Genomic DNA, 115,343 nt, shown 5'->3' with positions numbered 1-115,343 from the left:
TTATCACCTTCAAAAGAAAATTTTTCCAGTTTTCCCTTATTCAAGCCGTTTATGCCTTGACCCGAGCCGGACAAATCAGGAAAGCACTCCCTCCGCGCCGCTACGCCGCCGTCTCCGCTTACGAAAAGAATAATCTGTGGCTTTAAAATTTCAATTTGGGCACGCAGTAATTTACAGGAAAGTGTTTTTATATCTTCGAACCAATCCGAATGCTTAGGATGTTTAGTTTTATAGTCCACCGCAAAAATATTAGCCCATAAGATGCCTTCGTTCCCACTTCGCTTGGCAACCCTGCGGACGAAATTGAAAAATGTAGCCCCTCTTGTGTTTCTTTTTAAATCTCCAGTCAAATTCCGCCAAATAAAATCTTTGCTTAACGACATCAGTTGCCTTACATTTTCGGCATGATATTCATCAAATTTCTTACTATCGTACCAACTGCGTGTTTCTCTGCCGACAATCAAAATTTTGTGTTCTGCGCTTTCATAATGTTCAGGGACAAAGCCCAAATGGATATTGGACAATTTATTGTCCTTATTGTTAATTGCATGCAACAAATCCTGATACTCCGGCTTGTTTAAAATCTCCACATATTTCTTCAGCAAAGCTTCTTGCAAATCAATCATTTAATTTATTTCTGTAATATTAAAAAAGCCTTGTCATACCACAGTTTTACTCATGAGATACCGAGATTGAACCTGCGTATAACAGTCGGAGAACAGCATAACGAGCAAGAAGTCGTCTGAAAAAACACATCAACCTTTGAAAATACCCAAAAGCGCCTCCCTTATATTGCGCACCTTATTTATCAGACGACCTATTTGTCCTGATTAATTAACGGATACGGATTAATCGCACCGCTTGGCAGATACACGCCGTAATGCAGGTGGGCCGGTGTGGTTTTAGCGTTGCCGGTTTTACCGACATAGCCGATAACCTGCCCTTCTTTGACTCGCTCATACAGGCGGATACGGGCAAATTTATTCAGGTGGGCGTAGTAATGCCACGCACCCGGCCCTTGAATACCGATAACTTTACCGCCCAATCGGTTGCGCCCAATTTTGGTTACGATGCCGGGCGTGGTACTGCGTATCGGCGTATTTTTCTTAGCAAAAATATCCACACCTTCATGCTTGCGCCCCTGACTGCGCGCTGCACCCCAAGTGTCGTCAAAACGCTTGCCTTTAACAGGATTCGGCAGGCTTTGCTCGGCAGGAGGCTGTTGCGCCCTCAACTGCTCGATTTCGGCAGTAGGACGCGGAAGTTGTTTGGTGGCACAGCCTGCGAATAAAACCACGGCTGCACTGATTAATAAGGTTTTTGTCGGCATTTTCAGCATCAAATCGGTCTCCTTGTTGTTCAGACGGCCTTGTTAAAAAATCCTCTGAAACAAACAACTGTGATGGGTTTAATGGCTGACGTGCCGTAATGCGTGTGTCGTATTGCTTTTATTGTATAGGTTTAAATCTTTTTCAGACGGCCTTAAGGTTTCGGGCCGTCTGAATATTTGCGTTATGGCTTAACCGCGCTCTGCCAATGCTTTTTCTGCGATTTCAAAATCGGAGAAATGGTGCTTCACGCCTTGTACATCCTGATAGTTTTCATGTCCTTTACCGGCAATCAGAATGATGTCGTTCGCGGCAGCCTGTTTAACCGCATAACGGATGGCGACGGCGCGATCAACTTCGACACGCTCAGGATTAGGCACGGCAGGCAAAATATCGTTGATGATTTCTTGCGGATTTTCCAAGCGCGGATTATCGCTGGTAACCACCACTTTATCGGCACCCTGCACGGCTGCCGCGCCCATCAATGGGCGTTTGCCGCGGTCTCGGTTGCCGCCGCAACCAAATACGCACCATAAGGCCGCGCCCTGCGGTTTGATTTCCTGCAAAGTGGAGAGTGCTTTTTCCAGTGCATCGGGCGTGTGAGCATAATCGACAACGACCAAAGGTTTGCCTCTGTTCATAATGCAATCCATGCGGCCTGAGGCAGGACGGATTTTTGCCAGTGCTTCCAAAACGTTATTGAGTGGATAACCGTTGGCACACAGCAAGGCAACGCAGGCGGCGAGGTTTTGCGCGTTAAACCGTCCGAGCAGACGGGTACGGCATTTTCCTTCACCCCATAGTGTTTGGAATACGGCTTCCATGCCGTCTGAAGAAGCGGTGAAATCGGTAATGCGGATATCGGCGTGTTCACTGAAGCCGTAGCCGTAAACGGCTAAATCGGGACAGTCTTTTTTCAGACGGCCTGCGAGTTCCGCACCGTATTCATCATCGACATTGATGATGGCGTGTTGCAGACCATGCCAGTAGAACAGGCGCGATTTGATGGCACCGTAGGCTTCCATGGTACCGTGATAATCGAGGTGGTCGCGGGTGAGATTAGTGAAGATTGCACTGCAAAACGGCACGCCGTTGACGCGTGATTGGTCAAGGCCGTGGCTGGAAACTTCCATCGCGGCGGCTGTTGCGCCTTGCTGGCGGAAGCGGTAGAGCAGGGTTTGAACATCGACAGGAGCAGGAGTGGTATGCGTGGTCTCTTCCAATGCGCCCCAAAAACCGTTGCCGACTGTGCCGATAATGGCGGTTTTTTCGCCCAACAGATCGGCAGCTTGCGCCAGCCATTGTGTGATAGAGGTTTTGCCGTTGGTACCGGTTACACCCCAGACCTTAAGGCCGTCTGAAACATTGCCGTAAACCTGTGCCGCCAACATACCGGCGCGATGTTTTAAATCTTTGATGCCTTGATTGGGAACGTTCCATTCGGGATTCCATGTGAATTTGCCATCATCATCCCAAAAAACAAAGGTTGCACCGTTGGCGATGGCGGCAGGAATATAGCTACGGCCGTCTGTATATTCGCCCTGGCAGGCAACGAAAATGTCACCCTGTTTAATTTGTCGGCTGTCTGAATGCAACAAACGCCCTGCTGCGTTTTCACACAGCAGAGGCGGAAAGTTGGTTTCAGCCAAGGGGGTTAACTTGCTGAACATAAACAATATCTCTTTGATTGTTTGGATTATGACGGTACTTTGACAGTAGCGGTATTACTTAAAGGCTTGGTCGGGGAAACGCCCAAGATGTTCAAGCTTCCGCTCATGACTTCTTTGAATACAGGACCGGCAACCACGCCGCCGTAATAGCCGTTGGCAGTCGGTTCGTCGATGGTAACGGCCACAATCACGCGTGGATTTTTAGCCGGGGCAAAACCGATGAATGTACCGACGTGTTTGTTGTCTACATAGCGACCATTGACCAGTTTACGCGCCGTACCGGTTTTCGCACCTACGTCGAAACCATCGACAGCACCGGCAGTACCGGTACCGCCGGCTTCAGTAACGGAAACCATCAGCTCGCGCACTTTTTTCGCAGTAGAGGCTTTGATCACGCGTTTGCCTTTAGGTGCAACCGCTTGTTTTTCAAAGCTGACCGGCAACAATTCGCCGTCATGGGTCAAGACAGTATAGGCACGCGCCAATTGCAATAAGCTTAATTGCAGGCCATAACCGAAAGACATGGTTGCCTGTTCGATTTTTTGCCATCTGCGCCAGCTTCTCAACAAACCTGCAGTCTCACCAGGAAAGCCTGAATGCATGCGCACGCCCACACCTAAATCGTGATAGAAATCGTACATTTCTTTAGGCGTAAACATGGCAGAAAGTTTACTGGTACCGACGTTGGAAGATTTTTGCATAATGCCGCGCACATCCAAAGTAGGATAAACGTGGGTATCTTGTACGGTAGCCGGACCGATTTTGTAAGGTAGGGTATTGAACGTATCGGTTGCATCCACTTTGCCTGAATCCAATGCTTTCGCAATGGTAAACGGCTTCATGGCAGAACCGGGTTCGATCATGTCGGTTACAGCGCGGTTGCGGCGCTGTTCGCTATTGGCTTGACCCGGTTGATTCGGATCGTAAGCCGGACTGTTGACCAACGCCAAAATTTCGCCGGTTTGCGCATCCAATACCACAACAGTACCCGCTTTGGCTTTGTGATAAGCCACAGCCTTGTTCAACTCGTCATAAGCCAACGTTTGAATACGCTGATCCAAAGACAAAATCATGTCTTGGCCGTTTTTAGGCACGCTGTTGCGTGGAGAATCGAGGCTGTCTACGATATTGCCTTTGTTGTCACGCAATACGACTTTCGCACCATCTTCACCGCGCAGGCTGTCTTCACGGGAAAGCTCCAAGCCTTCCTGGCCTTTGCCGTCAATATTGGTAAAACCGATAACGTGTGCAAACAGATTGCCCATCGGGTAATGGCGTTTCAATTCTTTTTGGAAGGCGATGCCTTTAATGCCCAATGCTTTGATTTCTTCTGCCTTCTCGTAACTGAGTTGACGTTTCAGGTAGATAAAGCCTTTGTCTTTTTTAGACAATTTATTTTTCAAAACTTCAACAGGCACATCGGCAATGGCCGACAGTTTTTCTAATTGTTCTGCAGTCGGCATTTCTTCCATACCGGAAGGCATGGCATACAATGATTCAGTAGGCGCACTCAAAGCCAATGTGGCACCATTGCGGTCGGTAATCATACCGCGTGATGCCGGCAGCGGAAGCGTACGCACAAAACGTTGGTCACCCTGATTTTTCAAAAATTCATGCTGACTGGTTTGCAGATAAACCCCGCGTACCAACAGACCGGCAAATGCCAGCGCAACAGCGCCCAGCACCAAACCGATTCGTCCGTTACTTGTCAGCGGTTTTTTCGTTTTTGTTGTTCCAGACAGCATTTGAGGTTTATATTCGTTCTTAATTAACATGTTGAACTTCTCATGACTTAGCTGCTCAGTGAGCCATCAAATCCCGTAAATCTTGCACCAATGCAAGGCTCTATTCTTATTTTTTGCGTTCCAGCATAGCCGTATTATGCGCACCCGGCGGAAGCAGATGTTGCTTTTCTGCCGCCACTTTAATCAACTTGTGGTTTGCCAGCCTAGCCTGCTCCAATTTCAAGCGCGCGTAATCCTGTTCCAACTGAATTTCCCGTTTTTGTGCCTTATCCAACTCGATAAAATGCAAACGGGACTGGTTTTGCTTAAACACTACGGCAAAGGCTGAGACCGTCACCAAAACCAGCAATAAAATATTCAACTTACCCATCTCAAACTTTCAGACGGCCTGTCAACAGGACTATCTCTTACGACAGCGTTTAGACGCCATCCCCTACTCAATAACCGAAAATTCGCCACTGCTTCGCTCCGCCACACGCAAAACTGCACTGCGTGCACGCGGATTGGCTTCAGTCTCTATCGAACCCGGTTTAATTGCTTTGCCCACAGCCTTCAAAGGCGGCTGAGGCAAATCCGCTTCCTTGACCACCGCCCAACGGGGCAATGGCTCATGTTGCGAATATTTTTTAATAAACTGCTTCACAATTCTGTCTTCCAGCGAATGGAACGCAATGACAGCCAAGCGTCCACCCTCTTTCAGACGGCCTGCAACTTGCGGCAAAACTGCCTCTACCTCTTCGAGCTCGCGGTTAATAAAGATGCGAACTGCTTGGAAGGTGCGCGTTGCAGGGTCTTGTCCGCGCTCACGAGTACGGACGTTTTGCGCCACAAGCTGCGCCAGCTTGCGGGTTGTATCGATGGGACTCTCCTCGCGTTGCGCAACAATGGCGCGCGCAATCTGGCGACTAAACCGCTCTTCACCATAATTCTTAATTACCTCGTGTAAATCCTGTTCGGATGCGGTTGCAATCCATTCTGCCGCAGACATCCCGCGAGTCGGATCCATTCGCATATCCAACGGCGCATCAAAGCGGAAACTGAATCCGCGGCTGCCATCGTCAATTTGCGGCGACGAAATCCCCAAATCAAAAAGTGCACCGTCAATCTTATCGATGCCCAATTCATCCAAGGCCGTCTGAAATGTTTCAAAACCATTGTGTACGACACTGACACGCTTATCTTGCTCTGCCAATTCATTGGCTACCGCAATCGCCTCGGGGTCTTTATCAAAAACAACCAAACGACCCTGCTCTCCCAAACGTGACAAAATCAGTCGGGAATGCCCTCCCCTACCGAACGTACCGTCCACATAAATCCCGTCTTCACAGATTGCCAACGCATCCACCGCCTCATGCAACAAGACAGTAACATGCTGATAATTTTCAACTTTACTCACAATTGCAAATCCGTTTGACTCAATTGGAAAGCCAATTCATCAGGATCGATATCCAAAGCCTGATTCATTTCCTCTTCCCAATGTTCGCGACCCCACAACTCCATACGGTTTGCACGGCCAACCAAAGTAACTTCTTTTTCAAAATCCACACGTTTGCGCAGATTCGCCGGAATCAAAACGCGTCCGGCGCTGTCCCACTCCAAAATCTCCGCATTGTGCAGCAGTAAATTCTGATACCGTTGCAAAGCTTCATTGCCGGCTACTTTCAACTTCAAAATCTGCTCGGCTTTTTCTTCCCAAACGGGCTCGGGGTACATCAATAATTTTTTTCGGGAATCCAGTGTGACCACAATTGCAGGCGTATAACGGCGCAGCAAAATATCGCGGAATTTGGCAGGAATCGCCAACCGCCCTTTACTGTCCATACTCAATTCATGAGCACCGCCAAACACATCACACCCCAAATTCGATTAAAATAAAACAGAGTGGGATCAAAAATCCCACTTTCCTAAAATATTTCGTTTTCACTTCCACGGAACACTTTTTAGGAAAAAGTAACCACTTTCACCCACTATACCCCACTAACCGACACTATAAGAAATTTTGGCAATCAGGTCAAATCAACCCCTCATCTAAAATGAAACACTAAACACTTAAAATTCAATAGGTTATATATGTAAAAATGCATGACAAATTGATATGCCAATCATTTCATATAGCATAAAACACTATATATAGTATTATTTGTGTTTTTAAAATACTACATATAGTATTTTTATACCCGATTACCACCCCTCTCACAAGGGGCTATAATATACAAACAAATTCAAATTTTTTACATTATCTAACAGTCATGAAGCCACAACTCCCCCTCCCTTCCACTGATGCACAAGCCTCTTCAGCACACCTGACCAAGCTCATAAAAAACGAAATTGAACAACATCAAAACTGGATATCCTTCTCCCGTTTTATGGAGCTTGCCCTTTACACACCTCAATACGGCTATTACAGCGGAGGCAGCCATAAAATCGGTACGGACGGCGACTTCATTACTGCCCCCACCCTCTCCCCCCTATTCGGACAAACCCTTGCCAAACAACTTGCCGAATTACTGCCGCAAACAGCAGGCAATATCTACGAATTTGGTGCAGGTACAGGTCATCTCGCTGCTACACTCTTGCAAAATCTTTCAGACGGCCTGAATCATTACTACATTATCGAGCTATCGGCAGAACTTGCAGAGAGACAACGCCAACATATTCTTGAGCACACTTCCCCTGAAGCAGCCGCCAAAGTCATCCACCTCGCCACATTACCCGAACATTTTGACGGCATCATCATCGGCAACGAAGTATTGGATGCCATGCCGGTTGAACGCTTGATTTATCAAGACGAAGGGTTTCAACAAATCGGTGTCAGCCTAGAGAATGACGAGCTAATCGAAGCCATCAGACCATTGGCTCAAGCCGAACTTACGCAAACAGCCGCCTTGTACTTCCCTCCCCTTCCTTCATACACAAGCGAGCTGCATCCTGCACAATATGCCTTTATCCAAACCCTGGCCGCCAAATTGCAGCGCGGCGGCATGATATTTATCGATTACGGCTTCGATGCCGCTCAGTATTACCACCCGCAACGTAAGGAAGGCACATTTATCGGCCACTATCGCCATTACACTATCCATAACCCATTTTTCAATATCGGCCTGACCGATTTGACTGCACACGTTAATTTCACCGATATCGCACGCGCCGGCACGAAATCAGGTTTGGACTTAATCGGCTACCTGCCCCAATCTTATTTCCTACTCAATCTCGGTATCACCAATCTGCTGGCACAAATCGGCAGCCCGGATTCGGTTGAATATATCCAAGCCGCAGCCGCAGTTCAGAAACTGATACATCAGCACGAAATGGGCGAACTTTTTAAAGTGATCGCTTTTGGCAAAGACATTGATATCGATTGGACAGGCTTCAGCCACGGCGATATTTGCCATAAGCTATAGTCTGACAACCTACTTTTTATTTTTTAAAAACAATAAGAAATAAAAAAAAACAAAATTAGCGCTTGCCAAATATTCAAAAAAAACTATAATAGCGACTTCACGAAACGGCGAATTAGCTCAGTCGGTTAGAGCAGAGGAATCATAATCCTTGTGTCCGGGGTTCGAGTCCCTGATTCGCCACCAAATTTCGGGGGTATAGCTCAGTTGGTAGAGCGCTTGCATGGCATGCAAGAGGTCAGCGGTTCGATCCCGCTTACCTCCACCACTAAACAAAAAAGCTCTTGTTAAATGCAAGAGCTTTTTTGTTTGGCTTAATTAATAACTGATTGCTCATTAATTTTGCCATTTCAATAACTAATCAATAAAGGCCGCCTGAAACATTTCAGACGGCCTTTTGTCTTTAATTACTTCACAAGCTTCAATACTTTTTTCGGTTTCTCTTCCGCAGATTCAGCTTTTTTATCTTCTGCCGCTGCAGCTTCAACAGAAGCAGGCTGATATGGTTCTACCTCAAAACCCATACCCTCTCCACTTTCACGGCCAAATATACTGACAATATGACCGACCGGAATCCAAATCTCGTGCGCTACGCCGGAAAAACGGGCAGAGAAATTGACCCATTCGTTGTCGATATTCAAGTTATGGCTGGCGGTAAGACCAATATTTAAAACAATTTCATTATCGCGCACATACTGCATCGGCACTCGGGTATGTTCATTTACCCAAGCCACGATGTGTGGTGTTTGGTTATTATCCAAACACCATTCATACAAAGCACGCAACAAATACGGTTTGGTTGAAGTTGCCATAAACCCATCCTTTAGCGGCGCATGGCTTTTTCAGCCGGCGTCAGTGCTTCAATAAAGGCTTCGCGTTGAAAAATACGTTCAGCGTATTTCAGCAAAGGCGCAGCAGATTTACCCAGTTTGATGTCGTAATAGTCCAAACGCCACAGCAGCGGAGACAAGGCAACATCAATCATGGAGAAGTCGTCACCCAAGATGTATTTGTTTTTAGTAAAAGACGGCGCCAACAGTGTCAAACCATTGCCAATGGCTTCACGCGCTTTAGCTTGTTCTTTATTGGTAGATTCAGGGTTTTCCAGCACTTGCACCAAGCTGAACAATTCTTTTTCCATACGGTACAGTACCAAACGGCCGCGACCGCGCATAACAGGATCACCCGGCATCAACTGAGGATGAGGGAAACGCTCGTCAATGTATTCGTTGATGATGTTTGATTCGTGCAAAATCAGATCACGCTCAACCAGAACCGGTACTTGGTTATACGGATTCATCAAAGCCAAGTCTTCAGGTTTATTGAACACGTCCACATCTTTGATTTCAAAATCCATGCCTTTTTCGTACAGCACAAAACGGCAGCGTTGACTGAATGGACAAGTAATACCCGAATACAATGTCATCATAATCTTTTACTCCTGATAAATCTTTTCAGACGGCCTTAAGCCTTATAAAAATTCAGACAGAATTATACAAAATTTCAAACACTTAATCCAGAAATTTCACATATCATATTGTTTATATTAAGTAATTTTAAAATTTACATTATTTTCGTATATACCAAGTTAACAAACAAAAAAGGCAAACCTGAAACAGGTTTGCCTTTTTGATTCAAAAGAATTAGTGAACGTCTTTCCAGAATTCTTTTTTCAGGAAGTAAGCCAATGGCAGCATTACCGCAAACAGGAATGCCAGAACCATGTAGCCGATGCGGTGGCGTTGCAACTGAGCAGGCTCACCCATGTACACCAAGTAGTTCACCAAGTCGCGTACATAAGTATCGTACTCTTTTTGGATCACTTTACCGTTAGGCAGGCGACGGCTTTGCAGACCGGTAGATTCCCAATACAGCTTAGGAGTCAGGTTGCCATGCTCGTCTTTAATCATAACGGGCTGACCTTTGGCATCCAACTCAACGGCTTGAACACCTTGTTGCTCCCACAATGGGTGAGGCATACTCGCACCGGCCAAAACAGTATTGTTCCAACCGTTCGGACGAGTTGGGTCTTTATAGAAGCCGCGCATATAGGCGTACAGGTAGTCTGCACCCTTAGAACGGGCAATCAGGGTCAAATCCGGCGGAGGCGCACCCAACCATTTGGAGGCATCTTTCGGATCCATTGCTGCTACCATGACATCACCAACGTTGTCTGTTGTGAACATCAGGTTTTTCTTGATTTCATCTTCAGTCAAACCGATGTCTTTCAGACGGTTGAAGCGCATACCGCTTGCAGAGTGGCAAGACAAACAGTAGTTTGTAAAGATTTGCGCACCGTGCTGCAGGCTGACTTGGTCACGCAGATCGATATCGACTTTTTCGTAGTGTCCGCCGCCGCTGGCGACGGCTGCACTCATAGGCACTGCCAGCAATAAGGCAGCAAACCAGTTTTTTAGAGTTTGTTTCATTTTCGCTGCCCTCATCAGATATTGGTTGCAAACAAGTAAGCACCGACGACGGTAATACCGACGTAAACAAAGAACATAATTTTTTGTTTAGTAGTGCTCATGGTTACGCGTTCAGGAACTGGTTTGTTGGTATCCAGTTTGGTATAGAACGGCATACCCAGGAAGAATGCAAAGTAGACGAAAGACAGGATACGTGCAACCAAAGTACGAGTATCAGTTGCTACCATTGCACCCAAAATACCCAAACCGATGAAAGCAATAATGAACAGAACCAACGCAGTTTTGAAGATTGGGCCGCGATAGCGGACAGATTTAACCTCGCCTTTATCCAACCAAGGCAACAAGGCGATCAGTACAACTGCTGCACCCATACCGATTACACCCCATACCTGAGTACCGGCAAAGGAAGGAATCGCACGCAGAATTGCGTAGAACGGAGTGAAGTACCATACCGGCGCAATGTGCGGAGGTGTTTTCAGCGCATTCGCTGCATCGAAGTTTGGCGCTTCCAAGAAGTATCCGCCACCTTCAGGTGCAAAGAACAACACAGAACAGAAGACAATCAGGAATACAACGACGCCCAAGATATCTTTAACGGTGTAGTAAGGATGGAATGGGATACCATCGCGTGGAATACCGTTTTCGTCTTTGTTTTTCTTGATTTCAACGCCATCAGGGTTGTTAGAACCCACTTCGTGCAGGGCGATGATGTGTGCCACAACCAAGCCGAGCAATACCAAAGGTACAGCGATAACGTGCAGGGCGAAGAAGCGGTTCAGAGTAACGTCGGAAACGTTGAAGTCACCGCGGATCCAAGTGGACAAATCAGGACCGATAACAGGGATGGCGGAGAACAGGTTAATAATTACCTGCGCACCCCAGAAGGACATTTGACCCCAAGGCAACAGGTAACCCATAAAGGCTTCTGCCATCAATGCCAAGAAAATCAGGGAACCGAAAATCCACACTAATTCACGAGGTTTTTTGTACGAACCGTAAATCAGACCACGGAACATGTGCAGATAAACGACGATGAAGAAGAAAGATGCGCCGGTGGAGTGCATGTAGCGGATAATCCAACCGCCGGACACGTCGCGCATGATGTACTCTACTGCGGTAAAGGCAGCAGGCAGATGGTAGGTGTTAAGGTTGCCGTCCGGTTTGTAGTTCATGGTCAGGAAAATACCGCTGACGATTTGAATTACAAGGACGAGCAGAGCCAAAGAGCCGAAGTAGTACCAGAAGTTAAAGTTCTTCGGCGCATAGTATTGAGCCAAATGCTCATTCCACATTTTAGACAGAGGGAAGCGATCGTCCATCCAGCCTAACAATGCTTTTGCTTTGCTATTGGTTTGGTTTGCCATAATTATCGTTCCTTATTTTTAGTCTTCGCCCACCAAAACAGTCGTATCGCTCAGATATTTGTAAGGCGGTACAACCAAGTTGGTCGGTGCAGGAACACCTTTATACACGCGGCCTGCCATGTCGAATTTCGAACCGTGGCAAGGGCAGAAGAAGCCGCCTTTCCAGTCTGCACCCAAATCCGCAGGGGCAACGTCGGGACGGTAAGTCGGAGAGCAACCCAGGTGGGTACAGATACCGATAGCGACGAGGAGATTCGGTTTGATCGAACGGTGCTCGTTTTTACAGTTTTCGGGCTGATGATCCACTTCGGAATTAGGATCTGTAACTGCGCCATTCAAACTTTTCAAGTCTTTGAGCTGTTGATCTGTGCGGTTGACCAGCCAGATCGGTTTGCCCTGCCATTCGGCAGTCAGCATTTGGCCTGCTTCGATTTTGCTGACATCTACTTCGACAGCAGCACCGGCAGCCTTAGCTTTTTCCGATGGGAAGAAGCTGGCCACGAAAGGCGTAGCTACGCCCAGAGCCGCCACACCGCCTGCACCGCAAGTAGCCAGTGTCAGGAAACGGCGGCGACCGTTGTTGATTTCTTGATTATCCATTATTCAGTCGTCCTAAAATTTTGGGAATACCGAGCCATTAAACAGCGTAATTCTACCTAGTTTGTTGTAATACTCAAAGCATTATTTAAAATAAGGTAAAGTTTTATGATATTTCTCAATACTCAAGCAGGGTTGTTTTCATCAAAGTGAACCACTTCGATACCGAATTTTTCTGCCACGGCATCGCCTAAGACGCGTACGCCGTAACGTTCTGTCGCGTGGTGGCCGGCACTGATAAATGCTACACCTGTTTCATTGGCAAGATGATATTGCGCTTCGGAAATTTCACCGGTCAGATACGCATCGACACCTTCGTCTACGGCCGTCTGAAAAAATCCCTGCGCACCGCCGCTGCACCAGGCAATACGTTTGATTTCGCGTTCAAGATCGCCGATAACGGTCGGCTTGCGGCCGAATACCGCCTCAATGCGTTCAGACAACTGCGCCAATGTTTGCGTGGTTTTCAGACGGCCTGTATTCAACAGATTTTGCTCGCCGAATTGTTTTTCGAGCACCCAATCGAGTTTCTCGGCCAACTGTGCGTTATTGCCTAATTGCGGGTGCGCGTCCAGCGGCAGGTGGTAGCCCACCATATTGATTTGGTGTTGCAGCAAGGTTTCAATGCGTGCTTTTTTCCAACCGGTAATCGTGACAGGCTCGCTTTTCCAAAACATGCCGTGGTGAACCAAAAGCATATCCGCCCCTGCCCTACGGCAAAATCGATTGCAGCTTTGCTGGCGGTAACCGAAGTGGCGATTTTGGCAACTTCTTCTTTGCCTTCAACCTGTAAACCATTGGGCGCATAGTCCTTAAACAGCCCGACCTGCAATGTCTCATCGCACCAAGCCAGAATTTCGCGGCGTAAAGCCATATTCCGCTCCTTATATCTATCTTCAAAAACAGCTTCGCATTCTAACCGCAAAATCTGTTTATGCCTCAAATTCTTACATTCCGATTTCAGCAATCATTCCCAACATTAATCATTTGCACATCATCATGAATTATTTTAATATACCCCACCTTACCCACAGGCCGTCTGAAAACACATGGACTCTATTATCGAATTGCGTCATCTCAAAACCTTGCTGGCTTTAGAAGAAACCGGCAGCGTTTCCCTTGCCGCCAAACGGGTTTTCCTGACCCAATCCGCCCTGTCGCACCAAATCCGCGCCTTGGAAAATTATTACGAAACGCCGTTGTTTGAACGCAAATCCACACCTTTGCGCTTCACTCCGGCCGGTATGCGCCTGCTGCAACTGGCGCGCGAGCTGTTGCCGCAGGTTGCCGCCGCCGAACGTGACCTGGTGCGGATTATCGAAGGCGAAGCCGGCGAACTCAGGCTTGCCGTCGAATGCCACACCTGCTTTGACTGGCTGATGCCTGCCATGGGCGAGTTCCGCCCGTTATGGCCGCAAGTTGAATTGGACATCGTTTCCGGTTTCCAAGCCGATCCGGTCGGGCTATTGCTGCAACACCGCGCCGACCTTGCCATCGTTTCCGAAGCCGAGCCGCTCAACGGCATCAGCTACCGCCCTCTGTTTGCCTATGAAATGGTCGGCATCTGCGCAGAAGACCACCCGCTTGCCGACAAAGACGTTTGGGAAGCAGAAGATTTTATCAACGAAACCCTGATTACTTATCCCGTCCCCGACGAAATGCTGGATTTGCCCAAAAAAGTGCTGCTGCCCAAAGGCATTAATCCGCCGCGCCGCCACAGCGAGCTGACCATCGCCATTATTCAGCTGGTTGCCAGCAAACGCGGCATCGCCGCCCTGCCCTATTGGACGGTCATGCCGTATTTGGAAAAAGGCTACGTCGTCCACCGCAAAATCACTTCAGACGGCCTGCAAAGCAAACTTTATGCCGCCATTCGTACGGAAGATGCCAACAAAGGCTATCTGGACAACTTCTGCCAAATCACGCACGACCGCTGTTTTGCCGACTTGCCGGGTTTGAGCGAATTAGAAATGTAAACTTGAAACAATCAAAAGGCCGTCTGAACAATTTTCAGACGGCCTTTTCAATATATAAAAAATTTCACTGCTCCTATTCGGACTCATCCGAACCCAAACACGCCGACAAATCGATTTCAGACGGCCATGTTTTATCAGGCGCAACCCGAATATCGAAATGCTCGCCGCGATAGTCGAAAACCAAACGCCAAGCGTGCAGAAACAGATGTTCCGCCTCATCGCCGCCATACAGCGTATCGCCCAAAATCGGACTGCCTATGCTTTTCATGGCCACGCGCAGCTGATGGGTTTTGCCGGTAAACGGTTGCAACACAAACAGGCGCAAACCAGGCTTCAGGCTTTGGCTGCTGAAACGGGTAACGGCAAAATTATCCTCGTCACGCGTCAGCTTCCATGTACCGCGCCGCGAACGCGCCATACCGCCTTTCACCCAGCCCTGCTTTTTCGCCGGCTTGTGCGTACCGAGTGCCAAATAAGTTTTACGCATGGTTTTCTCGGCAAACTGCGCCGACAAAGCCGCCGCGCTGTCGCGGTTGAGCGCAAACAGCAACAGGCCGCTGGTGGCTTTGTCCAAACGGTGAACCAGCCACACGCGCTCAACGCCGAGCTGTTGAGCCAGCGAAGCGGTCAGGCAAACATCCCCTTCCGATTCGCTGTGCACCGATACGCCGCAAGGCTTATTAATGACCACAAAGTCTTTGTGTTCAAAAACAATGTCCCACATTTCAGACGGCCTTCAACACAATACCGTCGCCAAGCAGGGTCAAAATACCCAGTAAGCAGAACAAGATACATGCGGCAATGCGCACTGCTTTGGCCGGAATTTTACGCATCAGCATTTCGCCCAAATACACGGCAGGCACAGAAGCAATCATCAAACCGACAATACTGCCGACCACGACCAGCAGGATAGATTGGTATTTTGCCGCCAAAAGAACTGTTGCAATTTGCGTTTTATCGCCGATTTCCGCCAAGAAAAACAGGACGACTGTTGCCGTAAATGCGCCGTATTTCAGCCACTTGTCGTCAGGGTCTTCGTCTTTGTCCGGCAACAGCAGCCATAATCCAACCGCAATAAAGCTGCCGCCGATCACCCATTTCATGACTTCGGGCGAAATAGCGGATGCCAGCCAGACACCGAGTGCGGCTGAAACAAGATGGTTCAACAGGGTTGCAACAAAGATACCGGCAACAATCGCGTTTTTGTGGGCAAAACGTGCTGCCAAAAAGAGCGCGAGCAATTGCGTCTTATCGCCGATTTCGGCAATGGCAACGCCCAGCGTCGAGGAGAAAAAAGCTTCCATGATTTAAGATACTCAACCGAAAAGCGGGCAAACAAAAAGCGCTGTGCATACCGCCCGCAAGGGTATGGACAACGCTTACGTCTTGCCTGTCTTCCGATAAAGCAGAGAAGATACCGCCGCCACGGCCGCACAAGCCGATTATGTTGACAACGGTTTCGGCATTGCGCCGAATGGCTACTCCCGTAAGAGTGAAGCGCGAATTGTAAGGCAATCCATGGCTTGAAGCAACAAAAAGAAAAACAAAAGGCCGTCTGAAACCTCATTCAAGCAGGTTTCAGACGGCCTTTTTCACAGCGATTAATTATCGGAGAACAAATCGCCTACTTTTTCGCCTACTTTTTCCCAAAACGATTTTTTGCGCGGGGTTTGGCTGAGATTGAGACCGGAGGAGATTTTTTCAAATTCTTCCAGCAACTCTTTCTGACGGTCGGTCAGGTTGACCGGTGTTTCAACCAAAATGTGGCAGTACAAATCGCCGGTCGAGCTGGAGCGCAGGGACTTAATGCCTTTGCCTTTCACGCGCATACGGCGGCCGGTCTGCGTTTCTTTCGGAATGTGCAGTTTGACTTTGCCGTCCAAAGTCGGCACTTCGACTTCACCGCCCAATGCGGCAATGGCAAAGCTGATTGGCAGTTCGCAATGCAGGTCCAAGCCGTTGCGTTCGAAGATTTTGTGCTGTCTTACGCGGACATTGACATACAAATCGCCTGCCGGTGCGCCGTGTTGACCCGGTTCGCCCTCGCCGCTCAAGCGGATGCGTTGACCGTCGTCGATGCCTGCCGGAATGTTGACTTCAACCGTTTTGCTGGTTTTGGTGCGGCCTTCGCCACGGCATTTGACGCAAGGATCTTTGATTTCTTTGCCTGTACCGTGACAAGTCGGACAAGTCTGCTGCATTTGGAAAATGGCTTGGCGGACGTGTACCGTACCTGAGCCGTGACAGGTCGAACAAGTCGATGCAGATGTGCCCGGTTTGGCACCTGAGCCGTGGCAGACATCACATTCTTCGTAAGTTGGAATATTGATGCGTTTTTTCACGCCTTTAGCGGCTTCTTCAAGCGAAATCTCTATGCCGACCTGCAAGTCCGCCCCGCTGTAATCCGGCTGACGGCCGCCTGCGCTGCCGCCACCACCGAACATTTGGCTGAAAATATCGGAAAAATCGAAGCCTTGCGCTCCACCGAATCCGCCTTGGCCGCCGAAACCGCCAAAGCCACCGAATCCGCCCGCACCTGCGCCCTGTTCGAACGCGGCATGGCCGTATTGGTCGTACATGGTACGTTTTTCCTTGTCGGAAAGCGTTTCATAGGCCCGCTGCACCTCTTTGAATTTTTCTTCCGCCACTTTGTCGCCGTGGTTGCGGTCGGGATGGTATTTCATCGCCAGCTTGCGGTAGGCTTTTTTAATTTCGTCGTCGGTCGCGCCGCGCGCCACGCCGAGTGTTGCATAAAAATCTTGGTTGCTCATGATAGTGATGGTTGTTGATATGTGTAAAAACTAGACCGGATATATGGGCGGATAAAGGAAAACTCAAGAGGCGTGCGGGCATGGCGATTATTGTTTTTCCGGGCGGGTGTTTTTTGACGAATCAACTCCAAACGGTATCGCCGTTTGCGGCAAAAAGGCCGTCTGAATATCTCGGACGGCCTTGGGGAAGTATCGGCAACGGATACGGGGGAATGCTTATTTAAGCTCTATTTTCGGACAGCTTCCGTCTTTTGCCTCATCAAACAGTTTCGCCGCTTTTTGACAAGCTTCAACCTGCGCTTCGCTGCTGCCCAAAGCGTTCAACTGTTTTTTCCATTGCGACAAATCCATCTCGGCCTGGGCAAGCCCGTCTTTGTCAAAATTCATTTTCGACCAACATGCCTCTTGTTTGCGAACGACGTCGGCGCACTCTGCCGGCAGGGGATTTTCTGGCGCCGAACCCATTTCCACCGGGGACACTTCCGATGCTACGGCTTCGGAAGACGGTGCGGCTGCGTCGGATGCAGGGGAAGAAGCACCAGAAGCTGCGGATGCTTGTTGCGGGGCGACAGACGCACTGTTGTCCGAGCCGCCGCATGCGGCCAGGGCAAATATCGCGCTCAGGGTAACTGCTAAGAGGTTTTTGTTCATCATGGCGATCCTTTCTTCTGTTATGGTTGAAATACAAATATTCGCCTTATTCTTATAGAAGTCTAAATCCTTGTCAAGGATACTCCGCCTTGCGGCTGCTGAAGACCGCCCATCCTGCCTGTTCCACAGGCCAATCCTTTGGGAACCTGCTATAATCCCCCCTTTGAATTCCCTCACATTTTCAAGCGAAAAACAGAATGACCATGCAAGAACATTATCAACCCGCCGCCATTGAGCCTGCGGCGCAGAAAAAATGGGACGACGCCCGTATTTTCAACGTCTCCGAAGACGCTTCCAAACCCAAATACTACTGCCTCTCCATGTTCCCCTACCCCAGCGGCAAGCTGCACATGGGGCATGTGCGCAACTACACCATCGGCGACGTATTGAGCCGCTTCAAACTCTTAAACGGCTTCAACGTCATGCAGCCTATGGGTTGGGACGCGTTCGGTATGCCTGCGGAAAATGCGGCGATGAAAAACAACGTCGCCCCTGCCGCATGGACTTACGACAACATCGAATACATGAAAACCCAGCTCAAAAGCCTGGGTTTTGCGATTGACTGGGAGCGCGAAGTCGCCACCTGCAAACCCGAATACTACCGCTGGGAACAATGGCTGTTTACCAAGCTGTTTGAAAAAGGCATCGTCTATCGCAAAAACGGCACGGTAAACTGGGACCCGGTCGACCAAACCGTCCTTGCCAACGAGCAAGTCATCGACGGGCGCGGCTGGCGTTCCGGCGCGTTGATCGAAAAACGCGAAATCCCGATGTATTACTTCAAAATCACCGATTACGCCGAAGAGCTGCTCAACGATTTGGACAAGCTGGAACACTGGCCGGAACAAGTCAAAACCATGCAGCGCAACTGGATCGGTAAATCTCGCGGTATGACCGTACGTTTCGCCGTTTCAGACGACAGCAAACAAGGCTTGGAAGGCGATTACGCGAAATTCCTGCAAGTTTATACCACCCGTCCTGACACGCTGATGGGCGCGACTTATGTTGCCGTTGCCGCCGAGCATCCGCTGGCAACCGCCGCAGCCGCCAACAAACCCGAATTGCAGGCATTTATCGCCGAATGCAAAGCCGGCTCGGTTGCCGAAGCCGATATGGCGACGATGGAGAAAAAAGGCGTGCCGACCGGCCGCTACGTCGTCAACCCGCTCAACGGCGACAAGCTGGAAGTGTGGATTGCCAACTATGTCTTATGGGGCTACGGCGACGGCGCGGTAATGGCGGTTCCGGCGCACGACGAACGCGATTTCGAGTTCGCCACCAAATACAATCTGCTGAAAAAACAAGTCATTGCCGTCGGCGACAACGCATTCGACGCAAACCAATGGCAAGAGTGGTACGGCGACAAAGAAAACGGCGTATTAGTCAACAGCGGCGACTTGGACGGCATGAATTTTCAGACGGCATTCGACGCCATTGCCGCCAAGCTGCAAAGCCAAGACGCAGGCGAACCGAAAACCCAATACCGCCTACGCGACTGGGGTATTTCGCGCCAACGCTACTGGGGCTGCCCGATTCCCATCGTCCATTGCGAAAAATGCGGCGACGTCCCCGTCCCTGCCGACCAACTGCCCGTCGTCCTGCCTGAAAACGTCGTACCCGACGGCATGGGTTCGCCTTTGGCAAAAATGCCCGAGTTTTATGAAACCACCTGCCCATGCTGCGGCGGCGCGGCAAAACGCGAAACCGACACCATGGACACCTTCATGGAATCGAGCTGGTACTTCTTCCGCTATATGTCTCCTCAATTCGCAGAAGGCATGGTATCGACTGAAGCCGCAAAATACTGGGGCTCGGTCGACCAATACATCGGCGGTATCGAACATGCCATTTTGCACCTCTTATACGCGCGCTTCTTCACCAAACTGATGCGCGACGAAGGTTTGGTCAGCGTGGACGAACCGTTTGAACGCCTGCTCACGCAAGGCATGGTTGTTTGCGAGACCTACTACCGCGAAAACGACAAAGGCGGCAAAGACTGGATCAACCCCGCCGATGTCGAGCTGACTTTTGACGACAAAGGCCGCCCCGTTTCCGCCGTCCTCAAAGCCGACGGGCTGCCCGTCGTCATCAGCGGCACGGAAAAAATGTCCAAGTCCAAAAACAACGGCGTCGATCCGCAAGAACTGATTAACGCCTACGGCGCGGACACCGCCCGCCTGTTCATGATGTTTGCCGCACCACCCGAACAGTCCCTCGAATGGAGCGACAGCGGCGTCGAAGGCGCACACCGCTTCCTGCGCCGTCTGTGGCGTACCGTTTACGAATACCTGAAACAAGGCGGCGCGGTCAAAGCGTTCGCAGGCAGCCAAGACGGTTTGTCTAAAGAACTCAAAGACCTGCGCCACAAACTGCACGCCACCACCGCCAAAGTCAGCGACGACTACGGCCGCCGCCAGCAGTTCAACACCGCCATCGCCGCCGTGATGGAACTGCTCAACCAATACGACAAAACCGACACCGGCAGCGAACAAGGCCGCGCCGTCGCCCAAGAAGTATTGGAAACCGCCGTACGCCTGTTGTGGCCCATCGTGCCGCACATCTGCGAAACCCTGTGGAGCAAATTGAACGGCGCAAAACTGTGGGAAGCAGGCTGGCCGACAGTCGATGAAGCAGCCTTGGTCAAATCCGAAATCGAAGTGATGGTTCAAGTCAACGGCAAACTGCGCGGCAAAATCACCGTTGCCGCCGACGCATCCAAAGCCGACCTCGAAGCAACCGCCCTTGCCAACGAAGGCGCAGTGAAATTCATGGAAGGCAAGCCTGCGAAGAAAATCATCGTCGTTCCCGGACGCTTGGTGAATATCGTCGTCTAAACCGCTTTTAAGGTTTAGCCATACTGATAAAGGCCGTCTGAAACTTGGTTTTCAGACGGCCTTTTATTTTGGCTTTCAATTCCAACCGTTATTTCATTTAAATGTAAGGTTTTCAATTAAATCAAAATCATAAAGATATTTTTGAAGCATCGTATTCAAATGAAAACCTTAGCTTTGATAAAAACAAGGTTTAACCGAATAAAGAAAGGCCGTCTGAAACCCTATATTCAGGTTTCAGACGGCCTTTTTTACTACCCGATTTTATTCGCCGTAATAGGCTTTGGTCAGGATTTCTTCCATATCGGCCACCATGGCGAGGCGCGGGTTGGCGGGGGTGCATTGGTCTTCGAAGGACAGCATTGCCAGTTCTTTGCGGCCGTCGATGAAGGTTTTTTCGTCGATGCCCTGCTCTTTGAACGACATTTTGATGCCGACGTTGACCGCCAGTTCATGACAGGCGTGGGCGAAGGATTCTACGCCTTCGGCAGGGGTGGCGCACGGCAGGCCTAAGGTACGGGCGATTTCCTGATATTTCAGGTCGGCTTTGTAGTAGTTGTACTTCGGCCAAGTGGCGGTTTTCTGCGGGCGCGTGCCGTTGTAGCGGATGACGTGCGGCAGCAGGATGGCGTTGGCGCGGCCGTGCGGAACGTGGTATTTGCCGCCGATTTTGTGTGCCATCGAGTGGTTGATGCCCAAGAAAGCATTGGCAAACGCCATGCCTGCGATGGTGGAGGCATTGTGCATATGCTCGCGCGCTTCAGGATCGGCCGCACCGTGTTTGTAGGAGCGTTCGAGGTATTGGAACACGAGCTTGATGGCTTGCAGGGCGAGGCCGTCTGTAAAGTCGTTCGCCAGTACGGAAACGTATGCTTCTACGGCGTGGGTCAGTACATCCAAACCGGTATCGGCGGTTACGCCTGCCGGTACGGTCATGGTAAACGCAGGATCGACAATCGAAATGGTCGGTGTCAGCGAGTAGTCGGCAATCGGATATTTTTTGTCGCCGTCGCTGATGACGGTAAACGGCGTCACTTCTGAGCCGGTACCCGATGTAGTGGGGATGCCGATAAATTTGGCTTTACGGCCCAACTCAGGGAAGCGGAAGGCGCGTTTGCGGATGTCCATGAATTTTTGCACCAAGTCTTCAAAATCGACTTGCGGCTGTTCGTAGAAGAGCCACATGGCTTTGGCCGCGTCCATTGGCGAACCGCCGCCCAGCGCGATAATGGTGTCCGGCTGGAAGCTACGCATCAAATCCGTGCCTTTATAGACGGTTTGGACGCTCGGATCGGCTTCGACATCGGTAAACAGCTGAATGGTCACTTTGTTTTTGCGTTGATGCAGTTGGTGGGTGATTTTATCGACAAAGCCCAGATCAACCATCGAACGGTCGGTCACAATCATGACTTTTTCGCAGTCTTTCATGTCTTGCAGATATTGGATGGAATCGCGTTCAAAATAGATTTTGGCGGGCACTTTGAACCATTGCATGTTGTTTCTCCGACGGCCTACTTTTTTGATGTTTAACAGATTGACTGCGCTGACGTTGCCGCCGACGGCGTTTTTACCGTAAGAGCCGCAACCGAGGGTCAGAGAAGGCAGAAAGGCGTTGTACACGTCGCCGATGCCGCCAAAAGTAGAAGGCGAATTCCAAATCACGCGCAGCGCTTTGACGCGGGAGCCGAACGTTTTGACCAATTCTTCGTCGGCGGTATGGATGGCGGCGGAGTGTCCCAAGCCGTCAAAGGCAACCATTTCTTCGGCAAACTGCAAACCCTGTTCGGTCGAATCCGCCTTAATCATGGCCAACACAGGCGAAAGTTTTTCGCGGGTCAGCGGCTCGTTCGGACCGACTTCGCGGCATTCGGCGATGATGATGTTGGTTTTTTCAGGCACTTTAAACCCGGCCTGCTCGGCAATCCATGCCGCCGGTTTGCCCACTACCGCAGAATTAAGTTTCGCGCCGCCACAGCTGGCACAATTCGCCGTTACACCGAAGATAAACTCTTCGAGCATGGCTTTTTCTTTTTTGTTGGCAAAGTACACGCCGTAAGATTTGAACTCTTCGGCCAACTCTTTGTAAATCTCTTTATCGGCAATCACCGCTTGCTCGCTGGCGCACACCATGCCGTTGTCGAAAGATTTCGACATCACAATATCGTGTGCCACCTGCTTGATGTCCGCCGTTTTTTCAACATAAGCAGGTACGTTGCCTGCCCCGACACCGAGCGCAGGTTTGCCGCAAGAATACGCGGCTTCCACCATCGCATTGCCGCCGGTCGCCAAAATCGTTGCCACGCCCGGATGCTTCATCAGCGCGGAAGTGCCTTCCATAGACGGCTTTTCAATCCACTGGATACAGTTTTCCGGCGCACCGGCCGCAATCGCCGCATCGCGCACGATACGCGCTGCATGGGCGGAACACTGCTGGGCGGACGGGTGGAATGAGAAAATAATCGGATTGCGGGTTTTCAGCGCAATCAGGGATTTGAAAATGGTGGTGGAAGTCGGATTGGTTGTCGGTACGATACCGCAGACGACCCCGACCGGATCGGCAATTTCAGTAATACCGGTTACATCGTTTTCGCTGATAACTCCCACGGTTTTCAAATCGCGCAGACGACGCACGACGTTTTCGCAGGCAAACAGGTTTTTCGTCGCCTTATCCTCAAACACACCGCGTCCCGTTTCTTCCACCGCGTGCATGGCGAGTACACCATGTTTGTCCAGCGCGGCGATAGAGGCTTTGGCCACAATAAAATCAATCTGCTCCTGATCCAGCTTAAGAAACTCATCCAACGCCCGTAAACCCTTTTCAACCAGGCTGTTTACCTCGGCTACTGCTGGGCTGACGACGTTGTCGGCTGATGCGTTCATGGTGTATCTCCTTAATAAAAGGTGGCAATAAGGTCAATAAATTTTCACTACGATAACTATAGGTAATTTAGTTACATTTTGCTTTGACCTACATCACAAACCATGATTGAACTTTTCAGACGGCCTCTTTATCATTTATTCATTTTAATTTATTGAAGTATAATGATTTTATCCTTACATAACCGAAGACGGGCATTCTTGTTCGCTTTCCCCGTATATTAAAATAAGAACAGAAAATCAATGTATCAAAATTACATACTCAAAATACAAAGGCCGTCTGAAAATATTTTTCAGACGGCCTTTGTTTGTATTTCTTTTATTGGCTGATGTCTTCCAGCGTACGGCCTTTGGTTTCTTCACCCAATACCAAGATTACCGCCACAATCAGCAGCATAACCAGCGCAAACATCATAAAGATATTACCGAAGCCGCCGCTGTTGCCCACCATCGCCGCCACTACCATGGGCGCGAGTATGCCGCCGACGCGGCCGATAGCGCCTGCCCAGCCGGATGCGAAGGCACGGAAGCGCAAGGGGTAGAGCTCTGGGGTGTAGGTGTACAAAACGCCCCATGCGCCCAAGTTGAAGAAGGACATCAGGCTGCCCCAGATCATGACTTCGGCCGCAGTTGCACTCTGCCCGAAAAACCATGCGCACACGGCGCAAGCGGCCAAAAAGCCTGCCAGCGTTGCTTTGCGGCCGATTCTTTCCACCAAAGCCGCGGCGGCAATATAGCCGGGCAGTTGCGCCACAATCATCACCAGCACATATTCAAAGGTTTTGACCACGGTATTGCCCTGCTCGACCAGCAGTTTGGGCAACCAAGTAAAAATGCCGTAATACGAAAACACGATGCCGAACCAAACCAGCCACAGCATCAGCGTACGCCGTGCAAACGGATGTTGCCACAGTTGGACGAAGCGGATGCGTTCGCGCGGTGCGGCCGGGGCGGCAACGGCTTCTGTCGGCGGCGTTATGCCCGATTGAATTTCCAGTGCGGATACCAAACGGTGCGCTTCGTTGGTTTTGCCGCGAGAAAGCAGGTAAGGCACGGATTCGGGAACGAATTTCAACACCAACGGCACATAAAACAGGGGCAAGGCGCCGAATAAAAACGCGCTGTGCCAGCCAGTTTTCGGAATAAAGAAATAAGACACCAGCGCGGCCGAGAGCCAGCCCAAGCCCCAAAAGCTTTCCAGCAATACAATAAAACGGCCGCGTACTTTCGGCGGCGCATATTCGCTGACCAGCGACACGGCGACGGGCAATTGGCCGCCCAAACCGACGCCGACAAAAAAACGGCACACCAGCAAAACCGTCAAATCAGGCGCAAGCGCGCACAAACCTGTGGCAATGCTGTACACCACCATCGTGCCGGCAAAAATGGTTTTCCGTCCGAACCTGTCCGCCAGCCAGCCGCTTAATACCGCGCCCAAGGCCATGCCGACAAAGGCAATGCTGACAATCCAACCCAACTGCGCCGGAGCCAGCGCCCAATCTTTGCCCAAAGCCGGCAATACAAACGACACCAAGCCTGTATCCATGGCATCAAACAGCCAGCCTATGCCTACCAACACCAAAAGTTTGTAATGGAAGCGGGAGGGCGGCAGATTGTGCAGCCGCGTCAGAATATCCATAACTTCTTTCCTTTATTTGTGTATTATCGAATTAGATTTTATAAATAACTGCTTGAGTTTCAGCTACAAACCTAAAAATAGAGCATTGTGTCGATTTTAACATTTATACAATATGCAAAGAATAGGAAGCGCGCGTTTTTTGGCTATTTTTGAATATCTGAATCTCGGTGATAAACCGCATACCATTTTGAAACGTTATACAAGAAATCACTTCAGGCCGTCTGAAAGTCGATGGTTTGGTTTTCAGACGGCCTGCCGTTTTTTGCAAAGGCTTCATGCTTGGGTTATGATGTTTATTTGTAATATGTAAACAGATGATTGCCTGTTTTTACATAACAGGCCGTCTGAACAACGGAGAACGATATGAATGCGGTTGTAATTGCGGTCATCATCATGCTTGTGCTGTCTTTATCGCGCGTGCATGTGGTGCTCAGCCTGGCTGTCGGCGCGTTTGTCGGCGGCTTGGTGGCCGGTATGCCTTTGGAGAATGTAACCAACGCAGCTGGAGATGTGGTGCAGCAAGGGATTATTCCTGTTTTTAACGAAGGCCTGAAAGGCGGGGCGCAAATCGCGCTGTCTTATGCCATGCTCGGCGCGTTTGCCATGGCCATCACGCATTCCGGCCTGCCGCAACAGCTCGCCGGCGTGATTATCCGCAAGCTCAACGGCGGCGAAGGTAATGCGAAAGGCGAAGGTGCGGTCAAATGGCTGCTGCTGGCGATTATTTTGTGCATGGGCGTGATGAGCCAAAACGTTGTGCCGATTCATATCGCGTTTATCCCGATGATTATTCCGCCGCTGCTGTTGGTGTTCAACCGTTTGAAGCTCGACCGCCGCTTGGTGGCTTGTGTAATTACGTTTGGCTTGGTAACGACTTATATGTTCCTGCCTTACGGTTTCGGCGCCATCTTCTTGAACGACATCATGTTGGGCAATATCCGCTCGGCAGGCATGGACACCAGCGGCATCAATGTGATGCATGCAATGGCAATTCCGGCTTTGGGCATGGTATTCGGCTTGCTGCTGGCCTTTTGGCACTACCGCAAACCGCGTATTTATCAAAACAATACCACTGACACGGAAGACAACCGTGCGGCAGTTCAACAACAAGAGCCTTCAACCTATCGCAGCTTAGTGGCAGCCGTGGCGATTGCCGTGTGTTTTGCCATTCAGCTTTTGTATGATGGTTCGCTGGTATTGGGCGCCATGTTGGGCTTTGCCGTGTTTATGATGTTGGGCGTGATGAACCGCTCCGCCGCCAGCGATGTGTTCGGCGAAGGCATCAAAATGATGGCGATGGTCGGCTTTATTATGATTGCGGCACAAGGTTTCGCCGCTGTAATGAACGCAACCGGCGAGATTCAGCCTTTGGTCGAACACAGCATGGCTTTGTTCGGCGGCAATAAAGGCATGGCCGCATTGACCATGTTGTGCGTCGGCTTGCTGGTGACCATGGGCATCGGTTCGTCTTTCTCAACTTTGCCGATTATTACCGCGATTTATGTGCCTTTGTGCATTAACTTGGGCTTCTCGCCTATGGCGACCGTCGCCATCGTCGGCACGGCCGGTGCGCTGGGCGATGCAGGCTCCCCTGCTTCCGACTCGACACTCGGCCCAACCATGGGTTTGAACGCCGACGGTCAACACGACCACATCCGCGATTCGGTTATCCCGACTTTTATCCACTACAATATCCCGCTGATGGCTGCCGGCTGGATTGCCGCGATGGTGCTGTAATATGAGCGATATTCAGGAATTGGAACACCGCGTCACGGAGCTGGAAATTCAGACGGCCTTGCAGGAAGATTTAATCGGCAGCCTGAACAACACCATCGCCAAGATGCAGCAGGCTTTGGATTTGCAGCAAGGCCAGTTGCGGCTTCTATATCAACGGATGCAGGACAAAGGTGCAAATGGCGAACGCGAACCGTACAGCCTGCGCGATGAGATTCCGCCGCATTATTGATAAACTCAAAAGGGCTTGTTGGATACATGCCCTTTTCTTTTATAACAAAGGCCGTCTGAAAGTCTATCAAGCTTTCAGACGGCCTTTTAAACAATCAAACCTTACAAACAAGCCAATTCGTTGGCCATTTGCTGCTCGACGGTTTCACGTTGACGGATAAGTTTGCATTCGCTGCCGTCAACCAATACTTCCGCCGCACGGTTGCGCGTATTGTAGTTGCTTGCCATGCTTGAGCCATACGCTCCGGCGCTGCGGATAAGCAGCAAATCCCCTTCTTCGCAGGCGATGGTGCGGTCTTTGCCGAGGAAGTCGCCGGTTTCGCAAATCGGGCCGACGATATTGGCCGTCAGAGGCTCAATGTCTTTGGTCTCGACCGCTTCGATGTGATGATAGGCATCATAAAGTGCCGGACGCATCAAATCGTTCATCGCCGCATCGACCATCACAAAGTTTTTCTCTTCGCCATGTTTGACGAATTCAACGCGCGTCAACAACGCGCCTGCATTGCCGACCAAACTGCGGCCTGGCTCAAGAACCAGTTTCAGACGGCGTGTACCCATCAGTTTTTGGACTTCTTTGGCATACGCGCCCAAATTAGGCATATTTTCATCTTGGTAAACAATACCGACACCGCCGCCCAAGTCCAAGTGTTCCAACACAATGCCTTCATCTGCCAATTGGTCAACCAAGGCCAAGATACGTTCGCAGGCTTCGACAAGCGGGCTGAGGTCGGTCAGTTGCGAGCCGATATGGCAGTCGATACCGACGATTTTCAAATGGCTTTGTCGGGAAGCATGGCGATAGGCCTCAAGCGCATCGGCATAGGCAATACCGAACTTGTTGGCTTTCAGGCCGGTGGAGATATAAGGGTGGGTTTTAGCATCGACATCGGGGTTGACGCGCAGGGAAACCGGAGCGACTTTACCCAAACGCGCGGCAACTTTCTGAATGCGGTCAATTTCGGGAATGCTCTCCATATTGAAGCATTTCACGCCTGCATTCAGTGCAAACTCGATTTCTGCTTCACTCTTACCCACACCGGAAAAAATCGTTTTCGCCGCATCGCCGCCTGCCGCCAAAACACGCGCCAACTCGCCGCCGGACACAATGTCAAAACCGCTCCCCAAAGAAGCAAAATGTTTGATAATGCTCAGGTTGCCATTCGCTTTCACTGCGTAGCAGACAAGCGGATTTAAAGCGGCAAACGCGGTTTGGTAGTTTTCAAACGCCTCGGTCAGCGCAGATTTGCTGTACACATAAAGCGGCGTACCAAACTCTTCGGCAAGGTGTGTATAAGGAAGTCGTTCGCAGAATAAGGTCATGTTTGTGAAGTCTTTTTTAATCGTTGGTTTGAATGGTCGGTTCTTTGGCCGTATCGAATTTCAAGCCGGTTTGAATCACGCCGAAGCGAGCCTTGTCGCCTTCTTTGGGCAGGTAGAGGTTGCCTTTGTAGCCGCAGGCAGAGAGCAGCAGAGCCGTTGCCGCTGCAAAAAATACGCCGTATTTCATCAGTAAAACTTTCTTCATCATTACGAATGTGGCAAGATTCGGTATCTTAAACAAAAACCACACAAAAAGCCATGATGACCGAAAGCGAATTCATCCGCATGAGCGAAGAATTGTTCGAACACATCGAAGACCAAATCGACGAAAACGGCTGGGATTTCGACTGCCAGTTTGCCGGAAACGTACTGACCATCGAAGCCGAAGACGGCACGCAAATCATCGTCAACCGCCACACGCCCAACCAAGAATTGTGGATTGCCGCCAAAAGCGGCGGCTACCATTTCGCCGAGCAAAACGGCAAATGGCTGGCAACACGCGACAGCCGCGATTTCTACGACGTTTTAAACGAAGCACTGAGCGAGGCTTCGGGCGAAGCAGTTGAGATTGCGGAATTGTGATTCAGTCTTCAAATATCCCTAGCTAAAAATCTATTTACCTCAAAGGACACCCAAATGCCCCTACTAGACAGTTTCAAAGTCGATCACACCCGTATGCACGCCCCTGCCGTACGCGTGGCAAAAACCATGACCACGCCAAAAGGCGACACCATTACCGTGTTTGACCTGCGTTTCTGCGTTCCCAACAAAGAAATCCTGCCTGAAAAAGGCATTCACACGCTGGAACACCTGTTCGCAGGCTTTATGCGCGACCACTTAAACGGCAACGGCGTTGAAATCATCGATATTTCCCCGATGGGCTGCCGTACCGGTTTCTACATGAGCCTCATCGGCACGCCCGACGAGCAAAAAGTGGCCGACGCATGGCTCGCTTCAATGCAGGATGTTTTGACCGTTCAAGACCAAAGCAAAATCCCCGAGCTGAACGAATACCAATGCGGTACCTATATGATGCACTCGCTTGCCGAAGCGCACGAAATCGCCCAAAACGTTTTGGCACGCAAAGTAGCCGTCAATAAAAACGAAGAGCTGACATTGGACGAAAGCCTGTTGAACGCTTAAATACGCTATAACAGCAAAGGCCGTCTGAAACTCTATTATGACAAGTTTCAGACGGTCTAAGACCTTTTATTCCAATTTTCAACCTTTCAGCCATAGTTTTACACCGCCTAAAAATAAGTTGGCGGTTGCTGACAGTGTACATAGTATAATTACACTTTAAACAAACAACCTGATTCTATTGCCTTTATGAAACCGTTTTTCTGCAAAACCGCCATTGCCCTCAGCCTGACCCTCCCTGCCGCCGCCAACGCTGCCGAGCATGTCTGCAATGTTGAAGGCATTACTGTTTATGCCTCATACCCACTCAATAATACCTGCCGCATAGTTGATACAAACACCACCACGGAGAGCAGCATTGTTGCAGAACCTAACGTATTCACTGAATCTGAACCAACTAATAAATCCGTTACAAATGGTTCTGCTATTCTCAACGATATGTCCGCTTTGAAAACGGTACAAACAACAGAATTTAAAGCATCTACCGCTGACTACGTTCATGCTTCTCAAGCAATGCCTGCGGTACAAACCCCAGTCGTTGTTGCTCGAAATGAAAATGGTATTCCCGCACCTATTTCCATTCCTATTGCACAAGCACGTCTAACTTCTCAAATTGATAAAAACGTTGCTGACGGCCTTGCCATTCTCAGCGATACAGCTGTTTTAGACACTGCCCCTACAATAAAGTCTGAAATTGACATTACCGACGTTCTCAACGTCATGCCTGCTACTACACAGCCTCAAACTATGGCTGATCAAACTCCAAACAATACTCCTGCCCCCATTACCATCCCTATTACGCAAAACCTTCCAACAACATCTGCGATTCAAATCCCTCAAACAATTATTCAGAATCCTGTTGTTTTACCCAAAACACCTGATAGAACTACGGCCAAACAAAATAACCAAACCGTAATTGCCTCAGATGAAGCAATCGACAAAACACCTATCAACGTTGAAACCAAGCGTAAAGGTAAAGCCTATACCAAAACCTCAACCCGACATAATGCAAAAAACACCAATACTGGTAAAACAATTGTCGCAAACACGGCTAACGAACAAACGATTAAAGCCGTTGTTGCGCCAACAGTAGAATCAAATGTACCAAATAAACCTGCTACAACGGTTTCCCCGGTAGATCAAAGCAAAACATCCGCGCAAACACCTTTCCCTAAGGCATATACACCTGCTGCTAATATTCCGTTTGATCCAAGCAATGTTTACAACGATATTAAAATTTTGCCCCATATTCCAATTACCAGCGTGACCAACACAGCCGAAGCCGCCAATCCGCGCCTCAATATTATCCTGCGCAACCGCCCAGGCAAAGCACGCGCCTCTTCATACAGCAAATACAAAGCCCCTGTTGTCCGTACTGCACCTGTGGTTACGCCGGCTCCTAAACCAAGCCCTAAAGAAACCCGCAAACAGATATTGCAGACTGAAGTGCGCAATGAACAGGCTGCTATTACCCGCCTTCAAACCCAGCTGAATGCGGCCAAACAAAAAGGCGACCAGATTAAAATCCAACAACTGACCCGTACCATCAATGCCCGTCAAGCGAATATCCGCGCTATTCAAGGCGAGATGTCTCGTTGATTGTTTTTTGATACCCAAAGGCCGTCTGAAAATATTTTCAGACGGCCTTTTTAATGGTGCAAACCTTATTTATTCAAAAGACAAATACTTTCTCTAAAATCATTTGCCGATCACACCAAAGTACATTTCTTCACATCCCTACCCTCGTGCTCCATTACTGCTTCTATCCAATCGGCGACACCTTGCCAATAATATCGCGGCTTTTCAGACGGCCTATCAGCCTGCACCCCTTCATCATTCAACACAACGGGAACACCCTGCTCTACACCGTTTTCAAGCAGAATCCAAATACTGCCCTCATGAGTATCAGTATGGGCTGCTTGATGCTCATATGCCCAGCCAACCGCAGCTTGACCGCCATTTTGCAAAGACTGCATCGCCAGTAATAATGGATGAAAGCAAGTATCCATATTATTGTCGGCAGCAACAACCAAAGTTGCACCATGCGTGCCTAACGCTTGCGCGGCATGAAAAACGGGGGAATTGTGCAGATTGGCAATGAAGTCAAACGGCATCGCGGCGTGATGGTTCAATACATTATCCGCCATTTTTTCAAACACGGATGGCGAAGAAAACGGCGTACCGAGAAAAACGGTGCAATCAGAGCGGATTTCGCTTTGTTCCTTCAGTTGCCCTGCGCCAAGCGCGGCAATCAAACTCAAGCGGCTGAGACGGCGGGTATCTATATCGCTTTGCTGCTTTAACGTTTGTTTGAGGATTTTGCCGCCGGTGTCGGCGTCCGTATCAAAACGCACAGCGGCGGTAATGCGGATATTAGGATTTACAGTTGCCATTGCCATACCAAAGATGTGTTGCTGCCGCCAAAACCAAACTGATTGGCCAAACAGAAAAAGCCGCCTTTTTGTGAAGCCGCGCACTCGGAAAAACAAATTTCCCGCCCCTGATAATCGTTGCTTCCGCCTTGTTTTAAAGCGGATAAAAGCAGGGCTGTTTCAAGGGCTGCCGTTGCGCCAAGCGTGTGTCCGATTTGCGGTTTGAACGCCATCAAGGGCGGCAGTGTACCGAATATATTTTCCAGTGCGGCCAATTCGGCGGCATCGCTGTCAGCCGTGCCGATGCCGTGTGTTTTAACGGCTGCAATGCTTTCAGGAGCGATGCCTGCAACATCCAAAGCGCGTCGCATCACTTGCTCCTGCGCTTGTCCATCGCTTTGAATCAGGTCATTACCCGTATTGGCGGCGTGTCCGATAAGTTTCAGACGGCCTGAAGAAGATTCGGGGGCGACGGAAGACAAGGCAAGTGCGGCAACACCTTCGCCTAGAATCAAACCGTTTCCGCCAAAAGGCTGATAGTGTTCGGTCAGCAAACCCAAGCTGTGAAAATGCAGCAAAGTCAGCCGGTTGAGATTTTCAATACCAAGCACAAAGGCATGCTCCGCCCCGCCGCGTAAACAATTATCTGCCTGAATCAGCGCATGGGCGGATGAAGTGCAGGCAGTAGCGAAACTGAAAATCTGCCGATTGCCGCTGCGCCGGCGCAAATCTTCGGCAAGATAAAGCAGATTGTGTTCCTCTGCCGCCCTATTGCCTGCAAGATGGCGGTTTTCATATTCGGAGATGGAATAGGAACTAGACCCGATAAACACCGGCGCATCATGCCAACTTTCAGACGGCCAGCCTGCATGTTCGGCGGCTCGGCGCAAATGTTGTTCGGCAATATCCGCAAGTTCCTTCCGCCCCAAACTGTCGCCGGCGAATGCACGAAAATAAGCAGCCTGCTGCGGCTGGTTTAAAAACGTATAAGACACCGCATTAGGCCGTCTGAAATCCGTTTGCGGATTCAAAGCAGAAGTGGCCGCCGTACCACAAACCCAACTCACGCGCCATGCTCCGTGCGAATAAACGCCGCCAAATCGCGTACGCACATCATATGTTTGCGCACCATCCGGTCGCCCTGCAGGCGCACTTGGAAATACTGTTGCAGGGCAACGCTGATTTGCAGCGCATCAAGCGAATCCAAGCCGACCGGACTGTCATCGCCAAACAAAAGCGCATCGTCGGTGAAATCATCCATATCCACATCGTCGGCCTTATCGGCCTCTTGCACGATTAACTTTTTCAATTCTGCTTCCAGCTCGTGCTCGGCCAGTGTAAAGGTGTAAGACATTTTTTAAACTCCCATTTTTATCTCATGAAGCAACAGCTCGTTTTAGCGAAACTCGCTACGCTCGTTTTCAGACGGCCTGAACTTTATGCAAAATCGCCCCAAAGCGTCTGCATGGCGGCAATAGCCGCAAGTGAGGCGGTTTCGGTACGCAACACCCGTTTACCAAGCGTAACGGATTGAAAACCGGCATCAAATGCCTGCTGCTCTTCCTTCTCCGTCCAGCCGCCTTCCGGGCCGACCATAAACACGACCTTACCGGATTGCGGCTGAACATCGCTCAGTTTTTGTGCGCGGTTCAGGCTCATTAACAGTTTGGTCGTTTCCTGCGGCAACTGTTGCAATGCCTGTGCATAAGTCGTCAGCGGTAAAACCTTCGGCACAATATTGCGGCCGCTTTGCTCACACGCAGAAACAACGATTTCCTGCCAACGCGCTACCCGCTTTTCAGCGCGTTCGCCACTCAAGCGGACGACACAGCGTTCACTGATGACCGGACGAATTTCTGCCACGCCCAATTCTACGCTTTTCTGCAAAGTGAAATCCATGCGCTCGGCGGCGGATACCGCCTGTACCAACGTAATGTTCAGCGGCGATTCGTTGTCCGTTGCCTCTTCACGCAAAATCCGCACGCTGGCGCGGCGTTTTTCTAAAACTTCGGGCAAAGCCGGATATGCCTTGCCATTGCCGTTGAACAACACGATTTCTTCCGTGTTTTTCACGCGCAATACATTCAGATGGCGTACCACATCATCGGTCAATTCGACCACGCTGTCGGGGCTTAAGGCAAAATCAACATAAAATCGGGGCATGGTTTCCTGCTTTATTCATGTATATAATTTGAACTTTCGTGAACGAAGTTGAAACACGGCGACATACACTTGCCTGCCTGATTTCAATTTCATCCACTATAATTTAAGACTTCCCGAATTTTAATCCACTGTCACGCAAAACTGCAAAAAACAAGGATACGCCGTGCTATACCGTTTACAGAAAGTCGTCCGCCACATCGCCCAAACCGAAGTCATGCCGCGTTTTCTGAACACGCCGTCACGACGCAAGGAAGACGGCTCAGTTTTGAGTGAAGCAGATTTGGCCGCACAAACCGCTTTTGCCGCCGCCCTGCCCTTATTGGAGGATTGTCCGATGTTGGGCGAGGAGATGAGCGTTCAGGAGCAAACCCGTTTGTGGAACGAACATTCAGACGGTCTGTGGATTGTCGATCCTATCGACGGCACAAACAACTTCGTCAACGGTTTGCCGCATTTTGCCGTATCCGTCGCACTGGTTAAAAACGGCCACGCCGAATTGGGCGTAATTTACAATCCGGTCAGCGGCGAATGTTTCTATGCAGAACGTGGCAAAGGCGCATTCCTCAACGGCACGCCGCTGCCGCTGCGTTCCGAAAACAAAAAACTCAACGAATCCATTGCCGGCGTAGAAATCAAATACCTGCGTTCGGGCAAACTCGCCAGCCGCATGAATACCCTCGCCCCATTCGGCACAATCCGCAGCATGGGCAGCAGCACGCTCGATTGGTGCTACCTTGCCAGCGGCCGCTACGATATTTACATCCACGGCGGACAAAAGCTGTGGGACTACGCCGCCGGCGCATTAATTTTTGAAGAAGCCGGCGGCTGCCTGACCACTTTGGAAGGCGACGATTTTTGGAGCGGCGAACATGTATTCAAGCGTTCCGTCATCGCCGCATTGCAACCCGAGCTGTTTCAGCAATGGGTGAAATGGATTCGAGAAAATCAGTAAAAATACCGTTTATCTTCAAAAAATCACGATTATCTTGCAACTTATTGAAATTATTTCACTTCTTAACAGCATTTAATACTAAAAATAGTAGAATATTAATTGCTGACACAACACCGCTCTTTCATCCCTTTTGGGCGGTGCAGCAAGTAAGACGTTTTCCCGCAATGTATTGGCCATTCATACTTCTCCCTTAGTATGAATGGTTTTTTTTATCTGCAAAAACAGCTCAGGCCGTCTGAACGTTCAGACGGCCTGTTTACATGACTATTTGAAAAACTGTCCGCAACACGCCTTAAACTTTTTGCCCGAACCGCACAAACAAGGCTGTTTCATCGTCGGCAAAGCAACGGTCGGATCAATAAAGTACCAACGCCCGTCTATTTTCACAAATGCCGACAATTCATGATGGCACTCGGTTTGCCCGTTCTCTTCAAAATACGCTTCAAACTCGACCAAAGCATGCAGCTTGCCAAACGGCACATGACGGATAACCTTCAATCCCGACCACTGCGTCTGCTTACTCCATGCAGCCAAATCCTGCTTGTCCAACAAATTCTGCTGCACAGGGACAGTCGTGTCCACGATATAGTCGATTTCCTGCAAAACATACGCGCTGTAACGCGAACGCATCAACTCTTCCGCCGTCGAGGGCGCCGCCTCACGCGCATGAAACGGTGCGCAACATTCCGTATAACCGCGCCCCGACTGGCAGGGGCAAAGTGTAGCCGTCATTCCTAATTACCCGAATAAATCCATTTCAAAATTATAACGCAAACCCGACTCAGGCCGTCTGAAAACGAGCGTAGCGAATTTGGCTAAAACGAGCGTAGCAAGTTTCACTAAAATAAGCGTAGAGAGTTTCGCCAAAATAAACGCAACAATCTGATATAATGCGCCTTTTCGATTCTGACTATCCATGATGAACATTCCCATCCAAAGCATCAGCCGCCTGTTGCCGCAAACCCAATGCCGTGAGTGCGGCTATGAAGGCTGCTTACCCTATGCGCACGCCCTGTCGGCAGGAGAAGCGCCGATAAATCTGTGCGCGCCGGGTGGGGAAACCGTCATGAAAGACATTGCCGACCTGTTGGGCAAACCCTACCTCGCGCCGGCAAAAACACAAATCAAAGCCATAGCCCTGATTGACGAGGCCGTCTGCATCGGCTGTACCGCCTGCATCCGCGCCTGCCCTGTTGATGCCATTATGGGCGCATCCAAACTGATGCACACCGTCATCAGCGACGAATGCACCGGCTGCGGCTTGTGCGTTACTCCCTGCCCCGTCGACTGCATCGACATGGTTCCCGTATCGCAGCCCTTCCTGCCGTCCGCACGCCGTTTCAGCACCTCTGCCGAACCGCGTTTTGCCGCCGCCGAACACGCGCAAAGCCGTTTTGAACGCCATACCGCGCGCAAACAGCGCGACGATGCCGAACGCAAAGCCCTACTGGCGCAACGCGAAGCCGCCGTCAAAGCCAAACAGGCCGCACAGGCACAAACCCAAATAGCCGCACCAAGCGCCGCATTCAACCCCATGGATTTGATTGCCAAAGCCATGGCCAAAGCGCAATCGCAGCAGGACAAACTCGTCTCCTCCGATAACCGCGAAGACTTCAAAGCGCGCCAAATCGAAGAAGCCAAAGAACGCGCCGAACTGCGCCGCGCCCAACGTGATGCCAAATACGGCAACGAAGCCGAAAAAGCCGCCGCTATCGAATTTCTGCGCCGCCACAAAGCCGAGCAGGAAGCGGCCAAAGAAGCGCGCTGATTTCCAAAACAACAAACCCATTCCGACCGCTTCATGCCGTCTGAAAACATTGCACGAAAACCAATAACTTTATGACCGCACAAGAATTTCCACACCAGCATACCGCCCATTGCGAAAGCGGTGTGATGTCCACCCTGCTCAAATACCATGGCCACAATTTAGACGAAGCCATGATTTTCGGCATTGCCCACGCGCTGACATTTGTCTGGATGCCGCTGATCAAATTAAACGGCATGCCGTTGGTTTCCTACCGTACCGCGCCGCGCAGCATCATCAAAAACACCTGTAAAGCATTGGGGCTGAAATTATCCGTCCGAAAATTTTCCGACGCGCAAAGCGGACAAGCCGCATTGGATGCCGCGTTATCCTCAGGCAAACTGGCCGGTTTGCAAACCTCCGTCTTTTGGCTGCCCTACTTCCCGCCGCAAATGCGCTTCCATTTCAACGCACACAATCTTTTGGTATACGGCAAAGACGGCAACGACTACCTCATCAGCGACCCCGTATTTGAAACCGTACAACGCTGCGCCGCCGAAGATTTGCAACGGGCGCGCTTTGCCAAAGGCGTATTGGCGGCAAAAGGCATGATGTACACCTTGGAAGACAACAGGCCGTCTGAAAAAATCATGGCAGACTTGCCCGCCATTATCCGCAAAGCCATACGCAAAAACGCCAAACATATGCTCGCACCGGTCTTTTTCATCGGCGTAAAAGGCATCCGCACGTTGGCAAAAAACATCGAAGCCCTACCCACTAAACGAAATGCAAAATACCAAAAGCTGTTCCTTGGCCATCTCGTGCGGATGCAGGAAGAAATCGGCACCGGCGGCGCAGGTTTCCGCTATATCTACGCCTATTTCCTCGAGCAGGCCGCCCGTATCTGCGACAACCCCGCGTTTCAGACGGCCTCGGAACAAATGACCGCCATCGGCGACCAGTGGCGGCAGTTTGCAGCGATGTGCGTGAAGCAGTGCAAAAAGCCGTCCGAAAACGGCTGCCGCGAAATCGCCGCATTTTTGCGCAAGATTGCGGACAATGAAGAAGCCTTGTGGCGGGGATTGTTGAAATAATGGGAATCACGCGGCTTAACTTAAACCGCCGCGTACAGTTTTGAAATTAGGTCGTCTGAAAACTCAAAGAAAAGATAAAAATGCGTTACTTAACTGCTCTCTTATTATTGTGTTCCGCCTTAACCCATGCCGCGCCGCCGGACGGCTTTGCCTTGGTTCATGATGCCGACGGACATACCAACTTACGCGAAAGCCCCGATTTGAATGCCAGAGTCTTGGCAAAAATCCCCAACGGCACACCGTTGAAATGTTTGGGTGATGGTGGCGAAGGCAGTTTGAGTTTCTGTACTGCCCAACTGCAACAACCTGCCGCAGAAGACTACGGTTTCATCCATTACAGCCGTCTGATATTTCCCGCCTCCGATAAAAGCTTCGCCCGACTGCGCGAACAATCCGGTCATGACGATACGCTGACTTTGTCCGGTAGCGGACAAAAGGTACACATCGTTGCCCGCCGCATCCATCCAAAACTCAGCGACTTCTCGGGCATCAACAAAGACAAATACACCGCGCGGCTCTATCGAGGCAAACCTTTCTATGGTACAGACTATGACATTCCCAAAAGCGTGTTCGCGCTTGAACGTATCACGCTAAACGGTCAAGCGGTTCCCGCTGCCGAACTGCAAGGACTCTTCTCGCCCGATTTTGCCTCCACCGCACGCGGCAGCAATGTATATCAAGGCTGGGAAGCCTATTATCGCGACAGCGATAAGACGCTTTATCTGTTCGGTAGACAAGGTTCGGACGGCGATCCCTTCGGCGTCTGCTTTATATTTAAGGACGGCAAATTCCAGCGCCGTTATTTATGGGGTGCTGCGATTTAAATATCGCTCGAAAAGGTCGTCTGAAACCATGATTCAAATCCAATCCCTCTCCCACCGTTATCCCAAAGCCGAAACTGCCGCGCTGGACAATGTGTCGTTCGATATTGCCGACGGCGAATGTTTGGGACTGCTCGGTCACAACGGTGCGGGGAAAACGACGCTGATGTCGCTTTTGGCCGGCTTGCAGGAAGTGCGGCAGGGCGAAATTTTGTTTGATGGCAAGCTGTTGCGCCTGTTGAGCCGCAGCGAACGGCAGAAAATCGGTTTGGTGCCGCAGGATTTTGCGTTTTATCCGCAGCTTTCTGTGTGGGACAACCTGCTATTTTTCGCCTCGCTTTACAAAGTGCGCGACAAGGGTCGTCTGAATGCGCTTCTAGAACAGACCGACCTGACCGCCCACAAAAACAAAGTGGCGAAGCATCTTTCGGGCGGGCTTAAACGCCGTCTGAATTTTGCCATCGGCTTGATTAACACGCCGCAACTGGTGTTCCTCGACGAAATCACGGTCGGCATCGACCCGCAGTCGCGCCGCTTTATCCTTGACAGCGTGGCGGATTTGACACGGCAAGGGGTAACGGTGGTGTACACCTCGCACTATCTGTCGGAAATCGAGCAGCTTTGCGACAAAATCGCGCTGCTGCAACACGGTAAGCTGGTGTACCACGGCGGTTTGGACGAGCTTTTAAGCACGCAAACCGGTGTCGTGCGTTTTACTGTCGATCCACCATTACTGCCTCAAATGCTGGCCGCTTTGGGTGCCAAGCAAGTGGACAGCCGCGGCATGATGGAAACGACACACGATGCCGCCGCCGTTTACGCCGCTCTGCAACAAAGCGGCGCGAAAATCCGCTACTTCCAGCAGGGACACGGTTCGCTGGAAACGTTTTACCTTGATTTCCTACGCAAAGACGAGCCAGCAACAGATAAGCAAAATCCACAATGACGACCTCCTCCCTCCTCAAAGAACTCAAACTGCTCTGCCGCGACCTGCACGGTTTGGCCGTGTTGTTTGTGATGCCCATCGCCTTCATGCTGATTATGTCGTTGGCGCTGAGCCGCGACCAAGACCCGCACACCGACAGCCGCATTGCGCTGGTCGGTGCGGCAAACGACAGCGTCAATACCGCGCTGGCCGCTGCGTTGGAAAAAGAGCAGATTCATGTCACGCGGATGTCGTCTGAAAAACTGACCGAGGCACAAAACGGTCTGCACGACAAGCGTTTCCAACTGGTGCTGCACAACCCGAACGCCGCTTCCGACAAAATCGCCGACAACAAAGCCTTGCAAATCTATGTACCGCCCGATACCGAGCCTTCATGGCTGGCGGCGGTCAAAGGCGTTTTGCAGCAGCACTACACCGAAACGCGGCTGGATGCTTATTTCGACAACAACGACGGCATCAAAATCGACAATAAAAAACTGCCCCGCGCCATCCGCAAAGACATCCAGAAAAAAGTGGATGAAAAAAACGACGAACAATTCGCCGCCGTGCGCAGCTTTTTAGATAAAAAAATGCTGGAAGAACACTATCTGAGCGCAGGCAGCGGCACGGTGGAAAAACCCAACGCCGTACAGCACAGCGTTCCCGCATGGCTGATTTTCGGTATGTTTTTCATCATGATACCGCTGTCGAACGTCATGGCGCTGGAACGCCAGACCAACACCATCACCCGCCTGCGTCTCGCCCGCGCCTCCGCGTCCGGCCTGATTGCCGCCAAACTCGTCCCCTATTTCCTGATTAACCAGCTCCAATTTGTCGGAATGTTGCTGCTCGGCCGCTACCTGCTGCCCGAAATCGGCGTGCCCGCCCTCATACTCAACGGCAGCCTTGTTCCCTACGCGCTGCTGTCCGCCGCCGTCAGCGCCGCCGCACTCGGTTACGCGCTGTTAATCAGCGTCTGCGCCAAATCTACCGAACACGCCGTCGTACTCGGCGGCGGCGGCATTATCCTGATGGCGGCAATCGGCGGCATTATGGTGCCCGCACACGTCATGCCCGAAACCATGCAGCAACTCACTTGGATTTCCCCGATGGCTTGGGGCTTGAAGGCTTTTCAAGAATTGCTGCTCAACCGCAGCGGACTGGACGGAATCGGCCGTTATCTGCTTTTATTGTCTGCATTCTCTTTTACCACGCTGACTGCTGCCGTATTGGTTTATCGTAGGCAGTTGCAGACGCAGGTAAGGTTTTAAACGTTTCTCTGCTCTAAGTAGAAAACTTATTTCTCAAAACCATTCCTATAAAACTTCAGGCCGTCTGAAAATATCTTTCAGACGGCCTGATGCTTGATGTGCTATGGATTGTTTCAATAACAAAATATACTCAACAAAATACTAAAATCCAAACGTAAAAAAACCTGCTTTTTTCAAAGCAGGTTTTTATATTTGGTGGGTCGTGAGCGATTCGAACGCTCGACCAACGGATTAAAAGTCCGCTGCTCTACCGACTGAGCTAACGACCCGATAAGCTGTGCATTATAGAGATGGGGCACACAGCTGTCAACACCTTTTTGAAACTTTTTTATTCGACAACGATTTTCGGGAAGCGGCTGCTGAAGTCTTTGCCTTTATCTGCAATGGCCAGCGCGATTTGGAAGGCGGCTTCGGTGTAGATGTCGGCGATGGTTTGGTTGTTTTCAAACAAGGCCGAAGATGTGCCGCTGTCCATGGCTTCGCGTACAGGCAGGCTCAACGGGAGCTGGCCGAGCAACGGTACGTTCAAACGCTCTGCCAGGTTTTTACCGCCTTCTGCGCCAAAGATTGCTTCGGCATGGCCGCAGTTGGAGCAGATATGGACAGACATGTTTTCCAAAACGCCCAAAATCGGGATATTGACTTTGTTGAACATATCCACGGCTTTGCGTGCATCAATCAGGGCGATGTCTTGCGGCGTGGTGACGACAACGGAGCCGGTCACGGGGATTTTTTGTGACAGGGTCAATTGGATATCGCCGGTACCGGGCGGCAGGTCGATGAAGAGATAGTCAACATTGTCCCATTCGCTTTGGAACATCAGTTGTTGCAGGGCTTGGCTGACCATCGGGCCGCGCCAAACGACGGCTTGGTCGGTATCGACCAGGAAACCGATGGACATCACTTGAATACCGCTTTCGGCCTCAACGGGAATCAGTTTTTTGTTTTGTTGGTCGGGTTTGCGGTCTTGTACGCCGAGCATGGTGGGCTGGCTTGGGCCGTACAGGTCGGCATCGAGTACGCCGACGCGCGCGCCCATTCTGGCCATTGCGGTGGCAAGGTTGGCAGTGGTCGTTGATTTGCCAACACCGCCTTTACCCGATGCAACGGCAATAATGTTTTTCACGCCTTTGATGGTTGCCACGCCGGGTTGGACTTTGTGCGTACCGATTTCGGTATCGATACTTAAGTGGATATGCGTGTCGCCGGTATGTGCCATGACGGCTTCTTGGAGGGCGTTGGCAATGTCTGCGGCAATATGGGCAACTGGGAACGCGAATTTCAGGCCGATATGCAGGCCGTCTGAACGCTCTTCAAGGAGTGTAACGGCTTTTTCGCTGCCTAAGGTGCGCATTGTATGGGGAATCAATACGGCATCGAGTGCGGTTCGGATGGCTGGGATATTCATAATCTGCCTCTTGAATGTGGGAAATTGTTTATGTGCGCGATTTGTCGTGCGACAAATCTGCCGAATTATACCCTTGAACGCCACGCAAGGGATACGCCCGAAAAACTTCAGGCTGCCTGAAACATCGGGCAGCCTGAAAAAAGGGTCAACTGAAACGCGGCCTTACTCGCTCAAGAGCGCAATGTCGGCAACTGCGTTCATTTGTTCTGCCAAGCGGTTCAGCAAGTTCAAACGGTTTTGTTTCACGGCGGCATCTTCGGCCATCACCATCACGCCGTCGAAGAATGCGTCGACTTGCGGTTTGACGGAAGCCAGCTCGGACAAAGCAGTTTGGAAATTGCCTTCGGCAACGGCGGCGGAGATTTTCGGCTGCAAACCTTGCGCGGCGGCGTACAGGGCTTTTTCTTCGTCCTGTTGCAGCAGGCTTTCGTTAACCTTGCCCAACTCGGCATCGGCTTTTTTCAACAGGTTTTGCACACGTTTGTTGGCTGCGGCCAATGCGGCGGCTTCAGGCAGCTGTTTGAACGCAGCAACGGCCTGCAGTTTGGCCAATACGTCGTCCAAACGGCGCGGCTGTTTCGCCAATACGGCGGCAACGATGTCTTGCGGATAATCGTTTTGCAGCAACACGGCCAAACGCGCCTGCATGAAATCGGCGGTTTCAGACGGCGTTTTCTCGTTGAGCAAACCTTGCGGGAAGCTGTTGAAGGTCGTCTGAATCAGTTCGTTTACGTCCAAACCGTACTGCATCAGCATCCGCAAAATACCCAATGCGGAGCGGCGCAGGGCGTATGGGTCTTTGTCGCCGGTCGGAATCAGGCCGATGCCCCAAATGCCGACCAAGGTTTCCAGTTTGTCGGCCAAAGCAACGGCGGTTGCCACTTTGCCGTTCGGCAGGTTGTCGCCGGCAAAACGCGGTTGGTAGTGTTGCTCGATGGCTTCGGCGATTTCTTCGGTTTCGCCGTCCAAGCGGGCATAGTATTTGCCCATGGTGCCTTGCAATTCTGGGAACTCGCCGACCATTTCGGTCACCAAGTCGGCTTTGGCCAAACGTGCAGCGCGCTCGGCTGCGGCGGCATCCGCGCCCAACGCTTTGGCGATATGGGCGGCAATGCTTTGCAGACGCTCGATGCGCTCGGCTTGCGAACCGATTTTGTTGTGGTAAACCACGCTGGACAATTTCGGCAGGCGGCTTTCCAAAGTCGCTTTTTGGTCTTGTTTGTAGAAGAACTCGGCATCAGACAGGCGCGCGCGCAAAACGCGTTCGTTACCTTGGATGATGTGTGACGGGTCTTCGGTTTGCAGGTTGGACACCAGCAGGAAGCGGTTCATCAGTTTGCCGTTTTGGTCAAGCAGCGGAAAGTATTTTTGGTTTTGCTGCATGGTCAGAATCAGGCATTCTTGAGGCACGGCGAGGAAGTGTTCTTCAAAACCGGCTTCCAATACCACAGGCCATTCAACCAATGCGGTCACTTCGTCCAACAATGCTTCATCGGCGGCAACGGTCGCGTTCAGACGGCCTGCCTGCTCGTTCAAGGCCGTCTGAATGGCGGCTTTGCGTTCGGCAAACGAAGCGACAACTTTGCCTTGCTCGCGCATTTGTGCGGCGTAGCTATCGGCGTTTTCAATGGTGATTTCGCCGCTGGAGAGGAAACGGTGACCCAATGTTTTGTTGCCGCTTTTCAGGCCCAAAACGCTGACGTTTACGATGTCACCGCCGTGTAGCACGATCAGGCTGTGTACAGGGCGCACGAAAGTAAATGTGCTGCTGCCCCAACGCATGACTTTAGGAATCGGCAGTTTTTTCACTGCGGCATTGATGATGTCTTCCAAAAGCTCGCCCAGCGGTTTGCCGGTTTGGACGTATTCGTAGGCGTACACGTCTTGCTTGCCGTCGTTGATGATGGTCAGGTCTTCGATTTTCGCACCCGCACCGCGCGCAAAACCTTCTAAAGCCTTAGTCGGCGCACCGTCTTTCATGGCATTCGCCACGGCCGGGCCTTTTTTCACGATTTTTTGATCAGCTTGAACGGCTTTCACGTTTTTGACTTGAACGGCTAAACGGCGCGGAGAAGCGTAGGCAGTGTATTCGGCTGCACCGTCAATCAGTTGCGCTTTTTCCAAGCCTTCGGCAACAGAAGCGGCAAAATGGTTGCCCAGATTATTGAGGGCTTTTGGCGGGAGTTCTTCAGTGAGAAGTTCGATTAAAAGGGTTTGGGTTGTCATGTGCTTATCGTTAAATAGGTTTGGCATCTGAAACGGCATGATGCGGTTTCAGATGCAAGGTTAATTGAATTGACGGCGATTTTATCATTTTCAGACGGCCTGTGGCTGTCTTTCACAAACAATTTGCCCGATTTTCAAGCCACTTCGCCCGCAACGGCTTCAATTTGCGGCGCGGATATACGGCAAACCGCTGGTTTCGTCGTATTCGGGAATGTCGCTTCCGGCAAACAGCGCACCGGCCAAACGCACGGTCGCGCCAGTCACGGCCGGGGAAATCATAAAGCCGTGGCGGAACAGGCCGTTGACTTCAATCAGGCGGCGTTCGCGGTTGAAGCGGATTTCGGGGTTGTGGTGGTTTAAAGTCGGGCGCAGGCCGGTGGCCAGTTCCAAGAGGTTCGCCTCGCCAAATGCCGGATGCACGGCATACAGCGCGGACAAAAGTTCCAAACCGGAACGCACGCTGGCCGGTGCTTGGCTTTCGCTTTCAATTTGGGTCGCACCAATCACAAAAATATGGTTTTCCTTCGGCGCGATGTATAAAGGGTAGCGCGGATGCAGCAGGCGCACGGGGCGGGACAGCTCGATTTCGGGTGCATAAACGCGTGCCACTTCGCCGCGAATGCCGCGTAAAACGCTTTCAGACGGCCTGTTCCACGCGCTCTTTGCACCATAACCGCGGCAGTCGATGACCCAATCGTATTGCGCTGCCAAATCTTCAACTTCACGTTCGCACGACCAATGACACGGCACATTCATTGATTCCAAAGCATCGGCAAGCGCATTCAATACCTGCCGTCCGTCCAACTGCCCTTCCGCCGGCAGATACAGGCCGTCTGAAAACCGTCCTGCCAGTTGCGGCTCATTGGCCGCGATTTCGTCCGCGTTCCAACGGATGGTTTCGTGTTCCGGCACGCCGCCGCGCTTCAAATGCCGCGCGAACTCGGCAGAAAGCGGCTTGTCCTGCGTATGCCAAACAATCAGGCTGCCTTTTTCCTGCATCATCACCGGCGTATTCAGACGGCCTAAAATACCGCGCCACAGCGCGAAACTCTGCCTGCCCAAACGGATGACTTCAGGCGTTGCCTCCACCGCCTCGGAAGAAGGCGCCAGCATGGCGGCGGCAACATAGGCTGCGGCTTGTGCGCCGTTACGTTCGCCTTTCTCAAACAACTCTACCGCTACGCCCTGCTCCGCCAATTGGAATGCAATAAGGCGACCGGAAAGGCCGCCGCCGAGTACCGCAATCTTAGACATCAGTTTCTCCTTGTTTTTAATATGAAAATGAACTGCATATTTTAGAACTTGTTTTGCTTTATCACAATATCGACACAAAATGAGAACAGTTTTTGCATATCATGACTGCCCAGGCCAAGCCGATAACTTATAAACAAACAGACGGAATTCCTCTCTCTGCAAGCAGTTCCCCATCGCCTCAGACTGCCAATCAGCTTTGATAAAAATATCTTCTTTACATAAAACCGAATATAATGGCATTTCTTGACACATTCATTCACTCGGCATCACTGCATTTATTAAATTGTTTTGATGCATATATTTGATTTTATAAGGAATAAAAATGAAAAGCTTGGGCAGTACTTTATTTATCCTCGGCGTATTGGCATTCGGTTTGAATTATATGAACGCCGTCCCCAAAGTCTTGGCCTGGATTTACGAATGGGGCGAAGATACCGCCATGTGGATTAAAGCAGGCATTACAGGCGGCGGCGCTTTACTGTGGTTGGCAGGCAATTTCCTTGAAAAACCTGCAGAGGCAGAAGCTGAACCGGAAGAAGAATAAATAATATGAAAGGCCGTCTGAAAAGTTTCAGACGGCCTTTTTTATATCTTCGCAAAACAGTACTTTTTATATCCGAAAGTATGCCTTTTAAAGCGCGTTTGTTGTGGCGGTAAATTGTGTTGCCGTGCAGCTTTTGACGCTGAATACGTCCGCCTGCTTATCCGAACTTCACTTCTGCTCCGAATACTTCCTGCCATAGTTTTCGCACGTTGCCGTAGTGGGTCAGCAATTCCTCCGTCACTTCGGTTTTTTTGGCGTCGCGCAGTTTGGTGTTGTGTTGCTGCTGGCGGTAGAAGCGGTAGGCAGTGCGGCTTTGTTCGGCGAGGGTTTTGTCGATGAGGCCGCAGTCGGCGGCGATGTTCAACAAGGCGATGTTGCCGTAGTTGTCCAAGAGTTGTGGATACTGGCGGGCATGGGCAAGGATGAGGTATTGGACGATAAATTCGACATCGACCACGCCGCCACGCGCGTATTTGACGTTGCTGTCGGCAGGCGGATGGGTGGGAAACATTTTTTCGCGCATTTCGATGATTTCGCCTGCTAAAACCGTTTGGTCGCGTTCGGCGGTCAGCATTTCGGTGCGAATGCGGTCAAAGGCCGTCTGAACATCAGGCGTGCCGCAGATAAAACGGGCACGGGTAAGGGATTGGTGTTCCCACGTCCAGGCGTTTTCGCGCTGGTATTTTTCAAAGGCGGCTATGCTGTGGGCGAGGAAACCTGCATCGCCATTGGGGCGCAGGCGCAGGTCGGTTTCGTAGAGGCTGCCTGCGCCGGTGGCGGCGGAAAGCCAGTTGGTCAGGCGGCGGGCAAGGCGGCTGTACACGTCGCCTGCATCGGGATGCGGGTCGTCGTAAAGATAGACCAAGTCGAGGTCGGAGGAATAGCTGAGCTCTTTACCGCCCAGTTTGCCGTAGCCGATGATGGCGAATTGCGGCGTGTCGCGGTGTTTTTTGGGCATGTCTGCCCACGCGCACGGCAGGGCGGCAGCGAGTATGGTATCGGCAAGGGCGGAGAGCTGGTCGGAAAGTGATTCTACCGTCCACAATCCGGCAAGGTCTTGAACGGCGAGGCGGAAGACTTGGGCGTGTTGGAAATGGCGCAGTGTGTCCATTTGCGCTTCGGTGTCGCCGCCGCAGGCTTTAAGGCCGTTTGAAAGCGAGGCGGCAAGTGCCGGCCAGTCAAACGCTGTATCCCAAAGCTGGGCGCTGATGAGTTCGTCCAGCAGCATCGGATATTTGCTCAGATATGCCGCCACCCATGAGCTTTGGCTCATGATTTGTGCCAGATGCGCCAAGGTTTGCGGATGTTCGTTGAGGAAGGCGAGATAGGCGGAGCGGCGGCAGATGTTTTCGAGGAAGTCAAACAGCCGCATTAATGTATCGGTCGGGTTGGGTTGCTCGGCCGCCGCCTGTACCAACAACGGCACAATGGCGTCAAAACGCGGCTGGGCGTGTGCGGAGAGGTGGCGGTATTTATGGCCGTTGCGGATTTGGTCGAGCCTTGCGGCGATGGTTTCGGCATCGAACCCGTGTTCTTTCAGACGGCCTAGCCGTTCTTCTTCGTCGGGTTTTTCCTGCCATGCCCATTGCCATTCGCTGTTGCTTTGCATTTGTTCTTCGGGTTCGCTCAAGATTTCGTTGAACAACTGATTGACTTTGTTCCGATGAACATTGAGGCAGTCTAAAAAGGTGGTGTAGCTGTCGAAACCCATGCTTTCGGCGAGCAGTTGCTGCTGTTCGGGCGAGGTAGGCAGGGTTTGGGTTTGCTGGTCATCCCAGTATTGCAGGCGGTGTTCGACGTCGCGCAGGAAGCGGTAGGCGGCAAGCAGGGTTTCGACGTTTTCAGACGGCATGATGCCCAGCTCGGCTAGCTTTTTCAGCGTTTCCTGCGTGCCTTTCAGTTGCAGTGCGCGCATTTGGCCGCCGCGTATCATTTGGAAAATCTGGGCAATGAATTCGACTTCGCGGATGCCGCCCGCGCCGAGTTTGATGTTGTCTGCCATGCCTTTTTTGCTGACTTCGCTGCGGATTTGGCGGTGTAGGTTGCGCATTGCTTCATACGCGCTGTAATCCAGATATTTGCGGAACACAAAGGGACGCACCAGTGCTTTGATGTCGTTCGGATACGGCGTGACCACGCGGCCTTTGCACCACGCGTAGCGTTCCCATTCGCGCCCCTGCGTAATCAAATATTGCTCCAGCGCGGTTTCGCTCAATACCAACGCGCCCGAATCGCCGTCCGGCCGCAGCCGCATATCGACGCGGAACACCTGCCCGTCAGCGGTAATGTCGTTCAGCAGCGCAATCAGTTTCTGCCCGACTTTGGTGAAAAACTCCTGATTGCCGCGTTCGCGCCTGCCGTCGGTATCGCCCGATTCGGGATAGATGAAAATCAAATCGATGTCGGAAGACACGTTCAACTCATAGCCGCCCGCCTTGCCCATCGCCACCACACTCAAATGTTGCGGCGATTTCGTATAACGCCCGATCGGCGTGCCGTACATGTCCTGATAATAGGCGTATGAAAAGTCCAACGCGGTATTGACGGCAAAATCAGCAAACAGCGTAATCGTGCGGGTCACTTCGTTCAAATCGCTGATGCGGTTTATATCGCGCACGATAATCTGCGACACCACATAACGACGCAACTCGCGCAACTGCCGCGCCAATTCCTCCTCGTTTTCTTCCGCGCAGATTTTGTCCCAGTCGACAAAAGCTTGAAAATCCGCTTCGGTCAACACCTTATCCAGCATGGGCAGGAAGACTTCGGGCTTGAGTTTGCCGGAATCAAGGTTGCGGGCGAGGAACAGGGAATGGCGGCGGGCGGTGTCGAGGCGGTTCATAGTCTTTGCCTGAATAAACAGAAAAGACCATCATAGCAAGGTTTCAGGCCGTCTGAAACCCACGCTTTCCCCTATCCGTGCAATCGGCTAAAATACTAACCTTTGCAACCCCACATAAGGAAACCGCCATGACCCGTATGGTTCACTGCGTCAAACTCGGCAAAGAAGCCGAAGGCATGAAATTTCCGCCGCTGCCCAACGAATTGGGCAAACGCATTTTTGAAAACGTTTCCCAAGAAGCATGGATGGCTTGGACTCGTCACCAAACCATGCTGATTAACGAAAACCGCTTGAGCCTTGCCGATCCGCGCGCGCGCGAATACCTCGCCCAGCAGATGGAACAATACTTCTTCGGCGACGGCGCAGATGCCGTACAAGGCTACGTTCCGCAAGAGCCTAAATAAGCATTGAAAAGCCAAGGCCGTCTGAAACCCGATTTTCAGACGGCCTTTAAAATTCCCGATTGCCCCGCATATTAAGCAAATAGAACAGATAAATCATACAAACCCCTGATTCTCTGTTAAAATCCAAATTTCATTCATTTTCAATCCACACTGGAGCAAACGCCATGCAAAACGACGTTTACGACTATACCTCGCAAGGCTCGGTTGCCAAAAATACCGTCCTGCAAAAAACCTACCGCCTGCTCGGCCTGTCTTTCATTCCTGCCGTTGCCGGCGCGTTCTTTTCCGCCAAAACAGGCTTTAACATTTTCGCCATGTTCGGTTCATACTATGTTGCCCTGGCCGCCTTCTTCGGCTTCTTCTACGGCATGACCTTCCTGATCGAGAAAAACCGTTACAGCAACGTCGGCGTAGCCCTGTTGATGATCTTCACTTTCGGCATGGGCCTTGCCATCAGCCCTATGTTGCAATACGCCTTAGCGATTAACAACGGCGCGCAAATCGTCGGTACGGCCGCCGCCATGACCGCCGGTGTATTCTTCACCATGTCCGCCATGGCACGCCGCACCACAATGAACATGAACAAACTCGGCAGCTTCCTCGGTGCCGGTGCGATCGTGCTCATGATTGCCGTTGTGGCCAACATCTTCCTCAACATCCCTGCCCTGAGCCTAACTATCGCGGCCGGCTTCGTTGTCTTCAGTTCCCTGATGATTATGTGGCAGGTACGTGCCGTTATCGACGGCGGCGAAGACAGCCACATCAGCGCGGCGCTGACCATCTTCATCTCCATCTACAACATTTTCAGCAGCCTCTTGAGAATCCTCATCTCTATTAGCGGTGACGACTGATAAAGCCGCAAAGGCCGTCTGAAATTTCAGACGGCCTTTTTGATTTTTGACATCACCGGCAAACTCCCCTATCCTGAACGCCACACAAACCCCATTCCCAACACAAAATGACCACGACCACTCCGCGCCGTGCCGTGTACGCAGGCAGCTTCGACCCTCCCACCCTCGGCCACCTGTGGATGATACAGGAAGCCCAATCCCTCTTTGACGAACTCATCGTCGCCATCGGCACCAATCCCGAAAAGCGCAACACCTACACCATAGAAGAACGCCGCGCCATGCTCGATGCCATTACCCACCCGTTCCCCAACGTCCGCATCAGCGTGTTTGAAAACCGCTTTTTGGTCGATTACGCCCGCGAAGCCAACGCCAATTTCATCGTCCGCGGCATCCGTTCCGCCGCCGACTACGAATACGAACGCTCGATGCGCTACATCAACAGTGACATCGCCCCCGAAATCTCCACCGTCTTCTTGATGCCGCCGCGCGAAATCGCCGAAGTGTCCTCCACCATGGTCAAAGGCTTGGTCGGCCCCCAAGGCTGGCGCGACATGATAGGCCGCTACCTCCCCGACCCCGTCTATCAAAAAATCCTGCAAGACCACGAAACAAACGCATAAAATAAAGGCCGTCTGAACATTTCAGACGGCCTTCCAATTTCCATTGATTATTTACGGGCAGACATCAACGCCTGCAGGTTTTGATTCAACGTTTCCATGTCCAACCAACCGGCGGCAATAAACAGCATCAAAATCACCGTACCCACACACAACACGCCGATACCATACAACAGATAGCCCACCAAAACACGGCCTATCGTCGCATTCCCCATCCACATCAAACCGCGTACCTGCACCACAAAAACCCAAGCCTGCCACAACAACGCAAACGCAGCCAACGCCGGCACATACAACACCAGCAACAGCGGCAGCAGCAAAGCCTCAGACACCAAAATAAAGCCCCACAAAGGCAGCTGAGGCGCACCGTAATAATGCAGCACCTTGCGCATCGAGCGGCTCAATACCAACCATTTCACAATTACCAAAATCACCGACAGGCACACTGCCGCCGCGCCACTGCCAAACAAAGGCGACATGCTGGCCGCGTTCACCACACCCAACAGCAGCAACACCGCCGCCATCACCAAAGGCGAATACAAATACGTCTCCGGCGAACGATAGCGCAAACGCAAAACATCCCACATATCACGAACAAACACATACAGCATGGCATAAATCCAAAGCAAAAAAGCCGATTGTATCTTAGGCCGTCTGAAAATCAAACCGGCAAACCTAAAAACCGCTAATTAAAACGAAAAATAATTTAATACAAAACAAAATCTTAATTTACCGCCTCAAAAATAAAGCCTACAAACGCTTGCACAAGGCAACGAAATTTGGTTTAATTCACATCTCGCAACGAAACACGCGAAGGCCAGATAGCTCAGTTGGTAGAGCAACGGATTGAAAATCCGTGTGTCGGCGGTTCGATTCCGCCTCTGGCCACCACCCACCGCCTTTAAGCGGTTATTTTTTTATCTATACGATTTGCACGCCATACTTAGCGCAAATCCCGTTCCAGACCATACGTCCCGATTTCCACACAAGGCCGTCTGAAAAATTTCAGACGGCCGTTGTTCATGTTGGCATGGCATAAAAATCCGCTTCACCGCCCCATTCCGGCAGAATACGGCGTTTCCATCCAAATCGGCTGAAACCTTCGCGAACATACTGAATATGAATAAAGTTCAAGGCCGGTCGGTTTACTATATAATACTGTCCAAACCAACCATAACTTACTCATTGCAGGGAAGATAATGAAAAAAGTGCTGATTGTGCATTACTCGCAAACGGGGCAGCTCTCCAGCCTGGCGCAAAATTTTGCCGCGCCGTTGCAAACAGCCGGTATACAGGTCGATTGCGTCAATATCGTACCGGAGCAGGCGTTTCCGTTTCCATGGCCGTTTTGGCGTTTTTTTGATACCTTTCCTGAAACCGTCCATTTTAAACCCGCCCCGATTCTGCCGCCGAAAATCCCATCCGAAGATTACGATGTAGTGGTCATTGCCTACACTGTTTGGTTCCTCTCTCCTTCGCAACCGATGACCGCCTTTTTGCAACGCGAAGAAACGCGCCGCCTGCTGGACGGCAAACCGGTCATCACGCTTATCGGCTGCCGCAATATGTGGCTGGGCGCGCAGGAAAAAATGAAATCTTTGCTGAAACAAAACGGCGCCAAACTCATCGGCAACATCGTAAAAATCGATGCCTGCAACAGCGCGGCTAGTTTCATTACCACGCCCGCATGGATGCTGACCGGCGACAAGCGCTATTTCCGCTCCCTGCCCTCCGCCGGCATTGCTGAAGAAGAATTGGCGGATGCGGCGCGGTTTGGTACGAAATTGCGCGATACACTATTGAACCAACAACCTTTGGACGAAACCCTGTTTCAAAACATGGGCGCAGTGACAGTCAATGAAAAACTGATTTTCAGCGAACGCGCCGCCGGTCGCAGCTTCTTCGTCTGGGGCAGGCTTTTGATGGCGGCAGGCCGTATTTCTCCGCTCTTGCGCCGTGCCTTGTTGTGCTTTTACATCGTATTTTTATTGGCGATGATTTTGGTGGTTTTACCTGTCAGCGTGATTTTGAAAAAACTGCTGCATCCGCTGCTCAAAGGCCGTCTGAAAAAGCTGGCGGACTATTATGAACAACCGTCAGGCAGATGATACGTTTCAGACGGCCTCAAACTAGGAATCCATCATGCCCGAAGTTATCCACTATCCCGAGCACCGTCGCTTTCAAATCGAGATTGACGGTTTGGAAGCAGGCTACATCAGCTATACCGAACACAACGGCGGCTGGGACGTAAACCATACCGAGGTCTCGCCCAACTTCCGTCATCGCGGCATTGCCAAACTGCTGGTGGACGCGTTGATGGAATACGCCGAAACACACCACATCCCGTTGACTGCAAGCTGCGATTACGCGGCGCGGTTTATCGGTTGATTATTTTGACAAACACATCATGACATCGAATAACACACTCAAAGACGTTTATCTCAACCGCGTTTCTGCCTTCTTGCCCAATGCCCCCGTCGGCAATGACGAAATGGAAGCCGTCCTCGGCATGGCAGGCGATGTGCCTTCACGCGTGCGCCGTATGATTTTGCGTTCCAACGGCATTTTGTCGCGCCATTACGCCATCGACCCCGAAAGCCGCCGCACGACGCATACTAATGCCGAATTGGCCGCCGAAGCGGTCAACGGCCTGTTTGCCCAAGGCGTTCCTGCAGAAGCCATCGGCAGCCTGGCCTGCGCCACTTCCTATCCTGACCAAACCATGCCCGGACACGGCGTGATGGTGCATGGTTTGCTGGATATGCCGCCTTGCGAAGTATTCAGCATGGCAGGCGTATGCGCAGCAGGTATGGCGGCGATGAAACACGCCTACAACGCCGTGCGTACCGGCGAACACGCACATGCGGTTTCCGTGGCTTCCGAAAACGCCTCGGCGGTCATGCGCGGCGAAGTATTCCAAAGTGAAACCGACCATAAAAAACTGGAAAACGCTTCCCCCGAAATCGGGTTTGAAAAAGACTTTTTGCGCTGGATGCTGTCTGACGGTGCTGGCGCAGTGTATCTGTCCGACTGCCCCAATTCAGACGGCCTCAGCTTGAAAATCCATTGGATAGACCTGCTTTCCTACGCCAACGAAATGCCGCCCTGCATGTATGCAGGTGCAGAATTCCGCGACGGCGTATTTGAAGGCTGGAAACACGCCGATGCCGATTACGGCCGCCGCCACAGCCTGATGGCGGTCAAGCAGGACGTCAAACTGCTGAACGAAAACATCGTCCGCTATACAGTGGAAAAACCCCTCTCCCAAATCGCCGCCAAACACGGCATCCGCGCCGAAGAAATCGATTGGTTCCTGCCCCACTACTCTTCCGGCTTTTTCCGCGACCGCCTTTCAGACGGCCTGAAAAACATCGGCTTCGACATTCCACAGGAAAAATGGTTTACCAATCTGCACAGCAAGGGCAACACAGGTTCGGCCTCGATTTACATCATCCTTGAAGAATTTATGCGCACTTTCCCCATCGAACACGGCCAAAAAATCCTGTGTTACGTTCCGGAAAGCGGCCGTTTTTCAACATGTTTCATGCTTTTGGAAGCAGTAAAGGCCGTCTGAATGAAGATTGACGACATCCCTCAAGACAACAGCGCCAGCTACCACGGCCACCGCAAAGTCATCTACGGCACCCGCGACGGCCACTACGAAGCGGCCACCAGCAACGGTTGGCAGGACGAAGCCTACGCCACCGAAATGGCAGTGTGCGAACTCGATGCCCAAACGCAGGCCGCGCGCGAAGCCGTCGAAAAAGGCGAATATTCGCCGCTGTACTACCATATGTTCCGCTGCCGTTATGACGAAACCGGCTTGGCCATGGCGGCAGGCGTATGGAAATGGCAGCTGCGTCGGCATTTCCGTCCCGAAGTGTTCGCCAAACTACCGGCCAAAACCCTACAAAAATACGCCGATGCCTGCCAAATCAGCATAGACGACCTCAAACAAACCGATATTTAAAGCCCCTCATGATTACCCTGCATTCGCTCGATCAATCCCGCGCCCTGCGCATTGTTTGGCTGCTTGAAATCCTCGGTACGCCTTACCGTCTGCAAACCTACTGCCGTCATCCCGACACTTTGCTCGCCCCTGACGAACTCAAAGCCATCCATCCCTTGGGCAAATCGCCTTTATTGGATGATGACGGCCTTATCTTGGCGGAAAGCGGCGCGATTACCGACTATCTGATTCAAACCTACGGCAACGGCCGTCTGATGCCCGAACGCGGCAGCCGCGAATACTGGCAATATCAACGCTGGCTGCATTATGCCGAAGGTTCTCTGATGCCGTTATTGCTGCTCGGACTGGTGTTCCGCCGGATTGAAAGCGCGCCCATGCCGTTTTTCGTCAAACCGATTGCCCGCAAAATCAGCGGCAGCGTCAAAAGCAGCTTTATCCATCCGCAAGCCGCGCTACATCTTTCCCACATCAACAGCGAGTTGGAAAACCGCGAATGGTTGGTTGGCAACAGCCTCAGTGGTGCCGACATCATGATGAGCTATCCGCTGCAAGCCGCGGCCGACCGCTTCGACTTTGCCGACTACCCCAATATCCGCACTTATTTGCAACGCATCGAAGCGCATGAAGCCTACCGCCGCGCCGTTGAAAAAGCTGGTTCGCCTTTATTGAAACTCGACCAATAAAACAAGGCCGTCTGAAATATTTTCAGACGGCCTGAAACCTTGGTTCACTTATCGAATAGCTTTGCGGTAAACGGCGTTTTTACCCAAGCGCCGCCCGAGTGCTTTGTTCCCCTCGCCGTTCCACTATAATGGCAACCCATATCCTTCTAAAAAATAACACCATGCCAACCGACAACCGCCCGACTCTTGCCATCGACACCAGCACATCCTTTCTGTCCATCGCATTGGAACATCAAGGCGAAACCCGCCTGTTTCACGAAAACGTCGGCACCAAGCAATCCGAACAAATCCTGCCGCAAATCGAGCTTCTCTTCAAAGAAGCAGGCATCACGGCTGCCGATTTGGGCTGCATCGTTTATGCACAAGGTCCCGGCGCATTTACCGGCCTGCGTATCGGTGCGGCGGTTGCACAAGGTTTGGCCACGCCGTTTGACACGCCCATGATCGGTATTCCCTGCCTCGATGCCGCCGCTTCGCTGCTGCCGCCATCAAGCTGCGTACTGGCGGCCACCGATGCGCGTATGGGCGAAGTGTTCTACGCATGGTTTGATACGCAAAACCACGTCCGCTTGAGCGATTACACGGTTGGCAAAGCCGCCACCATTGCCGCGCCCGAAGGCCAAACGCCTACCGGCGGCATCGGCAATGCCTTTGCCCTCGCCGACAAACCGCCGTTTGACGGTCAGGCCGATATGCCGACCGCCGCCGACTATCTTAAACTTGCCCGCAGCGGCCGCTATCTTGCTACTGACGCGGCGCATGCCGAGCTACTCTACGTCCGCAACAAAATTGCCCTGACCGCGCAAGAGCAAGCCCAGCAAAAGGCCAAACCGTGAACCTGCGACCAGCCGTACTTGCCGACTGCCCCACCCTTGCCGCCATTGACGCACAAGGCAATCCTTCGCCGTGGACGGTGCAGCAGTTTGAATCAGCCGTTCAACACCATCCTGACAGCGTTTGGCTCAGCCAGGCAGACCACCAAATTACCGGCTTTATCGTGTGGCAAACCGTGTTTGACGAATCCGAGCTGCACCTGATTGCCGTCGCGCCCGAATACCGCCGCCAAGGCATTGCGTCCGCCCTGCTGCAACACTGGCAAAACGCAGTGCAACAGCAAGGCGCGACCCGATTGCTGCTCGAAGTCCGCGCAAGCAATGAAACCGCGCAACAGCTCTACCGCAAACACGGCTTCCAAACCTGCGGCCGCCGCAAAAACTACTACACCCTGCCCGACGGTGGCAGCGAAGATGCCGTATTGATGGAGAAATCATGTTAAGCAGCCGCTACCTGCACCTGCACGAAGCCTTGGGCTTGGGCCCGATGTGGCTGAACCAAAACGCCAAAATCATCCATGCCGCGCCTCAAACCGCAGCATCAGCCGCGCCCGTCCGCCCCAAAGCCATTGCTGCCGATACCGCACAAGCCGTGCGCACTTTATCCGCAGGCGCCCATCGGGCACGCACTGCCGCCATTGCCACTGCGCAAACGGCCAAACCTGCTGTCCGCGTTCCCGAAGCGGCACCCAAAGCCATTGCCGAAACACCGGCAAAAACAGAAAAAGCCGCGCATTCAGACAACCTGCCCCGTCTTGACGTAACCATCAGGCCGTCTGAAATCATGGTGGTCAGCATTTGCCCGTCCACCGAAGACAGCCTGCACGGTACGCTGTTTAGCGGCGACGTCGGCACGCTTCTCGACAACATCCTCGCCGCCATCGGCCTCAAGCCCGAGCAGGTGCATAAAACCGCATGGGTCAAAACCGCGCCCGTGTTCACCGCCCTGCCCGATGCCGAACACATCCGCTCCGAGCTTGCCGAAATGCAAAACGAGCTGACCGCTTCGCAAGCGCGCGCAGTCTTATTTCTCGGCAAAATCTTTGACAGCCCCGACATGATCGGGTTGATGAACGAATTGTGTGCAGAGCGGCCGCATTTCGTCATTCCCCATCCCGCCCGCCTGCTGATGCAGCCTCAACTCAAAGCGCAGGCATGGCAAATCTTAAAGCCATTGAAACAGCTTTTGGCCAAGGCCGTCTGAACATTCTGTTCAACCTAAAATCAGGTTTTCCACCAACAAAAAAGGGCGTGTTCGACACGCCCTAATGTTTTTCAATATTCCGCCGAATGCCAGAAAGGCTGGCCCACCGTCGGCGTACTGGCACGCGCTTTCTCACGCGCCTCCACAGGTTCCGCCTCGTAAGCCAATCGACCCGACTCGACCGCAAGCGCAAAAGCGCGTGCCATATTGACCGGATCGCCGCTGCGAGAAACAGCGGTATTTAGCAGCACGCCGTCAAAACCCCATTCCATCACTTGCGCCGCCTGCGAAGGCAAACCCAAACCGGCATCAATAATCAACGGCGTGTCGGGCAGGCGTTCACGTAGGACTTTCAGCGCATAAGCATGAACCGCGCCCAGACCCGTGCCAATCGGCGCCGCCCACGGCATCAACGCCTGACAGCCTGCGTCAAGCAGTCTGCGGCAGGCAATCAAATCTTCGGTGCAATAAGGCAGCACCTTAAAACCATCTTTAATCAGGATTTCCGCCGCTTCGACCAGTTGGAATACGTCGGGCTGCAACGTGTCATCATCGCCGATAAGTTCAAGCTTAATCCAATCGGTATCAAACACTTCGCGCGCCATTTGCGCAGTGGTCACGGCTTCCTGAACGCTTTGACAGCCTGCGGTATTGGGCAACACAGGCACGCCCATTTCTTCCAACAACGACCAAAAACCCTGCCCGTGCGCTTCGCCGCCGCTGCCGGCACGACGCAACGAAACGGTAATCATCGCCGGTTGCGCGATTTGGACAGACTGCTTGAGGATTTCCGGCGTCGGATAAGCAGCCGTACCGAGCAGCAGTCGCGAAGGGAAAGTTTCTCCGTATAGGGTAAACATGATGGATTCCTTTGTATTGTTTCTTAGATTTTAAGCATAAGGCAATCGGGCAACCCTGCCCGATATTCAAACAGGCAAAAGTCGGGCGCAAATACCCGACTTGTTGATTGCAAACCGCTTATCCGCCGACTACGGGGCGCACAATGTCCACTTTATCGTTTTCATTCAAAACCGTTTCCGCATACGCGCCTTTGGCGATAAATCCGGTATTCACCGCTACGGCAAACGGTTTTTGCGGCGCGGTTTGGGTAATAAGGTCGGCAACAGTTGTGCCGTTTAATGTGATGGTTTCATTATTCAATATAATCTTCATGATGTTTGCTCCTCTTGTCAGACTTCTTATTTTCAGACGACCTTATTCATTCCACAAAGCCTGAAACGCTTTAACCACTGCTTCGGGATTTTCCGCTTCGGTCACGGCGCGGACGACGGCGAGTGAGGAAACGCCGGTTGCCAGCACATCTTCGGCGTTGTTCAAATCGATGCCGCCAATGGCAACGACGGGCGTGCCGCGTGCCTGTCTGACGTATTCGCGCAGTTTATCCAAACCTTGCGGGGCGGTGGGCATTTGCTTGGTCGTGGTCGGGAAAATCGCACCGCTGGCCACATAGCTGGGGTGTACGGACAGGGCGCGGTCGAGTTCGGCGACGGAGTGCGTACTCAAACCCAAACGCAAACCGGCAGCTTCAATCGCGGCGAGGTCGGCGGTGTCCATGTCTTCCTGTCCGAGATGCACGCCGTATGCGCCCGCTTCTATCGCCTCGCGCCAGTGGTCGTTGATGAAAAGCTGCGTGCGGCCGCCCCGACAGGCGGCGACGCAACGTTCGATTTCACGTTTCAACTCGTCGCCATGCAAGGTTTTGCAACGCAGTTGCACCGTGTCGGCACCTGCTTTGACCATGCGCTCGACCCAATCGGCGGTGGGAACGACGGCGTAAAATTTTAGCGGGGATTTGAGTGGCGGGAAGGTCATGACGGCTCCGAAAGGAATAATTCGTTGTTATATTATCAGAAAAGGCCGTCTGAATAATATTTGTTTTCAGACGGCCTGATTAAAAAAATGAATATTGCCCTATTCGGCTTTGGCTTTATAAAAATATGAACATACTGATGGTTTCATCAAAATTGAGTGCTATATTCGCGCCCCACATTCGGAGACGCAACCCATGAAAAAATTTCTCTTGTTAGCCACCTTTCCTATGATGCGCGCCCAAGCCCACCGCAACGCCTCTTCCAACGTTGGATTACAAGTGATAGCATTCAAGTAACCTATAAATAAAGGAGAAGTATCATGATCGGATTCGTAAAATGGTATAGCTATGAAAAAGATTTTGGCTTTATCTTTGGTGAAGATGGTCATGAATACTTTTTCCGTAAAACCACCGGTTCAGATATACAAGGAAAGATAGTGAATTTCGAACCATTTGAGCATAGTCGTGGGCTACGAGCGCGAAAGGTTAGTGATATACATAATCCCGACCCTGACCAGATCCAAAAATTGAAAACCTCATGGGAAGACTCTCAGAAAGTAGGAAAACAACCCATGGCTAAAAATGACAAATTACTTTCAGCAGCCATAGTATCGTTGTGTTTAACTATGTTCATGACAGCTGGTTTTTTCTACATCTTAGCAGGCTTTTTTGATATTGATAGGGAGACTAACATAGTCTTGCTGTTTGTCTTCCCTGCGGTAACATTTTCCGTGCTGACAATCTTTCTAAATAAGATATTCAGGAATATGAAACTGGAGTCTGACACTGATGTTGTCACTAATGATGATTGGTTAAAGGATTTCTGGGAGGATACGCTTAGGCAAAATCCTTCCTATTCACATCATCCGAGCAATATTTGGCATTTATCTGAGGATTCATCCATTGATGAATTAATTTATGACCCAGCTTATTCCAATCTCAATTGCAATATATTTCATCGATCAAATGACGATTAAAAAAAACAGGCAGTTAAAAGAACTGCCTGTTTTTTTAATCGTCTCCTAGAACCCCCTCAATTGCTTCAAGGGTTTTATAAAACACGGTCTTTGCCTCGTCCGACTGCAACTCTGTACCACCACTGTAACTTAACCGTACATTGCAGTCATCTAAAGTCGCAGATTCCTCAATTTCAATGACAATATGGGCAATGCTCATAATCTATACCTCTCTCTATTGGATTGTACCGATTACGCCCTAAACATCATCAAAAACTAAACGCCCTCATGGTGTAAAGCTTTAAAAAACAGCAAAGGCCGTCTGAAAATTAAAGTTTAAGACGGCCTTTTAAACGGTTTGAAAAAGGACGTGTCGAACACGTCCTTTTTTCCTATTACAACAGGAACATGGTTGCCAATCCCAAGAAAATCAGGAAACCGCCGGAGTCGGTGACCGCGGTAATCAGCACCGAGCTGCCCAATGCCGGGTCGCGTCCGGCTTTGTCCATCATGACGGGGATAAGGACGCCGACGGTCGCGGCAAGCAAAAGGTTCAAGGTCATCGCGGCCACCATGACCAAACCGATGCCGATGTTGCCATAGAGCAGCCATGAAATCACGCCCATGACCGTGCCCCAAATAATGCCGTTGACAAGGGCGACGCCGACTTCTTTTTTCAGCAGGCGGCCTGCCTGTGTGCTGGTCATTTGCCCCATCGCCATGGCGCGGACGATCATGGTGATGGTTTGGTTGCCGGAGTTGCCGCCGATACCGGCGACGATAGGCATTAGCGCGGCCAGTGCGACGATTTTCTCGATACTACCTTCAAATGCACCAATCACGCGGCTGGCGATAAAGGCGGTACACAGGTTGATGGCGAGCCACATCCAGCGGTTTTTCACCGAGTCCCAAATCGGGGCGAACAGATCCTCTTCTTCTTGCAAACCGGCCATGTTAAACATGTCGGCTTCGGACTCTTCACGGATCACGTCCACCATTTCGTCAATGGTGATCCTGCCGATCAGCTTTTTGTTTTCATCGACAACCGGCGCGGTGACCAAGTCATAACGTTCAAACGCCTGCGCCGCTTCTTCCACGTCGTCTTCCGGACGGAAGCGCACGACTTCGGTGGCCATCACGTCTGCCACCATGTCTTCGGGGTCGGCGACCAAGAGTTTGCGGATGGGCAGCACGCCTTGCAACACGTCGTTTTCATCGACCACGAAAATCTTATCGGTATGATCGGGCAGGCTGTCGAAACGGCGCAAGTAGCGCAACACGACCTCACACGTCACATCGGCGCGGATGCTGACCAATTCAAAGTCCATAATCGCGCCGACTTGGTTGTCTGCGTAAGACATCGCCGCTTTGACCTGCTCGCGCTCTTCTTCATCACGCGTTTGCAGCGCTTCGTACACCACTTGGTGCGGCAAGTCGTCTGCCAGTTCTGCCAATTCGTCTGCGTCCAAATCATCGACGGCGGCCAACAGCTCGTCTTTATCCATGGACTCGATCAGCATTTCGCGTACGGAGTCGGATACTTCCAGCAAGACTTCGCCGTCGTCTTCAGGGGCGACCAAAAGCCAAACGATGTTACGCTCGCGCGGCGGCAGGGATTCCAAGACGGCGGCCACGTCGGCAGGGTGCAACTCGGCTAAGAGGACGGTCAGCTCGGTAAACTTGTCGCGCAGGCTTTCGTCTTCAATCGGCACACCTGCTTCGATTTGTTCAAAGGCCGGCTCGAGGACTTCGCATAAGGCATGGATGCGGTCGATATCGTCAGAAATGCGATCGTCAGAAATGCGGTCTTCTACCACATCATTGTCGGGGGTATTGTCGAGATTCGGAGGGGTTTGTTCGATGCTCATAAATGCTCCGCCCGCCGGACGCGGGAAGGCATTTCGGCGGGATGATTATTGTTGTTGTGTATCAGATGGGAAGTTCAAAGGCGAACTGGGAAGGTCCATAATTCAAGCCTACTGAGAGGCGAAGAGTTGCAAACAGTGCATATTCTACTCTTTTTTAGGCCGTTTTACCATTTTTAACGGGAAAGGCCGTCTGAAAAATGACTTTCAGACGGCCTTTTCATTTGCTCAAACCTTATTCTTTAGGCAGGCGCAGGACGGAGACGATGAATCCGCCCCAAATGACGATCAATGCGACGAGCATCATAATAATGGCTGAAGTACTCATTATTCGTCTCCTTCACGTTCGTGTTCATGTTCGTCTTTGACGTTGAAGTTCTGACCATGTTTCCACGGCAAGAACGACAGCAGGACAGACAATACCAAGAGAGCGCCCACCATGCCCCAACCGAAAATATTGAGGAAGCTGTCAGGATAGCCGCTGTAATTCTTTTGTAAGAGGCTGGCAGTATCTTGATAAAGCATATAGCCGAGCATGGCGACAGTTACCACCACGCTGGCAGTCCATACAATGCCGACACGGATGGAAGACAGCGCGTTCAAGTGATTGCGCAGTTCGGGCAGTTTGCGCAACAAAACAATCGCCAAAACGTAAAGAAAACCGGAAGCCACAATGCCGTAGGTATTGATGAATTTGTCCAACACGTCCAACACAGGCAGGCCGGTGGTCGTACCGAACAGCAAGGTGGAAATAATCGCCATTGGCACGCCTGCAATCAGCGTCGCGCTGACACGGCCGAGGTTCATTTTGTCTTGAATCGCGGCCACAATCACTTCAACGATGGAAATCATGGAAGTGACACCGGCAAACACCAGCGAGCCGAAGAACAACACGCCGATTAACGCGCCCATAGGGGCTTGGTTGATGATGGTCGGGAACGCGATAAACGCCAAACCGATACCGCTGGATGCCACTTCGCTGACTTCCTTGCCTGCGGCTTGAGCCATAAAGCCCAATGCTGCGAATACGCCGATACCGGCGAGCAACTCAAAGCTGCTGTTGGCAAAGCCGACAACCAAGCCTGTGCCGCCCAAGTCGGTTTTTTTCTTCAGGTAAGAAGAATAAGTAATCATGATGCCGAAGCAGATGGAGAGCGAGAAGAAAATCTGACCATATGCGGCTACCCAGACTTTCGGATCGGACAATCGGCTCCAGTCAGGCGTAAACAAAGCGTCCAAACCTTTTGCCGCGCCCGGCAGAGTCAGGGCGATGCCCACCATGATGACAAACATCACTACCAACAAAGGCATGAAGAATGTGGACGCACCGGCTACGCCTTTTTGTACGCCCAAAGCCATAATCGCCAGCGTAAACACCCAGACGGCAATCAGCGGGCCGGCAACTTTACCGACAAAATCCAAGCCCAAGTCTTTGGCATCAGCCATTTGCAGGAAGTCTTTGAAGAAGAATGCCTGCGGATCCGTACCCCATGCCGAAGTCAAAGAATAATAAGCATAGCTTGCCGCCCAACCGACAATCACGGCGTAGTAGATACAGATGATGACGTTGGTCAGGAAGTTCCACCAACCCATCGGCTCAAACAAACGGCCGAGGCGGCGGAAGGCCAAAGGTGGCGAACCGCGGTAACGGTGGCCGATGGCGTAGTCGAGCAGCAACAGCGGAATACCTGCCGTCAACAGCGCAACCAAGTAAGGGAGGACGAAAGCACCGCCGCCGTTGTCGAAAGCGATGTAAGGGAATCGCCAAATGTTGCCTAAACCCACGGCCGAGCCGATGGCAGCAAACATAAAGGCGCGGCGACTGCTAAACGTCGCGCGTTCGCTGGATTGAGAATTTGACACGATGAACCTCTTAAAAATCGAGTGTCGCCAAGGCCGTTCAGCCTTGCGCGTATATATTTAGAAATCAGGCCGGACAAGCCGGTCGGTTAAAGTAGATATTCGGACAAGGATAATATCCGGTATAGAGGATGCACCGCTTATGGCCATGCAAACATAATCTGACCTTATCGTAAAAAAATTTAACAGTGTTGACAAGTCATAATTAAATTAAAATCACAAGCAAAATCTTCATACACTACGACTAAAAACTTCATACACTTATTTATATAACCCCCAAACACAGCCCAATCCCCCGTTTTCCCCTCCCTTGCTCCGACCATTTCCCCTTTGCTAAAAACCGCCCTCCCCTTATCCGGCAAGGAAAAGCAGGAATCTAAAGCGTTTAAATTCCACGTCATCAAAAATGTTCAGACGGCCTTTTCCTTTTGCTCGATTAAACCCAGGCCGTCTGAAAATTCCACTGTTGTATGTTGTAATCAAAAGCCACACTCACATTCTGTTTAATATAAACAAAAACAATCCGCCTTTTCCCGTTCTCTTCATTACCATGATTTAAAACAAGCATAAAACACTAAAAACATAATTAATAAAAAATAAAATTTCAAAAAATACAAAATAACAACAAATTTAAACCTGTATTTCTACTCTAATCATCTACAATTAAAAATAATTGAACCAAAAAATTTCAATAAAACATTAATTACACACCACTACAATTTTGCTATAATTGCCGCCATTCAATCCACAACCCAAACCCAAAAGAAGAGGAAAAGCCATGGGTATCAAAGTTGCCATCAACGGCTACGGCCGCATCGGCCGCCAAGTAGTGCGCGCTATTTTCGACTACAAACTGCAAGACCAACTCGACATCGTTGCCATCAATGCCAGCGGCAGCATCGAGACCAATGCTCACCTGACCAAATTCGACACTGTTCACGGCCGCTTCAACTCTGAAGTTTCCCACGATGAGAAACACCTCATCATCGACGGTAAAAAAATCCCTTACTTCTCTACCCGCAACCCAGCCGAATTGCCATGGGGCGAATTGGGCGTTGACCTGGTAATGGAATGTACCGGCGCGTTCACCAGCAAAGAGAAAGCCAAAATCCACTTGGAAAGCGGCGCGAAAAAAGTGCTGATTTCCGCTCCCGGCGGCGATGACGTTGACGCAACCATTGTTTACGGCGTAAACGACGACGTAATTACCGACGACATGACCGTTATCTCCAACGCGTCTTGTACCACCAACTGCCTGGCACCTGTGGCCAAAGTATTGAACGAAAACATCGGTATCGTAAACGGCGTGATGACCACCATCCACGCGCTGACCAACGACCAAACCGTAACCGACGTACGCCACAAAGACCTGCGCCGTGCGCGTAGCGGCGTGGAAAACATGATTCCAACCAAAACCGGTGCTGCAAAAGCCGTCGGTTTGGTATTGCCGGACCTGAAAGGCAAACTCGACGGCCTCGCCATCCGCGTACCGACCGTCAACGTTTCCCTGGTTGACCTGAGCTTCCAAGCAGGTCGCGACACTTCCGCCGAAGAAATCAACGCACTGATGAAAGCCGCTTCCGAAGAAGGCCGTCTGAAAGGCGTATTGGCCTACAATACCCTGCCACTGGTTTCCATGGACTTCAACCACACTACCCAAGCCAGCACATTTGACTCTACGCTGACCAAAGTAACCGCAGGCAAAATGGTTAAAGTGTTCGCATGGTACGACAACGAGTGGGGCTTCAGCTGCCAAATGCTGAACACCGCGCGCCGTATGTTCGGTTTGGAAGTACGTCCGTTCTAATAGGCTTCCAACACAAAGGCCGTCTGAAACATCTTTTCAGACGGCCTTTTGTATTTCCTTTAAAATATCGCATTCCCATTTATTTTCAGACGGCCTCTTCATGTTTCCTAACGAATCCGCCCCGAACCTCCTGCAAGGCTTGAACCCCGAACAACTCTCCGCCGTAACCTGGCCGCCGCAATCCGCACTCGTTTTGGCAGGCGCGGGCAGCGGCAAAACGCGCGTGCTGACCACACGTATCGCCTGGCTGTTGCAAAGCGGACAAGCCAGCGTACACAGCATTATGGCGGTAACGTTTACCAACAAAGCCGCCAAAGAAATGCAGACCCGTTTGGGCGCAATGATTCCCGTCAACGTCCGCGCCATGTGGCTCGGCACATTCCACGGTCTCTGCCACCGCTTTCTACGGCTGCACCACCGCGATGCCGGCCTGCCGTCTTCCTTTCAAATCCTCGACAGCGGCGACCAGCTTTCCCTCATCAAACGCCTGCTCAAAAGCCTCAACATCGCCGAAGAAATCATCGCGCCGCGTTCGCTGCAAGGCTTTATCAACGCGCAAAAAGAATCCGGCTTGCGCGCTTCCGTGTTGAGCGCGCCCGATCCGCACACACGCCGCATGATTGAGTGCTACGCCGAATACGACAAAATCTGCCAACGCGAAGGCGTGGTCGATTTTGCCGAACTCATGCTCCGCAGCTACGAAATGCTGCAAAACAACGAAATCCTGCGCCAGCACTACCAAAACCGCTTCAACCACATTCTCGTTGACGAGTTCCAAGACACCAACAAGCTGCAATACGCCTGGCTGAAACTGATTGCCGGCAACCACGCCGCCGTCTTTGCCGTCGGCGACGACGACCAAAGCATCTATCGATTCCGCGGCGCAAACGTCGGCAACATGACCGCGCTGATGGAAGAATTCCACATCGACGCGCCCGTCAAACTCGAACAAAACTACCGCTCCGTCGGCAACATCCTCGCCGCCGCCAACGCCGTCATCGAAAACAACGACGAACGCCTCGGCAAAAACCTGCGCACCGACGCCGAAGCAGGCGACAAAATCCGCTACTACTCCGCCTTTACCGACCTCGAAGAAGCCCAATTCATCGTTGACGAAACCAAAGCCCTCGAACGCGAAGGCTGGGATTTGGACGAAATCGCCGTCCTCTACCGCAGTAACGCCCAATCGCGCGTCATCGAACAAAGCCTGTTCCGCAGCGGTATCCCCTACAAAATCTACGGCGGCCTGCGCTTTTACGAACGCCAAGAAATCAAACACGCGCTCGCCTACCTACGCCTCGCCGTCAATCCCGACGACGACAACGCCCTCTTACGCGTCATTAACTTCCCACCGCGCGGCATCGGCGCACGCACCATTGAAAACCTTCAGACGGCCTCAAACGAACAAGGCATCACCCTCTGGCAGGCAGCCTGCAACTCCGGCGCAAAAGCCACCAAAATCGTCGCCTTCGTCCGCCTCATTGAAGCCCTGCGCAACCAAGTCGGACAAATGCCCCTGTCCGAAATCATCGTCGGCATCCTCAAAGACAGCGGCCTGACCGAACACTACAAAACCCAAAAAGGCGACAACCAAGACCGCCTCGACAACCTCGACGAACTCGTCAACGCCGCCATCGAGTTCAAACCCGAAGACAGCAACTTTGAAACCCTGCCCGAAAACATTTCAGACGACCCCGCCTTCCCCATCCTCGCTTTCTTGAGCAATGCCGCCCTCGAATCCGGCGAAAACCAAGCAGGCGCAGGCGAAAAAGCCGTCCAACTCATGACCGTCCACGCCTCCAAAGGCTTGGAATTTAACGCCGTCTTCCTCACCGGCATGGAAGAAGGCCGCTTCCCCAGCGAAATGAGCCTTGCCGAACGCGGCGGCCTCGAAGAAGAACGCCGCCTCATGTACGTCGCCATCACCCGCGCCCGCAAACGCCTCTACATCACCATGGCGCAACAACGCATGCTGCACGGACAAACCCAATTCGGCATTGTCTCTCGCTTCGTCGAAGAAATCCCGCCCGAAGTATTACACTACCTGTCCGTCAAAAAACCCACCTACGACAGCTACGGCAACACACGCCAAACCGCCACGTTCAAAGACAAAATCATCGAAGACTTCAAACAGCCGCAAACCTACGCAGGCTTCCGCATCGGCCAAAACGTCCGCCACGCCAAATTCGGCACCGGCGTCATCATCGATGCCGTAGACAAAGGCGAATCCGCCCGCCTGACCATCAACTTCGGCAAACAGGGCGTGAAAGAGCTGGATACCAAGTTTGCGAAATTAGAAGAGATGTAGAAGGGAGATGGCAGAGGCCATCTGAAAACGGGAGGAGCAATTTTGCCGAAACCTCCGCCGTCATTCCCTCGCAGGCGGGAATCCAGAAGTAGAAATGTAGGTTGAATACTCGTATCCAACAAAAACATTGACGCGTCAATCGTTTCCGAAAAAAACGCTGTTGGAAAATGTCGGATTCGAGAATCCGACCTACGGCTGCTGCTTTTGGGGTGATGAAAAGCAGCCTGCACTTTAAATTTCACTCGTTTCCCTACTCATAAGATTTCAAACAATTGTGCCAACATCACATCCTGCAGCACCACCCGCGTTTCGGCCTGCCGAAGCAGCCGTGCGAGTAGTGCATCGATTTCTACGCCCGAAACAGTTTGACGCAGGCTGGATAAAGCCTTCATGCGTTTTTTTTGTTCGAATGCATCTTCCATACCAGGTTTGACACAAAAATACCAAAACGGCTCGGTCCTCATGTGGTAGAGCGGCATGCCGAAATTTTCTTGGTGGTATGCGTTTGCCACCCACCGCTGCCATTGCTGTCTGAATATTGCCTGCCATTCTTCCAAAAGCGTATCCGAAAAATCAATTTTTTCTGTGTGCAGGCTGCCTGATTCATACAGCAGGCATAAACTGTATAGAAGGATGAATTTATGCGGGGCACGGTTGTTTGCTTGTGTAAAACTTGTATGCAGGCTGCGGAATTGTTCCGCATATTTTAATAATGCTGCCAAATCTTTCATACCGCTTCCTCCTGCAAACTTTGCAATACCTCCTCCGGTTGCCAATTCAATGCGCGGCAATAATCAATAAACTCAAAGATATCCAGCCGCCTGTCACCTGTTTCTACTTTTCCTACGAACGAATGCACCACATTCATCCGTTCCGCCAATGCACGCTGCGACAACCCCAAATCCAATCTTCTGCGGATAAGGAGTTGTCGCAAATAGGTGTGTTCGGCAGAGTGTACCGACAAACGAATATTTCTCATGCGCTCCGATTTTAGGTACAATCACGCATGCACCTGTTTTAGGTGCAAATAAGAAATATGTATAAAAATGACCGTAATACCCATACACCCTGCCAACCCGTTCGACGCTATACGCCAAAACATCACTGAAGAATATTTGAGCGAAACGCAGCACTACCCTTGGATTGTTACCTTTTCAGGCGGCAAGGACAGCACCCTTGTCGCCCATTTGGTGTTTGACATGCTGCTTTCGCTGCCGCCGATGCTGCGGACGCGGCAGGTGTTCTTCATTTCCAACGACACGCTGGTGGAAAGCCCGCTGGTAGTGAAACACATGCGCCAATCTTTGGCAGAAATTCTGCGTGCCGCTGAAATTTTCAGGCTGCCCGTCAGCGGCGAAATCACCGTGCCGAAATTGCAGGACACCTTTTGGACGCTACTCATCGGCAAAGGCTACCCCACGCCCAACCGCTCAATGCGCTGGTGCACCGACCGCCTGAAAATCCAGCCTACTAGCGGCTACATCCTGCAAAAAGTAAACGAAAACGGCAAAGCCATCATCGTACTGGGCGTGCGCAAAGACGAATCTGCCACCCGCAAAGCAAGTATCGAAAGCCACCAAAACTTGGAAAACAGCAATCTGACCCCGCACAGTGATTTGAAAAACGCGTTGGTGTACCGACCGATTGTCGATTTGAGTACCGACGACGTGTGGGAATTCCTTGCTGCCAACGACCCGCCCTGGGGAGGCGCACACAGCGATTTAATCAAGCTCTACCGCGAAGCCGCCGGCGGCGAATGTCCGATTGTGCTGTCGCAGGAAGAAGCCCCCGGTTGCGGCACCAATTCCAGCCGCTTCGGCTGCTGGACGTGCACGGTGGTCAATAAGGACAGAAGCCTGCAGGGCTTTGTGGACGCGGGGAAAACCGAATTCACACCGTTAATCGAATACCGCGACTGGCTGGTGGACATCCGCAACAAACCCGAATACCGCCAGGCCGAACGGCGCAACGGAAAACTCACGTTCAAAGGCGGCAAACACATCCCCGGCCCGTTCACCATCGCGGCGCGGCAGGAAATGCTGGCGAAGCTGCTAAAAGTGCAGGCTGCTTTCGGCGAAGAACTGATTTCGCAGGACGAAATCGACCTAATCAAGCGAATTTGGACGGAAGATCTGATTAACACTTACTCAAGGAATAAAAATGAAGACGGAAACACGGGAACAGGTGGCTGATTTGCTGCTGTGGAGTGATGAAAATGCCAGAAACCTGATGGAGAAAATCGCTGCCGAACATGGTGTATCGCCCGATGCGCTGGCCGATTTGGCGGCATGGGAGCGCGAGCAACAGGAACGGATCCGCAAACGCGGCATGACCGAAGTATTCGATGAAGTTTTTGAAAACAGGAAATATTGGGGCTGAATATGTGGATACATTCAATCAGGCTGCTTAATTTCAAATCCTACCAAGAAGCGGCCTTCTCCTTTCCCGAACCGAAAAACGGGCAGAACATTGTTTTAATCGGCGCGATGAACGGGCACGGCAAAACCACTTTGTTGGAAGCGGTTTACCTGTGCCTGTATGACGCGGATGCGGTCAGCCATTTGCAGCGGGCCGGCTTGAACAGCAAAGATGTCAATTACCCGAATTTCCTGCAGGCTGCCCTGCATCACAAAGCAGCGCCGCAATACGGCCGATACCGCATCGAGCTGGAAATTGAAATCCGCCAACGGCGGCAAGGTAAGATTTGCGGCCTGAAAATCCGCCGGAAATGGCATTTCAATGAGAAAAGGCAATTTGAACGCGAAAGCACCGAAACGCGGGCAGACGTGCTGGTTGACGACCGCTACCTGCCTGTCGATTTAGCCGAATTGGACAAATATCTCAACACTTACGCCCTGCCGTTCGATTATGCGCCGTTTTTCTTTTTCGACGGCGAAAAAATCGTGCAGGCTGCAGAACGCAGCGGCACGGGTATGTGGCTCAATACCGCCCTGAAAGGCCTGTTGGGCGTAACCCTGCTGACGCGGCTTGCAGACAGCCTTGGCGATTACCGCAAACGCTGCATTTCCGAGAACGCGGGCAAAAAGATGCAGGAAGATTTGGACAAAGCCGAAAGCGCATTGACTTCTGCCCAAGTGCAATATGATGTATTCCGTGAAGAATGGGAAAAAGTACAACAGGAATGGGCGCATTGGGATGCGGAAAGAAGCAGGCTGCAACAGCAGATCGGCGGCGGCAGCGACATCCGCACTTCGCAGGATTTGCTGATGCAGCGGGAACGGCTGGAGAAGGAAATGGACGATTTCAATGCGAAGGTCAAGGCGGCGGTTAAAGCCATGCCGCTGGCCTTCCTGCCTTCAGACGGCCTGAACGCGCTAAAAATCAAACTCGAACGAGAAGCCAACCGCCTGCACCATGAAGCCGGCAGGGAGCAGATTGCGGGACGGGTAAACGATTTTTGGAGCGCGTTTGTCGGCAGCGGCAAAGTCAAAGAAGTATTGGGGCGTTCGGCTTGCGCCATTTTGGAAGACCCGCTGATGAAGGAAGCTGTAGCCGAATGCTGGAACGAATTATTTTACCCGTTGCCTGAAAATTGCGCCGAAACTATCGAGCACAACTATCTCTCGAAAAACGCCCATGCTGAAATCCAAAACGAAATCAGCCGCATACAGGGTATGCCACAAGGAAGGATAGGCAGCCTGCTGGCCGATATCGAACAGCGGCGGAGCGAACAAAAACAAGTCTTGGAAGAATTGGAGCTGCTCAAAGGCAGCAACAAAGACGAACTGGTGGAACAGCTCAAACAGGCGAACAAGCAGGCCGATATACTGAAAGAACGTTCGGGCAGCCTGAAAAGCAACGTGTTGGAAAAAGAAAAAGAATGCCGGCGCAAAAAGGATGAAGTCAGCAAACTGCAAGACAAAATCAGCGACAGCAACCCGCTGATGGTGAAGTCGCGCCGTGCGGGACAGGTAGAAAAAGTTATTGCCGCATTGACCGATGCTCTAATGCGGCAAAAGGCGGGTGAAATCGGTGAAACCGCCACCCGCATCAACCGCACCATTGCACACGATGACCGCATCCACAAAATCAGCATCGAAGCCGACGGAAGGATGGGGCTTTACGGCCGCGACGGCAGGGAAGCGCAGGTCGATTTGTCGGCCGGACAAATGCAAATTCTGATTATGTCGCTGGTGTCGGCATTGGCGGAAGTTACCCACTATCCTGCCCCCTTTGTCATCGATACCCCTTTGGCACGTTTGGATGAGGGCCACCGAGAAGGTTTGTTCAAGCATTGGAGTGGGCTGGAACAGCAGGTGATTTTGTTGTCGCAGGACACCGAAATCACCCCCGAAGTGTACCGCCGTCTCGACCCGCATATCGGCCGCACCTATCTGGTGGAAGCCGAATCACTGGACAGCGCGGGCGCATGTTCACGTGTAACTGCCGATGTTTATTTCGAATAATTAAAGGAACAATACATGTATCTGCTGCCAGACAACCGCCAGTGGGATTCCGACTATTTCCATACCCTGATTAGCGACAAACACATTATTTCCAGCAGCGAAGCCAAAGCCATACGCGAAAAACTCACCCACGCAGGTGCGTTGCCGCATCTGGACAACAACTACGAGTGGGCGGTACTCTGTATCGGCTATTGCTTTGCCAAAGGCTGGGCTCGCCAGCCGGAAAATTTGACTGCCGCCCCCGATACCAAAGGCATCGACATCCCTTCTTTCCAAACCTGCTTTCAAGACCATTCGCGGCTTTGGCTTGCCCTGTTGAGCGAAACCCTGTTCCACATCAGGCAAGGGAAACCGGCGGGAAAAGATGATTTGTACAAACTAATTGCCGACCTGTGGCATACCGGCGCGCTTGGTTTGCATGCGTTTTGGGAACGTTGCAGACAATTCAAACCCGATGACGATTTGGCACAACGGCAGGCCTTTTTGAACGAATTGGCTGAATTGGCTGTTAAAAACAGTAGCGGACGGCAACATGCAGGAGAGATTTCTAGTTCAAGCGAATTTCCCGCAGAAAATGTCGGAACACTCGATGCAGCCCGCATCAAACTTAAAACCGCACTGGACAAAACAGTCGGCAAGGGCGGCACGATACAACTAGAATACGTCGGCGTGCGCTACGACTGCTTGCGCGTACAGTTCGACTGCTATGTGGATTTGGAAAAATACCACAGCCAGATTTGCTCCGAATTAGGCATCGGCGATGACGAAATGCGCTGCGGACGCATACGCGGCGAAGCCAATACATGGCACATCAATATCCTGCGCCCGCAAGACACTTGGCGGCAATACGGGCAAAGTGAGTTTCAGACGGCCTTACAGCAATACCGCGCATCGGCACAGCAATTCAGATTGCCAGTGTGTATCGGTTTGGACGAACGCGGCGAACCCGTGTTTCAAGATTTTGCCACCGCGCCGCATGTGATGGTAGGCGGGGAAACGGGGGCTGGGAAATCGGTACTGGTGCGCTCAATGCTGGCTTCCCTGTTCGAACTCGCTCCTCAGAATGAAACGGAAATCGTCGTGTGTTATTGCAAAGTTTCTGCGGATTTCGCCGCCTTCAAAGACCGTCCGAATTTATGGCAGGGGCGCATAGTCAGCGATGCGGAAGAAGCTGCTGAAATATTGTCGTCTTTTGCTGACGAGATGGATAAACGATACCGCCTGATGGACGAATACGCTGCAAAGGATATTGCAGAAGTCCCACAGCACGCCCGTCCAAAATATGTTGTTATCGTGATTGACGAACTGGCCGACCTTATCGATGTCAGCAGTGACGCAGAAGGGCATTTGGTACGGCTGGCACAAAAAGCGCGCTCCGCAGGAATGTATCTGTTATTGGCAACGCAACGCCCCGATGCGAAAACACTCAGCGGCCGCCTACGTGACAACCTGCCGACCAAAATTGCGTTGAAAACAGGCAAACGCCAGTCTTCCGAGATTATCTTGGGCGAGCGCGGTGCTGAAAACCTGACGGCCAAAGGCGATCATTTGGTCAAATGGAACAATGAAGCAGCACGTTTTCTGCACGGGTATAATGTATAATTTGTTCAACCATCCTTTGCAAAGGTCTCAGGCCGTCTGAAACTTAAATGGGGTTTCAGACGGCCTTTTCCTTTGGAGATTAATAATTAGGCTTTAGGTTCGCCATCATTCTCTGCTTTGGGCGGAACGGGGGCAAACCAGCCGACCAGAAGTAGCAGCAAGCCGACGATGATGAAGGAGGCAATACGCTCGATACCACCGCTGTTGGAAAGCTCAATCAGGAAGAGTTTGACGACCACGATGCCCATCAGCGTCGCGCCAGTCATCCAGTAGGAACGCTGTTTGCGGCGGTTGCCGAGTACCATCAAGATGATGGCGGTTACTGCCCAAACGACGGAGAGGCTGGCTTGCAGGCCGAAGGATTGCAGCATGATGTCGAGACGCCAAGTAATGCCGTCGTAGAAATGCCATACGCGCATCACGCCTGCGCTGATCAGCATAAATGCCAAGGCGGCGACAGTGGTCGCTGTGGTACGGCGAAGGTCGGGCGGTAAGGCTTCGGGCAGGGATTTCAGGGCAAACCAAAGCATACCGGCGCTGGCAAGTTCCACCGGATTGAGCACGGGAATATACGGCAATGGCGAAGGTTGGAACGGAGTGGAGAAGTTGGTCCACAGCATCCAACAAGCAGCGGCAAGGGCGCACAACGGCATAGCAAAATGCTGATAAATGGCTTGATGCCGTCTGAAAAATTCACGTTGGCGCTGCGTATGGAAAACAATCCACATCGCCAGTGGTACGACCAGCCATGAGAGCTGCGCCCAAACGCCGTAAAAACGCTCGCCGGCATACAGCGCCGTCCAAAGCGTCCAAAGTACGCCGAGTATTGTGATATTGAGTTTGTGCAACCAAATCAGATCATGGCGCGGATAGTTGTTCAAAATAATGAAGTTCAACACGGTGGCAGCCACAAGCGGCAAGGCTGCGGCGGCTGTCACCGCATGCTCGGTATGGTAGGAGAGGAAATGCAGGCCAAACAATGGCAAGAATGCCAAATTGGTTTGCAGAAGCTCTTCCCATTTCAGACGTTTGGCAAACAGCAGTAAGCTGGCAAATATCGGCCACAGCCACAACTGGGTAAACAGGGTTTCCTCACCTGTCCATTGCATATAAAGGGCGTAGCTGCCTGTTGCCAACGCGGTAAGCAGGATGATCCAGCCTGAAACCTGCGCAAAGTAAACCTCGTTTCCTTCCGGCTTTTCGCTTGCAACCGGCACGCGCGGATATTGCAGCGCGTAGGCAGCCGCAAACAGCAAAGGCGTAGCGGCAATAAGGTATAAATGGGTCAGGAAGCCTTTGGATTCATAAATGATGCTGCTTTGCAGCAACAGGGCGAACAATACATTGCCCAAAGTAAATGTGATAAATACATTCGGCTCATGTTTGCGCCGGCAGAATGCCCACGCCGCCGCCAAAGCGGAAAGAGCGACAATGCTGCCTTGGTTGGCCAAGAAGAGCAAAGGCAAAATAGAGATGTACAGCAAGGCGGCAGACAACACGGCCGTCTGAACGGATTTTTCCCATTGCGCCGAACCTTCGCGACGCGAGAAATACCACAGCAAGTAAATCGCCGCTCCGCCAAACAACACCACAATCGTCGTAAACCACTGCCCTTCCAGAACGGTATCCGTGCCAAAGCCCTGATAATTGCCCAGCTGAATCAGCGCCGCCAAGAGATAAACCATCAGCGCACCCAAACGGATATGCGGACGCTGTTGGCACAGACCGAAGAAATAAACCAATGCGGATTCAGCACTCCACAAAATGACTGTATTACTCGGTTCAAAATAAAGCGGAACGGCAATCGTGAGGAACAATACCGCCAACGCAAAAAACGCCTGACGCAAAATATACAAACCCTGCTGACGTTTCAGCAGCAGCGCGGCCAGCCCGTAAACAGCGGCAAAACCCAATGCGGAAAGCGCATCCGCAGACGGCCAATGCTCCACCATGCGGTATTGCAGGCCGAACGCCGCCGCCATCGTGCCAAACAATAAAGTATGGTCGAGGACATGCACGCGCAGGCCGTGTGTATAAATACTCTTGCCAATCTCCTCCAAAGTCGCATTGTCGGCAATCGGCGTAACGCTGTCTTCGCTGTTTTCCGTCAACTTACGGCGTGCGAACAGATACGCGATAAAGGTATAGAGCAGCCAGTGGTAAATCAAGAAAGGCTCGGTAGTGGCGAAATGTTGCGGCGTATAACTTCGCATGCCCCACAACGCGGCAATGGCAAAAGTAGCGGCAAAACCCGTCAGGTTCAGCGGACGCCATGCCTTAAACCACGCAATCGCGGCCACACCACCATTGAGCAGGGCGAGATAAGAAAACAGCACCAAATAATTACCGCTGCCGTCTGAAGTCAGCAAAGGCGCGGCCATACCGCCGATTAAAGCAACCTGCGCCATAATCTGCGCATTCTGCCTTACCGCCAGCCACGCCATCAGCACAACCATCGCCACCATCAGCCCGAACACGACCGACACAGGCAGCAGCGGATGCAGTTTCAACGCCGCCAAGGCCGTCAAATACATCACTGCCACGCCGAAACCCTGCAACACCAAGCCATATTCACGCTTACGGCTTTGCAGCTTCCAGCCGCCGACTACCGCCGCCAAACCCGCGCCTGCCACCGTCAGATAACGCAGCTCCACCGGCACATGAACCCGCTCGGAGGCATAGCGCAGCAAAAACGCCAGGCCGAGGAACAGCACCACAATACCGGTTTTCAACAACGGATTGCCGCGCAAGAACCAAGCAACAATCGGATTGTCGGAAAACTTGTACTCTCCGCCTTCCGCCTGTTCTTTATGGATAACAAATTGACGCGATGGCGCCTCTTCGCTTTCAGACGGCATCGAAGCAACAACAGCCTCTTCCTTAGACTGCTCTTCTTGTTCAGCAGCAACCGCTTCAATAACTTCCGATTCCACAACAGGCTCAGGCGAAGCAGAAGCCTTGGCAGAAACAGGATCAATAGGTATAGAAAAAGAAGGAGCAAACGCCTCTTCAATCTTCTGCTTAACAGGCGCAGCTTCCGCTTCAGGCTCAACCCGAACATGAAGCGACTCAGAGGCCGTCTGAACATCGGTAACAGGCAAAGCCTCAAGCCCCTGCCCTACCTTCGCCTCATCACGGACAACCTCATGCTCCAACACCGACAAACGCTGTTTCAGCAGCTCGATTTCCTGCTCCAGCTTTTGCATTCTATCGCCTGCCGTAGCAGATTCAGCCAAACGCTCTTCTTGACGCTGTTTGGCAATTGACCAAGCAACCAGCCAAAACAACGATCCAATAATGACGCCGGTGAACATCTCATCGGCAAAATAGCCGATAATAATAGGAATAAGCAGGCCGAAAAACTGCATAAAACACCTGTTTGATAACAATAAGAATATGCCGATTGTAACACCGGCAACATTATTCATGAAAAAAAGAGACAAAAGGCCAAGAATAAAAGCATACGGCGAATAGAATGTAGAGAATCGGAATAGAAAAAGGCCGTCTGAAAATATTTAGGGATTTTCAGACGGACTAATATTATTGTCAGGTTAATTGAGCAACTATTTATTGAACCTTAAGACTCTTCACGAGGATACCCGTTGCTATAAGCCTTCTCAAACCATTCCTGAGCCAGCGTGTCATCCTGTTGAAAACCTTGGCCGAGTTTATACTTAGTGCCCAAACAAAACTGAGCTGATGCAACTCCCTGCTCTGCCGCTTTACGATACCAATAAATCGCTAATACATCATTTTGCGTCACGCCTACCCCATCATTGTACATCTGAGCCAATTGAAACTGAGCATCGGCATGTCCTTGTTCCGCCGATTTACGAAACAAAGATAATGCCTGCTTATAATCAATACCAAAAGAAGGATCCCATTGATCTACACTTCCACCGTATCGATACTGAAAACCCAATTTGTATTGAGCCTCTATATCTCCTTCATTTGCCATATGCTCATACATCGTCAACAGATACCACTGAGCATCGCCATATGGCCCATCTTTAAGAAACCATTCTTCTGCCTGTTTATAGTCTTGCGCAACACCCGTTCCATTTTTATACATCTGACCCAATCGGCACATAGCAGGACCATATCCCTGATTACCAGCCAAACGATACCAATACAATGCCTGCTCATAATCTAACAATTGAAAATACAGCTCACCCAAATAAAATTTAGCTTGGACAATACCCTCCTCTACCTTCACATGCAGCCACTGTTTCAACTGCTCATAGTCCCTGTTAGTCAAAAAACTAGAATACTCCTTTATCAAAAGGTATTGCGCATCAAGATGTCCCTGCTCTGCTGCCTTCATATACCAATGCACTGCCTTTCGATAATCTTTAGGCTCTTTATTACAATATAACTCAGCTAATTCATATTGAGCCTGGACATTTCCTTCTTCAGCCAACTGAGTAACAGCTTGAATAGGATCAGAAGTATGGACAAGAGCATATTCCTTAGCCGCACTCCGTCTCATAAGCCTGAAAAGAAAAATCGCGACAGCTATTAAAAAACAAGCAAGTAACAATTTCATCTTATATCCCCAGTCTTATTCATTTTTTATTTTCGATACCATAACTATTTTTTTAATTACACCCATTAAAATGGGGTTACCGTTAAATCAAATTCTTAAAATCTAGTAATGCTGAATATAACATCGTCTGAAAACCTTGAAAGGTTTTCAGACGACCTCGGATGGATTTTGGGTTGCAAGCACCGCGTGCGTGCGTACCGCACACACCCTACACCTGATGCCCAGTTTCAGTAGGTTGGATTCTCGAATCCGACGGCTATTTGAGATGGCAGCGGCTTTTGTCGGATACAAGTATCCGACCTACTGCTACCTATAGTTACTCAACCAATACACGTTTATCTGCCAATCCTGTCAATCTTGAAAAATTTTCTTTTTGTTTCAATTCACCCCAAGAAAACTGATGCAACCGCTCCCATTGAAAGTCATCTTGCCGAGTTGAAATCCAGACTCCTTCACGCGCAACCAAACCAAAGCCATCACACCCCAAACGCAAAGCATAAGACTTTGCCTGCAGGAAGGCGTCTTTTAACTGTGTTTCATTAGTAATACTATATTTGGCTTCCCAAATAAATCGGGCACTCTCTTCTCCACGTCGATCATTTGCAAATAGGGCATAATCAGGAAAAACACGATCATTACGCCCCATTCTTAAAGTCATCTGCCTTAGCCAATCATTTTCATCAAACCCTAATCGTTTCAACAACGGTTCAAGTAAAGTAATTTCTATATCCCGCTCATAATTTAAATTTCTAAAATCAGGCTCGTCCAAAAACGGTAATTTTGGCAGCATAGAAACATCAAAGTTTTTAGATTTCAATATCTCTATGATTGCATTGTATTCATCTGATGTACATTCCCTTCCATTCACTCCTTGCATATTGGCTTTAACCAAACCTTTTTCTTTCCAAACTGGATTACTTTTCAATTCAGATAAATGAATCGTCGGAATGACTATGGGAAAACCTACCCAAACTCGTTCAGGATAGTAACTAAATGGATCATAGTAGGTAGGAGATACCGCGCGGAAGATAGCCGTCAATCCACTATACGGGGACAAACTATACAATAAAATAATATCCCCTATTTTCGTTTGCGGATTTCCCTGCCAAAAAGTTCGATATGTTTCTCCATTCTTCCTTAATAAATCCGTATCCTCTTTGGTTCCTCCGCTGATATAAATATTGATTGCATCAGGTAATTCATCGGTATTAATAAAGTCAGGTAGGGTTTTTAACGAAAAATCATATAAAAAACAATTTAATTCTATATAGTCTAATGAATATTTTTTCCGAAATTCGTATATATCTCGGCATAAATTTCCATAGTAAAGGAAACGATCACGGTATTTCTGTTTACTTGGCGGTATTGGCAAAGGTATATCAAATGACTGGAAAACTCTTTCTAACAAGAAAAACCGGTTAGTAAAAAAATACGGAATATAATGTTCAGAGTCTTTTAGATACAAAAACAATGAAATTCCATCTAACCGTGCCAATTTGTCCCTACATTTCTTTTTATCACTTTCAGCAAGAAAAGAATCAACAAATCCTTCAAACTTTTCAATTGCCTGCCCGATATTCTCAGCACGTTCCCAATCTAAAAAGTCTTCTAATAGGTTTTGTATAAAAACAAAAGTTTCTACCCAATAACCTTCGCTTTCCTGTGTATATCCCTGCTTAAATAAATAGGCGTATATTTCCTTCCATTTTTCTTCTTTTACCCATACAGATAAATTTTCAAAGAAGTTTTTAGTTTCTCTTGCTGAATCAGTTTGCAGATAACAATCAAAAATATAACGATTGAAATACATATCACTTCCTCAATGTGCCTCTTCCCAATTCATACCCACGCCCACTTCAGCTACCAGCGGCACGTTCAACATCCCCTCATCCACTTTCGCCATAATCTGCGGCAGTTTTTCTTTGACTAAATCCAGCTCTGCTTCGGGTACTTCCAACACCAGTTCGTCATGCACCTGCATAATCAGTTTGCTTTGTAACAGGTCGTCTGAAAGCCAGCGGGACACGTCTATCATGGCGCGTTTGATGAGGTCGGAGGCGGTACCTTGCATGGGGGCGTTGATGGCGGCGCGTTCGGCTCCGGCGCGGGCGTTGGCGTTTTTGTTGCGGATGTCGGGCAGGTAGAGGCGGCGGCCGAACAGGGTTTCGACGTAGCCTTGCGCGGCGGCTTGTTCTTTGGTGCGCTGCATGTATTCGGCAACGCCGGGGTAGCGGGCGAAGTAGCGGTCGATGAAGGTTTTGGCGGACAGGTTGTCTATGCCCAGCGATTTGGCGAGGCCGTATTGGCCCATGCCGTAAATGAGGCCGAAGTTGATGGTTTTGGCGTAGCGGCGTTGTTCGGGCGAGACGTTTTCGGGGGCGATGCCGAATACTTCGGCGGCGGTGCGGCGGTGTACGTCTTCGCCGTTTTGGAACGCGGCGATGAGGGTTTTGTCACCGGAAAGGTGTGCCATGATGCGCAGCTCGATTTGGGAGTAGTCGGCGGAAACGATGACGCTGCCTTGCGGTGCGGTGAAGGCGCGGCGTACGCGGCGGCCTTCGGCGGTGCGGATGGGGATGTTTTGCAGGTTGGGGTTGTTGCTGGCGAGGCGGCCGGTGATGGCGACGGCTTGGGCGTAGGTGGTATGCACGCGGCCGTCTTTGGGGGAAATCATTTCGGGCAGTTTGTCGGTGTAGGTGGATTTGAGTTTCGCCAGGCTGCGGTTTTGCAGGATGATTTTGGGCAGGGGGTAGTCGGGCGCGAGCTGTTCCAATACGGCTTCGTTGGTGGAAATGCCGCCTTTGGCGGTTTTTTTCAGTCCTTTTGTTGGAATGCCCATTTTGTCGAACAGGATTTCTTGAAGCTGTTTGGGCGAGTTGAGGTTGAACGGTTGGCCTGCGGCGGCGTAGGCTTCTTGTTCGAGCTTCATCAGCTCTGCGCCGAGTTCTGCGCTTTGGCGGGCGAGTTCGGCGCGGTCGATTTGTACGCCGTTGCGTTCCATTTCAAACAATACCTGCGCGACGGGAAGCTCCATTTTTTCATACATTTCAAGCTGTTTGGCGTCCATTTGCGCGCGCAGGTGCGCTTCGAGGCGTAGGGCGAAATCGGCGTCTTGGGCGGCGTATTCGGTTGCCTGCCCGATAGCGACATCGGCAAAACTGATTTGCTTTGCGCCTTTACCGCACAGCGATTCGTAGGTAATGGTTTCCAAGCCGAGCCAGCGTTCGGACAATTCGTCCAATCCGTGTCCGAGATGGCTCTCGATGATGTAGGAAGCGAGCATGGAATCGCCGGCAATGCCGTTCAGGGCGATGTCGTAGTTGGCGAAAACGTGTTGGTCGTATTTGAGGTTTTGCCCGATTTTTTTCAGGGCAGGATTTTCCAAATGCGGTTTCAGACGGCCTAATACGTCTTGTAAATCAAGTTGTTCGGGTGCGGCAGTCAGGCTGTGTCCTACAGGGATGTAAACCGCTTCGCCTGCTTGGAACGCGATGCTGATGCCAACCAGCGCGGCATTCATCGCGTCTAGGGACGTGGTTTCCGTATCGATGCCGATGGTGTCAGTCTGCGACAGTTTGTCCAACAAGGCGGCAAACTGCGCTTCGGTGGTAATGGCTTGATAATCCAGCTTTTCAGGAGCTGGAGCGAGTTCGGGTTGTTTTTCAGGCTGTGTTTCCATCGCCAATGCAGCTTGTTCGCCGATATGCTCGCTGCCGAACAAATCTGTGTTTTGCGCTTCGTGCATACGGCTTTCCGCCTCTTTCAGCCAAGTGCGGAAGCCCCAGCGTTTGAAATCGACAACCAGCTGCGCCCATTTAGGCGTAGTGCGGCGCAGGCTTTCAAGGCCGTCTGAAAGCTCGGTGTGCAAATCCACATCGGTTTTAATCGTTACCAAATCATACGACAGCGGTAGTTGTCCCAAAGCGGCTTGCAGGTTTTCGCCCACCTTGCCTTTGATTTCCGCAGCGTGTTCCATCACGCCTGCCAGCGAACCGTAGGCTTCCAGCCACTTCACCGCCGTTTTCGGGCCGCATTTTTCCACACCCGGCACGTTGTCCACCTTGTCGCCCATCAGCGCGAGATAATCGCGGATTTGGTCGGGACGCACACCGAATTTCTCCTTCACGCCTTCAATGTCCAGCGTTTCGCCACTCATCGTGTTCACCAGCGTCACGCGTTCGTTCACCAACTGCGCCATGTCCTTATCGCCGGTGGACACCACCACGTTCCACCCTGCTTCGCTAGCCATCTTAGCCAAAGTGCCGATAACGTCGTCCGCTTCGACTTGCGGAATCACCAATACCGGCCAGCCCATCAGGCGTACCAAATCCGGCAAGGCTTCCGCCTGCGGGCGCAAATCGTCCGGCATCGGTGGGCGAGTCGCCTTATAGTCGGGGAACATCTCGTGGCGGAAATTTTTGCCCTTCGCATCAAACACCACCGCGCAATAGTCATGCACATAATCCGCCCGCAGCCGGCGCAGCATGTTCAACACGCCATACATTGCCCCCGTCGGCGCACCGTCGGGCGCAGACAAATTCTGTCCCATAGCATGATAGGCGCGGTAAAGATAAGAAGAGCCGTCAACGAGAAGGAGTGTGGGTTTGTTGGACATGGAGAACCTGCTGTGTGTATGAAAATAATGTACGGATTATAAAGGAAAAGGCCGTCTGAAAACCGAAAATCAAGTTTCAGACGGCCTGATGTTTACATAAATATACGGTTTCAGGTATTGCGTCTCAGAATCCTATCTTGTATATTTGTATTCAAATGAATACAAACCAAAGCAAACGAATATGAATGCAACGAACCGTATCCCAATTAGTGTACGCATCACTCAGGAAGATGCTGATTTTATTGCCGAACTAAAAATCGAAGGTGCGAATACGCCGTCTGAAAAAATCCGCGAATTGCTCAAGCTGGCGCGCTTGGCGCATACGCAGACACGCGATTACAGCTCCGCACTGACGGCGCAGGAGCAATTTTTCCAAGCGGCGAAACACGAAATCTTGCACGCAGAAAAACAGGCCGGAGTGCATTCGCATATCGTAGCAAGGTTGTTTGAACAGCTTCCCGACTTAGGCGCAACACTCGCCGCCGACCTGCCCGAAGAAGCCGACCTCGACGATTTGAAAAAATACGAGCGCGAACTGATGTGGCGCATCGTCCGCCTGACTGACAGCATCCTGCAACTCGCCGTAACCGGCAAAGGCGCGGCATATGACGATACCGTGTTGCAACAGCTTGAAAATACTTTGAAACTGGCGAAGATTGTGCAGCAGGCAAATGAAGTTTAAGACTGCCGCCATACCAAATGAAACAAACACATTTTAGTGAAAGGAAAATCCAAATGAGCGAAACCCTATCCCGCCGAGTAGGCCGCCTGGTGAGCGGCGGTTTTCATGCCCTGATTGATGCGGCGGAAAACCTCGCGCCTGAAGCGGTCATGAACGAAAGCATCCGCGAAATTGAGCGCGCAGTAGATGAAGTGCGTGCTGAATTAGGCAAAGTGTTGGCGCAGAAACACCTTGCCGCCAAGAAAATGGCCGATGAAAGCAACCGCCACGAGGCCATCGATGCCAATCTGCAGGCCGCCGTAGATGCCGGTCGCGATGATCTTGCCGAAGCGGGTATCGCCGAGCAGATGGACATCGAAGCGCGTCTGCCCATCTTGGAAAACACCATTGCCGATTGTGCTGCACAAGAAAAAGAGCTGGAAGGCTTTATCGCCGCCCTGCAGGCGAAAAAACGCGAGATGCAACAGCAGTTGCAAGACTGGCGTGCCGCACAGCAAAGCATGGGTACAGGCAAAACAGCCGGTGGCAACGGCAGCGACCTCAACCGCATTGCCCGTGATGCTGAAAAAAGCGGCAATGCCTTCGACCGTGTGATGGGTCGCCAAAACTCGGTACACAGCAGCACTGATGCGGCGCAGTTGGCCAAGCTGAAAGAACTGGAAGACTTTAGCCGCAACAACCGCATTGCCGAAAGATTGGCGGCATTGAAAGCGAAATCATAAGCCATATTGAGAAAATCGCGGTTTCAGACGGCCTTTATCTTCACGGGGCCGTCTGAAAAAAAGAAAACCATACACACCTCAATAACAAAAAGATGCCGAATTGGGAAAAATCCTGTCGGTTACGACAAATTAATAAAATACCCATATCCAATCGGCTTAACTTTAAAATAAAATATATGCCGTCTGAAAATTAAAAAGAATAAGGAAATGCGATATGTGGAATTTAATCAACGCCCCCGAAACTGAAATCTTCGGCATTGCCATTGCGCTGATGGTTTTGCTCGGTGTGTTGGAAGTCATTTCCATGCTGGCAGGCGGTATCAGCGACTGGTTGGACAACCTGTTGCCCGACAGCCTGACCGAAACCGCGCACGCCGAGGTCGGATTGGATGTGGCGGACGCAGGCATATTCGTGCGTTTCCTGAGCTGGCTGTATGTCGGACGTATTCCGGTGTTGATGTTGATGGTGGTATTTCTTGCCGTATACGGACTGACGGGTTATCTGTTTCAGACGGCCTTTGCCACTGTATTCGGCACTTATCTGAATGGCACGTTGGCAGCAGTCATCGTCTGGTTTCTTTCCCTGCCCTTAGTACGCGTAACGGCTAGCGGTTTGTACAAAATTATGCCGAAAGATGAAACCACTGCCGTTTTGCAGGAAAGTTTAATCGGCCGCGTCGGCACGGTGGTGTTAGGCGAAGCTCGGGTAGGCAATGCGGCACAAGTGCGCGTAAAAGATGCTTACGGCCAACAGCATTATGTGATGGTAGAGCCTGACTCTGAAGATGTATTGAAACAAGGCGATGCGGTATTGCTGGTGTCGTTGGACGGAAATACATTTAAAGCGATTTTAAATCCGAGCGGCAGTTTGGTAGATTAAGGCCGTCTGAAACCGCTGATTTATCGATACGGTAAAAATAGATACTTTACCGCCCTATCCTCACCATCTAGAAATCCGAAATAACAATTAGAAAAAACAACCACCCTATTATTTCAACCCATATTTTTAACCCTTTCAGTCGGCCTCTTTCCCTCAAAGCCTTCTGAATCCACCGCCCCCAAAGGCATATTAACAAGAAGAAAGGAAAAACCATGAATTTGGTCTCCATCGGCACTATCGCCGGCGTCATACTCGTCGCGCTGTTTGTACTCGGCCTCATCCTGACCCGTCTGTATCGCCGTGCCAGCAAAGAAGTCTCATTTGTCCGTACCGGTTTTGGTGGCGAAAAAGTCATCATGAACGGCGGCGCGATGGTGCTGCCCGTGCTGCACGAAATCATCCCCGTCAACATGAATACACTGCGCCTTGAAGTGCGCCGCGCTGCCCAACAAGCGCTGATTACCCGCGACCGTATGCGCGTTGACGTAATGGCGGAATTTTACGTCCGCGTTAAACCCAGCGCCGAGAGCATTGCGACCGCCGCACAAACGCTGGGTATGAAAACCATGTCTCCCGATGAGCTGAAAGACCTCGTCGAAGGTAAATTCGTTGATGCCTTGCGCGCCGTTGCCGCTGAAATGGCAATGGAAGAGTTGCATGAAAAACGTGTTGATTTCGTTCAGAAAGTACAACAAGTCGTGAGCGAAGATTTGTTTAAAAACGGTCTCGAACTCGAAACCGTTTCCCTGACCGGCCTCGACCAAACCAGTTTTGAGTTCTTCAACCCGCAAAACGCCTTTGACGCGGAAGGTTTGACCAAACTGACCGAAACCATCGAAGGCCGCCGCAAAAAACGTAACGAAATCGAACAAGACACCGACTTGGCAATCAAAACCAAAAACCTTGAAGCCGAGCAGCAACGCCTGAAAATCTCGCGCGAAGAAGAATACGCCAAACTCGAACAAGAGCGCGAAATTGCCGTCCGCCGCGCCGAACAAGAGGCCAGTATTACCGAACAAGAATCTCAGAAAAAACGTGAAGCTGAAGAAGCGAAAATTGCCGCTGAACGCGAAGTGGATTTGAAACGCATCGCAGCCGAACGCGACATTAAAAACGAAGACATCCGCAAAGCCCAAGCTGTTGAGCAAGCGGAGGTTGAACGCCGCAAAGCCATCGAGTTGGCCGAACAAGACCGCGCCATCGCCGTTGCCGAAAAATCGCGTGCCGAATCCGAAGCCAAAGCCGAAGCCGACAAAGCCCGCGCCGCCGCTGTTCGCGAAGAAGAGAGCGTGATTACCGTACGCGAAACCGAACGCGCCGAGCGTGCCAAAGCGGTGGAATTGATTGCCGCCGAAGAGGCTGCGCAAAAAGATGCGATTTCGCTCACTGTTGCCGCTGAAGCCGAAAAACAAGCCGCACAAGACCGCGCTGAAGCCGTACGTATCGCCGCCGAAGCCGAAGCCGAAAAACACCGCCTGCAAGCCAAAGGTGAGGCCGATGCCAAAATTCTGTTGGCACAAGCGCAAGAGCAACAATACAAAGTTGATGCCGAAGGTACCCGCGCTGTGAACGAAGCTGCCAACGTCCTGAGCGTTGAACAGGTTGAAATGCAAGTCCGCCTTGCCCTCTTGAAACACCTGCCTGACATCATTCGTGAATCCGTCCGCCCAATGGAAAAAATCGAAGACATCAAGATTTTGCAAGTCAATGGTCTGGGTGGCTTTACCGGTGGTGCAAATGGTGCGGAAGGTGTTGCAGACGGCCAAACCACACAAGCCAGCCTTGCAGACCAAATGGTCAACAGCGCCCTGCGCTACCGCAGCCAAGCCCCGTTGGTTGACGGTCTCTTGAAAGAGTTGGGACTGAATGGTGGCGACATCAACGGCCTGACCCAAGGACTGGATAAAACCATCGGCCAATAATAAACGAATGCCGCAATAATGGTTTAAAGGCCGTCTGAAACTTTTCAGACGGCCTTTTTTGTATGCGAGCTCAGAAAAACGCTAATATTTTCAATACTGATAAATTCAGATCTGTTGCGATTGCAATAAATTAGGAATCATCTAATCTATTTTTTAGGATAAAAAGATTGGGCAGGCTATTTTAAATGACTCACAAGGCTAGCTGCTTCGACAATGATCCACCAACAATTTAGTCATAGAAGTCGGTTCTACCATTTCAATTTCAAACTTGCCGTCTACTCGTCTATCGACATTTCAATATCAAGCCACTTATCTTCAGACAAATAAAAAAGCACAACATTTCGTTGTGCTTTTTCTTGATGAACCCACATTACTTGTTTTTTTGCGAACGAAGGTAATCCAAAGTTTTCAGCTGGGCAATGGCTGCTGCCAATGCTTTGTGCGCTTCGGCCAAAGATTTTTCGTCTCTGGCTTCAGAAACACCAGTTTCGGCTGCTTTTTTAGCTGCTTCAGCACGCGCCTGATCCATTTCTGTACTGCGGACGGCGACGTCTGCCAATACAGTAATCTTATCAGGCTGTACTTCTAAAACGCCACCGGAAACGGCAACCAGCACTTCTTCAGCTTCACCCGGAACAGTCAAACGCAATGCGCCGGGGCGTACCAAACTCATAATCGGCTCGTGTCGTGGATAAATACCAAGCTCACCTTGAACGGTCGGAACCACCACAAAGCTGGCCTCGCCCGAATAGATGTTTTGCTCGCTACTAACCACTTCAACTTGCATGGTGCTCATGCCGGCCTCCTTAGTTTAAGGTTTTCGCTTTCTCAGCCGCTTCTTCAATGCCGCCTACCATGTAGAACGCTTGTTCAGGCAGATGGTCGTATTCGCCGTTCAAGATGGCTTTAAAGCCGGCGATGGTGTCACGCAATGGAACGTATTTGCCTGGAGAACCGGTAAATACTTCGGCAACGTGGAACGGTTGAGACAGGAAGCGTTGGATTTTACGGGCACGCATCACAGTCAGTTTGTCTTCGTCAGACAATTCATCCATACCCAGAATGGCAATAATGTCGCGCAATTCTTTGTATTTTTGCAGAGTAGACTGTACACCGCGCGCTACGTCGTAGTGCTCTTGACCCAATACCATCGGATCCAATTGGCGTGAAGTAGAATCAAGCGGGTCAACTGCCGGGTAAATACCCAAAGATGCAATATCACGGCTCAATACGACGGTGGCGTCCAAGTGGGCGAAAGTTGTCGCTGGAGACGGGTCAGTCAAGTCATCCGCAGGTACATATACGGCTTGGATGGAAGTAATGGAACCGGTTTGGGTAGAGGTAATACGCTCTTGCAAACGACCCATTTCTTCAGCCAATGTCGGTTGGTAACCTACTGCAGAAGGCATACGACCCAACAGTGCAGATACTTCGGTACCGGCCAGAGTGTAACGGTAGATGTTGTCAACGAAGAACAATACGTCGCGACCTTTACCGTTTTCGTCTTTTTCGTCACGGAAGTATTCGGCCATAGTCAAACCGGTCAAAGCAACGCGCAGACGGTTGCCTGGAGGTTCGTTCATTTGGCCATACACCATGGCTACTTTATCCAATACGTTGGAATCTTTCATCTCGTGGTAGAAGTCGTTACCTTCACGGGTACGTTCACCCACACCTGCGAACACGGACAGACCACTGTGCGCTTTGGCGATGTTGTTGATCAATTCCATCATGTTCACGGTTTTGCCCACACCGGCACCACCGAACAGACCTACTTTACCGCCTTTAGCAAACGGACACAGCAAGTCGATCACTTTAATACCGGTTTCCAACAATTCAGTAGTTGAAGACAACTCGTCGAATTTTGGAGCAGTTTGGTGAATGGCACGGCTCTTGTCGGTATCGATCGGACCTGCTTCATCAACAGGCGTACCCAATACGTCGACAATACGACCCAAAGTACCTTTACCTACCGGCACAGTGATTGGCGCACCAGTATTGCTTACAGACATGCCGCGTTTCAGGCCGTCTGAACTACCCATTGCAATAGTACGGACAACGCCGTCACCCAGAAGCTGTTGAACTTCCAGAGTCAGACCGTTCTCGTCCAATTTCAGGGCATCGTAAACATGCGGAATAGCGTCGCGTGGAAATTCCACGTCAACCACCGCACCAATAACTTGTACGATTTTGCCTTGGCTCATTATCGTATCCTAATTTCCTGTTCAGGCTTCAGACAGCATTAAACTGCCGCTGCACCTGCTACAATTTCTGACAATTCTGTGGTAATCGCAGCTTGACGCGATTTGTTGTACACCAAGCGCAATTCTTTAATGGCATTGCCTGCGTTGTCGGTTGCGGCTTTCATCGCTACCATACGCGCGGCTTGTTCAGATGCCATGTTGTCGCTCAATGCCTGATAAACCACAGACTCTAAATAGCGGCGAACCAAATATTCCAATACGGCGATAGGACTCGGCTCGTAGCGGTATTCCCAAGCAAATGAAGAATGACCCGCTTCGTCGTCAATAACGTTTTCACCGATAGGCAGCAAAACTTCCATACGTGGCTCTTGGCGCATTGTATTGACAAAACGTGAGTAAACCATATGGATACGGTCTAATTCATGCTTCTCATAACGTTGGAAGATTTCGGTCAGAGGTCCGAGCAGCAATTCCATTTTTGGGGTATCGCCCAAATTGGTTGCGCTGGCAATAACATTCAAACCGATGCTTTGGCATGCAGCCAAACCTTTACTACCCAGGCACACGACTTCGACTTCGATGCCTTGTTCCTGATACTCTTGAACTTGCGCCAAAAACTTTTTCAGTACGTTTGCGTTCAAGCCACCGCACAAACCTTTATCCGAGGTAATCAAAATGAAACCGGCACGACGCACTTCGCGGTGCGGCTCCAACAATTTGATACCATGATCGGCATGGGTCTGTGCAAGATGGCTCATCACTGTACGCACTTTTTCGGCGTACGGACGCGCTAAGCGCATCCGGTCTTGAGTCTTCCGCATTTTAGAGGTCGACACCATTTGCATCGCTTTAGTGATCTTTTGGGTATTTTGAACACTACGGATTTTGGTGAGAATCTCTTTTCCGACTGCCATTTCAGACTCCTTTCATTTCAATACTTATGCTTGGTAAGCGTAAGAAGATTTGAAAGATTTCATGGCTTCGGTCAATGCTTTTTCGCTTTCGTCAGACATTGCGCCTGATGCATTAATCGCTTCCAGAACCTCAGGATGTTGCGTACGTACGAAACTCAAGAATTCTGCTTCGAAAGCCAAGGCTTTGGATACCGGAACATCTGCATAAGAACCATTATTGATCGCCCACAAAGTCAATGCCATTTCGGCAGTGTTCAATGTGCTGAATTGTTTTTGTTTCATCAATTCAGTAACCACTTCACCGTGTTGCAGCTGTTTGCGTGTTGCTTCGTCCAAATCGGAAGCAAATTGCGAGAACGCCGCCAATTCACGGTACTGTGCCAACGCCAAACGGATACCGCCACCCAGTTTTTTGATGACTTTGGTTTGTGCTGCACCACCCACGCGCGATACAGAAATACCGGCATTGATTGCAGGACGGATACCGGCGTTGAACAAGTCGGTTTCCAAGAAGATTTGGCCGTCTGTAATCGAAATTACGTTGGTTGGTACGAATGCTGATACGTCACCGGCTTGGGTTTCAATAATTGGCAACGCAGTCAGAGAACCGGTTTTGCCTTTTACTTCGCCATTGGTCAGTTTTTCAACTTCGTTTTCGCTGACGCGAGCCGCACGTTCCAACAAACGGGAGTGCAGATAGAATACGTCGCCAGGATATGCTTCACGACCAGGTGGACGGCGCAACAGCAGGGAAATTTGACGGTATGCAACGGCTTGTTTAGACAAGTCATCGTATACGATCAGTGCATCTTCACCACGGTCACGGAAGAATTCACCCATGGTACAACCGGAGTAAGGAGCGATGTATTGCAGTGCAGCGGCTTCAGAAGCAGTTGCAGCAACTACGATAGTGTGTTCCATCGCGCCATGCTCTTCCAATTTGCGTACTACGTTGGCAATAGAAGATGCTTTTTGACCGATAGCCACATAAATACAGATAACGCCTGTACCTTTTTGGTTAACGATGGCATCCAGTGCTACGGCAGTTTTACCGGTTTGACGGTCACCAATGATCAACTCACGTTGGCCACGACCAACCGGAACCATAGAGTCAATGGCTTTCAGGCCGGTTTGCATTGGTTGGTCAACCGATTTACGCGCAATCACACCTGGTGCAATTTTTTCGATTGGAGCAGTCAATGTTGTGTTGATTGGACCTTTACCATCGATAGGACGACCCAATGCATCAACTACGCGGCCAACCAGTTCGCGACCGATCGGCACTTCCAAAATACGGCCGGTACAGGTAACTGTATCGCCTTCTTTAATGTGTTCGTACTCACCCAACACTACGGCACCAACGGAGTCACGCTCCAAGTTCATGGCCAGACCGAAAGTGTTACCGGGGAATTCGAGCATCTCACCTTGCATCGCGTCTGACAAGCCATGAATGCGCACAATGCCGTCTGTAACAGAAACAACGGTACCACGGGTACGCACTTCTGCATCGACGGACAGATTTTCGATTTTGGCTTTAATCAAATCGCTAATTTCAGCAGGATTAAGCTGCATGAAAACTCTCCTAATTTGTCATAGTCGCATACAAAGCATTCAGTTTGCCTTGTACGGACAAATCCAAGACCTGATCACCCACTTCTACTTTGATGCCGCCAATTAATTCAGGGGCAACTTTAGTTACCACATCCAATTTGCTGTTGAAGCGTTTTGTCAGGATATCGGTAACATCGGCCAGCTGCTGAGAACTGAGTTCATACGCGCTGTAAATTACTGCCGATTTCGTATTGTTGTGTATCAAGGTCAAATCTTGATATTGGGCATAAATTTCCGGCAATACCAGCAAACGCTTTTGCTCGGCCAAAACGGTAATGAAATTTGCCAATTCGACATTTTTGATACCGACAAGACCTTTGAGCGTTTCTGCTTTTTCGGAAGCTCCCGTTTCCGGTTGCTCGATGAAAGCAATGACTTTCTCATCTTGAACAACCGCTGCGAGTTCTTTCAGTTCGCCCAACCAAGACTCGATTTGGTTTTTTTCCTGAGCCAGACTGAACAATGCTTTCGCATAAGGTCTGGCAATCGTTGCGAACTCTGCCATAAGATTACAGCTCCTGTTTTAAGGTACTGAGCAAATCTGCATGTTTGGAAGCATCAATTTCCTTACGCAAGATAGATTCCGCACCTTTAACAGCCAGTGTAGCAACCTGTTCGCGCAATGCTTCGCGCGCACGGTTAACTTCTTGCTCCACATCAGCTTTTGCTTGGGCTGCAATGCGTGCTGCTTCATGAGAAGCTTGCTCTTTGGCTTCTTCTACAATTTTTGCAGCACGTTTTTCGGCGTTGGCAACCATTTCGGTTACCTGATTACGCCCTTCGGCCATAAGTTCTGCAACTTTTTTCTCTGCCTGCTCAAAATCGCTCTTACCGCGCTCGGCAGCAGCCAAGCCCTCGGCGATTTTTGCGGCACGCTCATCCAACGCTTTGGCAATCGGAGGCCATACGAATTTCATCGTAAACCAAACCAAGCCAAAGAAAACCAGAATTTGCGCAAATAAGGTTGCATTAATATTCACGTTACTTAACCTTCGTATCTGGGTTAATCAAACAGACGACAAGCCTGTATCTGAACGGATCGCTCCGTCTTGATTACGCACCACTAAACGGGTTAACGAAGGCGAACAACAGGGCAATAGCCACACCGATCAAGAAAGCCGCGTCGATCAGACCAGCGATCAAGAACAGTTTGGTTTGCAGAGGACCGATCAGCTCAGGTTGGCGAGCAGAAGATTCCAAGTATTTAGAACCAACCATTGCAATACCGATAGAGGCACCCAATGCGCCCAAGGCAACGATCAAACCACATGCGATAGCAATCAAACCCATTTTTAAACTCCTTAAAATAGTAAAGGTTAAACTACAAAAAACAAACTACAAAAAAACTACTTGATTAGTGTGCATCATGCGCCTGTCCGATATATACGAACGCCAACGCCATGAAAATAAATGCCTGCAAGGTGATGACCAAAATGTGGAAAATCGCCCAAGCCAAACCGGCAATCAGGTGGAACACAAATAAAATTGGATCCAAAGTTTCGACACTACCGGTTGACGCCCATGCACCGCCCAACAGAGCGATCAACAGGAACACCAGCTCGCCAGCATACATATTACCAAACAACCGCATACCGTGGGATACGGTTTTGGACAAAAACTCTACCAAGTTCAGCAGGAAGTTGGCCGGAGCAAGCCACGGACCGAAAGGTGCGCAGAACAACTCGTGAATCCAACCGCCAAAGCCTTTGATTTTGATATTGTAATAAATACATACCAACAATACGCCAATTGCCAAAGCCAAAGTCGTATTCAAGTCAGCAGTCGGTACAACGCGCAACAGTGCATGATGATTACCAGTAATGCCTTGCCATGCCATCGGCAGCAAATCAACCGGCAACATATCCATGGCGTTCATCAGGAAAATCCAGACAAACAGGGTCAAACCCAAAGGCGCAATGGCTTTACGCGATTGTTCGTTATGAATAATACTCTTACACATGTTATCCACGAATTCGAACAAAATTTCAACAGCCGCTTGAAAACGGCCGGGCACGCCAGCAGTTGCTTTTTTGGCACCACGCCACAAAAGGAAGCTGCCGATTACGCCCAACAGAACAGCAAAAAAGATTGCATCAAGGTTAATGAACGAAAAATCAGCGATGTTTTTCAGTCCTTGACCTTGAGTAACATCCGACATACTGGTCAAGCTTTGCAAGTGGTGCTTGATGTAGTCGGCAGCGGTCATAGTTTCACCTGCCATAGTGTTTCACTCTCAATAATACTAAAAAAACCAAATGACTGACGCCAAGAAACGCCAATAAAAATGGGTAAAATACCAGTGATCGATGCCATATCGCAAAAACGACCAACATAGATGCCAGCGACAGCATTACTTTTAAAACCTCTCCGCCGATAAACATCGAACTTTGCAGATCGGGATTTTGTCGGGAAAACTTTAAAAGTAAAACTGCAACCAAGGTAGGCAAAATGTACGAAAATCCTCCCGCCAAAGCAGAGAGGAAGCCGGGCAATCCGGAAAATAATGCACAAACAACTGAAATTATTAACAATACAACTACTTGCAATGGGACTATCTGATTCATTGTACTTCACACCCAAAAAACGCAAGGTAAATTAATATAATCAAGAAGTTTGTTAACGTCAAGCAATATGTTAATCTTTGTGAACCTTTCACAGATAAATGATTAACACATATAAAACAAATCTTTGCAGGAACGGAGTTTAACACAAATTACATGTTGCTACACAGATTTTACAGAAGATTTTGATTTGTATTGTAAACATCTGTACGACCAGTCCTTTTATCAAAAATTCAGGCCGTCTGAAAAACTTTTTTCAGACGGCCTCTGTTTATAAAACCATTAAAACTCTTGATTGATGCCTAACTGTTTCAGCAAATATTCGAATGTTTCCGGCGTATCAAAATGCAGCACGATTTTGCCTTTTTTCTGATTACTGGTTTTGATTTCGGCATTAACGCCCAAATGCTCGGTCAATGCATCATTGATGCGGCGGATATCCGGGCTGATGGTTTTGGCTGCTTCGGGCTTGGCTTTTTGATGCGCCAACTGGCTGCGGCGCTCCACCTCGCGCACCGACCAACCATTTTTGACAGCTTTTTGCGCCAACTCCAATTGGTCAACCACATGCAAGGTCAACAACGCACGGGCATGACCCATTTCCAGACGGCGTTGATAAAGCATTTCCTGAACCGGCTCGGGCAGGCTCAACAGGCGCAGGCTATTGGAGATGGCACTACGGCTTTTACCGACGGCTTTTGCGATGGTTTCATGAGTCAAGCCGAATTCGTCGGCAAGGCGTTTCAAACCTTGCGCTTCTTCAATCGGATTCAGGTTTTCGCGTTGCAGGTTTTCAATCAAACCCATGGCCAACGCGGTTTCGTCGCTGATGGTTTTGATAACGACGGGAATTTCGGTCAAACCGGCCAACTGGGAAGCGCGCCAACGGCGTTCGCCGGCAATCAATTCATATTGAGACAGACCACGTTCGCGTACGATAACCGGCTGGATAATGCCTTGCGCTTTAATGGAATCGGCCAACTCCTGCAAAGCTTCATCATCAATTTGCACACGCGCCTGATAACGGCCGGGCTGAATATCGGAGATGGCAACCGTTGTCAGGCGGTCGCTACTGCTGCTGTCCACTGCATTGGAAATCAGCGAATCCAAACCGCGTCCCAATCCAACTTTTGCTTTTGCCATATTGTTTTCCCTTTCAGACGGCCTCATTGTTGAAATGACGTATTCTATCGGATATTGCCGCTTTACGACAATTTGAATCACGATGATTTGACTAGTGCCATTTATTTACGGAGCGAAACCGCAAACACGCCCCTTAAAGCGTTGCTTAAGCGGATTTCTTCCGCATTTTCCAACATGGCATGCGTGATGTGGGTTTCCTTGATTGTATCCGCACCTAAATATAGCTGCGGTTGCCTCAATACCGCTTGGCGCATTACCCCGTTCAAAATATCCAAATCCAAAGACGGCGTGAACCATTGTCCTTGATATTTGACGAACACATTGCTTCTTCCGCCCTCTGACAAAAGGCCGTCTGAATTGAAAAACAGACTATCAAATGCGCCCTGCTCTTCTGCCGTTTTCCATGCTTGGTCAAAAATTTCACGGCGCGTGGTTTTGAAACGGCGCAGATAATCGCGTTGGCTTAATGTGTGTTCACTCAAGATGACGTATTGTTTCCCATCCAACTCAGAAACAGCCGCATGGCTCAATTCAAGGCCGTCTGAAAACAAAGCAGCTTTGACTCTAAATAATCCACTTGGTAACGCATCTATATAGTGTTGAATTTGCTCTATTGCATTTTGAGGCCAAGACAGGTTGAGTGCTTGCGCCGAGCTGTTCAGACGGCCTAAATGCAAATCAAGCAAACGGCATTGTTTGTCTTCCACGCGCATGGTTTCAAAAATACCGAAATCAGGCCGCAAGTCATTAAGGAAACGCGCTTTCCAACCACACTCGCGATATTCGGCTTCAGGATCGCTATCAATCACAATCCCCGAACCCACACCATAAACGCCTTGATAAAGGCCGTCTGAAACCGGTTTCAGGGATAAGGTACGAATCACAACATTAAATACGCCTTCAAATCCCAAACCCGTCTCACACGGATGCAAAAAGCCGATGCTGCCTGTGTACAAACCGCGCGGTTCGGATTCAAGGGACTCAATAATCTGCATACTCATTCGTTTGGGCGCGCCGGTAATACTGCCACACGGGAAGGCTGCACGGAGAATATCAGCAACCGAAACATCAGGCAGCGCCTGCGCCTCGATGGCACTGGTCATCTGCCAAACACTGCCGAAACGGGAAACTTTAAACGGTTCAGGCACGCGTACTTTGCCCGTTTGCGCGATTTTGCCGAGGTCGTTGCGCAACAAATCGACAATCATCACATTTTCAGCGCGATTTTTCGGGTCGTTTTGCAATTCAACGGCGCGGCGTTCATCTTGTCCGTCATGAAGAATCGGCGCAGTGCCTTTCATCGGCTCGGTTGTGATCAGGCCGTCTGAATCAATTTTGAGGAAAAGTTCGGGAGAAAAACACAAAGTCCACGTGTCCTGCCCTGCCCCGTCGGGCAGACAAGACAAAACGGCATACGGCACAGGCTGGCGCAAGCGGCGGTAAAGCTGAATCGGATTGCCGTAAGATTGCAGGTGCAGACGTGCGGTGTAATTGATTTGATAGGTATCGCCGCGGCGGATGGCTTCGTGGATTTGGTTGATATGCTCGAGATAATCGGCTTCGGATACGGAGAATCGGGGAGTGGAGATGCCTGCCTCAAGGCCGTCTGAATGATTGGCCAGCCAGCTTTCGGCATCGATTTCGGAACAATCGGCAAACCAGTGCAAACGCAAATTGCCACTGCGCGCGGATGAAATCTCCATCAGTGGCAATCCGAATTCGTAGTCTGCAAACAACACTGCATACAGGCCTTTTTTCCAGCCTGCCTGCAAAACATCATCCAACGACGCCAGTTCGTTATGATGAAAAAGGCAGCTTTCCACATGATTTTGATAGAGTTTTGCACGACCGCTTAACGCATCGTCGAACAGGACGAAATAAGGCATGATGTATTATACAAATAGGCTGATTATACGCTGTTTTTACAAAAATTATCAAACAAGTCAGAAAAAATCGCTTATGTGTAATTTTATGTAGGCTAACACAGCATAAAGAGGTAAAATCAAGTCATACCACACCATATCATTTAAAACTTAATCGATAAGGAGACTTTATGGCAGACCACCAATTAGAACCGTTCGAGAATGTTGAACTGGGCGAGAAACAAGACCAGCTGCAAGTATTCGAAAAGGCTGTTTTGGAACACGAAGGACGCGGCACTGACGAAGATTCCGGCAGCGCACCGCTTCCTGCCAACTACCCGTACAAACAACGTATGCGCCGCTCTGTTTACGAAAAAGAAAAACAGAAGCTGCAAATCGAATTGTTGAAAGTACAAAGCTGGGTTAAAGATTCCGGTCAGCGTATCGTCAGCCTGTTTGAAGGCCGCGACGCAGCCGGTAAAGGCGGTACCATCAAACGCTTTATGGAACACCTGAATCCGCGTGGCGCGCGCGTGGTTGCTTTGGAGAAACCAACCACTACCGAACGCGGCCAATGGTATTTCCAACGCTACATCCAAAACCTGCCGACCGCAGGCGAAATGGTATTCTTCGACCGCTCATGGTACAACCGTGCCGGCGTAGAACGCGTAATGGGCTTCTGCGAACCTAACGAATACCTGCTCTTCATGCGCCAAACCCCTGAATTGGAACGTATGCTTGTTGCCAGCGGCATCCATCTGTTCAAATTCTGGTTCTCCGTATCCCGTGAAGAACAACTCCGTCGCTTCATCTCCCGTCGTGACGACCCGCTGAAACACTGGAAACTGTCTCCAGTGGATATCCAGTCGCTCGACCGCTGGGACGACTACACCGAAGCCAAAAACGCCATGTTCTTCCACACCCACACCGGCGACGCGCCTTGGGTCATCATCCGTTCCGACGACAAAAAACGTGCACGTTTGAACTGTATCCGCTACTTCCTGCATCAGCTGGACTATCCGGGCAAAGACGTGAAAGCCATCGGTAAAGTGGACGAGAAAATTGTTTTGGTTCCCGATACACGTCACAAAGAAAAAACTGTCGATCTCGGACACGATTAATTTGTAACATTACCAAAGGCCGTCTGAAATTTCATCTTTCAGACGGCCTTTTCTTAATCCTCGCGATTCCAGTAAGTTTTTTGTGCGAATACCAATTTATTGTCAGTGAATTTCACACTGTCCAAATTCAATGCCCAAACATCGCTTTTCATCACTCGAGCAGCAGGATGCGCTTTGTAATACAAAGACTGCGCCGCTTTAAAATCCGCTTCATCCTCAATCAAAGCGGCAGTCGCCGCAAACTGAATGCCACTGATTTTTGCGATGCTGTCAGGTTGACCGGCAATGGTACCGGCTACTTTGGCAGAACGGCTCATCATTCCGCCATGCTTCGTTTTCAAAGAAGTCAGCACAATCAATCGAGCATTCGCCTCATCAAACACATAAAAACAGCAAGCCGCCCAAACTTCGCCCTCCTCCGCAGCAGCAGCAATACTGACGACATGATGATTGCTCAAAAACTTCACTATATTGGCAGGAATTGTTTGCATGGTTTTTATCTTCCTTCTCAGTCGTAACTTATACTCAGGCCGTCTGAAATATCAGCCCTGCCAGCGCGGCACATCGTTTTGAATGATACCGAACAAGTCCAAAGCATGAGAGACACTGTGTGTAATCATATCTTCGATGGATTCAGGCTTCTGATATAAAGCCGGAACGGGAGGAAACACAATGCCGCCCATCTCTGTCACGCGACGCATATTTTCAATGTGCGCCAAGTTTAACGGCGCTTCACGCACCATCAACACCAGTTTGCGCCGCTCTTTCAATGTTACATCCGCCGCACGGCTGAGCAAATTATCAGCAAATCCATGAGCAACCGAAGCCAAAGTTTTCATTGAACACGGCGCAATCAACATCCCATCCGTCAAAAACGAACCGCTCGCAATACTTGCCCCGACATTACGGACAGAATGCACGACATCTGCCAAAGCATAAACGTCTTCTTTGGTGTAATCCGTTTCCAAAGCGCGGGTCATCTCCGCCCCTTGCGAAACCACCAAATGCGTTTCTACCTGATGCTCACGTAAAAGCTGCAAAGCTTTCACGCCATACTGAAAACCGCTGGCACCGCTGATGCCGACAACCAAACGCTTCATTGTATTTCCCTGTCTCGGCCTAAAGATAAATGAAAGGCAGATTCTCAAGACGAAAAAATAACCGCTAAAAAGCGGTTAGATTTTCTAATGTGGTGCCGACAGCGAGATTTGAACTCGCACAGCCTACGGCCACTACCCCCTCAAGATAGCGTGTCTACCAATTCCACCATGTCGGCATAAATCAAATTGTCTTACTGCTGCTGAGGATTCGGAGCAACAGGAGTTGTATTGTTTTGTGCAGGCGTTGCAGGCTTAGGAGCTTGCTGGGTCTGCTTCACATCACTGAAGTCTAAACCGTGCTTACTGGAGTGGGTGTGAATATACACCATCGCCATGCAGGTCGCAAAGAAAAATGTTGCAGCAATGGCAGTCGAACGGCTCAAGAAGTTGGCGTTACCGGCAGAACCGAATACGCCTTGCGCGCTACCGCTGCCGGAACCGAACGTTGCGCCGGCATCCGCGCCTTTACCGTGTTGCAACAATACTAACACGATTACGGCTAAAGCGGAAATAATATTAATGATCCAGATAAGGGTTTTAAAGGCTTCCATATGTTTTCTACGAGGCTTGTGCTGCGTTGATGATGGCGGTAAAGGAGTCATATGATAATGACGCGCCGCCGACCAATGCGCCGTCTACATGAGGTACTGCGAAGATGTCGGCCGCGTTATCCGCTTTCACACTTCCGCCGTAAAGAACGCGGATTTTAACATCGCTTCCGCACAAAGACAAGATTTCTTTATAGATAAATGCGTGCATGTCGGCGATTTGTTCGACGGTGGCAACTTTGCCTGTGCCGATCGCCCAAACCGGCTCGTAGGCAACGGCGATGTTTTTGGTGTTCAAACCTTGCAGGATGGAAAGCTGGTGGGCAATGACTTCGTGTTCTTTACCGGCTTCGCGTTCTTCCAAGCTTTCGCCGACGCACAACAATGGAATCAGGCCGACATTGAGGACGTTTTCCATTTTGCGGCGTTGGATTTCGTTTTTCTCACCGAAATAAAGGCTGCGCTCGGAGTGACCGATGAGGACGATGTCCGTACCGATGTCGGCAAGCATTTCGGCGGACACTTCGCCGGTGTACGCGCCGTTATTCGGGAAACGGCTCACGTCTTGCGCACAGGTCAAGATGCGGTTATTCAAAACAATCTGCATGGCGTTGTGCAGTTGCAACAGATAAACGGTCGGAGCGGCCAAGCCGATTAACACGCGTTCTGCGGTTGGCATGACACGGAAGCGGTGCATAAGCGCATTGTTATTTTGGAGTCGGCCGTTCATTTTCCAGTTGCCGATAACCCATTTTTGGTCCCACATTCCGATTTGGTGATACATCTTTATTGCTCCGTGTGTTGGTTGTTGCTTGCTGTAGCGTCGTGTAATGTGAAAGTTTAGTGGATATATGTGCGCTTGGCAATTATTAACAAGCCTCTGGGGCCGTCTGAAAGATGGCACACTCTCCAACAAGGATTTATAATGTATGCTTCGATAAAATTAAGAATTGAACGGAGCACAAATATGGACTTTGAAAAAGCGCGTTTCAATATGGTTGAACAGCAGATTCGTCCGTGGGATGTCTTGGACTTCGACATTTTGGATGCTTTGGAGGAGATCGAGCGCGAACATTTTGTCGGCGAGGCTTTTCAAGGTTTGGCCTATGCGGATATGGAGCTGCCGCTGACCAACGGTCATAAGATGTTGGAACCCAAAGTCGTTGCCCGCCTGGCTCAAGGTTTGAAACTGAAAAAAGACGAAACCGTCTTAGAAATCGGTACAGGCTCAGGCTATGCAACCGCCCTGCTGTCCAAACTGGCCGGTAAAGTCGTGACCGACGACATCGATGCCGAGCAGCAGCAACGCGCCAAAAAAGTTTTGGACGAATTGGGCTTTACCAACGTCGATTATGTGCAAAACAACGGCCTGACCGAAGCATCGCAAGGCGCTCCTTTTGATGCGATTTATGTGGGCGGCGCAGTAGACAGCATACCTGAAATTCTGAAAGAGCAATTGAAAGACGGCGGCCGTATGGTGGTCATCGTCGGCCGCAAACCGGTACAACGCGCGCTTTTGCTGACGCGCAACGGTAATGAGTTTTCCGAAAAGGTATTGTTCGACACCGTCGTAGCACACTTGGAAGACAAATCGGCCAATCCGTTCGGCGATTTCGATTTTTAAACAACAGGCCGTCTGAAAGTTCAGACGGCCTCATCCTTTCATACCCGACCCTATGACCGACATCATCCAACTCTCGCCCACCGAATTGAAACAATGGCAGGACGAAGGCCGCGCATTTCATCTGCTCGACGTCCGCACCGATGAAGAACGCGCCATCTGCGCCCTGCCCGCCGCCATTCATATCCCGATGAACCTCATCCCTCTGCGCCAAAACGAGCTGCCCGATGACGATTTACCCATCGTCGTTTACTGCCACCACGGCATCCGCAGCCTGCACACGGCAATGTATTTGGAAGACGCCGGATTTGAAAACCTCTACAACCTGCAAGGCGGTATTGATGCTTGGGCAATGCAGGTAGACAGCAAAATGATGCGGTATTGAATCGGTTTTATCAATAAAAGGCCGTCTGAAACTGGATTTCAGACGGCCTTTGCAATTATTTCACAAACCGTGCATCTGCCATAAACGGCCGTGTAGCCGCCGGTTTGGCAGAATAGAAGCGGGAGAAAGTGCTGTCGATTTTGGTCTGTATCGGTTTACCGTCCAATGTTGCCGATGCTTCCAATTTCACACCACCGCCACTGGTCTCGCCTAATTTCATATTTGGCAACGTCAGTTTGGCAATATTGAGTTTCACATTTTCCACTTTGGTATCGGGAGACATCAGCTGTTTGCCGACGGGGCGGATTTTTTCACCCTCATCATGAGGCGCAGCACCACCGTTGTCGTCAACCACACCGATATTAATCAACCGGGCAGACGCTAAATCCATCTTACCGTTTTTAACCGGAATACCGACAAACAGTTTTACGCCGCGATGAATAAACGTATTGTCTCGCCACTGAATTTGGCCCTCTTTCGGCGGTTTGGTTTCTGCCGCCACCGAATAAGTGCGGCCCATAATCATCAATTTATAACCCGGAATTTTATTCGAACCCAATCCGTCGGTAATGTCTTCGACCAGTTGCGGCGCAGTCAGGGTTTCGTTTGCCAAAATACGGGCTGAAGTTTCTGCCAGATGGGCGGGCTTGCCGTCTATGGTCAATGCCTGTTCATGGCCGAAATCAGACGCAAATGCAGGCACGGCGGCCAGTGCGGCGGCCAATGCCAGAATACGGATAGTTTTCATTGCAGACTCCTGATAAAAATGTAATTGGGTTGATTACCCGATAAAATCCGGGCGATATTGATAGGAATCGGTATTTTTATACAAATGATACAGATTATCAAGAATATTTAGCTTTCAAAATAAAAAAGGCCGTCTGAAAACCAAGTTTCAGACGGCCTTTTAATCTACTTACAACCTTCTATCAGTCTTTGAAGCGTTTGAATACCAATGTGCCGTTGGTACCGCCAAAGCCGAAGGAATTGGAGATGGCAACGTCGATTTTCGCGTCACGCGCTTCGTTGGCACAGTAGTCCAGATCGCAACCGGCTTCAATGTCTTGTTCAAAGATATTGATGGTCGGTGGAGATTTTTGCTCGTGTACTGCCAACACGCTGTACAACGCTTCCACGCCGCCGGCTGCGCCAAGCAAGTGGCCGGTCATGGATTTGGTGGAGTTAACGATGACTTTGCGCGCATGATCGCCCAAAGCGCGTTTGATGGCTTTGGTTTCGTTGGCATCACCCAAAGGAGTCGATGTACCGTGTGCGTTGACGTAATCTACGTCTTCAGAATTCAGGCCGGCATCTTTCAGGGCCCGGGTAACGGCCAATGCAGGGCCTTCTTCGTTAGGCGCGGTAATGTGGTAGGCATCGGAGCTCATGCCGAAGCCGACAATTTCGGCGTAAATTTTCGCACCGCGTTTTTTCGCGTGTTCCAATTCTTCCAACACCAGCACGCCTGCGCCTTCGCCGATAACGAAACCGTCACGGCCTTTGTCCCATGGACGGGAAGCGGTAGCAGGGTCGTCGTTGCGGGTGGAAAGTGCCTTCATGGCGGCAAAACCGCCAACGCCCAAAGTGCTGATCGCGCCTTCTGCGCCACCGGCAATCATAACGTCTGCGTCGCCGTATTTAATCAATCGTGCAGAGTCGCCGATGGAGTGTGCGCCGGTTGTACAGGCAGAAACCATGCCGTAGCTCGGGCCGCGGTAGCCTTTGAGGATGGTTACGTGACCGGAAATCAGGTTAATCAGCGAGCCTGGGATAAAGAAAGGATTGATTTTACGCGCGCCGCCTTCGATAACGGCTTTGCCGGTCGCTTCGATGCTCGGCAGGCCGCCGATACCGGAGCCGATATTGACACCGACGCGGTCTTTGTCGAGGGTTTCCAAATCGTCCAAGCCTGAATCATTAATGGCCTGCAGGGCGGCGGCAATACCGTAGTGGATGAACACGTCCATACGACGCGCTTCTTTCGCGCTGATGTATTGGCCGATGTCGAAATCGCGCACTTCGCCGGCGATTTGGCTGTTGATGTCGGATGCGTCAAAGCGGGTAATCCGTCCGATGCCGCTTTTGCCTGCGAGCAGATTGCTCCATGCGGTGGCGACGTCGTTGCCGACCGGTGATACTTGGCCAAGACCTGTGATGACTACTCTTCTCTGACTCATGATAATCTCGCTGTTGGTTGTCGGGATTTTCGCGGCAGCCTTGCTTATTTTCTTCGTGAAAACGGGCAAAACTCATGCCGTCTGAAATTTCAGGGGTTTAATAATAAGGTAAAAGCCTCTATTGCGATGGCGCAGCAGAGGCTGGATGTTTGGTGCGACCGATTAGCCTTGGTGGGCGTTGATGTAGTCGATAGCCAATTGTACGGTAGTGATTTTTTCAGCGTCTTCGTCAGGGATTTCGCAGCCGAAAGCTTCTTCCAAAGCCATCACCAGTTCTACGGTGTCCAGAGAGTCAGCACCCAAATCGTCTTGGAAAGAAGATTCATTTTTCACTTCGGCTTCGTTTACGCCCAGTTGTTCAGCAACAATTTTTTTAACTTGTTGTTCGATGTTTGACATGTCAGTCGTTCCTTTTCGCCTTGCGGCAGGTTGTTTAAGAGAAATAATTCGTCGGTATTGTACCGAATTCGGATAGAGTTTTCCATCTAATCCTACATTTTAGCACAGATTATTCTGGAAAAACCTGTTGTTGCGCATATTAGCATAGGCTGATTTTAACCTACAAGCGGGAATTTGTTTTTCTTTGGTATCAATAAGTTAATAAGCGGAAAGGTCGTCTGAAAACTGATTTCCCCGTTTTCAGACGACCTTTTTATGAGATTAATGGGGGCTTGGAAGTTAATGAGTAGCGTGGGCCTCGTCCGCGAGCCTGTTGTCCACAATTTGAATTTAGCGGTTATTCTTGCATTTATATCGTGGGTAGAACCCACGCTACTCGTTGTTGCAACGGAACTTGTCCCTTCCCCCGTCCGGCGGGGGAAGGTTGGGATTGGGGTGGCTTTTGGAGTTTAGGTCAAATCAAATTCGTACAGTCCGCAGAGCCACCCTCTCCCCAGCCCTCTCCCGCGAGACGGGAGAGGGGGCAGGTTGCAGGCAAAAATAAGGTCGTCTGAAAACTTTGGGATTTGGGTGTTAGGGAAACCCGTTCGCGTTCATTTTCAGACGACCTTTTATTCAATCAAGGCAGATTTGGGATAACCCAAGTAGCGTGGGCTTTGCCCACGAAATCCACCATCCAACAACTAAATCCGACAACAGTCACATAGACTTTCATTTTGGCATTCATCTCGTGGGTAAAGCCCACGTTACGGCTTGCTGTAACGGCAACTTTGCCCTTCCTTCATCTAACGGAGGAAAAGTTTGCGGACGTATGCTAATATATTGTAAATTGTGGGAAGTGTGCCTGTCAGATTTAGCCGTAATGGCAAGGCATTATTTCATTACTCAAAAATTCTTTATGAATTAGATGTTTAAAATAAACTATTAAAACTTTAGGATACGCATATGCAAGATCAGGAAGAAAGTAAAAATCAGGAAATACAAGAAAAGCAGAAACAAGAAGACAATGGTGCCATGACCAAACTGCAAGATGTGTTCAACCTTGCACATGACCAAGCTCATCCTGACAAAATCGATGCTGCCATCCGTGCCAATACGCGGGTATCTGGACCTAACATGTGGGTATTAATGTTTGCCATTGCCGTGGCGAGTATCGGTTTGAATGTAAACAGCACGGCAGTAGTGATCGGGGCGATGTTGATTTCCCCGTTAATGGGGCCGATCGTCGGTATGGGTTACGGTGCCGCGGTAGGCGATACTGCACTGATCCGCCAAGCAGCACGCAATATTATTGTGTTCATCGTCATCAGTTTGATTACCGCTACGTTGTATTTCCTGTTAACCCCGCTTAAAGAGGCGCAAAGCGAGATTTTGGCGCGTACTCAGCCGACCCTTTGGGATGTGTTGATTGCCTTCTTCGGCGGTAGTGCGGGTATTGTGGCGCTGACCCGAAAAGAGGGAGGCAATGCCATACCGGGTGTGGCGATTGCTACCGCATTGATGCCACCCCTGTGTACTGCGGGCTACGGACTGGCACATGGCAACTGGCACTACTTTCTCGGTGCTTCATATCTTTTTGCCATCAACTGCGTATTCATCGCTTTTGCGACCTTGTTGTTTTCCAAGCTGCTCAAGCTGCCGCGCAGGGGGCTGGTAAGTGAGACCAAACGCAGACTACACCGTATTATTATCACAGCCGTAGTGTTGACAGTGATGATTCCGAGCGGATATATGGCATCAAGACTGGTGAGTCAGGAAATCTTCAACACCAGAGCCAATGCTGCCATTGCCACTGCGAAGCAACAGGAAGGTTTTTTCGTACTGCGTAAGATGTTGAACTATAGAGAAAATAAAGTCGATCTGATTGTCAATGGAACGGGCAATGCCGAGAAAATTTCCGCCTTGCTGGTGAAAAGCCTTGAAGCGTCAGGTGTGAAAGAGCCGAAGGTCAACGTGGTCTATGCGGGAGGGGACAATGCCAAAATCGAAGAATTGCTGGCAAGCCAAAACAACCCGGTTCAGCAGCAAAATGAGCTGAAAGAGCAACAGGCCTATATCGATACCGTACTGGCAGGCAAAGCCTCCGACATCGACGATGCAGCGGTACTTAAGGAATTAAAAGCCCAATATCCGGAAGCGGAAAAAATCATTGTCGGACGCGGCTTGGCTTGGAATAAAGCGCAAACAACGCCTGTTTCCGAACAGTCTGAAAGCCAAAAAAACGCAGAACCGAAGACAGATACATATGACGATATCGTCATTGTCTCTCTCGAATTGGAGCAGCCACTACCTGCCAAAGATTACGAGCGGATGCAGGCGTGGTTACGCCAGCGTTATGAGGGTAAGGTAGTGCGCATATTGCAAACGCACAAGCCTCAGACAGATAAACCGTCTCAGACAGATAAACCGTCTAACGAATAATCGCCTTCAGGCTTTATCCATTTCCGAGAAATCATTGATTGTTCCTAGTACACCAAATCCGCCTCAAACACGCCTCTCAAGGCGTTGGAGAGGCGGATTTTTTCTGCGCGTTCGAGCATGTCGCGGGTGATGTGTGTTTCGATGATGGTGTCCGCGCCCAAGTAGGTTTGCAGCTGCTGCAACACGGCTTGGCGCATGATGCCGTTGAGGATATCCAAATCCAGAGACGGGGGGAGACGGGTGTTTTTGTGCATGTTCATGTTTCAGTATTCTCCTGGAAATACTGTAAACAACGCTACTAGTTTCTACAGCATCGAGTTGATAACATTCGCCCACACCGGCAAGGTTTTCTGCGCCAAGGACGAGTTTGAGTTTCTCAAAGTCGATTTGGTCTTCGCAAAAGACTTCGGGAAAGATTTGTTTGAGTTTTAATATATTGTTTTGTTTGAAATTATTTCTAAATCGTGTATAATTTTTCGGTTCGGTTGCCATAATTGCGTCTTCCATCAATGATCACTTACAAAGTGTCCATTTTATCGGGATATGTTGAAAGTTAAAAGAAAAGAAGGCCGTCTGAAAAACTTTAATATTCGTTTTTCAGACGGCCTTCTTTTCACTTGCCGAAACAAGAGTATTTTGTTTCTCAACTTTACAAAACGGTCAGTCCTGCTGCTTGCTTCTACCCCAAAAACTCTTTCAAAAATAGCAACACGCAGGCAAGCTCATCGGCGGATTCGCGTTGGGTGCCGTTGCCGGTATGGCCGCCGCCGTCAGGTGAGTAGAGCCAAGATTGCGGCGAGGTTTCGCGCAGTTTGGCGTAGAACTTGAGCGCGTGGGCGGGATGGACGCGGTCGTCGCTGAGGCTGGTGGTAATGAGCGCTGGCGGATAATTGATGCCGTCTGAAAGATTGTGATACGGAGACAATTCGCCCAGCCAGCGTTTGCAGACTTCGTATTTTTGCGGATTGCCGTATTCGTCCGTCCAACTTGAACCGGCGGACAGCAGCGGATAACGGATCATGTCGGTCAGCGGTACTTCGCACACCAGCGCGCCGATGCTTTGCGGTTCGCGCACGAAGGCGGCGGCGGTAATCAGGCCGCCGTTGCTGCCGCCCTGCAAACCGATGTGTTTGGGCGAACTCATGCCGCGTTTGGACAAATCGCGCACGACGGCAAGCAAATCATCAACGCTTTTGTGTTTGCTGATTCCCTGCGCCGCCTGATGCCAGCGCGGGCCGAATTCGCCGCCGCCACGGATGTTTGCCAATACAAAGGCATTGCCCTCTTCCAGCCAATATTTGCCGACACTGCCGAGATAATGCGGCAATTCGGGAATGCCGAAACCGCCGTAGGCATAAACCAAAGTCGGCGTGTCGGGCGTGGCGTTTTTGCCGACGTGGAAATAAGGAATGCGCTCGCCGTCGGCCGAAGTCGTCCAAAACTGCTGCACGTTGATGCCGTCTGAATCAAACTGCTGCGGCTGACGGCGCATGACGGTCAGTTCCATCACGTTCAAATCCAGCGCAAACAGCGTCAGCGGCGTGGTGAAATCGCTGGCGGCAAGGTACACCACGTCGCCGCCCCACGGTTGGTCGGTCATTTCCAACGCACCCGAAGGCAGGCGCGGCAACTCGACTTCCTGCCATTTGCCATCAGTAAAGCGCCACGCTTTCAGACGGCCTTGTACGTTTTCCAAAAGGCTCGCCACCACAAAACGCTTGGTCGTTTCCACGCTTTCCAATGCCTGCGTTTCATCGGGCGCAAACAAAAGCTGCGCCGCCCCGAGTTCGCCCCGATTCAGCTTCACCGCCACCAGCGCGCCGCTCGGATAGCTTTGGTTTGCGCGGTTCCAATCTTTTCGCAACGTCAGCAAAAGATGTCCGGCCAGATAGCCGACTACGTCGCAATCGTTGGGCAAGTTTAACAGTTTCGCCTCGCCTTCGGCTGAGACCTGCAAATACGTCTTGGTATAAAAACCGTCGGACGCTTCAATCAAATCAATCGGCGAACCCTGCGGATCGAGATAACGCCACGCGTTCACCATCATGCCGTCTTCGGCAATTTGATACACCGGCAGGCTTTCCTCGAAACTTTTGCCCCGTTCCACCAGCCACACTTCGCGCGGATAGCCTGATTCGGTCAACTGGCGTTCGTCCCAAGCCGGACACACCCAAACGCTGTTTTCATCGCGCCACGACACATGGTTTTTGCCTGCCGGAAAGTGAAAACCGCCTTCTACCAACTCCCCTGCTTCCAAATCCACTTCCAGCGTGTACGCCGTATCGCCGCCCGATTTGCTCAGTGTTAACAACGCGCGGTTGGGCTTTTCCACCAAGTGCGAAACGCCGCCCAAATACACATCGTCGCCGAGCAATTCATCGAAATCCGCCACTGAAAACAGGATTTTCCACTCAGGATAGCCGGAACGGTAAGTCGCCGCCGTACACACGCGGTACACGCCCTTCGGATACTCCGCGTCCTGATGGAAATGGTACATCCGCGCGCGGTGTTCCTGACAAAACGGAATCTGCCGCGTATCCTGCAACTGAGCCAAAATGCCGTCGGACAATGCGCGCGCCTTGTCGTTTTCTAAAAAACGGGCGCGCGTTTCGGCATGCGCCGCAGCGGCAAACTCTTGCGTTTCGGGAGATTCGAGGTTTTCAAAATGAAGATAGGAATCGGGGTAAGATTTCATAGGAAAAGGCCGTCTGAAAGATTGGGAAACGGAATTATAACGGCAAAATCAAAAAAGGCCGTCTGAAACCTGCGTTTCAGACGGCCTGAGACATTATTCAACTCAACGTCCGTATATTTTCCACAAACCTTCCTGCAAACCAAACGCAGGCTCGCCGTCTTGCGGCTGGGTGCGGACATAGCTGCCGTCAGGCTGCATCAGCCAAGCTTGGGTATTGTCTTCCAAGGCCATTTCCAAACCTTCACGGATCACGCGTTCTTTGAGTTCGGGGGTGGTAATCGGTGTGGCGACTTCAATGCGGCGGAAGAAGTTGCGCCCCATCCAGTCGGCGCTGGAGATAAAGGTATCGTCTGCGCCGTTGTTATGGAAACAATACACGCGCGAGTGTTCAAGTTGGCGGCCGATAATGGAACAGACGCGGATATTTTCGGACAAGCCTTTTACACCCGGACGCAAAGTACACATACCGCGCACAATCAGGTCGATTTGCACGCCTGCCACGCTGGCTTGATACAGCGCATCAATTACGCTCGGCTCGATGAGGGAGTTCATCTTGGCGGTAATCCGCGCCGGTTTGCCTGCTTTGGCGTGTTCGGTTTCCTGCTTGATGCGGTCGATGACCATTTTGTGCAGGGTAAACGGGCTTTGATAGAGCTTGTTCAGACGGCCCGGCTTGCCCAAGCCTGTAATTTCCATAAATAAAGTGTTCACATCGGCAGTGATTTGTTCGTCGGCGGTGATGATGCCGAAGTCAGTGTAGATGCGCGATGTGCCTTGGTGGTAGTTTCCGGTACCGAGGTGAGCATAACGCTTGAGCACACCGTCTTCGCGGCGGATAACCAAAGCCATTTTGGCATGGACTTTGTAGCCGAATACGCCGTACACGACGTGCGCGCCCGCCTCTTCCAGCTGTTTCGCCCAGTTGACGTTGTTGGCTTCGTCAAAACGCGCCATCAGTTCGACAACGACGGTAACCTGTTTGCCCGCCAGCGCGGCCTTCATCAATGCGCGCACAAGCTCGGAATTGCTACCGGTGCGGTAGATGGTCATTTTGACGGCCAATACATCCGGATCGGCTGCTGCTTCACGTATCATGTGGACGACGGGATCGAAGGACTGATACGGGTGGTGCAGCAAAATCGGCGACTGTTTGACCAGTTTGAACACGGAGCCGTTTTTGCGCAAGGCTTTCAGACGGCCTGCATTGCGCGGCGGAAACTTCAAATCCGGCCTGTCCACTAAATCGGGGACGGCATTGAGGCGCACCAAATTGACCGGCCCTTTGACCTGATACAGCTCGGCAGAAGTCAGCTTGAACTGGGCAAGCAGGAAATCGTGAATATGCGCCGGACAAGTATCCGCCACTTCCAAGCGCACGCCGTCGCCGTATTCGCGGTCGTGCAACTCGTTTTGAATCGCGGCACGCAGGTTTTTCAAATCTTCTTCATCGACCGTCAAATCACTGTCGCGCGTGAGGCGGAACTGATGGCAGTCTTTAACCTTCATGCCGGGAAAGAGTTTGCCGACATGGGCGTGCAAAATCGAAGACAAGAACACAAAGCCTGCATCACCGCCGCAAATTTCAGACGGCATGGGGACGACGCGCGGCAAAATGCGCGGAGCCTGTACAATCGCCATTCCTGACGGACGGCCGAACGCATCCGTGCCTTCGAGTTCGACGGCGAAGTTGAGCGATTTGTTTAACGGGCGCGGGAATGGGTGTGACGGATCAAGGCCGATGGGCGTGAGAATGGGCAACAGCTCGTTGTCAAAATAGTTTTCGATCCATTTTTTCTGCGCGGCCGTCCATTTGTGGCGGCGATAGAAATGAATACCGGCGCGGCTGAGTGCAGGCTGCAATACTTTGTTAAACAAATCGTACTGCTCGCGAATCAAGGCCTGTGCCTCTTTCGCCACCGCTTCGATGGTTTCGGCCGCGGTTTTGCCGTTGTCGAGCGGCTGATGAGGGCGCAATTTGTTTTCGCGTTTCAACCACGCCATGCGCACTTCAAAAAATTCGTCCAAATTGGAAGACACGATGCACAGGAAACGCAAACGTTCCAACAAAGGAACTTTCGTATCCTGCGCCTGAGCCAGTACACGACGGTTAAACGCCAACAGGCTGAGTTCTCGGCAAAGAATGCGGTTTTGCTCGGGCATGGTTCACTCCTGAAACATCGGTCATTAAGACTATCAAGTATAACGTTTTGCCGCTGTTCCGTCAGGTTTCAGACGGCCTTGACAGAAAACCTTATCCCTATTTGAGGCAAGACAAAGGGTTATCCGTTGTTTTTTTCTATGCCGAAACAGCGGTTTTTGCTATAATGCGCAGTTTAATGCAACCGCAATACCACTGCTAAAGGATAAGAAAATGGGCTTTTTGCAAGGCAAAAAAATTCTGATTACCGGCATGATCTCCGAGCGTTCCATCGCTTACGGCATCGCCAAAGCCTGCCGCGAACAAGGCGCGGAATTGGCATTCACTTATGTTGTCGACAAACTGGAAGAGCGCGTCCGTAAAATGGCAGCCGAACTCGGCTCCGAACTCGTGTTCCGCTGCGACGTTGCCAGCGACGACGAAATCAACCAAGTTTTCGTTGACTTGGGCAAACACTGGGATGGCTTGGACGGCTTGGTTCACTCCATCGGCTTCGCCCCTAAAGAAGCTTTGAGCGGCGACTTCCTCGACAGCATCAGCCGCGAAGCGTTTAATACCGCTCACGAAATCTCCGCATACAGCCTGCCTGCGCTGGCAAAAGCCGCCCGTCCGATGATGCAGGGCCGCAACGCCGCAATCGTTGCCCTGAGCTACTTGGGCGCCGTTCGTGCCATTCCTAACTACAACGTTATGGGCATGGCCAAAGCCAGCCTCGAAGCCGGCATCCGCTTCACTGCCGCCTGCCTGGGCAAAGAAGGCATCCGCTGCAACGGCATCTCCGCAGGCCCGATCAAAACCCTGGCTGCTTCCGGCATCGCCGATTTAAGCAAACTCTTGGGCCACGTCGCTTCCCACAACCCATTGGGCCGCAACGTTACCACCGAAGAAGTCGGTAACACAGCCGCCTTCCTGCTGTCCGACCTCGCTTCCGGCATCACCGGCGAGATTACCTACGTTGACGGCGGTTACAGCATCAATGCGCTGAACGACGAAGAAAACTAAACGGTTTACACACCAAACGCACTTTCATGATGAAAGTGCGTTTTTTTATGGCCATTACATTATGGTTTGAATGACTGCATAACCGATAAGGCCGTCTGAAATTCAAATACACGTATGAAACATGATTGCCATATGTCTTGGAACATTATGCTAATAACATTACAACATTATCATTTCATATCATTTAAAAGGTAAGATAGAGCATTGATTCCAAAGATAACATTCATATTATCTGATACTTAGCTACTGATAAAAGTGGTGTAAAAAAGTAACAGAAAATTTTCAGACGGCCTGTTTTTCATACAGAAGGCATAGAAGCTGGGCATTTTTGGCATGAAATACAAAATTTAACATTATTAAATTTTTCTTAACCGATAAAGCGTTAAGATGCCTGCCGATTAATTGAATCACATCTGATTTTGACTCAAACACATACAGGAGATTAATTATGTCAATCGCTTCAGAATTTAAAGAATTTATTATGCGTGGTAACGTTGTCGACCTCGCAGTCGGTATGGTTGTCGGTACAGCATTCAGCGGCATCGTCAAATCATTGGTTGACGATGTAATCATGCCTCCTATCGGTCTGTTGATCGGCGGCGTTGATTTCTCCAACCTGTTCATCACGCTGAAAGACGGCGCACAAGCCGCTCCTGCTGAAGGTTACGCCAACCTGGCAGCCGCTCAAGCAGCCGGTGCCGTTACCCTGAACATCGGTCTGTTCATCAACACTGTAATCAGCTTCCTGATCGTTGCCGCTGCCATCTTCTGCGTGGTTAAAGCCATCAACTCTGTGAAAAAAACCGAAGCTCCTGCTGAAGAAGCACCGGCAGAGCCTAGCGAAGAAGTTCTGTTGTTGCGCGAAATCCGTGACTCCCTGAACAAAAACTAATCACAATACCTAAACATACACACAAAAACCAAGGCCGTCTGAAACCATTTCAGACGGCCTTTTCTCATACCAATCTATTTATCGTTAAACCCTTCCCATGGAAAGAATCACACTCTTCCCTTTCTCAGCAAGCTATCCTGCTTTTTTAACCATGAAGCAATGCTCATGGCAAACACAAAGCAAATGAGCAGTGCATCTCCTTACCAATAAAAAAGCCCGATGCGTTCAACATCGGGCTTTTAACTGGAAAACCAATCTTAATCTTTGCGTGTTTCCACCAAAATCATTTCGACTGCTACGTCTTCCACTTCTACTTTAGGCACATCCGAACGGCGTGTTTTGGCAACCGGTTCAGGTTGTGGCTGCGCGGCAAAAGCGGCAACGGCTTGCGGATCGGTTTCAACGAAAATCAAATCGCCCAAACCTTCCGGCAAAACAGCGGCAACAGGTGCTGTTTCAGCTACGGCCTCAGTTTGCGTTACCACAGTTTCAGTTGCTGTTTCAACCGGTTCTGCGACTTCTGCAACGGCTGTTTCATTCGGAGACAATACTGCAGCAATGGCTTCTTTGACGTTGCTGACTGCAGAAGCAAGCAGGGCTTGTTCGGCATCAGCGCCTTCAGTT

At 50.7% G+C, this 115,343-nt stretch carries 109 protein-coding genes, 5 tRNA genes and 1 pseudogene (2 of these 115 only partly in view); 46 read left to right on the top strand and 69 right to left on the bottom strand.

Going from position 1 to position 115,343, the window contains the following annotated elements; all coding sequences use genetic code 11:
- From KCG55_RS05640 to mraZ, 7 genes are all read right to left on the bottom strand, one after another.
- Positions 1-626 carry the 5' portion of a hypothetical protein gene (locus KCG55_RS05640; RefSeq protein WP_254322276.1) on the bottom strand. Its footprint begins 106 nt before the window's first position, so only the first 626 of its 732 coding nucleotides appear in the window; it begins with the start codon at positions 624-626; the stop codon falls past the left edge of the window.
- Between the two features lie 191 nt (positions 627-817).
- On the bottom strand, positions 818-1,339 hold the full coding sequence (locus KCG55_RS05635; protein ID WP_254323640.1) for a M23 family metallopeptidase: 522 nt from the start codon (positions 1,337-1,339) through the stop codon (positions 818-820).
- A gap of 180 nt (positions 1,340-1,519) precedes the next feature.
- Entirely contained in the window at positions 1,520-2,998 is a 1,479-nt protein-coding gene (locus KCG55_RS05630) for a UDP-N-acetylmuramoyl-L-alanyl-D-glutamate--2,6-diaminopimelate ligase (protein WP_254322275.1), read from the bottom strand.
- A gap of 26 nt (positions 2,999-3,024) precedes the next feature.
- Complete coding sequence (locus KCG55_RS05625) at positions 3,025-4,773, bottom strand: peptidoglycan D,D-transpeptidase FtsI family protein (protein ID WP_254322274.1); 1,749 nt, start codon at positions 4,771-4,773, stop codon at positions 3,025-3,027.
- Positions 4,774-4,849: 76 nt separating this feature from the next.
- Complete coding sequence (gene ftsL / locus KCG55_RS05620) at positions 4,850-5,113, bottom strand: cell division protein FtsL (RefSeq protein WP_003681879.1); 264 nt, start codon at positions 5,111-5,113, stop codon at positions 4,850-4,852.
- 63 nt (positions 5,114-5,176) lie between these two features.
- Positions 5,177-6,139 (bottom strand): 16S rRNA (cytosine(1402)-N(4))-methyltransferase RsmH, encoded by a 963-nt coding sequence (gene rsmH / locus KCG55_RS05615; protein WP_254322273.1) that lies wholly within the window; start codon positions 6,137-6,139, stop codon positions 5,177-5,179.
- Positions 6,136-6,591 (bottom strand): division/cell wall cluster transcriptional repressor MraZ, encoded by a 456-nt coding sequence (gene mraZ / locus KCG55_RS05610; RefSeq protein WP_039861849.1) that lies wholly within the window; start codon positions 6,589-6,591, stop codon positions 6,136-6,138. The genes rsmH and mraZ overlap by 4 nt, the downstream gene beginning before the upstream one ends.
- A gap of 401 nt (positions 6,592-6,992) precedes the next feature.
- Here mraZ and KCG55_RS05605 point away from each other — a divergent pair, with 401 nt between their 5' ends.
- From KCG55_RS05605 to KCG55_RS05595, 3 genes are all read left to right on the top strand, one after another.
- Positions 6,993-8,144 (top strand): class I SAM-dependent methyltransferase, encoded by a 1,152-nt coding sequence (locus KCG55_RS05605; protein WP_254322272.1) that lies wholly within the window; start codon positions 6,993-6,995, stop codon positions 8,142-8,144.
- Between the two features lie 106 nt (positions 8,145-8,250).
- Positions 8,251-8,327 (top strand) — tRNA-Met (locus tag KCG55_RS05600).
- Positions 8,328-8,333: 6 nt separating this feature from the next.
- A tRNA-Ala gene (locus tag KCG55_RS05595) sits at positions 8,334-8,409 on the top strand.
- 139 nt (positions 8,410-8,548) lie between these two features.
- On the opposite strand, the gene KCG55_RS05590 is transcribed toward KCG55_RS05595, so the two are convergent.
- The 6 genes and pseudogenes from KCG55_RS05590 to KCG55_RS05565 all read right to left on the bottom strand — a co-directional run bounded on the left by KCG55_RS05590 (position 8,549) and on the right by KCG55_RS05565 (position 13,405).
- Positions 8,549-8,953: a ClpXP protease specificity-enhancing factor gene (locus KCG55_RS05590; RefSeq protein ID WP_254322271.1), complete on the bottom strand. Its 405-nt coding sequence runs from the start codon at positions 8,951-8,953 to the stop codon at positions 8,549-8,551.
- Between the two features lie 11 nt (positions 8,954-8,964).
- Positions 8,965-9,570, bottom strand: a complete 606-nt coding sequence (locus tag KCG55_RS05585) for a glutathione S-transferase N-terminal domain-containing protein (protein ID WP_039861850.1) — start codon at positions 9,568-9,570, stop codon at positions 8,965-8,967.
- Positions 9,571-9,784: 214 nt separating this feature from the next.
- The gene (locus KCG55_RS05580) at positions 9,785-10,570 is read right to left on the bottom strand and encodes a cytochrome c1 (protein WP_254322270.1); all 786 of its coding nucleotides are present in this window, start codon (positions 10,568-10,570) and stop codon (positions 9,785-9,787) included.
- 14 nt (positions 10,571-10,584) lie between these two features.
- Positions 10,585-11,934 carry a cytochrome b gene (locus KCG55_RS05575; protein WP_254322269.1) on the bottom strand — a complete coding sequence of 450 codons (1,350 nt, stop codon included), beginning with the start codon at positions 11,932-11,934 and terminating at the stop codon, positions 10,585-10,587.
- Between the two features lie 18 nt (positions 11,935-11,952).
- Positions 11,953-12,534: a ubiquinol-cytochrome c reductase iron-sulfur subunit gene (gene petA, locus KCG55_RS05570; RefSeq protein WP_063076836.1), complete on the bottom strand. Its 582-nt coding sequence runs from the start codon at positions 12,532-12,534 to the stop codon at positions 11,953-11,955.
- Positions 12,535-12,656: 122 nt separating this feature from the next.
- Positions 12,657-13,405 (bottom strand): annotated as a pseudogene (locus tag KCG55_RS05565) (Nif3-like dinuclear metal center hexameric protein).
- Between the two features lie 175 nt (positions 13,406-13,580).
- Here KCG55_RS05565 and KCG55_RS05560 point away from each other — a divergent pair.
- Positions 13,581-14,507: a LysR family transcriptional regulator gene (locus KCG55_RS05560; protein ID WP_254322268.1), complete on the top strand. Its 927-nt coding sequence runs from the start codon at positions 13,581-13,583 to the stop codon at positions 14,505-14,507.
- A gap of 73 nt (positions 14,508-14,580) precedes the next feature.
- Here the strand turns inward: KCG55_RS05560 and KCG55_RS05555 are convergent, their stop codons facing one another.
- The 4 genes from KCG55_RS05555 to KCG55_RS05540 all read right to left on the bottom strand — a co-directional run bounded on the left by KCG55_RS05555 (position 14,581) and on the right by KCG55_RS05540 (position 17,932).
- Positions 14,581-15,231: a TIGR01621 family pseudouridine synthase gene (locus tag KCG55_RS05555; protein WP_254322267.1), complete on the bottom strand. Its 651-nt coding sequence runs from the start codon at positions 15,229-15,231 to the stop codon at positions 14,581-14,583.
- A gap of 1 nt (position 15,232) precedes the next feature.
- Positions 15,233-15,811, bottom strand: coding sequence for a TMEM165/GDT1 family protein (locus tag KCG55_RS05550; protein ID WP_254322266.1), 579 nt, complete (start codon positions 15,809-15,811; stop codon positions 15,233-15,235).
- 297 nt (positions 15,812-16,108) lie between these two features.
- Positions 16,109-17,278, bottom strand: a complete 1,170-nt coding sequence (gene dnaJ / locus KCG55_RS05545) for a molecular chaperone DnaJ (RefSeq protein ID WP_254322265.1) — start codon at positions 17,276-17,278, stop codon at positions 16,109-16,111.
- A gap of 216 nt (positions 17,279-17,494) precedes the next feature.
- A complete protein-coding gene (locus tag KCG55_RS05540; protein ID WP_254322264.1) occupies positions 17,495-17,932 on the bottom strand; it encodes a hypothetical protein in 438 nt (145 codons plus the stop codon).
- 200 nt (positions 17,933-18,132) lie between these two features.
- Between KCG55_RS05540 and leuS the strand changes: the two genes are divergently transcribed.
- Entirely contained in the window at positions 18,133-20,763 is a 2,631-nt protein-coding gene (gene leuS / locus KCG55_RS05535; RefSeq protein WP_254322263.1) for a leucine--tRNA ligase, read from the top strand.
- Between the two features lie 261 nt (positions 20,764-21,024).
- Here the strand turns inward: leuS and adhE are convergent, their stop codons facing one another.
- Positions 21,025-23,640, bottom strand: a complete 2,616-nt coding sequence (gene adhE, locus KCG55_RS05530) for a bifunctional acetaldehyde-CoA/alcohol dehydrogenase (RefSeq protein ID WP_254322262.1) — start codon at positions 23,638-23,640, stop codon at positions 21,025-21,027.
- A 316-nt stretch (positions 23,641-23,956) separates the two neighbouring features.
- Positions 23,957-25,276, bottom strand: coding sequence for an MFS transporter (locus KCG55_RS05525; RefSeq protein WP_254322261.1), 1,320 nt, complete (start codon positions 25,274-25,276; stop codon positions 23,957-23,959).
- Positions 25,277-25,639: 363 nt separating this feature from the next.
- Between KCG55_RS05525 and KCG55_RS05520 the strand changes: the two genes are divergently transcribed.
- Both KCG55_RS05520 and KCG55_RS05515 read left to right on the top strand, forming a co-directional pair.
- On the top strand, positions 25,640-27,013 hold the full coding sequence (locus KCG55_RS05520; protein WP_254322260.1) for a Na+/H+ antiporter family protein: 1,374 nt from the start codon (positions 25,640-25,642) through the stop codon (positions 27,011-27,013).
- Between the two features lies 1 nt (position 27,014).
- On the top strand, positions 27,015-27,242 hold the full coding sequence (locus KCG55_RS05515) for a SlyX family protein (RefSeq protein ID WP_070606123.1): 228 nt from the start codon (positions 27,015-27,017) through the stop codon (positions 27,240-27,242).
- A gap of 101 nt (positions 27,243-27,343) precedes the next feature.
- Here the strand turns inward: KCG55_RS05515 and lysA are convergent, their stop codons facing one another.
- Both lysA and lptM read right to left on the bottom strand, forming a co-directional pair.
- Entirely contained in the window at positions 27,344-28,564 is a 1,221-nt protein-coding gene (gene lysA / locus KCG55_RS05510; RefSeq protein ID WP_254322259.1) for a diaminopimelate decarboxylase, read from the bottom strand.
- A 16-nt stretch (positions 28,565-28,580) separates the two neighbouring features.
- Positions 28,581-28,772, bottom strand: a complete 192-nt coding sequence (lptM, locus tag KCG55_RS05505) for an LPS translocon maturation chaperone LptM (RefSeq protein ID WP_432761056.1) — start codon at positions 28,770-28,772, stop codon at positions 28,581-28,583.
- A gap of 50 nt (positions 28,773-28,822) precedes the next feature.
- On the opposite strand from lptM, the gene cyaY reads away from it, so the two are divergent.
- The 3 genes from cyaY to KCG55_RS05490 all read left to right on the top strand — a co-directional run bounded on the left by cyaY (position 28,823) and on the right by KCG55_RS05490 (position 31,303).
- Positions 28,823-29,146 (top strand): iron donor protein CyaY, encoded by a 324-nt coding sequence (gene cyaY / locus KCG55_RS05500; RefSeq protein ID WP_254322258.1) that lies wholly within the window; start codon positions 28,823-28,825, stop codon positions 29,144-29,146.
- Between the two features lie 54 nt (positions 29,147-29,200).
- Positions 29,201-29,707 carry an S-ribosylhomocysteine lyase gene (gene luxS, locus KCG55_RS05495; protein WP_254322257.1) on the top strand — a complete coding sequence of 169 codons (507 nt, stop codon included), beginning with the start codon at positions 29,201-29,203 and terminating at the stop codon, positions 29,705-29,707.
- Positions 29,708-29,893: 186 nt separating this feature from the next.
- Positions 29,894-31,303 carry a hypothetical protein gene (locus tag KCG55_RS05490; RefSeq protein ID WP_254322256.1) on the top strand — a complete coding sequence of 470 codons (1,410 nt, stop codon included), beginning with the start codon at positions 29,894-29,896 and terminating at the stop codon, positions 31,301-31,303.
- A gap of 110 nt (positions 31,304-31,413) precedes the next feature.
- Here KCG55_RS05490 and KCG55_RS05485 read toward each other — a convergent pair whose 3' ends face one another.
- The 4 genes from KCG55_RS05485 to KCG55_RS05470 all read right to left on the bottom strand — a co-directional run bounded on the left by KCG55_RS05485 (position 31,414) and on the right by KCG55_RS05470 (position 34,239).
- Complete coding sequence (locus tag KCG55_RS05485) at positions 31,414-32,103, bottom strand: hypothetical protein (protein WP_254322255.1); 690 nt, start codon at positions 32,101-32,103, stop codon at positions 31,414-31,416.
- Entirely contained in the window at positions 32,085-33,143 is a 1,059-nt protein-coding gene (locus tag KCG55_RS05480; protein ID WP_254323638.1) for a beta-ketoacyl synthase N-terminal-like domain-containing protein, read from the bottom strand. Before KCG55_RS05480 ends, KCG55_RS05485 begins: the two co-directional genes overlap by 19 nt.
- Entirely contained in the window at positions 33,140-33,430 is a 291-nt protein-coding gene (locus KCG55_RS05475; RefSeq protein ID WP_070585227.1) for a phosphopantetheine-binding protein, read from the bottom strand. Before KCG55_RS05475 ends, KCG55_RS05480 begins: the two co-directional genes overlap by 4 nt.
- A gap of 83 nt (positions 33,431-33,513) precedes the next feature.
- Positions 33,514-34,239, bottom strand: coding sequence for a 16S rRNA (uracil(1498)-N(3))-methyltransferase (locus tag KCG55_RS05470; protein ID WP_254322254.1), 726 nt, complete (start codon positions 34,237-34,239; stop codon positions 33,514-33,516).
- Between the two features lie 163 nt (positions 34,240-34,402).
- Here KCG55_RS05470 and KCG55_RS05465 point away from each other — a divergent pair, with 163 nt between their 5' ends.
- A complete protein-coding gene (locus KCG55_RS05465) occupies positions 34,403-35,191 on the top strand; it encodes an inositol monophosphatase family protein (RefSeq protein ID WP_003684681.1) in 789 nt (262 codons plus the stop codon).
- A gap of 264 nt (positions 35,192-35,455) precedes the next feature.
- Here KCG55_RS05465 and KCG55_RS05460 read toward each other — a convergent pair whose 3' ends face one another.
- Positions 35,456-35,923 (bottom strand): YchJ family protein, encoded by a 468-nt coding sequence (locus tag KCG55_RS05460; protein WP_254322253.1) that lies wholly within the window; start codon positions 35,921-35,923, stop codon positions 35,456-35,458.
- Positions 35,924-36,110: 187 nt separating this feature from the next.
- Between KCG55_RS05460 and KCG55_RS05455 the strand changes: the two genes are divergently transcribed.
- From KCG55_RS05455 to KCG55_RS05435, 5 genes are all read left to right on the top strand, one after another.
- Complete coding sequence (locus tag KCG55_RS05455) at positions 36,111-36,959, top strand: RnfABCDGE type electron transport complex subunit B (RefSeq protein ID WP_254323637.1); 849 nt, start codon at positions 36,111-36,113, stop codon at positions 36,957-36,959.
- Positions 36,960-37,030: 71 nt separating this feature from the next.
- Positions 37,031-38,029 (top strand): BtrH N-terminal domain-containing protein, encoded by a 999-nt coding sequence (locus KCG55_RS05450; RefSeq protein ID WP_254322252.1) that lies wholly within the window; start codon positions 37,031-37,033, stop codon positions 38,027-38,029.
- Positions 38,030-38,109: 80 nt separating this feature from the next.
- Positions 38,110-38,853: an SH3 domain-containing protein gene (locus tag KCG55_RS05445; protein WP_254322251.1), complete on the top strand. Its 744-nt coding sequence runs from the start codon at positions 38,110-38,112 to the stop codon at positions 38,851-38,853.
- 28 nt (positions 38,854-38,881) lie between these two features.
- Positions 38,882-39,796: an ABC transporter ATP-binding protein gene (locus tag KCG55_RS05440; RefSeq protein ID WP_254322250.1), complete on the top strand. Its 915-nt coding sequence runs from the start codon at positions 38,882-38,884 to the stop codon at positions 39,794-39,796.
- Complete coding sequence (locus KCG55_RS05435; RefSeq protein ID WP_254322249.1) at positions 39,793-41,046, top strand: ABC transporter permease; 1,254 nt, start codon at positions 39,793-39,795, stop codon at positions 41,044-41,046. Before KCG55_RS05440 ends, KCG55_RS05435 begins: the two co-directional genes overlap by 4 nt.
- A 193-nt stretch (positions 41,047-41,239) precedes the next feature.
- Here the strand turns inward: KCG55_RS05435 and KCG55_RS05430 are convergent.
- The 4 genes from KCG55_RS05430 to KCG55_RS05415 form a co-directional block, all read right to left on the bottom strand.
- Positions 41,240-41,315 (bottom strand) — tRNA-Lys (locus KCG55_RS05430).
- Between the two features lie 59 nt (positions 41,316-41,374).
- Entirely contained in the window at positions 41,375-42,454 is a 1,080-nt protein-coding gene (gene apbC, locus KCG55_RS05425) for an iron-sulfur cluster carrier protein ApbC (protein WP_070591815.1), read from the bottom strand.
- 162 nt (positions 42,455-42,616) lie between these two features.
- Entirely contained in the window at positions 42,617-44,680 is a 2,064-nt protein-coding gene (glyS, locus tag KCG55_RS05420; protein ID WP_254323608.1) for a glycine--tRNA ligase subunit beta, read from the bottom strand.
- A gap of 159 nt (positions 44,681-44,839) precedes the next feature.
- The gene (locus KCG55_RS05415; protein WP_254323607.1) at positions 44,840-45,934 is read right to left on the bottom strand and encodes an FAD-dependent oxidoreductase; all 1,095 of its coding nucleotides are present in this window, start codon (positions 45,932-45,934) and stop codon (positions 44,840-44,842) included.
- Positions 45,935-46,256: 322 nt separating this feature from the next.
- Here KCG55_RS05415 and KCG55_RS05410 point away from each other — a divergent pair, with 322 nt between their 5' ends.
- Entirely contained in the window at positions 46,257-46,478 is a 222-nt protein-coding gene (locus KCG55_RS05410) for a cell division protein (protein ID WP_254323606.1), read from the top strand.
- 157 nt (positions 46,479-46,635) lie between these two features.
- Here the strand turns inward: KCG55_RS05410 and glnE are convergent, their stop codons facing one another.
- A complete protein-coding gene (gene glnE, locus KCG55_RS05405; protein WP_254323605.1) occupies positions 46,636-49,320 on the bottom strand; it encodes a bifunctional [glutamate--ammonia ligase]-adenylyl-L-tyrosine phosphorylase/[glutamate--ammonia-ligase] adenylyltransferase in 2,685 nt (894 codons plus the stop codon).
- A gap of 128 nt (positions 49,321-49,448) precedes the next feature.
- Between glnE and KCG55_RS05400 the strand changes: the two genes are divergently transcribed.
- The 3 genes from KCG55_RS05400 (at position 49,449) to coaD (ending at position 51,195) form a co-directional block, all read left to right on the top strand.
- Positions 49,449-49,724, top strand: a complete 276-nt coding sequence (locus KCG55_RS05400; RefSeq protein WP_003682648.1) for an oxidative damage protection protein — start codon at positions 49,449-49,451, stop codon at positions 49,722-49,724.
- Between the two features lie 164 nt (positions 49,725-49,888).
- Positions 49,889-50,575, top strand: coding sequence for a Bax inhibitor-1 family protein (locus KCG55_RS05395; protein WP_254323604.1), 687 nt, complete (start codon positions 49,889-49,891; stop codon positions 50,573-50,575).
- 107 nt (positions 50,576-50,682) lie between these two features.
- Entirely contained in the window at positions 50,683-51,195 is a 513-nt protein-coding gene (gene coaD, locus KCG55_RS05390) for a pantetheine-phosphate adenylyltransferase (protein ID WP_254323603.1), read from the top strand.
- 47 nt (positions 51,196-51,242) lie between these two features.
- Here coaD and KCG55_RS05385 read toward each other — a convergent pair whose 3' ends face one another.
- The gene (locus tag KCG55_RS05385; RefSeq protein ID WP_254323636.1) at positions 51,243-51,803 is read right to left on the bottom strand and encodes a hypothetical protein; all 561 of its coding nucleotides are present in this window, start codon (positions 51,801-51,803) and stop codon (positions 51,243-51,245) included.
- A gap of 204 nt (positions 51,804-52,007) precedes the next feature.
- Between KCG55_RS05385 and KCG55_RS05380 the strand changes: the two genes are divergently transcribed.
- From KCG55_RS05380 to KCG55_RS05340, 9 genes are all read left to right on the top strand, one after another.
- Positions 52,008-52,083, top strand: a tRNA-Phe gene (locus KCG55_RS05380).
- Between the two features lie 308 nt (positions 52,084-52,391).
- Positions 52,392-53,300: a dialkylrecorsinol condensing enzyme gene (locus KCG55_RS05375; protein ID WP_254323602.1), complete on the top strand. Its 909-nt coding sequence runs from the start codon at positions 52,392-52,394 to the stop codon at positions 53,298-53,300.
- Positions 53,301-53,334: 34 nt separating this feature from the next.
- Positions 53,335-53,580 (top strand): GNAT family N-acetyltransferase, encoded by a 246-nt coding sequence (locus tag KCG55_RS05370; protein ID WP_254323601.1) that lies wholly within the window; start codon positions 53,335-53,337, stop codon positions 53,578-53,580.
- 19 nt (positions 53,581-53,599) lie between these two features.
- Complete coding sequence (locus KCG55_RS05365; protein WP_254323600.1) at positions 53,600-54,766, top strand: beta-ketoacyl-ACP synthase III; 1,167 nt, start codon at positions 53,600-53,602, stop codon at positions 54,764-54,766.
- Positions 54,767-55,162, top strand: coding sequence for a hypothetical protein (locus KCG55_RS05360; protein WP_107723791.1), 396 nt, complete (start codon positions 54,767-54,769; stop codon positions 55,160-55,162).
- 8 nt (positions 55,163-55,170) lie between these two features.
- The gene (locus tag KCG55_RS05355) at positions 55,171-55,845 is read left to right on the top strand and encodes a glutathione S-transferase family protein (RefSeq protein ID WP_254323599.1); all 675 of its coding nucleotides are present in this window, start codon (positions 55,171-55,173) and stop codon (positions 55,843-55,845) included.
- 161 nt (positions 55,846-56,006) lie between these two features.
- Positions 56,007-56,681 carry a tRNA (adenosine(37)-N6)-threonylcarbamoyltransferase complex dimerization subunit type 1 TsaB gene (gene tsaB, locus KCG55_RS05350; RefSeq protein WP_254323598.1) on the top strand — a complete coding sequence of 225 codons (675 nt, stop codon included), beginning with the start codon at positions 56,007-56,009 and terminating at the stop codon, positions 56,679-56,681.
- Complete coding sequence (gene rimI / locus KCG55_RS05345; protein WP_254323597.1) at positions 56,678-57,121, top strand: ribosomal protein S18-alanine N-acetyltransferase; 444 nt, start codon at positions 56,678-56,680, stop codon at positions 57,119-57,121. Before tsaB ends, rimI begins: the two co-directional genes overlap by 4 nt.
- Entirely contained in the window at positions 57,115-57,882 is a 768-nt protein-coding gene (locus tag KCG55_RS05340; RefSeq protein ID WP_254323596.1) for a uracil-DNA glycosylase family protein, read from the top strand. Before rimI ends, KCG55_RS05340 begins: the two co-directional genes overlap by 7 nt.
- A 71-nt stretch (positions 57,883-57,953) precedes the next feature.
- Here the strand turns inward: KCG55_RS05340 and KCG55_RS05335 are convergent, their stop codons facing one another.
- The 3 genes from KCG55_RS05335 to thiE all read right to left on the bottom strand — a co-directional run bounded on the left by KCG55_RS05335 (position 57,954) and on the right by thiE (position 59,715).
- Positions 57,954-58,742, bottom strand: a complete 789-nt coding sequence (locus KCG55_RS05335) for a thiazole synthase (protein ID WP_049332237.1) — start codon at positions 58,740-58,742, stop codon at positions 57,954-57,956.
- A gap of 118 nt (positions 58,743-58,860) precedes the next feature.
- Positions 58,861-59,055: a sulfur carrier protein ThiS gene (thiS, locus tag KCG55_RS05330; RefSeq protein ID WP_254323595.1), complete on the bottom strand. Its 195-nt coding sequence runs from the start codon at positions 59,053-59,055 to the stop codon at positions 58,861-58,863.
- A gap of 42 nt (positions 59,056-59,097) precedes the next feature.
- A complete protein-coding gene (thiE, locus tag KCG55_RS05325; RefSeq protein WP_254323594.1) occupies positions 59,098-59,715 on the bottom strand; it encodes a thiamine phosphate synthase in 618 nt (205 codons plus the stop codon).
- A 318-nt stretch (positions 59,716-60,033) separates the two neighbouring features.
- Between thiE and KCG55_RS05320 the strand changes: the two genes are divergently transcribed.
- Positions 60,034-60,690: a cold shock domain-containing protein gene (locus KCG55_RS05320; RefSeq protein WP_254323593.1), complete on the top strand. Its 657-nt coding sequence runs from the start codon at positions 60,034-60,036 to the stop codon at positions 60,688-60,690.
- 34 nt (positions 60,691-60,724) lie between these two features.
- Here the strand turns inward: KCG55_RS05320 and KCG55_RS05315 are convergent, their stop codons facing one another.
- The 4 genes from KCG55_RS05315 to KCG55_RS05300 form a co-directional block, all read right to left on the bottom strand.
- Positions 60,725-60,889, bottom strand: a complete 165-nt coding sequence (locus tag KCG55_RS05315) for a hypothetical protein (protein WP_254323592.1) — start codon at positions 60,887-60,889, stop codon at positions 60,725-60,727.
- A 175-nt stretch (positions 60,890-61,064) separates the two neighbouring features.
- Positions 61,065-62,537: a magnesium transporter gene (gene mgtE, locus KCG55_RS05310; RefSeq protein ID WP_254323591.1), complete on the bottom strand. Its 1,473-nt coding sequence runs from the start codon at positions 62,535-62,537 to the stop codon at positions 61,065-61,067.
- Between the two features lie 232 nt (positions 62,538-62,769).
- Positions 62,770-62,862, bottom strand: coding sequence for a methionine/alanine import family NSS transporter small subunit (locus KCG55_RS05305; protein ID WP_036472778.1), 93 nt, complete (start codon positions 62,860-62,862; stop codon positions 62,770-62,772).
- On the bottom strand, positions 62,862-64,397 hold the full coding sequence (locus KCG55_RS05300) for a sodium-dependent transporter (protein WP_254323590.1): 1,536 nt from the start codon (positions 64,395-64,397) through the stop codon (positions 62,862-62,864). The genes KCG55_RS05305 and KCG55_RS05300 overlap by 1 nt, the downstream gene beginning before the upstream one ends.
- A 775-nt stretch (positions 64,398-65,172) precedes the next feature.
- Here KCG55_RS05300 and gap point away from each other — a divergent pair.
- Positions 65,173-66,201, top strand: coding sequence for a type I glyceraldehyde-3-phosphate dehydrogenase (gene gap, locus KCG55_RS05295; protein ID WP_003682614.1), 1,029 nt, complete (start codon positions 65,173-65,175; stop codon positions 66,199-66,201).
- A 100-nt stretch (positions 66,202-66,301) separates the two neighbouring features.
- Positions 66,302-68,509, top strand: coding sequence for a DNA helicase II (gene uvrD, locus KCG55_RS05290; RefSeq protein WP_254323589.1), 2,208 nt, complete (start codon positions 66,302-66,304; stop codon positions 68,507-68,509).
- A 254-nt stretch (positions 68,510-68,763) separates the two neighbouring features.
- On the opposite strand, the gene KCG55_RS05285 is transcribed toward uvrD, so the two are convergent.
- Both KCG55_RS05285 and KCG55_RS05280 read right to left on the bottom strand, forming a co-directional pair.
- The gene (locus KCG55_RS05285; RefSeq protein WP_254323588.1) at positions 68,764-69,240 is read right to left on the bottom strand and encodes a hypothetical protein; all 477 of its coding nucleotides are present in this window, start codon (positions 69,238-69,240) and stop codon (positions 68,764-68,766) included.
- The gene (locus KCG55_RS05280) at positions 69,237-69,488 is read right to left on the bottom strand and encodes a helix-turn-helix domain-containing protein (protein ID WP_049331660.1); all 252 of its coding nucleotides are present in this window, start codon (positions 69,486-69,488) and stop codon (positions 69,237-69,239) included. The genes KCG55_RS05285 and KCG55_RS05280 overlap by 4 nt, the downstream gene beginning before the upstream one ends.
- A 67-nt stretch (positions 69,489-69,555) precedes the next feature.
- On the opposite strand from KCG55_RS05280, the gene dndC reads away from it, so the two are divergent.
- From dndC to KCG55_RS05260, 4 genes are read left to right on the top strand one after another with little or no spacing between them, the layout of a single operon-like run.
- Positions 69,556-70,701 carry a DNA phosphorothioation system sulfurtransferase DndC gene (gene dndC / locus KCG55_RS05275; protein ID WP_063076790.1) on the top strand — a complete coding sequence of 382 codons (1,146 nt, stop codon included), beginning with the start codon at positions 69,556-69,558 and terminating at the stop codon, positions 70,699-70,701.
- Positions 70,670-70,888: a DNA modification system-associated small protein gene (locus KCG55_RS05270; protein WP_009425188.1), complete on the top strand. Its 219-nt coding sequence runs from the start codon at positions 70,670-70,672 to the stop codon at positions 70,886-70,888. Before dndC ends, KCG55_RS05270 begins: the two co-directional genes overlap by 32 nt.
- A 2-nt stretch (positions 70,889-70,890) precedes the next feature.
- Complete coding sequence (gene dndD, locus KCG55_RS05265; protein ID WP_049258440.1) at positions 70,891-72,936, top strand: DNA sulfur modification protein DndD; 2,046 nt, start codon at positions 70,891-70,893, stop codon at positions 72,934-72,936.
- Between the two features lie 15 nt (positions 72,937-72,951).
- Complete coding sequence (locus KCG55_RS05260; RefSeq protein ID WP_070734908.1) at positions 72,952-74,538, top strand: FtsK/SpoIIIE domain-containing protein; 1,587 nt, start codon at positions 72,952-72,954, stop codon at positions 74,536-74,538.
- An 86-nt stretch (positions 74,539-74,624) separates the two neighbouring features.
- Here KCG55_RS05260 and KCG55_RS05255 read toward each other — a convergent pair whose 3' ends face one another.
- The 4 genes from KCG55_RS05255 to polA all read right to left on the bottom strand — a co-directional run bounded on the left by KCG55_RS05255 (position 74,625) and on the right by polA (position 83,699).
- Positions 74,625-77,906: a DUF2339 domain-containing protein gene (locus KCG55_RS05255; RefSeq protein ID WP_254323587.1), complete on the bottom strand. Its 3,282-nt coding sequence runs from the start codon at positions 77,904-77,906 to the stop codon at positions 74,625-74,627.
- 209 nt (positions 77,907-78,115) lie between these two features.
- Positions 78,116-79,084, bottom strand: coding sequence for an SEL1-like repeat protein (locus tag KCG55_RS05250; protein WP_254323586.1), 969 nt, complete (start codon positions 79,082-79,084; stop codon positions 78,116-78,118).
- Between the two features lie 316 nt (positions 79,085-79,400).
- Entirely contained in the window at positions 79,401-80,894 is a 1,494-nt protein-coding gene (locus KCG55_RS05245) for an EVE domain-containing protein (RefSeq protein ID WP_254323585.1), read from the bottom strand.
- A 9-nt stretch (positions 80,895-80,903) separates the two neighbouring features.
- Complete coding sequence (gene polA / locus KCG55_RS05240) at positions 80,904-83,699, bottom strand: DNA polymerase I (RefSeq protein WP_254323584.1); 2,796 nt, start codon at positions 83,697-83,699, stop codon at positions 80,904-80,906.
- Positions 83,700-83,880: 181 nt separating this feature from the next.
- On the opposite strand from polA, the gene KCG55_RS05235 reads away from it, so the two are divergent.
- The 4 genes from KCG55_RS05235 to KCG55_RS05220 all read left to right on the top strand — a co-directional run bounded on the left by KCG55_RS05235 (position 83,881) and on the right by KCG55_RS05220 (position 87,905).
- Positions 83,881-84,381, top strand: coding sequence for a hypothetical protein (locus tag KCG55_RS05235; protein WP_049344991.1), 501 nt, complete (start codon positions 83,881-83,883; stop codon positions 84,379-84,381).
- Between the two features lie 53 nt (positions 84,382-84,434).
- Complete coding sequence (locus tag KCG55_RS05230; RefSeq protein WP_188208857.1) at positions 84,435-85,103, top strand: PspA/IM30 family protein; 669 nt, start codon at positions 84,435-84,437, stop codon at positions 85,101-85,103.
- A gap of 214 nt (positions 85,104-85,317) precedes the next feature.
- Positions 85,318-85,983: a YqiJ family protein gene (locus tag KCG55_RS05225; protein WP_254323583.1), complete on the top strand. Its 666-nt coding sequence runs from the start codon at positions 85,318-85,320 to the stop codon at positions 85,981-85,983.
- A gap of 212 nt (positions 85,984-86,195) precedes the next feature.
- Complete coding sequence (locus KCG55_RS05220) at positions 86,196-87,905, top strand: flotillin family protein (protein ID WP_254323582.1); 1,710 nt, start codon at positions 86,196-86,198, stop codon at positions 87,903-87,905.
- 370 nt (positions 87,906-88,275) lie between these two features.
- Here the strand turns inward: KCG55_RS05220 and KCG55_RS05215 are convergent, their stop codons facing one another.
- The 11 genes from KCG55_RS05215 to KCG55_RS05165 all read right to left on the bottom strand — a co-directional run bounded on the left by KCG55_RS05215 (position 88,276) and on the right by KCG55_RS05165 (position 98,224).
- The gene (locus KCG55_RS05215) at positions 88,276-88,701 is read right to left on the bottom strand and encodes a F0F1 ATP synthase subunit epsilon (protein WP_003683708.1); all 426 of its coding nucleotides are present in this window, start codon (positions 88,699-88,701) and stop codon (positions 88,276-88,278) included.
- A gap of 10 nt (positions 88,702-88,711) precedes the next feature.
- The gene (gene atpD / locus KCG55_RS05210; protein ID WP_063076780.1) at positions 88,712-90,109 is read right to left on the bottom strand and encodes a F0F1 ATP synthase subunit beta; all 1,398 of its coding nucleotides are present in this window, start codon (positions 90,107-90,109) and stop codon (positions 88,712-88,714) included.
- 38 nt (positions 90,110-90,147) lie between these two features.
- Positions 90,148-91,023: a F0F1 ATP synthase subunit gamma gene (atpG, locus tag KCG55_RS05205; RefSeq protein WP_254323581.1), complete on the bottom strand. Its 876-nt coding sequence runs from the start codon at positions 91,021-91,023 to the stop codon at positions 90,148-90,150.
- A gap of 24 nt (positions 91,024-91,047) precedes the next feature.
- On the bottom strand, positions 91,048-92,595 hold the full coding sequence (gene atpA / locus KCG55_RS05200; RefSeq protein WP_003683922.1) for a F0F1 ATP synthase subunit alpha: 1,548 nt from the start codon (positions 92,593-92,595) through the stop codon (positions 91,048-91,050).
- Positions 92,596-92,605: 10 nt separating this feature from the next.
- Positions 92,606-93,139: a F0F1 ATP synthase subunit delta gene (locus KCG55_RS05195; protein WP_003683778.1), complete on the bottom strand. Its 534-nt coding sequence runs from the start codon at positions 93,137-93,139 to the stop codon at positions 92,606-92,608.
- A 4-nt stretch (positions 93,140-93,143) separates the two neighbouring features.
- The gene (locus KCG55_RS05190) at positions 93,144-93,614 is read right to left on the bottom strand and encodes a F0F1 ATP synthase subunit B (protein ID WP_254323580.1); all 471 of its coding nucleotides are present in this window, start codon (positions 93,612-93,614) and stop codon (positions 93,144-93,146) included.
- Between the two features lie 73 nt (positions 93,615-93,687).
- The gene (gene atpE, locus KCG55_RS05185; protein WP_004519005.1) at positions 93,688-93,924 is read right to left on the bottom strand and encodes a F0F1 ATP synthase subunit C; all 237 of its coding nucleotides are present in this window, start codon (positions 93,922-93,924) and stop codon (positions 93,688-93,690) included.
- Between the two features lie 64 nt (positions 93,925-93,988).
- Positions 93,989-94,855, bottom strand: coding sequence for a F0F1 ATP synthase subunit A (atpB, locus tag KCG55_RS05180; protein ID WP_254323579.1), 867 nt, complete (start codon positions 94,853-94,855; stop codon positions 93,989-93,991).
- On the bottom strand, positions 94,845-95,198 hold the full coding sequence (locus tag KCG55_RS05175) for an ATP synthase subunit I (protein WP_254323578.1): 354 nt from the start codon (positions 95,196-95,198) through the stop codon (positions 94,845-94,847). The genes atpB and KCG55_RS05175 overlap by 11 nt, the downstream gene beginning before the upstream one ends.
- 279 nt (positions 95,199-95,477) lie before the next feature.
- A complete protein-coding gene (locus KCG55_RS05170) occupies positions 95,478-96,338 on the bottom strand; it encodes a ParB/RepB/Spo0J family partition protein (RefSeq protein ID WP_254323577.1) in 861 nt (286 codons plus the stop codon).
- 101 nt (positions 96,339-96,439) lie between these two features.
- Complete coding sequence (locus KCG55_RS05165) at positions 96,440-98,224, bottom strand: bifunctional chorismate-binding protein/class IV aminotransferase (protein WP_254323576.1); 1,785 nt, start codon at positions 98,222-98,224, stop codon at positions 96,440-96,442.
- Between the two features lie 167 nt (positions 98,225-98,391).
- On the opposite strand from KCG55_RS05165, the gene ppk2 reads away from it, so the two are divergent.
- Positions 98,392-99,321, top strand: a complete 930-nt coding sequence (ppk2, locus tag KCG55_RS05160) for a polyphosphate kinase 2 (protein WP_049344984.1) — start codon at positions 98,392-98,394, stop codon at positions 99,319-99,321.
- A gap of 53 nt (positions 99,322-99,374) precedes the next feature.
- Here the strand turns inward: ppk2 and KCG55_RS05155 are convergent, their stop codons facing one another.
- The 5 genes from KCG55_RS05155 to tpiA all read right to left on the bottom strand — a co-directional run bounded on the left by KCG55_RS05155 (position 99,375) and on the right by tpiA (position 101,753).
- Positions 99,375-99,812: a pyridoxamine 5'-phosphate oxidase family protein gene (locus KCG55_RS05155; protein ID WP_254323575.1), complete on the bottom strand. Its 438-nt coding sequence runs from the start codon at positions 99,810-99,812 to the stop codon at positions 99,375-99,377.
- 51 nt (positions 99,813-99,863) lie between these two features.
- The gene (locus KCG55_RS05150; protein ID WP_004464450.1) at positions 99,864-100,421 is read right to left on the bottom strand and encodes a UbiX family flavin prenyltransferase; all 558 of its coding nucleotides are present in this window, start codon (positions 100,419-100,421) and stop codon (positions 99,864-99,866) included.
- Between the two features lie 90 nt (positions 100,422-100,511).
- Positions 100,512-100,597, bottom strand: a tRNA-Leu gene (locus KCG55_RS05145).
- Positions 100,598-100,612: 15 nt separating this feature from the next.
- Entirely contained in the window at positions 100,613-100,972 is a 360-nt protein-coding gene (gene secG / locus KCG55_RS05140; RefSeq protein WP_003683944.1) for a preprotein translocase subunit SecG, read from the bottom strand.
- Between the two features lie 7 nt (positions 100,973-100,979).
- Positions 100,980-101,753, bottom strand: a complete 774-nt coding sequence (tpiA, locus tag KCG55_RS05135) for a triose-phosphate isomerase (RefSeq protein WP_004519014.1) — start codon at positions 101,751-101,753, stop codon at positions 100,980-100,982.
- 183 nt (positions 101,754-101,936) lie between these two features.
- Between tpiA and KCG55_RS05130 the strand changes: the two genes are divergently transcribed.
- Both KCG55_RS05130 and KCG55_RS05125 read left to right on the top strand, forming a co-directional pair.
- Positions 101,937-102,593, top strand: coding sequence for a protein-L-isoaspartate O-methyltransferase family protein (locus KCG55_RS05130; RefSeq protein WP_250601485.1), 657 nt, complete (start codon positions 101,937-101,939; stop codon positions 102,591-102,593).
- 52 nt (positions 102,594-102,645) lie between these two features.
- A complete protein-coding gene (locus tag KCG55_RS05125; protein WP_254323574.1) occupies positions 102,646-102,975 on the top strand; it encodes a rhodanese-like domain-containing protein in 330 nt (109 codons plus the stop codon).
- 55 nt (positions 102,976-103,030) lie between these two features.
- Here the strand turns inward: KCG55_RS05125 and KCG55_RS05120 are convergent, their stop codons facing one another.
- From KCG55_RS05120 to KCG55_RS10575, 4 genes are all read right to left on the bottom strand, one after another.
- Positions 103,031-103,723: a hypothetical protein gene (locus tag KCG55_RS05120; RefSeq protein WP_254323573.1), complete on the bottom strand. Its 693-nt coding sequence runs from the start codon at positions 103,721-103,723 to the stop codon at positions 103,031-103,033.
- A gap of 181 nt (positions 103,724-103,904) precedes the next feature.
- Positions 103,905-105,152, bottom strand: coding sequence for a beta-ketoacyl-ACP synthase II (gene fabF / locus KCG55_RS05115; RefSeq protein WP_254323572.1), 1,248 nt, complete (start codon positions 105,150-105,152; stop codon positions 103,905-103,907).
- A 162-nt stretch (positions 105,153-105,314) separates the two neighbouring features.
- On the bottom strand, positions 105,315-105,551 hold the full coding sequence (gene acpP / locus KCG55_RS05110) for an acyl carrier protein (protein WP_003679644.1): 237 nt from the start codon (positions 105,549-105,551) through the stop codon (positions 105,315-105,317).
- Between the two features lie 619 nt (positions 105,552-106,170).
- Positions 106,171-106,296: a hypothetical protein gene (locus KCG55_RS10575; RefSeq protein ID WP_265511057.1), complete on the bottom strand. Its 126-nt coding sequence runs from the start codon at positions 106,294-106,296 to the stop codon at positions 106,171-106,173.
- A gap of 200 nt (positions 106,297-106,496) precedes the next feature.
- Here KCG55_RS10575 and KCG55_RS05105 point away from each other — a divergent pair, with 200 nt between their 5' ends.
- A complete protein-coding gene (locus KCG55_RS05105) occupies positions 106,497-107,972 on the top strand; it encodes a DUF389 domain-containing protein (RefSeq protein ID WP_254323571.1) in 1,476 nt (491 codons plus the stop codon).
- Between the two features lie 44 nt (positions 107,973-108,016).
- Here KCG55_RS05105 and KCG55_RS05100 read toward each other — a convergent pair whose 3' ends face one another.
- The 3 genes from KCG55_RS05100 to ppk1 all read right to left on the bottom strand — a co-directional run bounded on the left by KCG55_RS05100 (position 108,017) and on the right by ppk1 (position 112,827).
- Positions 108,017-108,232, bottom strand: coding sequence for an aminotransferase class IV (locus KCG55_RS05100; protein WP_254321386.1), 216 nt, complete (start codon positions 108,230-108,232; stop codon positions 108,017-108,019).
- A 419-nt stretch (positions 108,233-108,651) separates the two neighbouring features.
- Positions 108,652-110,667 carry a prolyl oligopeptidase family serine peptidase gene (locus KCG55_RS05095; RefSeq protein ID WP_254323570.1) on the bottom strand — a complete coding sequence of 672 codons (2,016 nt, stop codon included), beginning with the start codon at positions 110,665-110,667 and terminating at the stop codon, positions 108,652-108,654.
- Positions 110,668-110,769: 102 nt separating this feature from the next.
- Positions 110,770-112,827, bottom strand: coding sequence for a polyphosphate kinase 1 (ppk1, locus tag KCG55_RS05090; RefSeq protein WP_254323569.1), 2,058 nt, complete (start codon positions 112,825-112,827; stop codon positions 110,770-110,772).
- Between the two features lie 211 nt (positions 112,828-113,038).
- Between ppk1 and fabI the strand changes: the two genes are divergently transcribed.
- On the top strand, positions 113,039-113,827 hold the full coding sequence (gene fabI / locus KCG55_RS05085; protein WP_003748060.1) for an enoyl-ACP reductase FabI: 789 nt from the start codon (positions 113,039-113,041) through the stop codon (positions 113,825-113,827).
- A gap of 448 nt (positions 113,828-114,275) precedes the next feature.
- Positions 114,276-114,719, top strand: coding sequence for a large conductance mechanosensitive channel protein MscL (gene mscL, locus KCG55_RS05080; RefSeq protein ID WP_222570731.1), 444 nt, complete (start codon positions 114,276-114,278; stop codon positions 114,717-114,719).
- A gap of 257 nt (positions 114,720-114,976) precedes the next feature.
- On the opposite strand, the gene KCG55_RS05075 is transcribed toward mscL, so the two are convergent.
- Positions 114,977-115,343, bottom strand: the 3' end of a protein-coding gene (locus tag KCG55_RS05075) for an Rne/Rng family ribonuclease (RefSeq protein WP_254323568.1). 2,525 nt of this gene lie beyond the right edge of the window; 367 of the gene's 2,892 nt are visible here — the last part of the coding sequence; its start codon lies beyond the right edge, outside the window — the gene reads right to left on this strand; the stop codon is at positions 114,977-114,979.

Source organism: Neisseria subflava, from assembly GCF_024205745.1.
Taxonomy (GTDB): domain Bacteria; phylum Pseudomonadota; class Gammaproteobacteria; order Burkholderiales; family Neisseriaceae; genus Neisseria; species Neisseria flavescens_B.
The sequence above is the reverse complement of the archived record's forward strand: the minus strand, read 5'-3'. Positions and strand labels throughout refer to the sequence as shown.

Coding starts and splice junctions, on each gene's coding strand:
- apbC (WP_070591815.1), bottom strand. CDS start 42,454: ATGAATATCCCAGCCATCCGAACCGCACTCGATGCCGTATTGATTCCC.
- KCG55_RS05105 (WP_254323571.1), top strand. CDS start 106,497: ATGCAAGATCAGGAAGAAAGTAAAAATCAGGAAATACAAGAAAAGCAG.
- KCG55_RS05355 (WP_254323599.1), top strand. CDS start 55,171: ATGATTACCCTGCATTCGCTCGATCAATCCCGCGCCCTGCGCATTGTT.
- KCG55_RS05445 (WP_254322251.1), top strand. CDS start 38,110: ATGCGTTACTTAACTGCTCTCTTATTATTGTGTTCCGCCTTAACCCAT.
- leuS (WP_254322263.1), top strand. CDS start 18,133: ATGCAAGAACATTATCAACCCGCCGCCATTGAGCCTGCGGCGCAGAAA.
- acpP (WP_003679644.1), bottom strand. CDS start 105,551: ATGTCAAACATCGAACAACAAGTTAAAAAAATTGTTGCTGAACAACTG.
- KCG55_RS05555 (WP_254322267.1), bottom strand. CDS start 15,231: ATGTGGGACATTGTTTTTGAACACAAAGACTTTGTGGTCATTAATAAG.
- dnaJ (WP_254322265.1), bottom strand. CDS start 17,278: ATGAGCAACCAAGATTTTTATGCAACACTCGGCGTGGCGCGCGGCGCG.
- dndC (WP_063076790.1), top strand. CDS start 69,556: ATGACCGTAATACCCATACACCCTGCCAACCCGTTCGACGCTATACGC.
- KCG55_RS05340 (WP_254323596.1), top strand. CDS start 57,115: ATGTTAAGCAGCCGCTACCTGCACCTGCACGAAGCCTTGGGCTTGGGC.
- atpB (WP_254323579.1), bottom strand. CDS start 94,855: ATGGCAGGTGAAACTATGACCGCTGCCGACTACATCAAGCACCACTTG.
- KCG55_RS05625 (WP_254322274.1), bottom strand. CDS start 4,773: ATGTTAATTAAGAACGAATATAAACCTCAAATGCTGTCTGGAACAACA.
- fabF (WP_254323572.1), bottom strand. CDS start 105,152: ATGAGTCAGAGAAGAGTAGTCATCACAGGTCTTGGCCAAGTATCACCG.
- KCG55_RS05605 (WP_254322272.1), top strand. CDS start 6,993: ATGAAGCCACAACTCCCCCTCCCTTCCACTGATGCACAAGCCTCTTCA.
- KCG55_RS05100 (WP_254321386.1), bottom strand. CDS start 108,232: ATGAACATGCACAAAAACACCCGTCTCCCCCCGTCTCTGGATTTGGAT.
- KCG55_RS05575 (WP_254322269.1), bottom strand. CDS start 11,934: ATGGCAAACCAAACCAATAGCAAAGCAAAAGCATTGTTAGGCTGGATG.
- KCG55_RS05520 (WP_254322260.1), top strand. CDS start 25,640: ATGAATGCGGTTGTAATTGCGGTCATCATCATGCTTGTGCTGTCTTTA.
- KCG55_RS05580 (WP_254322270.1), bottom strand. CDS start 10,570: ATGAAACAAACTCTAAAAAACTGGTTTGCTGCCTTATTGCTGGCAGTG.
- KCG55_RS05410 (WP_254323606.1), top strand. CDS start 46,257: ATGAAAAGCTTGGGCAGTACTTTATTTATCCTCGGCGTATTGGCATTC.
- KCG55_RS05280 (WP_049331660.1), bottom strand. CDS start 69,488: ATGAGAAATATTCGTTTGTCGGTACACTCTGCCGAACACACCTATTTG.
- KCG55_RS05150 (WP_004464450.1), bottom strand. CDS start 100,421: ATGAAGCGTTTGGTTGTCGGCATCAGCGGTGCCAGCGGTTTTCAGTAT.
- KCG55_RS05170 (WP_254323577.1), bottom strand. CDS start 96,338: ATGGCAAAAGCAAAAGTTGGATTGGGACGCGGTTTGGATTCGCTGATT.
- KCG55_RS05630 (WP_254322275.1), bottom strand. CDS start 2,998: ATGTTCAGCAAGTTAACCCCCTTGGCTGAAACCAACTTTCCGCCTCTG.
- KCG55_RS05235 (WP_049344991.1), top strand. CDS start 83,881: ATGAATGCAACGAACCGTATCCCAATTAGTGTACGCATCACTCAGGAA.
- mgtE (WP_254323591.1), bottom strand. CDS start 62,537: ATGAGCATCGAACAAACCCCTCCGAATCTCGACAATACCCCCGACAAT.
- coaD (WP_254323603.1), top strand. CDS start 50,683: ATGACCACGACCACTCCGCGCCGTGCCGTGTACGCAGGCAGCTTCGAC.
- KCG55_RS05415 (WP_254323607.1), bottom strand. CDS start 45,934: ATGTCTAAGATTGCGGTACTCGGCGGCGGCCTTTCCGGTCGCCTTATT.
- atpA (WP_003683922.1), bottom strand. CDS start 92,595: ATGCAGCTTAATCCTGCTGAAATTAGCGATTTGATTAAAGCCAAAATC.
- KCG55_RS05485 (WP_254322255.1), bottom strand. CDS start 32,103: ATGGCAATGGCAACTGTAAATCCTAATATCCGCATTACCGCCGCTGTG.
- mscL (WP_222570731.1), top strand. CDS start 114,276: ATGTCAATCGCTTCAGAATTTAAAGAATTTATTATGCGTGGTAACGTT.
- KCG55_RS05120 (WP_254323573.1), bottom strand. CDS start 103,723: ATGAAAACTATCCGTATTCTGGCATTGGCCGCCGCACTGGCCGCCGTG.
- atpG (WP_254323581.1), bottom strand. CDS start 91,023: ATGGCAGTCGGAAAAGAGATTCTCACCAAAATCCGTAGTGTTCAAAAT.
- KCG55_RS05195 (WP_003683778.1), bottom strand. CDS start 93,139: ATGGCAGAGTTCGCAACGATTGCCAGACCTTATGCGAAAGCATTGTTC.
- KCG55_RS05335 (WP_049332237.1), bottom strand. CDS start 58,742: ATGTTTACCCTATACGGAGAAACTTTCCCTTCGCGACTGCTGCTCGGT.
- KCG55_RS05130 (WP_250601485.1), top strand. CDS start 101,937: ATGGACTTTGAAAAAGCGCGTTTCAATATGGTTGAACAGCAGATTCGT.
- thiE (WP_254323594.1), bottom strand. CDS start 59,715: ATGACCTTCCCGCCACTCAAATCCCCGCTAAAATTTTACGCCGTCGTT.
- polA (WP_254323584.1), bottom strand. CDS start 83,699: ATGTCCAACAAACCCACACTCCTTCTCGTTGACGGCTCTTCTTATCTT.
- KCG55_RS05250 (WP_254323586.1), bottom strand. CDS start 79,084: ATGAAATTGTTACTTGCTTGTTTTTTAATAGCTGTCGCGATTTTTCTT.
- KCG55_RS05540 (WP_254322264.1), bottom strand. CDS start 17,932: ATGATGAACAAAAACCTCTTAGCAGTTACCCTGAGCGCGATATTTGCC.
- lptM (WP_432761056.1), bottom strand. CDS start 28,772: ATGATGAAGAAAGTTTTACTGATGAAATACGGCGTATTTTTTGCAGCG.
- ppk2 (WP_049344984.1), top strand. CDS start 98,392: ATGGCAGACCACCAATTAGAACCGTTCGAGAATGTTGAACTGGGCGAG.
- KCG55_RS05460 (WP_254322253.1), bottom strand. CDS start 35,923: ATGACGGCTACACTTTGCCCCTGCCAGTCGGGGCGCGGTTATACGGAA.
- KCG55_RS05125 (WP_254323574.1), top strand. CDS start 102,646: ATGACCGACATCATCCAACTCTCGCCCACCGAATTGAAACAATGGCAG.
- dndD (WP_049258440.1), top strand. CDS start 70,891: ATGTGGATACATTCAATCAGGCTGCTTAATTTCAAATCCTACCAAGAA.
- KCG55_RS05230 (WP_188208857.1), top strand. CDS start 84,435: ATGAGCGAAACCCTATCCCGCCGAGTAGGCCGCCTGGTGAGCGGCGGT.
- KCG55_RS05375 (WP_254323602.1), top strand. CDS start 52,392: ATGAAAAAAGTGCTGATTGTGCATTACTCGCAAACGGGGCAGCTCTCC.
- KCG55_RS05220 (WP_254323582.1), top strand. CDS start 86,196: ATGAATTTGGTCTCCATCGGCACTATCGCCGGCGTCATACTCGTCGCG.
- KCG55_RS05490 (WP_254322256.1), top strand. CDS start 29,894: ATGAAACCGTTTTTCTGCAAAACCGCCATTGCCCTCAGCCTGACCCTC.
- KCG55_RS05285 (WP_254323588.1), bottom strand. CDS start 69,240: ATGAAAGATTTGGCAGCATTATTAAAATATGCGGAACAATTCCGCAGC.
- KCG55_RS05585 (WP_039861850.1), bottom strand. CDS start 9,570: ATGATGACATTGTATTCGGGTATTACTTGTCCATTCAGTCAACGCTGC.
- atpD (WP_063076780.1), bottom strand. CDS start 90,109: ATGAGCCAAGGCAAAATCGTACAAGTTATTGGTGCGGTGGTTGACGTG.
- tsaB (WP_254323598.1), top strand. CDS start 56,007: ATGCCAACCGACAACCGCCCGACTCTTGCCATCGACACCAGCACATCC.
- KCG55_RS05560 (WP_254322268.1), top strand. CDS start 13,581: ATGGACTCTATTATCGAATTGCGTCATCTCAAAACCTTGCTGGCTTTA.
- KCG55_RS05550 (WP_254322266.1), bottom strand. CDS start 15,811: ATGGAAGCTTTTTTCTCCTCGACGCTGGGCGTTGCCATTGCCGAAATC.
- glnE (WP_254323605.1), bottom strand. CDS start 49,320: ATGAACCGCCTCGACACCGCCCGCCGCCATTCCCTGTTCCTCGCCCGC.
- secG (WP_003683944.1), bottom strand. CDS start 100,972: ATGGAAGCCTTTAAAACCCTTATCTGGATCATTAATATTATTTCCGCT.
- KCG55_RS05320 (WP_254323593.1), top strand. CDS start 60,034: ATGATCGGATTCGTAAAATGGTATAGCTATGAAAAAGATTTTGGCTTT.
- KCG55_RS05450 (WP_254322252.1), top strand. CDS start 37,031: ATGACCGCACAAGAATTTCCACACCAGCATACCGCCCATTGCGAAAGC.
- KCG55_RS05165 (WP_254323576.1), bottom strand. CDS start 98,224: ATGCCTTATTTCGTCCTGTTCGACGATGCGTTAAGCGGTCGTGCAAAA.
- KCG55_RS05635 (WP_254323640.1), bottom strand. CDS start 1,339: ATGCTGAAAATGCCGACAAAAACCTTATTAATCAGTGCAGCCGTGGTT.
- KCG55_RS05245 (WP_254323585.1), bottom strand. CDS start 80,894: ATGTATTTCAATCGTTATATTTTTGATTGTTATCTGCAAACTGATTCA.
- adhE (WP_254322262.1), bottom strand. CDS start 23,640: ATGAACGCATCAGCCGACAACGTCGTCAGCCCAGCAGTAGCCGAGGTA.
- KCG55_RS05095 (WP_254323570.1), bottom strand. CDS start 110,667: ATGAAATCTTACCCCGATTCCTATCTTCATTTTGAAAACCTCGAATCT.
- KCG55_RS05365 (WP_254323600.1), top strand. CDS start 53,600: ATGACATCGAATAACACACTCAAAGACGTTTATCTCAACCGCGTTTCT.
- atpE (WP_004519005.1), bottom strand. CDS start 93,924: ATGGGTTTGATTGCTATCGCATGTGGTTTGATCGTTGCCTTGGGCGCA.
- KCG55_RS05515 (WP_070606123.1), top strand. CDS start 27,015: ATGAGCGATATTCAGGAATTGGAACACCGCGTCACGGAGCTGGAAATT.
- gap (WP_003682614.1), top strand. CDS start 65,173: ATGGGTATCAAAGTTGCCATCAACGGCTACGGCCGCATCGGCCGCCAA.
- KCG55_RS05215 (WP_003683708.1), bottom strand. CDS start 88,701: ATGAGCACCATGCAAGTTGAAGTGGTTAGTAGCGAGCAAAACATCTAT.
- KCG55_RS05590 (WP_254322271.1), bottom strand. CDS start 8,953: ATGGCAACTTCAACCAAACCGTATTTGTTGCGTGCTTTGTATGAATGG.
- KCG55_RS05255 (WP_254323587.1), bottom strand. CDS start 77,906: ATGCAGTTTTTCGGCCTGCTTATTCCTATTATTATCGGCTATTTTGCC.
- KCG55_RS05455 (WP_254323637.1), top strand. CDS start 36,111: ATGAACATTCCCATCCAAAGCATCAGCCGCCTGTTGCCGCAAACCCAA.
- KCG55_RS05315 (WP_254323592.1), bottom strand. CDS start 60,889: ATGAGCATTGCCCATATTGTCATTGAAATTGAGGAATCTGCGACTTTA.
- KCG55_RS05440 (WP_254322250.1), top strand. CDS start 38,882: ATGATTCAAATCCAATCCCTCTCCCACCGTTATCCCAAAGCCGAAACT.
- KCG55_RS05470 (WP_254322254.1), bottom strand. CDS start 34,239: ATGCCCCGATTTTATGTTGATTTTGCCTTAAGCCCCGACAGCGTGGTC.
- KCG55_RS05360 (WP_107723791.1), top strand. CDS start 54,767: ATGAAGATTGACGACATCCCTCAAGACAACAGCGCCAGCTACCACGGC.
- KCG55_RS05155 (WP_254323575.1), bottom strand. CDS start 99,812: ATGCAAACAATTCCTGCCAATATAGTGAAGTTTTTGAGCAATCATCAT.
- KCG55_RS05525 (WP_254322261.1), bottom strand. CDS start 25,276: ATGGATATTCTGACGCGGCTGCACAATCTGCCGCCCTCCCGCTTCCAT.
- petA (WP_063076836.1), bottom strand. CDS start 12,534: ATGGATAATCAAGAAATCAACAACGGTCGCCGCCGTTTCCTGACACTG.
- luxS (WP_254322257.1), top strand. CDS start 29,201: ATGCCCCTACTAGACAGTTTCAAAGTCGATCACACCCGTATGCACGCC.
- ftsL (WP_003681879.1), bottom strand. CDS start 5,113: ATGGGTAAGTTGAATATTTTATTGCTGGTTTTGGTGACGGTCTCAGCC.
- uvrD (WP_254323589.1), top strand. CDS start 66,302: ATGTTTCCTAACGAATCCGCCCCGAACCTCCTGCAAGGCTTGAACCCC.
- KCG55_RS05175 (WP_254323578.1), bottom strand. CDS start 95,198: ATGAATCAGATAGTCCCATTGCAAGTAGTTGTATTGTTAATAATTTCA.
- KCG55_RS05400 (WP_003682648.1), top strand. CDS start 49,449: ATGACCCGTATGGTTCACTGCGTCAAACTCGGCAAAGAAGCCGAAGGC.
- fabI (WP_003748060.1), top strand. CDS start 113,039: ATGGGCTTTTTGCAAGGCAAAAAAATTCTGATTACCGGCATGATCTCC.
- lysA (WP_254322259.1), bottom strand. CDS start 28,564: ATGACCTTATTCTGCGAACGACTTCCTTATACACACCTTGCCGAAGAG.
- cyaY (WP_254322258.1), top strand. CDS start 28,823: ATGATGACCGAAAGCGAATTCATCCGCATGAGCGAAGAATTGTTCGAA.
- KCG55_RS05270 (WP_009425188.1), top strand. CDS start 70,670: ATGAAGACGGAAACACGGGAACAGGTGGCTGATTTGCTGCTGTGGAGT.
- KCG55_RS05225 (WP_254323583.1), top strand. CDS start 85,318: ATGTGGAATTTAATCAACGCCCCCGAAACTGAAATCTTCGGCATTGCC.
- KCG55_RS05385 (WP_254323636.1), bottom strand. CDS start 51,803: ATGCTGTATGTGTTTGTTCGTGATATGTGGGATGTTTTGCGTTTGCGC.
- tpiA (WP_004519014.1), bottom strand. CDS start 101,753: ATGTATCACCAAATCGGAATGTGGGACCAAAAATGGGTTATCGGCAAC.
- glyS (WP_254323608.1), bottom strand. CDS start 44,680: ATGACAACCCAAACCCTTTTAATCGAACTTCTCACTGAAGAACTCCCG.
- KCG55_RS05305 (WP_036472778.1), bottom strand. CDS start 62,862: ATGAGTACTTCAGCCATTATTATGATGCTCGTCGCATTGATCGTCATT.
- KCG55_RS05260 (WP_070734908.1), top strand. CDS start 72,952: ATGTATCTGCTGCCAGACAACCGCCAGTGGGATTCCGACTATTTCCAT.
- KCG55_RS05370 (WP_254323601.1), top strand. CDS start 53,335: ATGCCCGAAGTTATCCACTATCCCGAGCACCGTCGCTTTCAAATCGAG.
- KCG55_RS05435 (WP_254322249.1), top strand. CDS start 39,793: ATGACGACCTCCTCCCTCCTCAAAGAACTCAAACTGCTCTGCCGCGAC.
- KCG55_RS05475 (WP_070585227.1), bottom strand. CDS start 33,430: ATGTCTTACACCTTTACACTGGCCGAGCACGAGCTGGAAGCAGAATTG.
- thiS (WP_254323595.1), bottom strand. CDS start 59,055: ATGAAGATTATATTGAATAATGAAACCATCACATTAAACGGCACAACT.
- KCG55_RS05395 (WP_254323604.1), top strand. CDS start 49,889: ATGCAAAACGACGTTTACGACTATACCTCGCAAGGCTCGGTTGCCAAA.
- ppk1 (WP_254323569.1), bottom strand. CDS start 112,827: ATGCCCGAGCAAAACCGCATTCTTTGCCGAGAACTCAGCCTGTTGGCG.